Source organism: Candidatus Amarolinea dominans (assembly GCF_016704685.1).
Lineage (GTDB): Bacteria > Chloroflexota > Anaerolineae > SSC4 > Amarolineaceae > Amarolinea > Amarolinea dominans.
The window spans coordinates 57,672-152,498 of the sequence record NZ_JADIZS010000021.1 but is presented as its reverse complement, the minus strand read 5'-3'; the positions used below and the strand labels follow the sequence as shown (position 1 = coordinate 152,498).

The following is a 94,827-nucleotide window of genomic DNA, read 5'->3' as shown; positions in this document are numbered from 1 at the left end:
GAGAGATCGTCTACGACCTGGCGGTGACAATATTGGCAATCGGCGCCGCGGCCGGCGTGACCATCAGCGACACCCTGCCCGCCGGCTTTGGCTACGTCAGCTTCAGCAGCCTCGACCGCCGTCACCCTGACCGACAGCACGCCGCCCAGCCTGGCCTGGACGCGGCGACATTGCCGGGTGGGCGCGGGCGTCACCATCGCCCAGGACAGTTGTCACCGCATGGGCACGGCAGCGACCTACCACGATGGAAATCACCACGACGACTGCGGGCGACCCGGCGGGCAACAACAGCAGTAGCTGGGAAACCACGGTCGGCGGTAAACGAGCGGTAGGTTGACAAGCAGGCCCCCCGGTTGTCGGCGTGATCGGTGAGTCCTCACCTACCCCTGATCGGGTCAACAATCAAGGCTCGCCGACGCACAACGTCACCGTGACTGGACATCGGTCATCGCGCACGACTTACGGGTCGGACGATAGCGGCGTGGTACCACCAATCCGAGCGCAGGCGTCTATGTCTGGAACCTGGCACCCTGGCGGCGGGCAGCCGCACCTTCCAGTGGCGGCGGCAACCGATGCCGACATCGCCAACGCCACCAATCTGATCAACCAGAGCGGGCCAGCACCACCACGCGCCGGGCGTGAGATAACCAGGCCGGCAATAGCGACCAGGCAACCACCGGCATGTACCGTCTGGTTTCCATCTGTGATATTCAGTTCGTGCCCAACCCGGCGCTGAATGGCGATTCGCCATACCCCAACCAGACCGTGTGGACCCGAGGCATCGTCACGCGCAGAACAGGGCGAGAGTTGATAACATCAGCCCCAACCGCACCACCAGTCATCGAATGCCGGGCGGCGGCCCCTGGAGTGGCTTCTGCAGATCTCAAGTCGGCCGGCATCCCGCGGCGCCCGCAGGCACGCACGTGCGCGTCCTGGGCCTGATCCCCTCAAAGAATTACTCTCAACATGACCGAGATGGACATGGGCGCGGGCGCCAACGCTTCCAGATCATCAGCAGCGGTAACTTGTGCCCGTCCCGGCGGCCACCACCACCGGCAGCAGCCTCTGATTACCGCGCCCAACGGAGCAGTGCGAGCGTGCTCATCGGAATCAGGCCGACGCAGCCGTGGTCAGACCCGGCCTGGGCAGCGGCGGATGGTCGTTCGATGATGGCAGCGGTCACCCACGCCGATGACCTGGGGCAACAAAGACGGCGACACTGACCTATGTCCCCGCCGCGCACCGATCGCTACCACTTTATCCGTGGCGTCGGCTGGTTCTCCTTCAGCAACCATGCTGCGTCACGCCCTGAACCCGGACATCGGTCTGGATGTGGACAAACCGACCATTTCCAGGAACGCCGGTGCTGCGCGGCCCCGGGCGGGGTCTTTCACCTACACCATCACGGTCAAGAACGAGTTGGCTACCCACTGACCGGCCTGGTCATCCAGGATACGGTGCCGGCTGCAACCACCTTCGCCTACGCGCTGGATGGCGGCAGTAAAGCGGCGGCGTCGTCACCTGGAAACGCGTCACGCCAGCCTGGGCCTACTTGAGCACCGTCAACGTGCGCTGTGCGTCTTGACCGCCCGGCCAGCGTGACGACCGCGATCAACAGCAGCTACAGCATCAGCGCCACCGAATTTCGTGACGCCCGACTTACGGCGCGCCGCTGGCGACTGTCGTTGACAGCGCCATGCATCATCAGCGCGATCCAGGGCGGTCAGTCAGTCTCGCTGCTCAACCCCGGCGCACGGTGCAGCGGCGTCTCTGGCATCGTCACCGCACTGCGCAGCGACGGCTTAACCTGCAAGAGCCGGTCATCATGGAGGGACTCCGATCCGCCACTTCCGAGGGCATCTTCGTGCGCCCGGCAGCGCGCCCACGGTGCTGGTCGGCCAGTCTGTGCTGGTGAACGGCAGGGTCGAGAAAGTTCCGGCCCGACACCAACAACCTGACCATCACGCGGCTCATCAACCCGACCGTGACCGTGCAGAGCAGCGGCAATCCCCTGCCCGCGGCGATCATCATCGGCAGCGGCGGTCGCCAGCCGCCCACGCAGATCATCGAGGATGACGCCAGCAACGTCGAGACCGATGGCGTCTTCGACCCGGACAATGATGGCATTGACTTCTACGAAGCGTTGGAAGGCATGTTGGTGCAGGTCAACGACGCGGTGGCGGTGGGGGCAACCACGGCCTTCGGCGAGATCGCGGTGTTGGTGGACGGCGGCGCGGGCGCGAGTCTGCGCACGCCACGCGGCGGCATCGTCATTCAGGCCAATGACTTCAACCCCGAGCGCGTGATTCTGGACGATGTCATCACGCCCAATCCGCCCGATGTCCTCGTGGGTGACTCCTCCCCGGCGCGGTCGTGGGGGCGCTGATTACGGCTTCGGCAACTTCAAAGCTGTTGAACACCCGCGCCGCTGCCAGCCCGGTGAGCGGCGGCCTGACGCCCGAATCCACCACCATCACGCGCACGGACGATCAGATCACCCTGGCGACCTTCAACGTGGAGAACCTGGACCCGACCGACCCGCCGGCCAAGTTCGCCGCGCTGGCCAACCAGATCGTCACCAATCTGGCCGCACCGGACATCCTGGCCGTGGAAGAAGTGCAGGACAGCGACGGCCCGGCCAACACCAGTGTGGTGGAGGCCAGCGTCACCTGGGGCTTGCTCATCAGCGCCATTCAGACCGCCGGCGGCCCCACGTATGACTTCCGCAACGTGGATCCGGTGGACGATCAAGACGGCGGCGAGCCGGGCGGCAATATCCGCGTCGGCTTCCTCTTCCCGCCGACCGCGGCATCGCGTTCGTGGATCGGCCCGGCGCCACCTCCACCACGGCCAACGGCGCAGTCATGGGCGGTTCGGGCGTGCAGTTGAACTACAGCCCGGGCCGCATTGACCCCAACAACGCGGCCTTCAATTCGAGCCGCAAACCGCTGGCCGCGGAGTTCACCTTCAACGGGCACACCCTGTTCCTGATCGTCAATCACTTCAACTCGAAGAGCGGCGACGACCCGCTGTTTGGCTTTGCCCAACCGCCGGTGCTGGTCTCTGAAATTCAGCGCAACCAGCAGGCGCAGATCGTCAACGACTTCGTAGACGCCATCCTGGCTCTCGACCCCAGCGCCAACATCGTGGCGCTCGGCGACTTCAACGACTTTCAGTTCTCCACGCCGCTGGCAATCCTCAAGGGCGGTGTGCTGACCGATCTGATCACGGGACTGCCGGCGGCTGAGCAGTACAGCTACGTCTACGACGGCAACTCCCAGGTGCTCGATCACATTCTGATCAGCAATCACCTGCTGACCCCCAACGAGGCCGGGTTTGCCCTGTTCGATGTGGTGCATGCCAACGCGGAGTTCCCGCCCGCGGCCCGCGCCACCGATCACGACCCGTCGCTCGTGCGCTTCACCCTGGAGGCGACGCCCGCCAACGTCACCCTGACCAACCTGACGGCCGGCCCGCTCACCTCGCCGCTGGGCTGGCTGGCGCTGGCCGGTCTGCTGGCCCTGGCCGCGGTGGTCATGCGGCGGCGGGGAGTGGAGAGGGGAGAGTAGAGACCGGAGAGTAGAGACCGGAGAGTAGAGACCGGAGAGTAGAGACCGGAGAGTAGAGACCGGAGAGTAGAGACCGGAGACTGGAGATTGGAGACTGGGGATCGGAAAACTCCCCCTTCCACAAAACCCAATCTCCGGTCTCCTTTCTCAGATCTCCCCCCGGCCCGAAAAACTCCCGCCTTCCACAAAACCCAATCTCCGATCTCAGATCTCCGATCTCTCCCCAAAACGATGACCTTGCCGCTTTCAGGCTTCCATGCTATGATTGGCGCCATCCCTTCTACGCCAGGAGCATTGCTGCGAAATCTAAATCGTGATAGAATAGAGTCGAGCAGAAAGGATACGCGGGCGCTGTGAGTGAGGTCAAAATGAGTATCACGATTGAGGCACAACAAGTCCACGATGGAAGGACCTCGATGACAACTTCTGATTCGCTTCACGTTTTGGGCATCTCCGGCAGCCTGCGCAGGGCCTCGTACAACACGGCCCTCCTGCGGGCGGCCGCCGAATTGATGCCGCCAGGGATGACGCTGGAGATCTTCGATCTCGCGCCTCTGCCGCTGTTCAATCAGGATGCCGAGAAGCCGTTTCCTGAAGCGGTGGTCGAGTTACGCACCCGCCTGGCGCAGGCCGATGCGCTGCTCATCGCCACGCCTGAGTACAACAGCTCGATCAGCGGCGCCCTCAAGAACGCCATTGATTGGGCGTCCCGTCCGCCGAAGCAACCATTGGCCGGCAAGCCGGTGGCTATCATGGGCGTCAGCACGGGGAACTTCGGCACGGTGCGAGCCCAATTGCATCTGCGCCAGGTGCTGACGCACGTTGGCGCCCTGCCACTGGGCAAGCCGGAGGTGCTGGTGGCGCGCGCCGAGCAGGCTTTCGACGCCGAAGGGCGATTGGTGGACGCCGCGGCGCGCGGCTTCCTGCAAGATTTGCTCGCCGCCCTGGCCAGGTGGACGCAACGCGTATCCCCGGCCTGACGCCACGAGACAAGTTTGTTCCTTTTTGTTCCTTACCACCAGCGTATCCGCGCCCGCACCATGGTGCGTCCTTTCCAGGTGGAGCGGCCGCGCACCGCAAGGGCCATTGACCTCGCGGCGATGAAGAGCACCAGCACGGTGGTGACAGGATAGAAGAGCGCGAGGTACAGGGGAAAACCGAAGCGTGCGTTCGATATGCCCCACAAGAGCACAGCAAGGAAGACTCCTGCCGCTGCCATCACCACCGAGTAGGTTGAGTGCAGCAGGCCGGCTGCGATCAGCACAAGCACAATGGGCGGCTGAAGGAAGACGATGCCGATCCAGAGCCAAACCAGTACAAACGGCAGCATCCGATAGCCGAAGCCTGCGAACAGATTTTTGGTGAAGCCCTCGAAGACCTGCGCGGAGTTCCGGTACATGCGGCAGCGGACGTCTTGTGTAGCAAGGGCCAGGCGCCAGCTCAGACCGTGGGCCTTGATCTGCCGCGCCAGTGCGATATCGTCTACGGCGTCAGTACGCACGGCCGCATAGCCGCCGATCTGATCGTAGGCCGCGCGCCGGAAGAGCATGTATTGTCCGTTCGCGGCGCAGAAGGCGTGCGTGCGTACACGGTAGGCCAGCGCCAACGGCAAAAAGGAAAGGATGCTCCAGGGGAAGAACGGCACCACGAGTTTCTCAGCCCAGGTCACGACTTCCTGGCGAGGACAGGCTGTCAGCAGATCGGCCTGTTCGGCCATCAGGGCAGCGATCCCGTGCCGCAAGGACTGTGGTTCATGGCGCGTGTCGGCATCAGTGAAGAAGAGCAGGTCGCCGGTCGCCGACTCAGCAAGCTGCTGGCAGGCCCAATGCTTGCCCAGCCAGCCTTCGGGCAACGCCAAGCCCGGAATGACCCGCAGCCGGCGATCCTGGGAGGCCAGCTCAGCCAGGATTTCACCCGTACGATCGCATGATTGATCATCCAACACAATCACCTCGCAGTCCGGGTAATCCTGAGCCAGCAGCGAGCGCACACAGTCGCCTATGTTGATATCTTCATTGCGCGCCGGCACCAACACTGAAACGCGGGGCCACGCGGTAGGCGGCGCCCAGTCCCCGGCTCGCCGCAGCAGTCGCCAGTTGCTGAGAGCGATCAGCACAAGGCAGGCAGCAAAGGCAGCGATGATGAACTGATGATAGGCCCAAAAAGAGCCCATACTCCCTCCAGACGCGGGGTCTTGCAGCACACCATGAGGACGGAGGTCAACGCCGTGTCCGCCGAATGCGTAGCTGGGGCCGCTGCCGCAGGTCGGCGCGGTGCGTCCAGGCGATGATCGCCACCGTGCCGGCCCACGCGACAAATAGCGGGAGCGTCAGGCCGGCGGCGAGACCCGGGCTGCGCCAGTGTAATGCGGGCGCCAGGAGGAAACCCAAGAGCGCCAGCAGCGCAGCCATCACCGCCCAGCCGGAGGTATTCAACAGCTTGTTGAAGACGAAGACGGAGCCGCCCATGACGAACGGGCCGAACGGCACAGTCAGCGCCGCCCAGACGCCTAACGTGCTCGCCAGGGCCTTGCCGCCGCGCCAACCAAGAAGCGGTGAGAACGCGTGTCCGAGGATCGGCGCCAGCACCACGGGTATCAACGGCCAGCTATCCACCTTGAAGACGTAATGGGCCAGCGACACGGGGATGGCCCCTTTGAGCATGTCGAGGATGATCGCCAGCAGGCCCAGACCGCGGCCGCCGGCGCGCAACACGTTGGTTCCGCCGGGGTTCCCATCGCCGTAGTCGCGGATGTCGGTGCGCAGCACCAACTTGCCCAGCCATACCGAAATGGGCAGCGAGCCGAGCAGAAAGCCGATAAGAGTCCAGGTGAGAGAGATCATGTTGGTTGTTGGATAATGTCCGCCCCGAAGCCCTGCAGGCCGATTTGGACAGGATGAACAGGATGTACAGGATTCTTGCTCTGTGGTGTGCAAAACTATCGGCACGAGAGTTCGAATATCCTGTCAATCCGTAACTGCTCACCCTGCAGGCCGATTTGGACAGGATGAACAGGATGTACAGGATTCTTGCTCTGTGGTGTGCAAAACTATCGGCACGAGAGTTCGAATATCCTGTCAATCCTGTGAATCCTGTCTGAATTCAGGCCGACCCAGCAGTTACCCCAGATCAGACTAATCGTGCCAGCTTCTGAATCTCCTGGATGGGGCCGACGATCTCCAGGCCGGCATGGCGTCCGGTCCTCTCGAAGATGACCCCTTCCTGTCCGCCCGTCAGCGCCAGCAGCCGCACGTCAATGCGCGCGGTCAGGCTCTCCAGCACCCGCTGCAACATTACCACGCGCTCGGGCGAGTGCAGCAGCCCGCCCTCCGCGCGCCAGGCCACGATCTCCAGGCGATGGGGGGTATGGCGCGGCCCCGTGCGGCCGGTCATGTGCCAGGTGACGTGCGTGTCGGCCAGGTCGAGGCGCTCGATCACCGCGCCGGTGTAGGTAGCAAAGCGGTAGAGCTGGCCGCCGTGCCGCAGCCCGACGATGAAGCCGGGGAACGCGCCGCGCAGCCAGGGGATGATCGCCACTGATGCCGTCAGGCACGCGCCGACTGCGGCCTCGCCGAAATGGTTGCTCTGCATCCAGATCCAGGCCTTCGGGAACGCCTGGCCCCAGTCCTTTTCGATGTACCCGCGGCCGCCGGTGAAGTCGCGCGCCGCGCCATCTATGGACAGCGAGCCGGCGATGCTGTGATCGAAGCTGAGGACGCCGTGGTAGCACTCCATGAAAGGCGCGAAGGTGTAGGGGCCCATGATGCCCGGTGAGGTCAGCGTGACCGGCCAGGGCGCACCGCCCGCAAAGCGCAGTTCGCCGGCCATCCGGCCTTCGGGCCGATCAATGTCCAGCTCGATGCGATCGGCGCGGAAGCGATTGGGGCCGATCCGGATGTCGAACTCGTCCCGCGCAGCCTGGAACGCCTCGAACGGGTAGCGATGATAGGCGGTCCTGCCCGTCGCGCCGTCCAGCGTCTGCACGAACGCGTGGGACGCGCCCGGCTCGCGGCCGATGAAGACGCCAGGGATGACCGCGTAACGGTGCTGCTCACTGGCATCCACCAGCTTGAAATACCAGCCCTCGAAGAAGGGCGGCTGCTTGCCGCGGCCGTGATAGAGCGCCGGCCGTGCTCAGGTCAGAGCGCTGCTCTCAAAGCCGTCAGATGCTGCCCGGGTCAGGCGATCGGGCGTTGCCCGCATCCTCAAATGCTGCCGCCGCCCCGGCTAGTATGTCACGATATCTATGGTTTGTCAAAAAGATGTCTAAGGCAATCATTAATCAATTCGATGCGGCAAATGGAGTCTATCCTACAGATGAGATGGTGAGATACGTTGTATAAGGTTTGTGTAGTGTTTGAGTAAGCATGTGACACAACATCAAGTTAGAAAAGGATTGGAAAAGAAATGAAAAACGTCAGTCTGCTGTTGGTACTTCTCATTGTAGCCCTGTCAGTCGTGGCTTGTGCTCCGGCTCCTGCAACTCAACCGCAGGAACCGACTAAGGCGCCGCCCACGGCCATGCCCGCTCCGGCTGCTAAGGACATTGTTGACACGGCTGTGGCCGATGGTCGCTTCAAGACGCTGGTGGCTGCGGTTCAAGCTGCCGGTCTGGTCGAGACCCTGAAGGGCGAGGGGCCGTTCACCGTCTTCGCCCCCACCGATGAAGCATTCGCCAAGTTGCCTGCGGGCACCGTCGAAGGGCTGCTCAAAGAGCCGGCCAAGCTGAAAGACATCCTGCTCTACCACGTGGTCGCCGGCAATGTCATGGCTGCCGATGCTGCCAAGCTGACCTCGGCCAATACCGTGCTGGGCAAGCCGATCACCATCAAGGTTGAGGGTGGCAAGGTCATGATCAACGATGCGACGGTCGTGATTGCCGATGTAAAGACCAGTAATGGCGTCATCCATGTGATTGACCTGGTCCTCCTGCCGCCAGCCCCCGAGGCTGCAGAGCCGACCACCAAGGACATTGTTGACACGGCTGTGGCCGATGGTCGCTTCAAGACGCTGGTGGCTGCGGTTCAAGCTGCCGGTCTGGTCGAGACCCTGAAGGGCGAGGGGCCGTTCACCGTCTTCGCCCCCACCGATGAAGCATTCGCCAAGTTGCCTGCGGGCACCGTCGAAGGGCTGCTCAAAGAGCCGGCCAAGCTGAAAGACATCCTACTCTACCACGTGGTCGCCGGCAATGTCATGGCTGCCGATGCCGCCAAGCTGACCTCTGCCAATACCGTGCTGGGCAAGCCGATCACCATCAAGGTTGAGGGTGGCAAGGTCATGATCAACGATGCGACGGTCGTGATTGCCGATGTAAAGACCAGCAATGGCGTCATCCATGTGATTGACCTGGTCCTCCTGCCGCCGGCCAAGTAACATCTTCCTGTTGTAGCCGTTCAGGATGCAGCGAAAAAATCAGGGGCGAGTCAGTCGTATGGCTGACTCGCTCCTGCTATTCTACCCTCGGTTGGATCTCATCACCATTTTGCTCTTGGACCGTCGCAGCCACTTCTCGGCTTCGATAACCAGATAACCCGCCACGCCGAAAGCCACGATACGGCCCCAGTCGGCCGGGCTGATCGGCGCGCTGGCAAAAACGCGATTGAACGGCGGCAGGTAGGTGAAGGCGAGCTGCGCCAGGGTCATCGCGGCCGCACCAGCCAACACCCAACGGTTGGAGAAAAACCCGATACGGAACGGCGATTGCGTCAGCGAGCGGCTGTTGAACAGGTAGAAGATTTCGATGATGACCACAGCGTTGACCGCCACAGTACGCGCGACCGCGATATCAACCCCCAGGCCCAGCTCCAGCTCGAAAAGTCCAAACGCGGCCACCAGGATCAGCAGGCCCACCAGCACGACGCGCCAGACGAGCACCCGCGTCAGGATGGGCGCACCGGGATCGCGCGGCGGCCGGCGCATGATGTCCGGTTCACCCCGCTCCATCGCCAACGTCAGACCCAGCAGCACAGCGGTCATCATGTTGATCCACAGGATTTGGATCGGCAGGATCGGCAAGGTGACACCCAGGACGATGGCCGCCAGGATTACCAGTCCTTGGCCCAGGTTGGTGGGCAGCGTCCAGGCGATCATCTTGGTCAGATTATCGAAGACCGTGCGCCCTTCCTCGATGGCGGCCGCAATGGTGGCGAAGTTGTCGTCGGTCAGGACCATGTCCGCGGCCTCTTTCGAGACATCGGTGCCGGTGATGCCCATCGCCACGCCGATGTTGGCCTGCTTGAGCGCGGGCGCATCGTTGACCCCGTCGCCGGTCATTGCGACTACGTGTCCGCGGGCCTGCAGCGCGTCCACCAGCCGCAGCTTCTGCTCCGGGCTGACGCGGGCGAACACGGATGTCTCGTCGGCCGCGGCGATCAACTGCTCATCGGACAGCTCGGCCAGCTCCTTGCCGGTGAGCACCCTCCCGGCCGCACCTGTGAGGCCGATTTGCCGCGCAATGGTCCCTGCGGTCAACGCGTGATCGCCGGTGATCATCTTGACGCGGATGCCCGCGGTCTGCGCGGCCGCAACAGCCTGGATCGCCTCCTGCCGCGGCGGATCAATCATCCCTTGCAGGCCCAGGAAGGTCAAATTGCAGCACAGGTCTTCATGCGAGAGGGCGACCTGGGCGAGCGAGAACTCGCGACGGGCGAACGCCAACACGCGCAGGCCATCCGCGGCCATCCGGTCGGCCGCAGCATGCACCGCGTCCCTGTCGAGCGCAACCGGCAGGCCCGCCGGGTCGAGGCTGACCCCGCTGCGCGCCAGGATCGCCTCGATCGAACCCTTGACGTAGAGCATGCGGCGGTCAGCGCCGAGATCATGGAGGGTCGCCATGTACTGGTGTTGCGACTCGAACGGGATTGCGTCGACGCGCGGGGCCTCGCGCTGAGCCAGCGTCAGACCGCCCTTCAGCGCGGCGGTGATCAGCGCGGCTTCGGTCGGATCACCCTGCGCGGTCCAGCGGCCTTCGCTCTCGGCCAACGCGCTGTCGTTGCACAGCAGCCCCGCGGTCAAGATCTCACGCAGCGCCATCGAGTCGCCAACGGGGCTGATCTCCCCCGTGGGCGCATAACCGGCGCCGCTGACGGTGTAGAACGTATCCCCTGCGTAAATCTCGGTCACGGTCATCTGGTTCTGGGTCAGCGTGCCAGTCTTGTCGGAGCAGATGACGGTGGTGCTGCCGAGCGTTTCCACGGCGGGCAGCTTGCGAATGATGGCACGGCGCCGTGCCATACGGCTGACCCCGATCGCCAGGGTGACGGTGAGCGCAGCGGGCAGGCCTTCGGGAATCATCGCGACCACCAGGGCAATGGCGGCGTAGAACGTCTCACCGGCTGGCTGGCCCCGCAGCACCCCAATGCCAAAGGTGGCCGCGGCCAGCACGAGGATCGCGTAGAGGACGATCTTGCTGAACCCTGCGATCTTGCGGGTGAGCGGAGTTTGCAGCTCCTGCGCTTCGGACAGCAGGCGGGAGATGCGGCCAACCTCCGTGTTATCACCGATGGCGGCGACGATGCCGGTGGCCTGTCCGTAGGTGACGAGCGTGGACGCGTAGGCCATGTTGCGCCGTTCGGCCAGGAGCGTGTCTGGCTCCAAGTGCGCGTCGGCCGCCTTCTCCACGGGCGCGGACTCGCCAGTGAGCGCAGCTTCGGCTACCTGGAGGTCGCGCGAGCGGATCAGCCGCAGATCGGCTGGCACCTTGGCGCCCGAAAGTAGCGTGACCAGGTCGCCAGGGACCAGCTCGGCCGCGTTGACGCGCAGCGTCTTGCCCCCGCGGATCACGGTTGCCTCGGTGGAGATCGTCTGTGCCAACGCCTCGATGGCCTGTTCGGCCCGCGCCTCTTGGGCGTAGCCGATCACGGCGTTGATGAAGACCACGCCGAAAATCACGGCGGCGTCCAAGGGGTCCTTCAGTACCGCGGTGATAACGCTCGACGCCAGCAGAATCAGGATCAGGGGGTTGTTGAACTGGCGTAGAAAGCGCACCAGCGGGCTGGCCCCCTTTTGCGGCGTCAGCACGTTCGGCCCAAACCGCTCCTGGCGATGCCGAACCTCGAAGGTGTCCAGCCCTTTCACCGGATCAGTTTCCAGAAGCAGCCGTACTTCGTCGGCCGGCAGATGATGCCAGTGGTGGCCCAATAGTGTTTGCATGGCAACTCCTCCTCCGGCCATTATTGAGGGATATACATGGCGGCGTTGTAAGGCTCCTGATGTGAAGATAGTTGCGTCCTATGGAATGAGAATTAAATAAGTGTCCGCTTTGGTGCTGTCTGTATGTTCAGAATTTGCTCGGAACTGGACAGTTAAAAAATTCTCATTCCTATGCGGACTTTGCTTTTCTTATGACCAACGCCCGCCAGGCGCCGGTGGTCCACAGCGCCCAGAGCACCAGCACCGGCTGGAAGAACAGGCGCGTGAAGCGGGCCTGTTCGGTGTTCAGCCCGAAGGCGTCAATCCGGTTGACGTACTGCGAGATGTTACCCGGGAAGATCAGCACGAAGAACGCCGCGGTGGCCAGGCCGACGAGCACACGCTGTTTGAACAGGGCGATCAGGGCTAACCCCAGCGTGATTTCTGCAATCCCGGACAGGATGACGACCAGATCGGCATTCACCGGCAGCCAGATCGGCACCTGGGCCAGGAACTCGGCCCGCGCCGTCGTGAGATGACTGGTCCCGGCAAAGACCAGGAATGCGCCCAACAGGATCCGCAAGACCGTCTGTACCGTCCGGGATGTCCCCTGTCCCAGACTGGGCTGTGCGGGCCGAAGGTTCTTGTTTTCTGTGTTCATCGGGTTCTCCATATTCTTCATATTCTCCATATTCTTCATGTTCTCTGTGTTCTTCATGTGACGCATGCGATTTTATCGTAGACGATATGTACCAATAGCCTCATGTTGAACAACTCCTTACGAATTGCAACGTATCACAGAAGACCTCTCCGCTCACCGCAGGCCGCGGCTCCCCGCAGCGTTGCCTGTCGAACCCTGCTTTACAAACCGGCGAAACGATGTATAATTTTATTATACTGGATATTTGACTAAAGCAAAATGGCTCCCTGGGGTTTTAAGTGTTTGTTTGATGATTGACCCATGTCCACGCCCATCTTAGCCACTAAACTCTATATCCCCCCAGCTCGGCCTAAAGTCGTCCCCCGCCCCCGCCTGATCGAGCGGCTGAGCGAGGGTCTCTGCGGCAAGCTGACCCTCATCTCTGCCGCCGCCGGCTTTGGCAAGACCACGCTGGTCAGCGAATGGGTCGCCGCCCTCACTCCTTCCCCTCTCCCAGCGGGAGAGGGGCCAGGGGTGAGGGTCGCCTGGCTGTCGCTGGACGCCGGGGATAGCGACCCCACGCGTTTCCTGGCTTACCTCGTGGCGGCTTTGCAGACTCTCTTTGCCGGCATCGGCGCCGGGGTGATGGCCGCGCTCGATTCTCCGCAGCCGCCGCCCATCGAGCCGCTCCTGACGATCCTGCTCAACGAAATCGCCGCCATCCCGGCTGATCCTTCGCCTCCGCTCAGGACAGGCTTCATCCTCGTCCTGGACGACTACCATACGATTGACTCCAAACCGGTGGATCAGGCCCTCACCTTTTTGGTCGAGCGCCAGCCGCCGCAGATGCGCCTGGTCATCGCCACCCGTGAGGATCCGCAGCTTCCCCTGGCCCGCTTGCGCGCCCGGGGACAAATGACCGAGCTGCGCGCGGCCGACCTGCGCTTCACACCCGCTGAAGCCGCCGAGTTTCTCAATCGGGTGATGGGCCTCAGCCTCTCGGCCGGGGACATTGCTGCGCTGGAAACCCGCACCGAGGGCTGGATCGCCGGCCTGCAACTGGCCGCGCTCTCCATGCAAGGACAGCGGGACACCGCCAGCTTCATCAAATCTTTCACCGGCAGCCACCATTTCGTGCTGGACTACCTGGTTGAAGAAGTCCTGGGACAGCAGACCGCAAGCGTCCAGACTTTCCTGCTGCGCACTTCCATCCTCGATCGCCTGTGCGGCCCGCTGTGTGATGCTGTTTTGGGTTCGCCCTCCGCTTCCGGGCAGGAAACCCTGGAATATCTCGAACGCGCCAATCTGTTCCTCGTCCCCCTGGACAATGAGCGGCGTTGGTACCGCTATCACCATCTCTTCGGGGACTTGCTTCGTCAGCGCCTCGGACAGAGCCTGACACCTGGCGAGATAGCCGAGTCTCACATCCGCGCCAGTCAATGGTATGAAGACAATGGACTGGGGCTTGAAGCCTTTCGACATGCGGTTGCCGCCAATGATGTCGAGCGCGCCGAGCGCCTGATGGAGGGAGGGGGGATCCCCCTGCATTTTCGCAGCGCAGTGAACGCGATCCTGGCGTGGCTGGCATCCCTGCCCAAATCGGCGCTGGATGCCAGACCCCTGTTGTGGGTGAGGTCAGCCACGATGGCGTTGACGGCCGGCCTGACAACCGGCGTGGAAGATAAACTACAAGCGGCCGAGGCAGCTTTAGCTGCCGCCCTGAAGAACGCCGAGCCTGATCCGCAGACCCGCGACCTGATTGGGCAAATTGCCTGCGCCAGAGCCACCTTGGCGATCACCCGCTACCAGCCGGAAGCGGTGGCCACCCAGGCGCGCCGCGCCCTGGAGTATCTGCTGCCCGGGAATCTGCGTTTCCGCTTTACGGCGAACTGGGCGCTGTCCGCTGCCTATCTGTTTCAGGGTGACCGCGCCGCGGCCGGCCGGGCTATAGCAGAGGCCTTATCAATCAGCCAGGCGTCTATGAGCATGTTTTCCACGATTCTGGCGACCAGCCACATGGGGCGGCTCCAGGAATTGGACAACCAGCTCCAGCGGGCGGCCGAGACCTACCGGCGTGTTCTGCAGCTGGCGGGCGATCAGCCTGGACCGAGCGCCAACGACGCGTGTCTGGGTCTGGCCCGCATCCACTACGAATGGAACGACCTGGACGCGGCCCAGCAGTACGCACAACAGAGCCTGCAACTGGCGCGGCTGTATGATCGCGTGATTGACCGCTTCATCATCAGCGAAGTATTCCTGGCCCGCCTGAGCCTGGCCCGGGGCGATGTGGCCGGCGCGGCCGCCATGTTGGCCCAGACTGAACAATCGGCGCGTCAGCAGAACTTCATCCTGCGGCTGCCGGAAATCGCGGCCGCCCAAGCGCTTGTCCTACTGCGCCAGGGCGATCTGGCGGCGGCCGCTCATCTCGTACAGACTCACAATCTCCCCATCAGCCAGGCGCGGGTATTTCTGGCTCACGGAGATGCAGCCAGCGCGCTGGCTTTGCTTGCGCCATTGCGCCAGCAGATGCAAGAAAAGGGCTGGCAGGATGAACGGCTGCGAGCGATGGTGCTGGAGGCGCTGGCGCTGGTCGCGCAGCGCGAAAAGGACATGGGCCTGCAACTGCTGGCCGAGGCCCTGGCGCTGGCCGAACCAGGCGGCTTCATCCGTCTTTTCGTGGATGAAGGCGAGCCGATGCGATTGCTGATTTCCGATTTTAGATTGTTGATTGAAAAGCAACTGCACGGCCAAGATCATGAACTGCTCGGTTACGCAGATAAACTCCTGGCTGCTTTTGAACAACCTGCGGACCTGCCGCAATCGCAAATCGCAAATCGCAAATCGCAAATGCTTGAGCCCTTGAGCCAGCGCGAGTTGGAAATCCTGGTGCTGATCACCCAGGGACTCTCGAACCGGGAGATCGGCGCGCGGCTTTTCCTGGCCCTGGACACGGTCAAAGGGCACAACCGCCGCATCTTCGACAAACTGCAGGTGCAAAGCCGCACCGAAGCCATCGCCCGCGCCCGCGAGCTGGGTTTGTTGTAAGAAGCTATCGGTGAGTCTGCTGGGGCCGGTCTCTGACCGTGCCCTGGCTGCACGTGTTCGTACTCCTCGACATTCTCCTCCTTCAGTCACCCAAAACAACACCTCCCACCAACACCAAAGTGTCTATACAACAACACCGCGGCGCCTGTATATTACCTGTGCCTTGAGCGAGCAGCTCAACCGGCGAACATCGGACAGGACAGGTGCAAGGTCATGGCGAACGAACTCGAACCAACAACTGATCCGGGTCAGCCCGTGGTCTATCAGATCAGGCTCAAGGGCCATCTGGGCGCCGATTGGGCCGGGTGGTTTGGCGGCCTGACCATCACGCTGGCAGAGGACGGCGACACGCTCCTCACCGGCCCGGTGGCCGACCAGGCTGCGCTGCACGGTCTGCTCAAGAAAGTGCGTGATCTGGGCATACCTTTAGTCTCGGTCTGTCCCGTCAAACCCAAGCCCCCGACGACGTTCGGGTCAGGTCAGGCCGACGTGTCAGATGTCAAATCGTAAGACTCATCCAGATCGTTCAATCAAGGAGAAAACAAGGAGAAAAAAATGAACACGATCAACAGGACCACCGAAAAGGAAGATGTGAAGATATCTGTGAAGATGAAGCTCTCCGCACTGTGGGCGGCTCTCATGTTCTTGTACATCTATGCTGACTACTTTTCGTTGTACAAGCCTGGTCAGATGGAGGAAGTGATGGCAGGACGAATGGGGCCTTTCCCGGTGACTCAGGCCTCGCTGCTGACAGCCGCGATCCTGATGCTGATCCCTGCCGTCATGGTCTTCCTGCCCCTGGCGCTGAAGCCCGGGGTGGGGCGCTGGGCGAACATCATCCTGGGGGCGCTCTACACGGCTGTCAATATCGGGAACCTGGTCGGGGAAACCTGGGCTTTCTATCTGCTCTTCGGCATAGTGGAGATGGCGCTCACGCTTCTGATCGTCGGGTATGCCTGGACGTGGCGCAACGCTGAAGCCTGACCGGATGGATCTGCGTCCAGCAGAAAGGTGTCAATGTGTCAGTAGAGGAGAACAAATCATGAACATCAAGCAGTCGGTCATCGAATTCATGACCGTGTTCGCGGTGGCGCTGGCGACTGGTGCGCTTGTGACACTTGCATGGAACTACTTCGGGCATGGCGAGATGGCCGTGGACTGGGAAACCGCTTTCAGTTTGGCGATCATGTTCGGCATCGTCTTGACTTGGACGAAGTCTCGAAAGGAGACCAGCGATGAATACGGTCAACGATAGTCCCCGTGGAACAGGCAGAAGGACCGCAACACTGGTGGGGTCAGCGTTCCTGTTTTCCAACGTCACCTTCATCCTCGGCGCCATCGTGCTGGTGGAAGCGATCTTGGGCGCGCCCGATTATCTCAGCCTGATCGCCGCTGGGCGTGCGCAGGTGGCGCTGGGCGTGCTTCTCTGCTTCGCCAACGGCCTGGCCTATGTCGGCATCGCCGTGCTCCTGTTCCCGATCCTGAAGCAGCGCTTTGCCAGCCTGGCGCTGGCGTATGTCGGGTTCCGGGTGGTTGAGTTCATCACCCAGATCCTGGCCGACGTCAGCCCGCTCGCGCTGTTGACGCTCGCTGGAGATCCGGGCCAGGCGGGAGCTGCGGCCTCTGATCTGCCGGCGCTGGGGGCCTTGCTGCTTGCCACGCGTTTCTGGGCGTTCCAGATGCTCAACCTCATCTTCAGCTTTAGCGCCGTGCTGCTGTACATCATGCTGCTCCGCACCCGGCTGATTCCTGGGTTCATCGCCATCTGGGGATTGATCGCGGCGGCCCTGGTGCTCATCAACACCGTACTCGGCTGGTTCATGCCGGATCTGGGCGCGGCGCTCGGCGTGATTACCGGGTTGCCGATGCTCTTGAACGAGTTGTTCCTGGGCGTCTGGCTGATCGTGAAAGGCTTCAATCCATCTGCGGTTGCCGCCTTGTCCGCCACGCAGTCATAATTCAGATAGATTCAACAAAAGGAGAGAAACATGAAAACCTTGCAGAAGTCCGGCGGTTTCGCCGCCCTGTACCTGGCAGTCGCCTACCTGATCGGAATGGCGCTCTTCATCGCCGTGCTGGACACCCCCAGCATCACTGACCCGGCCCAAAAGGTGGCCTTGCTCGTCAGAATGCAGATGGTCATCTTCTCGACCAACCTGCTCATGTACGTGTTCTTCGGCGTCGTCCTGATCGTCCTGGCGCTGGCGTTGTACGACCGGCTGCAGGCCGGCGCACCGGCGCTCATGCAGGTGGCAACCACGCTCGGGATCATCTGGGCCGGTTCGCTGATCGCCAGCGGCATGGTCGCGAATGCCGGGATCGCCCCTGTCGTTGCGCTGTATGCCACGGACCCGGGCCAGGCTGCGTTGACCTGGCAGGCCATCGAAACCGTAGCTAGCGGGCTGGGCAACGGCAACGGCGAGATCCTGGGCGGCCTGTGGACGCTGCTGGTCAGCCTGGCCGCGCTGCGGGCCGGCGGGCTGCCCAAGGGCCTGAACATCCTCGGCTTGTTGGTGGGCGCGGTGGGCATCCTCTCGCTGATCCCAGGGTTGACCGAACTGCTGATCGGGGTTTTTGGCTTGAGTCAGATCATCTGGTACGTCTGGCTGGGGATCGTGCTGCTGCGCAGTAAGCCGGGCCGGGCGGCGTAAAAGGACAGGGTTGGCAACTGTTCGACAGTTGCCAACCCTCAGTGGTTCAGAGTGTTCTATACGTAGTGGGCATCGGCCTATCGGGCTATGCCCTGTTCCGAGGAGGCAAGAAATGAATTCCGTCAATAAGTCCGCAAGAATCGCAGGGTTCCTGTATCTGATTTACATGGTGGTTCACATCCTCGCAGATGTGATTGGGCGTTCCAGGCTGATTGTACTCGGAGATGCCGCGACAACCGCCAGGAATATCGCGGCGTCGGCAGGGCAATTCCGTATCGGCATCATGACCGATCTGGTTGCGGCCGTACTTTTTCTGCTGACAGCCTGGGCTTTGTACGTGCTGCTGAAGCGGGTCAACGAGAACATCGCCTTGCTGTTCCTGTTGTTGAACCTGACCGGTGTTGCCATCCAGTGTTTCAGCGATCTGTTCCTGCTTGCCGGCCAACTGCTCTTGGGCGGCGCTGATTACCTGAAAGTATTCCCGGCCGAGCAACTGCCGGCGCTGGCTATGTTATCCCTGGTTCTGTACAAGAATGGGTTCATGATCGCCCAAATCTTCTATGGCGCCTGGCTCTTTCCGCTGGGTTACCTGGTTTTCAAGTCGGGCTTCCTGCCCAGGATTCTGGGCATTGTGTTGATGTTGCATTGCGCTTTCTGGGTGATGACTGCTCTTCAGTTTTTCCTCTTCCCGGGCTTCGCGGCAATCACTTATATCAGTTGGCCGCTGGGCTTCATTGCGGAATTTGGGCTGACGTTGTGGCTGCTGATCAAGGGCGCCAAAGAGCAGAAACCGGCCGCAAACGAGGCCGGCTGATGTCCGGAGCAGGTCCTGGTGACCGCCAACCGAAAGGGATGAGACTCTTATGAAAACGATGGCAGGCACAACCTCCGAACCGCTGGAAGTTCTTCAACCCGAGGAGGGGGCCAGGCACAATGAAGCCTTTGCCGAGCTGGGGCGCGGCATGCAGGCGGCGCTGGAGACCTACTCCAACGTCCACCGCGGCAGCGGGCATAACTCGCTGACCTCCACGCACTTGTACGAGCAGGCCCGCGAGATTGTCCTGGATGATGTGGGGCTGGACAAGGCCCGTCACACCGTCGTCTTTTGTTCTCCCAGGCGGGCGGAGCTGCTCCAGGCGCAGCTCGGGCGGAGGGGTTGCCGCACCGTGTCCAGCCGGGACATCGGCCTGCCCCTGGGTCTGCGAGCATTGGCTGTCGCACGGAATGCGCTCCCCGCAGGCGCGCCCTTTCAGCCCGGCGGCGGGACGGCCCGGCTGGTCTTTCCCAACCGGGTCATCTGGGCCAGGGGGGCGGACAAATTCGAGGCCGGCACACCTGCCATCGTCAATGTCATTGTATTTGCCAGGGCGCTGCAGTTGATCCGGCAGTTCGGCAAGGACGCATTTCTTGAAGCGGACGCCGAACAGCGGACGGCGGCTGACATCCTGTATCACGACGAGCTGGAAAAGTTCTCCGGGCGGGAGCTGCTGGCTGCACTCCGGCCGACCCTGATCGGCCAAAGGGTTCCCGTCCCGACGCTGGAAGGCGCCAAGCCCTTCATCAACCTGGACAATGGCGCCAGCACGCCCACCTTCGAACCCATCCGGGATGCGGTCTGCCAGGCCTGGCGCCAGCCGGAGCAGGTGCAGCGGGAGATCGTCCGGGAGGTCAAGTCCATCTGCGCCGGGGTGCTGGGCGCGCCCCCGGCAGACTACGACGTGATTTTTACATCCAACACCACCGAGGCCATCAACCTGGCCGCCGAAAGCCTGGGGGGTGAATCCCAAGACGGGATCAGGCCGGTCGTGGTGAACACGATCCTGGAACACAATTCGAACGAGCTGCCGTGGCGCAGGCTCCCCGGCGTTGCACTCATCCGGTTCCCGGTCGACGACGAAGGATTCCTGGATTTAGACGCGCTGGAAGCGCTCCTGCGCGCCTACAACCAGGAGGGTCAGCACGGCAACAAGCGCATCCGCCTGGTGGCAATGAGCGGCGCATCGAATGTCCTGGGGGTATTCAACGATCTGGCTGAGATCAGCCGCATCGTACACCGATACGGCGCGCGCCTGCTGGTGGACGCGGCCCAATTGGTCGCCCACCGGGAGGTCGAAATGGCAGCCTGCGGGATTGACTATCTCGCCTTCTCGGCCCACAAGGCCTACGCGCCTTTCGGCACGGGGGCGCTGGTGGTGAGAAAGGGGCTGCTGCAATTCTCCGCGGCTGAACTGGAGCGGATCCGTTCGTCCGGGGAGGAAAACGTCGGCGGGATTGCCGCGCTGGGCAAGGCGCTGGTGCTGCTGCAGCGGATCGGCCTGGATACGATCCAGCAGGAGGAACAGGCCCTCACCGAGCATGCGCTGCGCGGCCTGATGCAAATCCCCGGCCTGACGGTTTTCGGCATCACCCCGGATTCGCCCCGTTTCAGCCGCAAAGGTGGTGTGATCGTCTTCAGCCTGGGTAACAGGATGGCCAGCCGGGTGGCCCGGGAACTGGCCGAACAGGGCGGGATCGGCGTCCGCTCCGGCTGCCACTGCGCCCATCTGTTGATCAAGCACTTGCTCGATATTCCCCCACTGCTGCAGCAGTTCCAGGGGGTGATGCTGACTTTGTTCCCCCAGATGGCGCTGCCGGGGCTGACCCGCGTCAGCCTGGGCATCGAGAACACTGTCGAAGAGATCGATACATTGATTGACGTATTGGATAAGATCGCCCGACAACCCGCGGCGGAAGATAACCCCTTTGCATCGAAAACGACGGATATCCAGCGGAGGATGGACGATTTCGCCAGGGCCGCGGCCCAAAGAGTCTATGCGCAACTCTAGTGGGTCGATTGACACACCATCGGCCATTCCGACCGGTGATTGAAATCACCGTCTGGTATGCCAAGTGCGTTGAAACGCACTGTGCGAAGGGCGGCAACCCGTTTCAACGGGTTTGAACTGTGACAGACTACGGTTTCAACCGTAGGCGGCCTGGCTTGGGACGCTGTTTGAGTTTGGGGGGGCGTGTTGTATAATTGATCCATGTCCACGCCCATCTTAGCCACCAAACTTTATTTCCCCCCACCTCGCCCTAAAGTGGTCCCCCGCCCCCGCCTGATCGAGCGGCTGAACGAGGGTCTGCCGGCAAGCTGACCCTCATCTCTGCCCCGGCCGGCTTTGGCAAAACCACGCTGGTCAGCGAATGGGTCGCCGCCCTCACTCCTTCCCCTCTCCCGCTGGGAGAGGGGAAAGGGGTGAGGGTCGCCTGGTTGTCGCTGGACGCCGGGGATAGCGACCCCACGCGCTTCCTGGCTTACTTCGTGGCGGCTTTGCAGACTCTCTTTGCCGGGATCGGCGCCGGGGCGATGGCCGCGCTCGATTCTCCGCAGCCGCCGCCCATCGAGCCGCTCCTGACGACCCTGCTCAATGAAATCACCGCCATCCCGGACCATTTCATCCTCGTCCTTGACGACTATCACCTGATCGAAGCAAAACCAGTGGATCAGGCGCTCGCCACCCTGCTCGAGCGCCAGCCGCCGCAGATGCACCTGGTCATCACCACCCGCGAGGATCCGAATCTGCCCCTGGCCCGCTTGCGCGTACGCAGCCAATTAACCGAACTGCGCGCCGCGGATTTGCGCTTTACTCCATCCGAAGCTGCCGAATTTCTCAAACAGGTGATGGATCTTAACCTCTCTGCTGAAGAGGTTGCTATATTGGAAGCCCGAACTGAAGGCTGGATTGCCGGTTTGCAGTTAGCTGCACTTTCGATGCAGGGTCACCAAGATGTTTCCGGATTCATCCAGGCATTCGCCGGAGATCACCGATATATCGTGGATTACCTGGTCGAAGAGGTCTTGCAACAGCAGTCCGAAAGTGTTCAGAACTTCCTGTTGTGCACATCCATCCTCAATCGCATGTGCGGTCCGCTTTGTGATGCTGTTTTGCTCAATACCTCTGCCTCAGGGCAAAAAACCCTCGAGTATATTGAACACACTAACCTCTTCATCATCCCCTTGGACAACGAACGACGTTGGTACCGTTATCATCACCTCTTTGGAAGCTTACTGCGCCAGCGGCTGGGACAAAGCAAGACACCCGAAGAGATAGCGCAAACCCATATGCGCGCCAGCGAATGGTTTGAAAAGAATGGCGATAGGGCTGAAGCGTTTCACCATGCCATCACGGCCAGAGATTTCAGCCGGGCAGCAGCGTTGGCTGAAACAACCTGGCAGGGTATGAATCAAAGTTCTCAATCTGCTGCCTGGCTGGGTTGGGTGAAGCAACTACCCGAGGAGTTGATCCGTTCTCGTCCTGTGCTATGTACACAGATTGCCTGGGGGTTTATGGAGGCTAGTGAAGTGGATGCCAGCGAATCCCGCCTGCGGGATGCAGAACGGTGTCTGGAAGGTCCATCCGATGAGATGGTTATCGTGGATGAAGAGCAATATCGTACACTGCCAGCCAGGATCGCGTTTGCCCGCGCTTACAATGCTCAGTCTCAGCGTGATTACGTTTCCACAGTGAAGTATGCGGAACTGGTGTTCAAACTTACTCCCGAAAAAAAATATTTCCTACATGCCCAAGCCGCTGCAATTCTGGGGAGTACGTACTGGACAAATGGTGATTTGGATGCAGCGTGCAAGTCTATGAGCGACTGGATCGATAGTTCACAAGAAGTTGGCAATTTCATTTTTGCCATTGCTGGTGCCTCTGGAAAGGCGGATATCCTCACTGCGCAGGGACATCTCCGCGAAGCGTTAAGAACCTATCAACAAGCATTGCAGCTTGCTTCAGAGCATGAAAAGGAGGCACAGCGGATCACAGCGCATCATCATTTGGGGTTGGCGATGCTGTACCATGAGATGGGGGATGATGAAGCTGCCGCACAGTACTTTCAAAAAAGTCTTGTATTAGGTGAGCAGTCCACCTTGATGGACTGGCCCTATCGCAGGTGTCTTGCCCAAGCTCGACTGAAGGAGCATGACGGAGACTTGGACGCTGCTTTTCGGCTTCTGGATGAAGCCAAACGCCTGTATGTCAGGTCTCTGATTCCATATACTCGTCCCATCGAGGCGTTGAAGGCGAGAATTTATCTTAAGCAAGAACGATTGTCCAAAGCGAGGGAGTGGGCACGCGAACAAGGACTTTCGGTTGATGATGAACTTAGCTATTTGCGCGAATTCGAACATATTACCTTGGCACGTGTTCTGCTGGCCGAGCATCAGAACAATCGGGATGAACAAGTTATTCTTAAGGTGTTGAGCTTATTGGAACGCCTTTTGAAGGCAGCAGAAGATGGAAAGAGATTGGGTAGCGTGCTTGAGATATTGGTGACACAAGTGCTCGTTTATCAGGCGAAGGGAGACACATCCCTGGCTTTTGCATCGCTGGAACGCGCCTTGACTCTGGCACAACCAGAGGGCTATGTCCGCATATTTTTGGATGAAGGCGCAGACATGGTTCAACTACTTCGCGAAGCTGCTACACGAGGGATCATGCCAAACTATACAGGCAAGCTGCTGGGGGCATTCGAAGCGCAAAGACAGAGGAGTACAAGTGTATTTCCGATCCTTGCATCTCCCGCTTCTCAATCCCTGATCGAGCCGCTCAGCCAGCGTGAGTTGGAAGTTCTGCGCTTGTTCAAAACCGAACTTTCGGGACCGGAGATCGCCAATCAACTTGTGATCGCCTTAAGTACGATCCGCACACATACTGAGAGTATTTACAGAAAACTTGATGTTAATAATCGACGGGCGGCTGTCAAACGGGCAGCCGAACTGGGTTTGATATAGCCATCAAATAGCATTGCTCTTAACCCTGCCCAATAAACAGCGTTTCATCGCTCGTTGGGCAGGGTTTTTTGTTTCCCTGACATCCCCTTTCAACATATCCGTACATATATCCGCACATGTGGGGATGACAACTCCCCACATTCATTTGTATAGTGTATCTAGTTGAAGCCAAACAGACAGTTATGCTTGGTGCCAAACTTTGACACTTATCCGTATGGTTCAAAAAAGGAGATAGAGAAATGAATGTAAAAACAGAAAGCACATCTTCACCCAAGCGCCTCGCAAGAATCGCCGGCGTCTTCTACCTGCTTGTTGCCCTCTTCGGCGGTTTTGCCGAAGGGTTTGGAGACCCCAAGATGTACGTGGCCGGCAATGCGGCAGCCACAGCTGCGAACGTGCTCGCGGATCCCGGACTTGTCCGCATGATCGTCGTCGCCCACTTGGTGAATGCGGTCTTCTTCATCCTCACAGCTATGGCCTTCTACATCCTGTTTCAACACGTGAACAAAAGCGTGGCGATGGCGATGCTCATCTGCGTCGCTCTTTCGGCTGGCATCACTACCCTAAATGCGGTCTTCCAGTTTGAGGGCTTGCAGGTCGCAACCAACAGTTCCTACGTAGACGCCTTCGGTGCCGCTGGGTCGAATGCGCTCGTGTTGCTCCTGCTCGACATCCAGCACTACGGGACTCTCAGCGCGCAGGTTTTCTTCGGCCTGTGGCTGGCGCCGCTCGGGTATCTTGCCTACAAATCGGGACTGTTCCCCAAGGCGCTGGGCGTCACTCTCGTCGCGGCCACCGTCTACTACTTGGTACACCTAATCACCGCGTTCCTAGTCCCCGACTTCCATAAGCAGATCCAACCGTTCATTCTCATCGTGATCATCGCGGAGGTCTGGCTGCTCGGATACCTGCTCATAGTTGGCGTGAGGAACGTGAAGCCAGGCAAGAACATCCTTGCCGCCGCAACGGTGTAAACGCTATTGCACACGGCGGCTCATGAGACGAGCCGCCGTGTTGTGCGGAGTGGTAAAGGAAAAATAGTCATCACTGTGGAATAGAAGAATGTCAAATAAACGCAATCCAATCATTGATCCAATTCAAACAATCGTCTATCAGATCAGACTCAAAGGTCATTTGAGTCATCAATGGACAGAATGGTTTGAGGGACTGACCATCACGCTGGAAGATGAAGGCAATACGCTCCTGACTGGCCCGGTGATAGATCAGGCTGCCTTGCATGGATTGCTAAAAAAAGTGCGTGATTTGGGAATGCCATTGATCTCGGTCAATCGCATTAAACCTGACCAGAAAAATGCGTCAGAGGACAAGCAGTAATAGAGACAAGCTACTTGGAATTGAACACATTCTAAAACGGAGAATCAAATGAAAGCAATTGTATACACAGAATACGGATCACCAGATGTTCTTCAACTCAAGGAGGTAGCCAAACCTACCCCCAAAGACAATGAAATTCTCATAAAAATATATGCAGTATCTGTAAATGCGGCTGACCTCCATCTTTTAAGAGCTGACCCTTTTCTGATCCGTCTATCCTCTGGACTTCTAAAACCAAAAAACGAGATACTCGGATCTGACATTGCGGGACGGGTCGAAGCAGTTGGTAGTAACGTAACGCAGTTTAAGGTGGGTGATGAAGTATTCGGAGACATCTCCGCATGTGGTTGGGGTGGGTTTGCCGAGTATGCATGTGCTCGTGAAAATGCATTCGCGTTGAAGCCGACCAACCTATCGTTCGAGGAAGCCGCGGCGGTACCCATGGCGGCAGTCACTGCACTGCAAGGTATTCGCTACGCCGGACAGATTCGACCCGGGCAAAAGGTTTTGATCAATGGCGCGTCTGGTGGTGTGGGTACATTTGCAGTACAACTTGCCAAATCGAGCGGGGCTGAAGTGACCGCCGTGTGCAGCACCAGAAATTTGGACATGGCGCGCTCGATCGGGGCAGATCATGTCATTGACTATACCAAAGAAGATTTCACCAAGACCGGACAGCTGTATGACCTGATCATTGCCGCTAACGGAGACCGCTCGATTTCAGATTATAGGCGTGCATTAAGTCCCAAGGGGATTTATGTTCAGACCGGAGGTTCGATGGCTCAAATGACCCAAGCTATGCTTCAGGGACCATGGATTTCAATGACTGGGAGCAAGAAAATGGGCAATATGGGAGTCGCGAAACCAAACCAAAACGATTTGGCTCTTATGAAAGAGCTGCTTGAAGCAGGCAAGGTAAAGCCTGTGATTGATAGATGTTACCCGTTGAGTGAGGTTCCTGACGCAATCCGCTATCTTGAAGAAGGGCACGCCAAAGGAAAAGTAGTCATAACTGTGGCACAGAGGAATGAAAAATAAAACACAACCCAAAAACTGACCCAAGTCAACCAATGGTCTATCAAATCAGGATCAAGGGACATCTGAGTCATCAATGGACGGACTGGTTTGAGGGACTGACCATCACGCTGGAAGAGGACGGCAATACGCTCCTGACTGGACCGGTGATCGATCAGGCCGCGTTGCATGGATTGCTAAAAAAAGTGCGTGATTTGGGAATGCCATTGATCTCAGTCAATCGTGCCAATAATCCTAGCCAGGCAAATGCATCAATTGTCCAACAAAATTTCATATCGTCAAATCAAAACAACCCTGGAGGAATACTTATGAAAGCAATTATGTGGACAAAATATGGCCCACCGGATGGTCTTCAGCTCAGAGAGAGCGATAAACCTGTTCCGAGGGATAATGAAGTTCTGATAAGAATCGCTGCGACAACCGTAACAACAGGAGACTGTGAGCTGCGAAGCCTAAAAATCCCTGTCTTATTTCGGCTTCCCGTGCGAATCTATAACGGTCTCTTAAAACCAAAGAGAATAACCATACTAGGACAGGAGCTGTCCGGGGAAATTGAAACAACCGGCAAAGATGTCAGGCTGTTCAAGAAAGGTGACCAAGTTTTCGCATCCACTGGGCTTAGTTTTGGCGGGTATGCCGAGTACATCTGTCTGCCCGAAGAAACGAAAATGGGGGTGCTGGCCAAAAAACCGGTGAATATGACTTATGAGGAAGCCGCTGCCGTTCCTACCGGGGGACTGGAAGCATTGCATTTTCTTCGAAAAGGAAATATCCAGCATGGACAAAAGGTTCTAATTATTGGCGCAGGTGGAAGTATCGGTACTTTCGCAGTACAACTGGCCAGGCACTTTGGGGCAGAAGTGACTGGCGTGGACAGCACGAAGAAATTGGACATGCTGCGCTCGATTGGTGCACTCCATGTTATTGATTACACCCGAGAGGATTTTACTAAAAATGGAGAGACCTATGATGTTATTTTTGACATAATGGGCAAGAGTTCCTTTTCAGGCAGCATAAAATCACTAAAGCAAAATGGCCGCTATCTCATTGGGAATCCCGGACTGACCCAGATCGTTCGAGGACGATGGATTTCAATGAGAAGTAGCAAGAAAGTGATCATTGGGGCCGCCATCCAAAAGGTCGAAGATTTAGCTTTCCTCAAAGAGCTTATTGAGGCGGGGGCGATAAAATCGGTGATTGATAGACGTTATTCATTGGAACAGACCGCTGAGGCTCACAGGTATGTTGACACAGGGCAAAAAAAGGGAAATGTCGTCATTACGATAGGCAAAAATACCAAAATCTAGAAATTTGACTACTGATAACAAGGAGAAAGAAAATGAACCCAATCCAAAAGACCCCGAGAATTGCAGGGAATGCCGCAACTGTGTTGTACGCTCTAACGATTATTCTGCAACTTTTACTTGCCTCTGGAATCCTACCGATCACAATGGCTTGGGGAGGGCGGGAGCCTGTTTTGACAACGAACTTGAGACTTGCCAGCCTGGCATCTGCGGCTCTCCTATTCTTCTTTATCTATGTCATCCGCCGCCGTGCGGGACTTGTTAGTGATGCGCCTATCACGCTACTTATCAAAGTTTTGTCCTGGCTGATCACTGCGTTTTCCGCCCTCAACTTCCTGGGCATTCTGGCTTCACTGAGCAGTGGAGAAAAGATGCTGTTTGGTCCAATTTCCTTCTTGCTGCTCGTGGCTTGTATTTTGGTTTCGCTTTCAAAATCAGAGCCGCAGTCTACCGCGCCCAGAACATAATACAAGCTAGGCAAACCATCCAACTTTAACAAGAGAACACTAATGCAACTTACCGTTCAGAATCTCGGCAAGCAATACAAACGTGATTTTTGGGGACTCAAGGATTTTTCTCTTGATATCAAACCTGGTATTTTGGGATTGCTCGGACCAAACGGCGCAGGCAAGTCCACTTTCATGCGCATGCTCGCCACGATCACAAAGCCTACAAATGGGACGATCACATGGAACGGCACTGATGTCGTCAAATCTCCTGATGTTTTGCGCAACGTGCTTGGCTATTTACCGCAGGATTTCGGTGTCTACCCGAATCTCAATGCAGTTGAATTTCTCGAATACATGGCTGCCATCAAAGGACTCGACGCTGCAACCGCAAAGAAACGTATTGACGAACTGCTTCAACTCACGAACCTGGTCGAAGCTGCGAAGCGACCGCTGGGCGGATATTCGGGCGGCATGAAACAGCGTGTGGGCATCGCTCAGGCTTTGCTCAACGATCCGCAATTGCTCATTGTGGATGAACCCACTGTCGGGCTGGACCCCGAAGAGAGAGTCAGGTTTAGGAATCTGCTCTCAGATCTATCGGGAGAAAGAATCGTGATCCTGTCCACGCACATTGTTTCAGATGTGGAAGCGACCGCCACGCATATCGCGCTCGTCAACAAAGGTCAACTCTTGCGGGAAGATGCGCCTGAAAAACTATTGAATGAACTTGAACATAAAGTTTGGGAGTGGACAGTGCACAGCGACGACCTGCCCGCCCTCAAACAAAAGCATATTATCAGTGGAACCATCCGCCGCAGTGACGGCGTGCAGGTGCGCGTGGTCAGCGCGGACAAGCCTGATGCCAACGCGCAAAATGTTTCGCCAAATCTCGAAGACGCCTATCTGTTTTTCATCGGCGGCAAAAAATGAGATCCGTACACGTCATCTATTATTTAGCGCGCGCCGATTTTCTGGAACGCGTACGCCGTTATAGCTTTCTGGTCATGCTGGGATTGGCGGTATTCCTCGGCTACCAAACCGCCATTGGCAACATGGCGTTGCAACTTGGTTTGTATCGCGGCGAGTTTAATTCCGCGTGGGTCGGCGCCATGATGTCGCTGATCGCGACCTTCTTCATCGGCTGGTTCGGCTTTTATCTCGTCAAAGGCTCGGTGGCGCGCGACAGAGAGACCGGTGTTGGGCAGATCATGGCAACCACACCACTGACCCGTTCCCTTTATTTGATCGGCAAATGGTTAAGCAACTTCGCCGTCCTCATGTCAATGGTCACGGTGTTGGCGCTGGGCGCCATTGTCATTCAATTTTTGCAGGGCGAAAATACGCAGATCAATCTGTTCGCATTCCTGTCACCCTTCGTCTTCATCGTCATGCCGCTCATCGCGCTTGTTGCGGCATTTGCAGTATTATTTGAAGCAGTTTCTTTTTTACAGGGCGGCTTCGGAAACATCGTCTATTTCTTCGCTTTCATCCTCTTCCTGCCGCTTTTCATGGAAAACCCTACACTCAAACAATACCAGGCATTTGAACCAACAGGTCTGGGAATATTAGCAAGCGAAATGGGCAAAGCGGTCACCGCGATCTATCCCGAATACAACGGTGACTTTACCCTCGGCGGTGGATTTGTTTCTGCAACCAAAGTATTCACATGGAACGGCATCCATTGGACGACTGAATTAATCTTAGCCCGTTTCTCGTTGCTTGCTCTTTCCATTTTATTGATCTTTTTCGCCGCCCTTTTCTTTGATAGGTTTGATCCCTCGCGCAGAAAACCACGGCGGATTAAAGCGCAGCGCGCCGCATCAGAATCGGTGCCTGCACCTGCTTCAACATCCCAGGCATTATCTGCCGTTCATCTGACTCCTCTAAACAAAACCGCCAACCGATTCAGTTTCTTCAATGTCTTAATGGCTGAATTAAAACTTCTGCTCAAAGGACAGCGCTGGTGGTGGTATGTCGTCATGGCTGGGATCATCGTCGCCTGCCTGGTCAATCCATCCGCTACCGTGCGTGAGATTGTGCTTCCGATTGCATGGGTCTGGCCCATCCTGATCTGGTCAGCCATCGGCAACCGTGAGATTCATAATAACGTCCAGCAGATGGCATTCTCCTCCGCCTCCCCGCTGCTAAGGCAACTCCCCGCGCAATGGCTGGCTGGATTCATCGTCACCCTGCTGGTCAGCATCGGCGCGATCATCCGCCTTACAATGGACGGTGATACAACTGGCTTGCTGGCATTGTTTTCAGGTGCTTTTTTCATCCCATCTCTGGCATTAGCCTGCGGTGTGTGGAGCGGAACCAGCAAACTCTTTGAGATCCTGTATATGCTCATCTGGTATCTCGGCCCTTTGAACAAAATTTTGGAGCTGGATTACATTGGCTCTCATGGAAATGGACGTCCCGAATTCTTCATCCCATTTTCCATCGTGTTAATCGTCCTTGCATTGATAGGTCGCACGAGGCAAATCCGAACATAGCCTGGGGGGGATACTTTTTGAAGTTTGAGGGGCGTTGTATAATTGTTCCATGTCCACCGTATGGTATGAGGCCAATGGCCTGGAGACCGAAGCCTTCCACCATGCGGCTGCCGCCAATGACATCGAACGCGCCGAACGCCTGATCGAGGGAGGGCGCATACCCCTGCACTCACTCGGCGTGGTGACCGCCATTCTCGACTGGCTGGATTCGCTGCCCAAGACCGTATTGGATGTCAGGCCCAGGTTGTGGGTAAGGTCTGCCACGTCAACGCTCATGGCTGGACGGACAACCGGCGTCGAAGAGAAACTGCAAGCGGCTGAAAAAGCCATGCAAAATGCCGATCCCGATGACAAGACCCGCGACCTGATCGGACAAATTGCCGCGATCAGGGCCACGCTGGCGCTCCTCCGCTACCAGCCGGAGGAAACGATCGTTCAGGCGCGCCGCGCCCTGGAGACCCTGCACGCCGACAACCTGCCTTTCCGCAGCAGAGCGATCTGGACGCTGGGGTTTGCTCACCAGCTCCAGGGGGACCGCGCCGCGGCCCGTCAGGTCTATACCGAAGCCATATCCATCAGACAGGCGTCCGGGAATATCTACCTAACTATATTGGCTACAACAGGCCTGGGCCAAATACAGGAATCTGAAAACCAGCTTTGTCAAGCCGCCGAAACCTACCAACGCTCCGTGCAACTGCTTAGTGATCAGGGACCTCCAAATGCAAGCGAAGAGTTCCTTGGCCTGGCCCGCATCTACTACGAATGGAACGATCTCGATACCGCCGAGCAGTACGCACAGCAGAGTCTGCAGCTGGCGCGGCAGTATGATCGCGCGGTTGACAGATTCGTTATCTGTGAGGTGTTTCTTGCCCGCTTGAAACTGGCCCGGGGCGATGTGGCCGAGGCGGCCGCCATGTTGGCGGAGACCGAGCAGTCCGTGCGCCAAAGCAACTTCGTGCAGCGCATGCCCGAGGTTGCGGCCGCGCAAGTGCTGACGCTGCTGCGCCAGGGCGATGTGGCGGCAGCCGCTCGTCTCGTACAGACGCACGATCTCCCCATCAGCCGGGCGCGGGTGTTACTGGCCCAAGGGGATGCGGTCAAGGCGCTGGCGGCACTGGAGCCCTGGCGTCGGCAGACGGAAGAAAAGGGCTGGCAGGATGAACGGCTCAAGGCGATGGTTCTGCAGACGGTCGCGCTCCATGCGCATGGCGATGAGGACAAGGCGGCGCAACTGCTGGCCGAGGCCCTGGCGCTGGCCGAACCAGGCGGCTTCATCCGTCTGTTCATTGATGAAGGGCCGCCGATGGCGGAACTGTTGACAAGGATGAAGGATGAGGGCGGAACGCTTCGCGTGAAGGAGTATATCCACAAACTGCTCGCCGCCTTCGGTCATCAGGAAGAATTTCATCCTTCATCCCTCATCCTTCATCCTTCATTCGAGCCGCTGAGCGGTCGCGAGTTGGAAATCCTGGTGCTGATCACCCGGGGACTCTCGAACCGGGAGATCGGCGAACGGCTGTTCCTGGCCCTGGACACCGTCAAAGGGCACAACCGCCGCATCTTCGACAAACTCCAGGTGCAAAGCCGCACCGAAGCCATCGCCCGCGCCCGCGAGCTGGGCTTGTTGTAACCGCAAGTGTTCGTACCCCTCGACACTCTCCTCCCTCAGTCATCCAAAACAACACCTCCCACCAACACCAAAGTGTCTATACAACAACACCGCGGCGCCTGTATATTACCTGTGCCTTGAGCGAGCAGCTCAACCGGCGAACATCGGACACAACAGGTGCAAGGTCATGTCGAACGAACTCGAACCAACAACTGATCCGGGTCAGCCCGTGGTCTATCAGATCAGGCTCAAGGGCCATTTGGGCGCCGATTGGGCCGGGTGGTTTGGCGGCCTGACCATCACGCTGGCAGAGGACGGCGATACGCTCCTCACCGGCTCGGTGGTTGATCAGGCTGCGCTGCACGGCCTGCTCAAGAAAGTGCGTGATCTGGGCATACCTTTAGTCTCGGTCTGCCCCATCAAACCAAAGCCCCCGACTACGCTCGGGTCGGGCCAGGCCGACGTGCCAGATGTCAAATCGTAAGACTCAACCAGATCGTTCAATCGCTACGGCCCGCCGGAAGTGCTGCGGTTGGCGGATGTTTCCAAACCGGCGCCGCGTGACCACGCAGTGCTGGTCAAAATCCACTAAAGCCCAAATACACCACAAGGAGACAAAACGATGATCACTCAAGCGAAGAAAATCTCGGCGTTGGGAGCTGAGTTTCGATCTCAGCGCCAGTTCGGAAGAGATGGATCGCTTTCTGGCAAGCGCCGATTATGAATTTGAGTGCGCCAGCATCGTTGGGCGCAAGTTTGAGGATGTCGCCGACCACGCGCAGTATGTGCGTGAGGGCGGTTGCGCGAAGATCATCTCGGCATTGGCCGCTCGGGAAGCGCGACGGGAACGGCCCAGGCGGTGCTCGATTACGCCCAACCGGCCGCACGCCTGATCGGCGCTGGCGCACGCCGCCGCAGCCGGGCCGGATCATAGTCGCTAACGCACGGGAAGTATTCGATAGATGAATGCAATCAACGGTTCCGCCGAAACGGAGCGGGATCAACTCTCTTACCAGCGCGTCACGCGGCGTTCGGTGCCAGCCAGCAGGCGCTGGATGTTGGGGCGCAGCGACCACACGCAGGCCAGCGCGGTGAGGAAGCCGTAGATTAGATGCTCCCAATGGGCCAGGCGGGGAAAGGCCAGCAGGACGATCGTCAGCGCCGCGAGGCTGCCGACGGACGCGGTCAGTGTAGCCACGGACGCGTAGCGCGAGAAGTAGAAGACGATGATGGCAATGACCGCCATCGGAATGCCCACATAGAAGTTGAGCGCGATCAGCCCGGCGGCCGTAGACATGCCGCCGGCGCCGCCGCGGAACTTGAGAAAGACTGACCAATTGTGGCCGATGACGGCGGCCGCGCCGGCCAGCGCCGCGCCCAGTTCACCCGTCAGCAGGAGATGGCGCGCCAGGGCAATCGCCGCCACCGCCTTGAGCGCATCACCCAGCACCGTCAGCGCGGCCGGGCCAAAACCCAACGCCCGCAGCACATTCGTGCCGCCCGTGCGTCCACTGCCGTGCTGCAGGATGTTCACCCCGTACGCCTTGGCCACCAGGAATCCGATCGGAATTGCCCCGATCAAATAGCCAGCCAGTACCGCCACCACTACGTTTGTCCAGTTCATCTCCGACACCCTCCACATGACATGCAACCTGAGCGTTGGGCTGCCAACGCAGCCTGTGTGACATACAAAAACCCCGCGCATGGCATTTCGATGCGCCGGAGGGCGGAGACGGGAGACCGGAGACCGGAGATCGGCCATCGAAAATCGAATATCATCGCTGATTGCGTGTGGCGCTACTTGACAAGAACGCTACTTGCGCATAGATTAGCGCATGTTATTGCAACAAGCGCAATCAGGCCCCTCAAACCGGAGGTGTTCGATGTCCTGGAAGTTCACGCGTCGTTTCTTTCTCGTTTTGTTCTGTCTTCAACTGGCCGCACCGGTCAGCCTGGCAGCCCCTGCCCGGCCCGCGGCACCACAGGTGCCATCCATCGCCCCCGGCATTGCGGTCACTGAATCTAGCGAAGCCGACCTCGTGCTCGATCTTCACTTCGACCAGCCAATTTTGACCATCGTGCAGCAAGGCAGCACGACCTACACTGATATTTCCATGGGCGACGAGTTTGGCGCCACCGGCCAGCCGGGGTACCCGCAACTTCCGCTGACCGCGCGCATGGTGGCCTTGCCGCCTGGCGCCACGGCCACACTCACCCTGAGCGCTGCCGTGTGGCAGACCCAGTCCGTCTCCCAGCCCCTGCTGCCGGCTCCACGCTTTGACTTTGCCGACCAAACCCGTGTGGAAGAGGGCGCGGCGGTCGTCCCGCTGGTCGCCCGCGACCCGGCCGCTTACGCCGAGGATGCCTGGCAGCCGGCCGCGCCCGTGCGTTTGGGTGAACCAGCCCGCCTGCGCGACCAGGACATGCTCACGGTCGAATTCTACCCCGTGCGCTACAACCCAGCGCGCGGCGAAATCGCCTGGTTGACCCAGGCTCATGTCGTCATCCACTTTACCGGCGGCCAACCGGCTCCGGCAGCCCGCCCCGACCCCTACTTCGAGTCAACCCTGGCTGCTACGGTCTTGAATTATGATACCGCGCGCGCCTGGCGCACCGCCTCCGCACCGGTCACCCTGCCTGACTTCGTACCGGCCACCGGCGATGTGCGCATGGTCGTGCGCGAGAACGGCCTCAATCGCGTCACCTACGATGACCTGATCAACCTGGGCCATGATGACATCAGTCAGTGGCCGACGATCTTCTTCACCATCTCGAACAAGCGCGGCGAAGTAGCCCGCGACATCACCGATTCGAACAGCAACGGCCGCCTCGATCCGGGCGACGCCATCTACTTCTACGGGCAGGAGCCTGATCTGACCTACTACACCCTCGACAACATCTACTGGCTGCGCGTCAACAATGAAGCCCCCGGCCTGGCGATGACCAGCCGTTCCGCGCCGCCCGACGGGGCGCCGGCGCCCTCCTACTTCAAGACGACCCTGCGCACCAAACAGGAAAACTGGCGCTGGTCACAGCACATGGTGCCCTGGCAGGCCTGGTGGTGGGATCAATTCCAGCTCGGCTATCCCGGCGCCTACCGCGACTACACCTTCAATCTGCCCGAGGTAGCCACCGTGCCGCTGAGCGCCACCGTTTCTGTGCGCATTGGCGGTCGCTACTCCTGGCCGGAATACAACCCGGACCATCACAACAAGGTCTACATCAACGGCAGCGTCACGCCGGTCATCAATAGCTTCTGGGACGGCCGTACCCTGATTGACCTGGCGGGCAACCTGGATCAGGCGAACCTGGTCAGCGGGAACAATACGTTGCGTCTGGAAACCATCGTGTCAGATGTGGGACGGCCCGCCAACGCCCAGGTTGACTGGACCTACTTCAAGTGGGTAGATGTCACCTACTATCGCCACTACGCGGCCGTCAACCAGGAGTTGGAGTTCAGCCAGGAAACGCCTGGCACCTGGCGCTTCGTGCTGACCGGTTTGACCAACCCAGGCGTCCGGGTTTTCGACATTACCAATCCGCAAACACCGGTGCGGATGACCAATGGCGCGGCCGGGCCTGGCACCTTCTCGCTTCAGGACACCACCACGCCTGACCAGCGCTTCCTGGCCGTGGGCGCCAGCGCGGTGCGCACGCCGGCGGCCATGTCGCTCTACATCGCTTACTCAACCAACCTGCGCGATACGACGCGCCAGGCCGACTACATCTTCATCACCCATCCCAATTTCGCCAGTACCCTGCAGCCGTTGATCACGCATCGCCAATCGCAGGGGTACGACGTCGTTGTTGCTGACATCAACGCCGTGTACGACCAGTTCAACGCTGGCATCGTGGACGCCGAAGCCATCCGCACGTTTTTCGATTATGCCTACCATTCATGGGCCGCGCCGGCGCCGGCCTATGCCTTGCTCGTCGGCGGCTCCAACTTCAACCCGCACGGCCACAACACCGCCTACTACGGCCCCCAGCAACCCGTTTACGTCCCCACCATTGACCTGATGATTGATCCCTACCAGGGCGAATCGGCCGCCGATTCCTACTTTGCTGCCATCAGCGGCAATGACCCCCTGCCCGACATCTATCTCGGTCGCCTGCCGGTCATGTCCACAACCGACTTGACCACCGTGGTCAACAAGATTATCGCCTACGAGCAGAACCCCACACGCGGCGCCTGGCAGAATGACATCCTCTTCGTTGCCGACAACACAGATGACGCGGGCAACTTCGAAGCGGTGAGCGAAGCCATCATCGCCACGTACCTGACTTCGCCCGGTTGGGACTTGCGCAAGGTTTACTACAACCCGGGCATGGTCAATCCGCCTGATCCCTACTACAACACAGTGGATCTGGCGCGCGGGGCCATCCGCACCAAATGGAGCCAGGGCGTTGCGCTCGCCAATTACGTTGGTCACGCGTTTCTCGACTACTGGGGCTCGACAGTGACCGATCAACAGTGGCACAACAACGACACCCCTACCCTGTACAACGGCGCCAAGCTGCCGTTCCTGATCTCGCTGGACTGCCTGGATGGCTACTTCGACTATCCCAACCGTCCCAGCATGGCGGAGAAATTCCTGACCCACAACAACGGTGGGACGGTTGCGCACTTCGCACCGTCGGGCCTGGGCATCGCCACCGGGCATGACTATCTGCATCGCGGCTTCTACAACGCCATTGTGAACAACCATGTGCTTCAGACCGGCCCGGTGGTCATGGCGGCCAAGATCAATTTGCACACCAATGTCCCGAACTACTTCCAGGATCTGCTCTACACCTTCGGCTTGATTGGCGATCCGGCCATGTCTCTCGTGCCCCTGTGCCGCACCACCGACATCAACTGCGACAACCGCGTCAACATCGTGGATATCCAGAAGGTGTCTGCCCACTGGAACACCAGCAGCGGCCAAACTGGCTACGTCGGTCGCTACGACGTGACCAACGACGGCTCGATCTCGATTGCCGACATCATCGCCACCGCCACCGACTACGGTTGGAGCCAGTAACCGCCGCGACGGGGGCGTGAGAACCACCGGCGGACTACAGAGGACACAGAGAAAAAATAACTCTGTGTCCTCTGTATTGCCACGTACTCATCACTTTGGACACAGCTCGACACCGATTCACACCGATCGTTTTTTATTATCCGTGTTGATCCGTGTACCAATTGATTGACAAGCCTTTGAGACTGTGATATAGTTGCGGCGTAAGTTCTGGGGAGGACTTGGGGAGGACGCCGCCAGCATTGCCCTTTGGAGGCATCCAACCATGAAATTATTCTCGCTTGTTGTTCTGATCACTTCGCTGCTCTTGCCCACCCTCAGCAGCGCAGCCCCGCAAACATCCGCCCTGTCTGCAACGATTCGACGCAGCGCTGACACAGCCGATCATGCGCCAACGTCTGTGCGCGTCCTCAGCGCAGACGATACTGGCCTGGTGTTGGCCCTGGACACGCCGGACTACCAGGTGACCCGCGTCGAAACCGCGCAGGGCGCCTTCGACGCCATCCAGGTGGCCGGGTATGCCAGCAGCCAGGAACCTGGTCAACCCCAACTTCCCATGCAGGGCGCTCTGCTTGCCATTCCACCGGGCGCCCAGGTCACGGCAGAGGTTATTTCCAGCGACGGCCAACTCCTGCCGCAGCGCCTCGACCTGCTGCCAACCCCGCGCCAGGTAGTTTCTACGATGGATCCGGCTGCCCAGGCTGCAGCCGATGCCAGCGGAATGCCTTCCAAACCTGTTCCCGTTTACGAACGCAGCCGCACCACCGCCAGCGGCGTTGATCTCTTTCCCGCGCAGCTCGTGCATGTCGGTGAGGTCGCCTTCGTGCGCGATCAGCGCGTCGTGCCGGTGCAACTCTATCCATTCCAGGCGAACCTGACCACCGGCGCCGTGACCTATCACAAGCATCTACAGGTGATACTGCATTTCAGCTATCCTGACGGCGCGGTCGCAGCCCAGGCGCCGGCCGCGGCCGAATCACCGTATGTCGAATCTATGCTGCGCAGCGCCGTGCTCAACTACGACAGCGCAACCGCCTGGCGCGAACGTCCGCCGGCCGCGGCGCGCCCCGGCGTCGTGCCGCCGGCTACGGGCGAGTTTCGGCTGAGCGTCAACGCCGACGGCCTCTATCGCGTCACCTACGCCGACCTGGTGGCTGCCGGCCTCGATCCGAACAGCGTCAACCCGCAGCAGTTTGCCATGAGCAATCAAGGCGCCGCAATTGCCATTGTCGTGGCCGGCGAAACGGACGGCCGTTTCGACCCCAATGACACGATCGAGTTCTACGGTCAGGGCTGGAACAGCTATTACACCAAAACCAATGTCTATTGGCTGGATGTGGATGGCCCGGCCGGTCCGCGCATGGGGACGCGCGATGTCACCCCTGGCAATGCCCCCATACCGACCAGTTTCCGCACCACGTCTCACCAGGAAGAGCAGGTGTGGCGCTGGACGCAGCACCTGCAGAACAACAAGACCTGGTGGTGGCAGAAATACACCCTGTATGATAATCCTAACGCCACCCAAGTGACGGCCACCCTGCCTCTCGTCCTGCCTGGCGTGGCGGTGCAGAGCCAGCCGGTTGGCGTGCGCGTGGCCATGGCGTCGAACACCGATTATCCGCAATTTCCCGATCATCACGTGCGCGCCTATTTCAACGACACCTCAACGCCGGTGGATGAACACCAGTGGAACGGCCGCGATCCCATCGAGTTGGCCGGGACAGCCACCGGCAGCCTGCTCGCCGGGACCAACACGCTCTCGCTGCGCGCCGTCTTCGACATGGGAACGCCCTACGCCTACGACATCTACTACCTGGACTGGGTCGAGATTACCTACGACCGCCTGTATGCCGCGCAGAATGGCGAGCTCTATTTTAGCGCCGACGCCGCCAACACCTGGCGTTTCAGCCTGGACGGCTTCACGACCCTGGCCCGCGCCTTCGACGTGAGCAATCCCAACAGCCCGGTGCGCCTGCTCAACAGCCAGATGAACGGCGGACAGCTGACCCTCCAGGACAGCGCCGGCCCCAGCACCCGTCTGTACGCCGTGGGTGACAACGCATTGCGCACACCGGCTGCCATCCAGCGCTACACGGCCCCTGCGCTCGATCTGCACGCCACGAGTCAGCGCGCCGACTACTTGCTCATCACCCACACCGATTTCATGCAGGCGGTGCAGCCGCTGGCGCAGTTCCGCACCGGCCAGGGCATGATCGTCGAAGTGATTGACGTGGCCTGGCTGTACGACCAGTTCAATGCAGGCATCCTTGACCCCCAGGCCATCAAGAATTTCATTGACTATGCCTATCATCAGTGGGCCGGGCCAGCGCCCAGCTTCGTGCTTCTCGTTGGTGACGCCAACTTCAACCCCATGGGCTACAACCCCACCTACTACGGACCGTGGGAGCCAACCTATCTGCCTACGTTCAACCTGGTCATTGACCCCTACACCGGCGAAGTAGCCGTTGATAATGAATTCGCCACGGTGAGCGGCAGCGACATCCTGCCCGATCTCTACATCGGACGTATGCCGGCGCAGACAGCGGCCGCCGCCAGCGCGATGGTGAACAAGACGATCGAATACGAACGCATCACGCGGCCGGCCGACTGGCGCCAGCACATGCTGTTCGTGGCCGACAACTACTTGAGCGCCACCGGCGTGCCTGACCCGGCCGGTAACTTCGAAGAGGTCATCCAGGGCGTCATCGCCGAAACCATCCCCGACTGGTACACGATTGACCGCGTCTACTACGACCCCAACCCCAACCGGCCACCCGACGCCTGGCGCTATCCAACTACCAACCAGGCCCGCGACGCCGTGGCCGCGGCCATCAATAACGGCGCCCTCTTCACCAACTACGTCGGCCATGCCACCATTGACAAATGGGCCGAAAACGTCTGGACCACCGGCGATATTCCCCTGCTCAACAACCTCGATCGGCCCACGATTGCCGTCTCCATGGACTGCCTGGATGGCTACTTCGACTGGCCCAACCGCCCGAGCCTGGCCGAGACCATGCTGGCATACGCCAACGGCGGCACCGTGGCCCATTGGGCGCCGACCGGCCTGGGCGTTGCCACCGGCCATGACGTGCTGCACAAAGGATTCTACAAGGCCATCAATGGCGATGGTGTTGATTTCTTTGGCGGCGCCGTCACCGCCGGCCGCTTGAGTCTGGCCGCCCGCGGCGCCTTCCCCGACCTGGTGCAAACCTTCATGATGTTTGGCGACCCGGCCGTGCGCTTTGTCACGCCAGCCTCGCCGCAAGAACTGGCCGTCAACCTGAACAGCACGCCGGGCGGTGTCGTTGGTTTGGGCAGCACCGTCACTTACCGAATTCGCTATGCCAACAACGGCAGCGCCGACGCCGCCGACGCCACCCTCAACTTCCCACTGCCTCCCGGCCTTGTAAACGCCAGCTACACCTCCAGCGGGCCAACCATCACGCCGCTGAGTGGCGCCACCTATGCCTGGAACATCGCTTCCATCCCGATTGGCGCGACCGGCATCATCACCGTGCAGGCGCAGGTCAACCCGGCGCTGACCGCTGCCCAGGCGCCCATCATCACCACGGCTACCTTGCGCAATCGCTGGATCGAGCCAGACATCAGCAACAACAGCGCTCGCCTCAGCCTGGATGTGCTCCTGGCCGATCGCTATGAAGCCGATGACACGCTGGCAACCGCCCATGCCATTCCCGGCATCGGCTTGCCCATGCGTCACACCCTGCACGCCAACGCCGATGCAGACTGGGCCTGGTTCGATGCCCAGGCCAACCAGCGCTTCTTCCTGCACACCGGCTCGTTGACCGGCAATGGTGACACCGTGCTCTCCCTTTTCGCGGCCAATGGCAGCCAATTGGGGCAGAACAATGACTTCACGGCCGGCGTACTGTGGTCCGGCCTGCAGTGGACGGCCCCGGCCGACGGGCGCTATTACGTGCGCGTGAGCAGCCAGGGCACGCCCGGCCCCTTCGCGTACGACTTAACGGTAGATTGGCAAAAACGGGTCTTCTTGCCCTGGGCACGAAAGTAACCCGGAAAGCGAACGGCGAATCACGTATGATGTCAGATTCCACACGCACCCGTGCCCTGGCGCTCGATCTGCTGCGCGATCATCTCGCGCATGATGGTCAACTGCGCTTCGAGGTGGTAGGCGCCTGTATGGCGCCCCTGATCGAGATCGGAGATGAGGTAGAATTGCAGGCGGCCAGGCCGGCCGACCTGCATGTGGGCGACATTCTCCTGTTCGACGAGAGCGGTCAGTTCTACACACACCGGCTGCTGGCCGCGCCGGCTCCAGATGTGGAAACCTGGCGACTGCAGACACGGGGCGACCGCTCACCGCTGCGCGATCATCCGTGGGACGCCAGCCAACTCGTCGGCCGCGTCATTGCGGTGTATAAGCCCAATGGACACCAGGTGAGCCTGACCACCGGCTATTGGCCCCTGTTCAATCGGATGGTCGGGCATTTGTCGCATCTGGAGATTGGCCTTCTTGCCCGCGCGGGAATGCTGCGTCAGCGCCTGCTTGGCACCCGCACGACCCCCTTTGGCGCGTGGCTGCGCCGCTTCCTGGCCGCCCCAGGGCGGATTGTCGTGCATTTATTCGCACGAAGGTCGTAAACATCTTTGTCGAGGTCTAATCTACCGTTATGAATTATCGCCTTCTCTGGTCCGGAACAAACCAACGCACGCCAACGGTTTTCTGGCTGTTGCTCATGCTGCTCTTGGTCGTCATCGCAACTGGCACAGGCTCAGCCGCCGCAGCCGAGCCAACCAGCGTGACCCTGTCCTCCTTCACTGCCGAAACGCAGGGTAACACCATCTTCGTGCGCTGGGTGACCGAAACCGAGCTAGATGTCTACCGCTTTATCCTCTACCGCGGCACGTCCCCCCAACCCGTCGAACCGTTCGTCACCGTGTGCGAGCAGTCCCCACAGGGCAGCGGCATTAGCGGCGCAACCTATACCTGCACCGATGACAAGCCGGGCCTGACAGCCGGCCACGCGTACTACTATTGGCTTTATGAATTCAACGCCAACGGCCAACCCACCGTCTACCCGGCCGGTACTAATCCGACCTATTTCCAGGGTACACCGACGGCCACCCCCACCGTGCCGGCGGATGCAACGAACACACCCACGCCGACGGTGACGCCCACTTCGGAGTTTACGCTCACGCCCACACCCACGGCCAGTGTGACCGCGACACCCATCCCGACCCAGGCGGTGACCAACACGCCGACCAGTGTCGGGGCGACGAATACGCCAACGTCCCCCGCGGCGACGAATACGCCGACGACACCGCCCACGAACACGCCAGCCACGCCGCCTACGAACACGCCGACTCTCGTGCCGGGCGCGACCAACACACCGGTCGCCAATGCCACCGCGACGACGCCGGCTACAGCAACCGCAGCCGTCACCTTGACGCCGCCTGTGCAAGGCACCGCAACCCCCACGGCTCCGCTGCCGGCTGATGGCGCCACCGCCACGCCAACCCTGGACATAAGCCCCACCGACGCGGTTTCCGCCACGGCCACTCTGACCAGTACACCGCCGACGCCAGGCCCGACGGATGATGCAGCCCTCACCCCGCCAGTTGGCGCCGCCACGCGCCTGCCGTCCCGCGTGCGTCCCGACGCGACCGTCACGCCAGCCTCCGCGGGCGTGGCGCGCAACACGGCCGCCACCGGCCTGCTGCTTTGCCTGGGCGGCGGCGCCATCGTGGGCGCGGGCCTCCTGGCCGTTGTCGGCTTTGTCCTCTGGCGTCGCCAGCCCGGCGGCAAGAACGATCCATCGTCATGACAGTTCACACACCGTTCAGAAGATACTCGCTCAGCCTGATGCTGGCGCTGGCGGCTGCGCTTCTCCTTGCGGCCTGCAATCAGCCGTCACCGCCAGCGGTGAGCACCGGCGTCTACAAGATCCAGGTTGCACAGGACGGCGCTTACCGCCTGACCCGCGCCCAACTCCCCGGCCTGACCACCGAGGAGTTTACGGCCGATCGCCTGTCTCTCACCCGCAACGGCACGCCGGCGCCATTCACCATGCTGGACGAGGGGAGCGACAAGGCGCTCTATTTCTACGGACAAACGCTGGCGGATGACTACGCCGCTTACGAGGTCTACTGGCTGCGCGTGCTGCCGGCTGAGTCTGAACGGCCCAGCGGGCCGCAGTTGACCTCACGCGAGGTGCAGGCCATGGCCGCGACGCCCGTCACCGCGACGATTGCCACGGTGCGCGCCGAAGAGGATTTGATTTACGTGCCCAAAGGCCCGCCGGCCGGCGAGCATTGGCAGTGGCAACAACTGCGCGCACCGCTCACCACCACCGTCACCATCAACCTCGCCCAACTCGTTGACATCTCCAGCACGCTGCGCGTGGCGCTGTGGGCCAGCACGCAGACACCCACCAACCCCGACCACCACATGCGCCTGCTCGTCAACGAGCAACAGGTCGCGGATGAGGCCTGGGACGGCGCCGGTCGCCACGTCATCAGCACGACCATCCCCTCCGGCCTGCTGCGTGAAGGCGCCAATGCCGTCACCATCGCGGTGCCGGGCGACACTGGCGCGGTGGTAGACAGCTCTGTCCTCGACTGGGTCGAAATCAGCTATCTGCGCAGCTTGAAGGTGCAAGCTGATCGAGTGACCTGGCAGGCAGAGGCCGAGCAGGCAGACTTCAAGCTGACCGGTTTCAGCACGGACCGCCTGCTGCTGTGGGATGTCAGCGAACCGCTGACGCCCACGCTGCTGACAGGGTTCACCACCGCGCCGAATGAGGACGGTTTTGCGCTGCGCTTTCATGATGACGACGCGACCGGCCGGCGCTACCTGGCCCTGGCGCCTGCGCAGGCGCTGACGCCCGCGGCCATCGTCCCCTGGCAAGGTACCGATCTGCGCCAGGCAACGGACGGCGCCGACTACATCATCATCACACCGGCCGAGTTTGCCACCGCGATCCAACCCCTGGCTGAACAACGGCAGGCCACTGGCCTGCGCGTGCTGGTTGTCAACCGCGACGATGTCTTCGACAGCTTCAGCAACGGGCGCCCCAGCCCGTTCGGGATCCGTGATTTCCTGCGTCATGCCTTCGACAACTGGCCGGCGCCAACGCCGCGCTTCGTCCTTCTGGTGGGCGATGCCAGCTACGACTATCGCGACCGGCTCAAGGGCAAGTTCAAGAACCATCTGCCCACGTTCCTGCTCGATACCACCTATGTGGGCGAGACCGCCAGCGACAACTGGTTCGTCAGCTTTGGGGGCGAGACTGATTACCGCCCCAGCATGGCGATTGGCCGTTTGCCCGCGCAGAACGTGGAGCAGTTGCGGGCGATGGTGAAGAAGACCCTGGCCTACGAAACCGCACCGCCCAGCGGTGAATGGCGTCGCCGCGTGATGCTGGTCGCCGACGATGATGACGCCGCGTTCACGCAGATGTCGGACACGCTGGCGACCGACTATCTGTCCAAGACCTATACGATTGACAAGGTGTACATCGGACAGACGCCCAACGCCAACGCCGACGTACTGAAGACCTTCGACGAAGGCGTCAGCATGGTCAACTACGTGGGGCATGGCAGCCTGGATGTGTGGGGCGCGGAAAAGGCGCTGCAGAGCGCGGACCTGGCGAAGATGAGCAGCAACGGCGGGCGCCTGCCACTGCTCGTCACCATGACCTGCCTGACCGGGTTTTTCCATCATCCTACGGCCGACTCGTTAGGCGAAGTGCTGCTGCGTGCGGCCGACAAAGGCATCGTCGCGGCCCTGGTGCCCACCAGCGAGTCAGTAACCTCCCAGCAAGAACCCCTGGCAGATGCCTTCTACCGCGAGCTGCTGACCGTAGAGGGCGCCACCGTGGGTGAAGCCATGATGCGGGCCAAACAGTCCATGCCGGACAACGGCAGGGCCTATCGCGACGTGATGGAGACCTTCAACCTGCTTGGAGATCCGGCCCTGCGCCTCGTCAAGCCGGCCGCAGAGACCGCGTCCCCGTGAAGCGGACACCTGCTGCCGGAGACATTTCAATTTTGGAGTCCAGTCCACGCAGGTGGACTTCGCAATCGTAGCGCGACTTACAGTCGCCGGACGGCTAATAGTGCGCCAGGCTGCCGTCAATCTTGGCCCAGCGCACCGCCTGTTTGAAGGTGAATAGACTGAACGGAACCAGGATCAGGCAGAAGACGATCAGGGCGCCGATGTCGGGCAGCAGGACCGACCAGGACGCATCAGCGAGCAGCGCGTTGCGCATCGCGCGCAGCGCATAGGTGACCGGGATCAGCGCGGCAAAAAATTGCAGCCATGACGGCAGCAGTTCGACCGGATAGTAGACGCCGCCCAGCAGCAGCCCCACCCCACCGACAATGGTTGTCACCGGGTCTCCCCGCTTCGTCACCATGATGAAACTGGCGGCCATGATACCCAAGCCACTGAAGGCCACGATGGTCAACACCAGCACCACGAGCGCGCCCAGGTAGTTGGCGTTGCCCAAATCGGCGCCAAACACGAGCGTGCCCAAGAGAAGATAGATGAACACGCGCAAGGTGGTGAAGAGATAGTCCCACAAACAAGATGAAATGATGATCGTCGGCAGGTCCGTGGGGGTGAGCAGCATCGCCTCCAGGGTGCCGGTGATCTGCGCATCGCGCAAATTTTTGGCGAAACCGGAGATGGCAATCGTGAAATAGAGGCTGAACGCCACGCCGATCAGCACAAAGGCGAAATAATCGCCGTTGTACGCGTCCAGGGAGGGCTGGCGTTCGCCGTCCACCAGGCGGGCCAGAAAATAAAACATGAAGACGTTGAGAAAGATACCGACCAATTGCAGCAGGAATGACAGTTTGTAACTCAGTTCGATGATGAAGTCGCGGCGCAAGAACCAGCCGGCTTTGCCCAAACGCTGAACAAGGGGGGATGGCAGACGCACAGTCCAGTTATTCATGGCTTTGTTCCTGTGTCAGCGTGACGAAAAGCTCTTCGAGAGAGACCTCTTCGTGCCGCACGGTCTGGATACAACCGCTGGCGGTGACAATGCCGGTGATGGCATCGGACAGCAAATGATCGTCGGCGACGGTGAGCACGAGATGCACGGCGCCGTTGGCGGCCGCTTCCTGGTGCAACGTTGGAATCTGCTGGCAAAGCCGATCTACCTGCGCCGGTGTCAGGCCCTCCACCGTCAAGTGATAGCGATGGCGTGCTTGCAGCGCCTGGCGCAGGTCGGCCAGGGTGCCCACGGCTTGCAGGCGTCCCTTGTGCATGATCCCCACCCGCGCGCACAGCTTGGCCGCTTCGTCCAGGCGGTGTGTGGTGAGAAAGATGGTCATGCCCTCGCGGGCCAGCAGTTCATCCTGGATCAGGCTGTGCAGTTGGCGCGTGGAGTTCGGATCGAGGCTGCGGGTGGGTTCATCCAGGAAAAGGATACGCGGGCGGTGCAGAATCGCCCGTGCAATGCTCAGGCGCTGGCGCATGCCGCTGGAATAGGTCTGAAAACCCGCATCGCCCACCGCGCTCAGCCCCAACTGGCTCAGCACTTCATTGACCCGTGGCGCAATGTGCTGCTTGGGCAGATTGCACAGTGCGGCAAAGAACTCCAGATTCTGGCGGCCGCTCAGGCGCCAGTAAAAGCTGCGTTCATCGCCGGTGGACATGCCTATCTGGTCGCGCACGTGGTCAGACTGCGTCACCAGGTCGAAATCGCCCACGCGGGCGCTGCCAGCGGTGGGCAGAATCAGCGTACAGAGCAGCTTCACCAGGGTGGTCTTACCGGCGCCGTTGGGGCCGAGCAGGCCAAACAACTCGCCCGCCTGGACGCTCAGCGTGATATGGCTCACCGCTTCCGGTGTCGAATCGGTGTGCTGGCGCAGCCAGCGCCGCACGCCGTTGGTTGGGGGATAACGTTTGCTCAGATCATGCGTCTCAATCGCCAGTGTCAAACGATACGCTCCCGTTGTGTTGAGTGCTATGCATGGCCCAAGTATACTGGTATCGGGGAGCCTGTCAAAGCCCTCCCACTCCGTTGCTGTATCTTTGGGCGAATGTGCAAGTTGTGTTAAACTCTGACCCAATCAGTGCGCGAGCGCACACTCAACCTACGAACACGACGAGATTTCTACACGATGAATATCGGCATCATTGGTTTACCGAGTAGTGGCAAGACCACCATTTTCAACGCGTTGACGCATGGACAGGCCGAAACAGGCACCTACCATGCTGGCACCTTCAGTGTCAACATGGGCGCCGTCAACGTCCCTGACTTGCGCGTTGATAAACTGAGCGCCATGTACAAACCACGCAAGACGGTCTATGCACAGGTGCAGTTCAAAGATGTGGCCGGCATCGAAGGCGGCAGCAGCAAGGGCAGCTCATTGGGCGGTCGGCTGCTCAATGAATTGGGCGCCAACGACGCCCTGCTGCACGTGGTGCGTGCCTTCACCAACCTGGCGGTGCCGCACCCCAATGGCAGCGTCAACCCGCGGCGTGACTACGAGGCGATGGAAACCGAGCTTATTTTGTCGGACATGGCGGTGATCGAGAAACGCCTGGAGCGCCTGCAAAAAGAACGCACACGCAGCGAACAACCCCTGGAGCTTCCGCTCATGCAGCGCCTGATCGCACACCTGGAAGCGCAGAAACCGCTGCGCAGTATTGATCTGACCGCGGAGGAAGAGAGACTGCTGCGCAGCTACAGCCTGCTCAGCTTGAAGCCGATGGTCATCGTGCTCAACGTCAATGACGATGCCGATGCCAACGAAGCCGAGCAGCAACTGGGCGCGCTCCTGGGCAGGGAGATCTTGCTGCAACTGCGTGGCAAGTTAGAGATGGAATTGGCGCAGATGGATACCGCGGACGCGGCCATGTTCCTGGAGGAATTCGGACTGAGCGAGCCGGGGTTGGATCGTGTCATCCGCGCGGGCTACGACCTGTTGGGCGTGCAGTCGTTCTTCACCGTGGGCGAAGATGAAGTCCGGGCCTGGACCGTCAGGCGGGGCGCGCCTGCCGTCGAAGCGGCCGGGGTCATTCACTCAGACCTGGCCAAGGGTTTCATCCGGGCTGAGGTGGTGTCCTACCAGGACTTGATTACCACCGGTTCCATTCCGGAGGCGCGCCGGGTGGGCAAATTCCGCCTGGAAGGTCGTGATTACATCGTCAAAGATGGGGATATTTTGCACGTGCGCTTCAATCTGTAAGATTGAGTAGGGGCGCACCCTTGCGGTCGCCCCCGCGGGCAGGCTTGTTGGCTACGGCGCCATGATGGCCTCAAACCCCGGCAGGTTGGCGTCACGCACCTGGTCGAGAAGGTCCTGCAGCAGCGCCGGCTTGCCTTCCACGTGTTGGATCAGGCGTTGAATACGCTGCGTCTGGCTCATGGCAGGGACAAACTGGCTGAAGACCGCACGATAATGGTCGTAGCAGAAAATCTCGAATTCATCTGCCGTAAAGGCGCCTTCCAACAAGCGACGCAGTTGCGTCGAGTTCAACAAGGCCGGCGCTGGGCTGGCGGGCGCCGGGAACGGCGCCGGATCTGCATCCCGCCGGGCGATCTCTGATTCCAGTTCGGTGATGTGCCTGCGAATGGAGCGCAACTGATTGCGTAGTTCAAGGCTGGCGAACTCTTCGCCGCCAAAAAGGATAGCCGTGTGTACCTGGAAGGCTAGATTTTCTTGCTGCTGTTGCAATAGAAGACGCAGCGTGGTCAGATCGAAATGGCGCAGGTCTGATTCAGGCATGAAAAATCCTCTCAGTGATCGTCAATGACATGGCAAGTGATGCAGAAAAGCTGTATGGCAACCCTATTGTAACCCACCTGCTAGACAACGTCAACCAAGTCCTTTATGACGGACAGAGCGGCGTTCGTCCGCCATCCAGCGCACGAGTCTGTCTCTGTGCCATGATGTATGTAAGCGGCTTGCTCAGCGGTCGCGCAGCGATGTACTGGTCAGATCGGTTAAACCGGAGGTAATGCTTTTATGAAAGCCGTTGTCATGGCGGGAGGAGAAGGCTCCCGTCTGCGGCCCTTGACGATCGGACGCCCAAAACCGATGGTGCCGATAGTCAATAAGCCGGTCATGCAACACATCCTGGAATTGCTCAAACGTCACGGCTTCACCGACATCGTGGTGACGTTGCAGTACATGGCCGACTACATTCAAGACTACTTTGGCAATGGTCAGACCTACGGCGTGAAACTTCAATATGCCATCGAAGAGGCGCCCCTCGGTACGGCCGGCAGTGTGCGCAACGCCAGTGCCTATTTGGATGGCACCGACCCCATCCTGGTCATTAGCGGCGACGCGTTGACCGACTTCGATCTGCCACGTATCGTGCAGTGGCACCGCCAGCGTCAGGCGTTGGCGACGATGGTGCTCTACCGTGTCCCGAATCCATTGGAGTATGGCGTCATTGTGACCGATGACGAAGGCCGCGTCACCCGTCTGCATGAGAAACCGAGCTGGGGCGAGGTCATGTCTGACACGGTCAATACCGGCATCTATATTTTCGATCCGGCCATCCTCGACGTGATCGAACCAGGGCACAACGCGGACTGGAGCAAAGACATCTTCCCGCGGCTGCTCGAAAAGGGTGCGCCCCTCTACGGATATGTCGCCGAAGGCTACTGGTGTGATATCGGCAATCTCACCGAATACCGGCGTGCTGCCGCCGATGTCCTTTCCGGCCGCGTACGGCTTGGCCCGTTGGGTCAGAATCGCGGGGGCGATGTGTGGACCGGAGAAAACGTTGAGATTGCCCCTGACGCCCAACTCATCGGCCCCATCTACCTGGGCAATGAGGTCAAGATCAAGGGCGGCGCTGTCGTTCACGGCCCCACCTTCATTCGCGATTACACCATCGTAGACAACCGCGCCCAGGTAGATCGCAGCCTGGTCTGGCGCAACTGCTACATCGGCGAAGGCGCTGAGCTGCGAGGCACCATCGTCTGCCGGCAATCCACCATGAAAGCCAAGAGCGTGCTCTACGAAGGCAGCGTCATTGGCGATGGTTGCGTCATCGGCCAGGGCGCGGTCATCCATAGCAATGTGAAACTTTGGCCGAGCAAAGAGGTGGAAGCAGGCGCCACTGTCAAATCCTCCATCATCTGGGGCAGCCAGGGTCGTCGCGTGCTCTTCGGTCGCTTCGGCGTGACCGGTGTCGTCAACGTGGACCTGACCCCTGATTTTTGCGCCCGGCTGGGATCAGCCTTCGGCGCCACGCTGCCCAAAGGCGCTTACGTCACCATCAACCGCGACCCGCACCGCAGCCCGCGCATGTTGAAACGCGCCATCATCTCAGGCGTGCCCTCATCAGGCGTCAACGTGTGGGACCTGGGCAACGTGCCGGTGCCGGTCGCGCGCTACTTCACCCGCGTGACCGAGGCCCTGGGCGGCGTGCATGTACGCCTGTCGCCACACGACCAGCGCGTGGTGGATATTCGGTTCATGGATGCCGACGGGCTGAATCTTAGCAAAGAGCGCGAACGTAACATCGAACGCACCTTCTTCCGCGAGGACTTTCGCCGCGCGTACATGGACGACATTGGCACGATCGAATACCCTGGCCTGGTCATCGAACGCTACGCGACCGGCTTCATGAAGGCGCTGAACGTGGAAGCCATCCGCAGTGCGCGCTTCAAGATCGTGATTGACTATGCCCATTCGCCAAACTCCGATGTCTTACCTCCTCTGCTGGCCAACCTCAATGTGGATGTGGTTCCGCTCAACGCCCGTGTGGATGCGCTGAAGATCGCCGTGCAGCAAGAGGACTTCGAGGCCAACCTGCGCCAGCTTGCCATCATTGCCGGCGCGCTCAACACCAACCTGGGGCTGCAGTTGGATGTGGCCGGCGAAAAAATCTTCCTGGTTGACAACCACGGCCACATGCTGGCGGACACGACGGCCGCCATGCTGATGGCAACCCTGGCTTTGCAGAGCAAAGGCGCTGGCACCATCGTCGTGCCGATTGACGCCTCGCACGCCTTCGAGTGCCTGGCCGATCGTTACGGGGGCAAAGTGGTGCGCACGCGTGCTGACCTGCATGCCCTGATGATCGCCGCGCAAGAGCCAGACGTGATCCTGGCGACAGATGGCGCCGGCAACTTCATCTTTCCCGAGTTTCAGCCGGTCACTGACGGCTTGATGGCCACGGCCAAACTGCTCGAATTCCTGGCTACACAGCAGGAGCCGCTGTCGGACCTGGTGAACGGTCTGCCGGAAATCTACATGGAGAGCAGCCGCGTGGCCTGTCCGTGGGAAATCAAGGGCAGCGTCATGCGCCGCCTGACCGAGATTCACCATACCGGCGAGATCCAGGAAGGTATCAAGCTAACTTATGGCGAGCGTGAGTGGGTGCTGATCCGACCGGACCCCGACTATCCCCACATCATGATCACAGCTGAGTCAACCACCTCAGAAAAGCTGACGCGTCTCCAGGAAAGATTTCAGCTTGAGGTGCGACGCCTGCGCGACTTGACGGAATAGCGGGCGTTGCCGCCCTTACTTGTCATCGGGCCTTTGCACATCGCCTGGTACAGCTTGGCGATGACTGGCGGCTTATGCGCGGCGCTGGCCTGGCTGGCTTGGACCGATATCGAACGCCAGCGCCTGGCCGCTGAGCGGCCTCATTCTCATCATCACCACGTACCCGGCAATCGCACCCTTCATGACCGTTTTTTGCGCCTGGCGCCTGGCTGGCCGGCAGCCCTGCGTCGCGCCGTGGATGATGCCCTCCCGCTGTTCCTGATCGGGCTGGCCTGTGGGCGGGTGGTTTTTGTGCTGGCGCAGTGGCCGTATTTCGGCGAGCATCCCCTGCAAGCCCTGCGCCCCTGGGAGGGCGGCCTCTCGGCCCACGGCGCGTTGGCCGGCGGCTTGGGCTTGCTGGCCTGGCGGGCGCAGCGCCGGCCAGGCGGATGGGCCATTGCCGATCGCTACACGCCTCCTCTGCTTTGGCTCCAAACTGCCGCCTGGCTCAGTTGCTGGTGCGCCGGCTGTGCCTTTGGGCGTCCGGTGGACATTGTGCGCTGGCCGGGGCTGGCCGTGTTCGATTGGCCTGACATTTATGGCGTCTTGTTGCCCCGCGTGCCGGTGCAAGGTCTGGGGGTCATCATCAGCCTCGCGTTGCTGGCGGGCGCGTGGTGGTTTAATCAACGACAGGGCGCGCGGGGGGCGCCGAGCGCGCCGGGCGCGCTGGCGGGCGCCGTCCTGTTCCTGGGCGCCCTGGCAGACGCCGGGTTACAACTTCTACGCGCGGATGAAACCTGGCTTTGGTTCGGTCAACGGGCCGCGTTGGCGGCCGATCTGCTTTTCATGGCGCTCGGCGCGGCCTGCTTCGTCCTGGCCTGGCGCAGGCGCTTTGCCCAAAAGCAGCTTTCATGCTAAACTTGCCTGGGCGCGGGTCATCGAGACCCCACGAATCGTCTGCCCTCGTAGCTCAGGGGATAGAGCGTCGGTTTCCTAAACCGTGTGTCGCAGGTTCGAGTCCTGCCGGGGGCGCTAAAACACAAAGCCGGGTCATTCGCCCGGCTTTGTGTTTTCTTGGAACTTCCTTGCTTTGTAACTGCTCAGGCTGCGTGCCGTCGCGGAGCGATTGAAATCGCGCCGGCGGCGGCGCCAATTTTCGCTTTACTGCGGAGGGTTGGCCGCCCCGCCCTTCAGTTGATCCAGGTTGACCAGGAAGGGGCTGCCTGACGGCAGAAGCATCACCGTGATGTTGGGCGCCAGCTTTTCGATGTAGCGATAAACCAGCAGGTTGTCGTTCGTGCCGATCTGCTCGTTGACCAGGCGCAGCGCCTCTGCTTCGCCCTGTGCGCGCAAAATGGCAGATGTCTTGACGCCTTCGGCCTCGATGCGCTTACGTTCAGCCTCCTGCTGTTCACGCTGCAGGGTGAACTGCATTTGCTCGGCCTGCTGCTGCGCGATCTGCTTCTGCTCGATGGACGTGGCGTAGTCATCGGTGAAGTTGACATTACGAATGTCGAAGGCCAGCAAGAGCAAGCCCTCTTTTTCGAAGCGCTCGCGAATCATTTTCTCGATCTCAACCTGAATCGCGGCCCGTTTCGTGCCGTAGACATCGGTCACCTTGTTCTGCGACACCATCAAGCGCACAATCGAGCGAATCGTGGGGCGTACCAGGATGTTTTCGTAGTCGCGCAGGTTGTTGTGGATGTCCGCGGCCCGCGCCGGGTTGAGCTTGAAGCGCGTGGACGAGTCAATACCCACCTGCAGGCCTTCGGCGGTGGGTGACCACAACGAGTCGTCGCCTTGCACCTGGCCTTCATCGGCCACCTTAGTCATGGTGTAGACCTGTTCCAGGGTGCTGTAACGATAAACAGTTTCCACGTAGGGCACAATGAAGTTGATGCCCGGATACTGCGGCAGATTGCGGGTGCCGCTGATAGCATTGAAGACGACACCGACTTCGCCGGCATCAATCACCACCACGCCCGCGCCCAGGGTCATCACAATGAGGGAGATGACCAGCCATCCGACCAGCAACGGCGGGGAGAGACGGGCTGACGTCGTGCCGCGGCTGCGGCCAATGACCACGTTGATGACATACGCGAAGAAAGCCAACAACAACAGCCAGCCAAACAGGCTTAGTGCTCGTGCAATTAACATAGAGACTCCTTGAATTTCGATCGGGCCATAGACGAGATCAACGATGCCTCATCTTGGCCGCGCAGCTTACGCTTTTTACATGATTTGGGAGAGATCGCCAGCAAACAAGCATCATTGTACCACATCTCGCACGAAAAGGCTGTCCATGGGCTGTCAAACAACCGCTAATTCCCTGGCGCGCTGACCTCGAAACTTGCGCCAGATTCATTCGTATTCATGAACGCGTGCAAAGCAAAGTGCGCACAACCCCCCCCCCCCCCCCCCCCCCCCCCCCCCCCCCCCCCCCCCCCCCCCCCCCCCCCCACCCCCCCCCCCTCCCGCCCCGCCCACCCGCCCCCCCGCCCCCCCCCCCCGCCCCCCCCCGCCCCCCCCCCCCCCCCCCCCCCCCCCCCGGCTGCAGACGATGCCCATGTCCAAGTTGGCGGGCAAGGTCGCGCAGTTCATGCCGCAGGTGGGTGGTCGCGGCAGCAGCGGGGGGACGAACATCAACCTGGGTAACCTGCTGGGCGGGAACTAATCATCCTGGCGGCGGACGCCTGTGATCGCTTTGTCGCCGTTGGCGGGCGGACTCGAAGCAAAAAACGGCCGCGGCCACGGCAGCGTTTAGCGACTCAGCTTGCGCGATCGGAATCGTCACCGTACCCACGGCCAGGCGCCGTGCGTCGGCACTGGCGCCCGCTCCTTCATTGCCAATGATCAGCGCGGTGGGCAGGCGCCAATCCACGGCATCATACAGCGTGTCGCCGTGTGCATCCGCCAGCCAAACCTGGCGACCGGTGACCGCGGCGGCCATATCCGCCCACGTCTCCACGCTGCGCACCGGCAGGTACAGATGCGCGCCCATGGCCGCGCGCACCACCTTCGGGTTGTAGATATCCACCGAGCCAGGCGCCAGCAGCACGCCGGCACAGCCCGCGGCCAGGGCCGTGCGCAGGATTGTGCCCAGGTTACCCGGATCACTGAGCGCGTCCAGCACCAGCAGCAGGCCGGCGGCCGGAAATGGCCGGACTTGCGGCCAGGACGCCACCGCCATGATGCCCGGCGAGGTGGTCGTGCCGCTGATGGCATCCAGCACCTGCGTGTGGGTCTCTTCGCACACGACCTGTTGGGCACGCAGCCGTGTGAGCAGCGCCGCGGCGCGTGGATTGGTCAGACGGGCGGGTGCGTAGAGAACAAACTGTAGGGGCAGATGGGCGTCCAGGGCTTCTTCGAGCAGGCGCACGCCTTCCAGGCACCACTGCTGCGCCTCCTCGCGTGACCTGCGCTCCTGCAGCAAGGCCCGTATCAGCTTCACGCGCGCATTACTCGAACTGGTGATCACCATACGAAGCTTTCTCAGGCCTCCGACCGGGGGCGTGAACCGCGGGGGGCAGGCGCCTGCTGCAAAAACACCGCGCCAGGTATTGCACTGGCGCGGTGTTGACTTGAAGATGGGAAACAGATGTTAGAGAGACTGTTTGGCAACATCAACCAGGCGAGCAAAGACGCTTGCATCGCGGACGGCCAGCTCGGCCATCATCTTGCGGTCAATGTCCACCCCGGCCTTTTGCAGACCGTAGACAAAGCGACTGTAGGACAAACCGTTTTGGCGGGCAGCCGCGTTGATGCGTGTGATCCACAAGGCGCGGAATTGACGCTTACGGTTGCGGCGGTCGCGTGTGGCATAGAACAACGACTTGAGCATTGCCTCATTGGCGCGACGGAAAAGGCGATGACGTGTGCCAAACTGGCCTTTCATCATCTTCAGAATCTTCTTGTGTCGCTGCCTGGCCGGGACGCCTCGTTTTACTCGTGACATTACTTTCTCCTCGGATGGCGGCTATGGCCTGGGGTCACATAGCACTTCGTACTGGCCACCCCATATCATGATTTAGGTGTTACTTATGACCTGTCAAGAAACAACTTTCTATTCTTGTGTCCGTGTTCTGCCGGGACAGAAGCGGGAATCTGTTTTTGACAAGCCCTTATTTGTGTTGCAGGTATGGAGCCAACTTCTTGACCCGCTTGATGAAAGCAGTCGCTTTGACCGTGACGGTGTCGCCGTAATCACTCTTCAGGCTCGGCGACTTCTTGCGCTTGAGGTGCCCTTGCCCCTGAATGCGACGCAAGAGCTTGCCGCTTCCCGAAAAACGGAAACGCTTGGCTGTTGATTTATGCGTCTTCAACTTTGGCATACGAACTCTCCCTTAATCTCTCTTCGTTTCATCTTCCCATTTGCACACACAAGCAGAGCGGTGTCAGGTCAGCCCTGTGTGACCCGTCTTGCTCTGCTTGTGATCAGCGGCTGTTGCATCCGCGGCCACTTTTGCCGGCCGGGCGGTTTAACTTTCCCTGGGCATCAGAATCATCAGCAGGCTGGTTCCTTCCATTGACGGTGCTTGTTCAATGGCGGCAATGTCGCCCAGCTCCTGCGCTACGCGATCGAGCATTTCTCTGGCCACTTCTGGATGAGTAATCTCACGTCCACGGAAACGAATACGAATCTTGACCTTATTGCCCTCACTGATAAAGCGGCGGGCATCACGGATCTTGAAGGCCACATCGTGTTCGCCGGTCTTAGGACGCAAGCGTAGCTCTTTGACCTCGATCTGCTTTTGGGATTTGCGGGCATCACGTTCTTTCTTGGCTCGTTCGTACTGATACTTGCCAAAATCCATCAAGCGGCAGACCGGCGGTATAGAATTAGGAGCGACCTCCACCAGATCCAGGCCCTTTTGCCGAGCCAGGATCAAGGCGTCGCGTACCTGCAAAACACCCAGTTGCTTACCTTCATCATCTACAACCCGCACTTCGCGGGTGCGAATCATCTCGTTGACACGTAGCTGCAGTTTACTGCTAATTGCGCCCTCCTCAGAAATATGTAACTCAATTCTTGAACGAACCGATGTTTAGCCAAGCGACTATAGCATAATCAAGCAGGTGTGTCAAATCCTTTTTTTGAGCCTGTCTGCCGGCATTTGTCAATTTTCAGGAAAATCATACTACTGGCCCTGCGCCAAATCATTTACAACGGTTGTCTCATCTGTTATAAATGCACACGATGTAAGATAGAGTTTATTCACCATAAATAATCTACGTGGGCGTCATTGCGAGCCGTACTTTGGCAAAGCGATCTCCCGTTTTTGTGGGTCATAAACTTTGATGTTGTCGGTTTGTCGCCGCATCACTTGTGGTTTTGCACCGAGACAAGGGAGGAACGCACCGGTGAACGAGATGAGAATTGGTACAAACAAGCCGCTTGCCGCGCTCAGTCTGCTCAGAGACGAGTCGCTTGTCACTCTCGGACGCGCGCCGGACAGAACCGGACGCGAGACCGGCGTCGAGACAGAAGAACTCGACGCCGACGAGCAGATGATGTACGAACTATCGCTGGCACCCATGCGCAGGCGCCCCTCCTCACACAAGGCGCTTGACGACAATGACATGGATGACAACGACCTGCCCGGTCTATCACACTCCGAAACCGAAGATTCCATCAGCCTCTATCTCAAGGAAATTGGGCGCGTGCGACTCCTCACCGCCGAAGAGGAAGTTGATTATGCCCAGCGCATCGAACAAGGATACCTGGCCCGTTGCGAATATGGCATCAGCCCATGTGAATCGGTGCGCCGTGAAGAGCTGATGCACCTCATGTTTGACGGCGTGCGAGCCCAGGATTGCCTGATCAAGGCGAACTCGCGGCTCGTCGTCAGCGTCGCGAAAAAATATGTCGGGCGCGGTGTGCCGTTCCTGGACTTGATTCAAGAGGGCAACATCGGCCTCATTCGTGCCGTCAAGAAGTTCGACCACCACCTCGGCTACAAATTCTCTACCTATGCCACCTGGTGGATTCGGCAGGCGGTGACTCGCGCCATTGCCGACCAGGGGCGCACCATCCGCGTCCCTGTCCACATGTATGAACAGATCAACCGCGTCACCCGCACCGCTCATGATCTGACGCAGCAACTGGGCCATGATCCGTCCCCGGAGGAGATTGGAGCCGAGTTGGACATGGCGCCCACCAAGGTGAAACAGGTGATGCAGGTGGCCGAGCGCCCGTTGAGCCTGGAGATGACCATTCACGAAGAGGACGATGCGTCGCTCACCGATTTTATCGAAGACGAAGAAGTGGCCTCGCCCGCGTTCACAGCCTCACGCCAACAACTGCGTGATGTTCTCAATGAGGTTTTGGATACCCTGACGCCGCGCGAGGTGCGCATCCTGCAACTGCGCTTTGGCCTGGTAGACGGCTATAACTACACCCTGGAAGAGGTGGGGCGCAAGTTCGGCGTGACGCGCGAACGCGTCCGTCAGATTGAATCGCAAGCCCTGGGGCGGCTACGTCATCCCAGCCGCAGCCGCAAGCTGCGCGACTATCTGTGACCGTCCAACCTTAGCATATGCAGACAACTTGATTTTTTGCGTCGTATCGTGTAAACTATGTTGACCATCTGGTACTTCTGTAAAATAAGGTCCGGATTGAACGTTGGCTGGTATTGTCAACGTCTAAACAATCTGTGACAAGCGACAACCGACGCAAAGCGCTGGACACAGCTATCTCCAGCCTGACAAAACGCCAGGCGCAGGTCTTTGCCGGACAACCTGCCTGGCCGCGTGACACCACAGCCTATTCGCCAGCCGCCGATGACCGTCGCAACGGGGCTGGCTGGTTCGTCAATTTTGCATGCTTTCGTCCGTATTCAGGGACTTTGTGACCCGTTTCTTTCGCTTTTTGGATCAACGCCCTACAGGACATGATGCAACCATGGTCTGCACCATGATCGTTCGTTGTTGGGAAAGCCAGTAGTCCCTGTTGCTTGAGTGCGTTCGAAAATACAAGCGGCCTTGTGTACCGATGCGTTGGCCATACGCGTATGGCCGGCAGAGGCCATTTCGTTTTTATCCGCCTCAAGATGAGAGATGCCGATCGGCGTAGCCATAGCTGTGGATGAGCCACAGCTATTTTTGTTGGCGCAGAGGTTCGAAGACCGTGAAAGCAAAGACGATTACGGCCCTGGTGTTCCAGAAAACAGCGCATGACCGTGTCAATGTCTTTCTGGATGGGGCATATGCGTTTGCGTTGACCGCCATCCTGGCAGCACCGTTGCAGATTGGGCAAACCCTGCATGAGCAGGAAATTGACGCGTTGCGCGCAGCCGATGCGCAAGAACACGCATGGGATCTGACCCTGAAGTTCCTGAGTTATCGCCCGCGCAGCGAGGCCGAGGTTCGCCGCTACCTGGCAGGCAAGGGGCTGGACGCCACGGCCACCGATCAACTGATCGAGCGTTTGTATCGGCTGGGTTACCTGAACGACGAGTCCTTTGCCCGTGCCTGGGTTAGCAGCCGCCATACGCTGCGTCCCAAAGGCGCACGCGCGCTCCAGTATGAGCTGCGCAGCAAAGGCGTGTCCCCGGAGATCATTGCAGACGCCCTCGCCGGCCTGGCCGCCGATGAGGACGCCTACGCTGCCGTGAGCAAACCCGCGGCGCGCTGGCGCACATTGGACGATAGGGCGTTTCGCCAGAAGGTGCAAGCCTTCCTGGCGCGTCGCGGATTTGATTATGATATTATTCAGAAGACGGTTAATCGCCTGCTGCATGAGGTTGACGGCGCAGGTACCGTTGAGCCACTTGAGGAAGAAAACGAATAGTGCGATCGGCCCTTATCAGGCGATCGAACAGGCTAGAAAGGACAAATCTGTATGCAACCCGGAGTAGTCATCCTGTTAGGGATCGTACTCCTGATAATGGGTGTCGGTATTGGTTATTTCGTCGGCTTCGATCAGCACAAGAAAAAGACCGAAGCAACCATTCAATCGGCGGAAATACGCGCCACCCAGATTGTCAGCGAGGCAGAGGCCCACGGCAAGGAGCTTGTTCTCAAAGGGAAAGACGAGGTCATCCAGCTACGTGAGGAAACGGAACGGGATTTGGAGCGCCGGCGCCGCGATCTGCAGCGCCTGGAAGAACGCGTCGATAAGCGGCAAGAACAGTTGGACCGGCGCAACGAACAGGTTGAGCTGCGTGAAAAACGCCTGAACCAGCGCCAGAGCACGGTTGACAAGCGCGTCAAAGACCTGGAGAAAATGGAAGGCCAGCATGTGGCCGAGTTGGAACGCATCTCCGCCCTGACGCAGGAAGAAGCCAAGCAGCTCCTGCTCAAAAGCGTCGAAGAAGACACGCGTCAGGATATGGCGAAAGTCATCCGGGCCGTGGAGGCCGAAGCCACCGACGAGGCCGAGCGCCGCGCCCGCCGTGTGATCATCATGGCGATGGAGCGCCTGGCCTCAGATCAGGTTTCGGAATCCACCGTGTCGTCCGTGGCGCTGCCCACCGACGAGATGAAGGGACGCATCATTGGCCGCCAGGGGCGCAATATCCGCGCCATCGAAGCCGCCACCGGCGTTGACCTGGTGGTGGATGATACGCCGGAAGCCATCATCATCTCCAGCTTCGATCCGGTGCGCCGTGAAGTGGCCCGCCTGGCGTTGACCAAACTGGTGCAAGATGGGCGCATCCATCCCACCCGCATCGAGAAGGAAGTCGAAAAGGCACGCGAAGAGGTGGAGCGCGCCATGCGCGAAGCGGGCGATCAAGCTGCCATCGAAACCGGGCTGCAAGGGCTGCACCCGGAGATTCTCAAGCTGGTGGGGCGCCTCAAGTTCCGCACGAGCTACGGTCAGAATCAGTATTACCATGCCATCGAAACGTCACACCTGGCCGGTATGATTGCCACTGAACTGGGCGCGGATGTCAAGACCGCCAAGATGGGCGGTCTGCTGCATGACCTGGGCAAAGCGGTCAGCCACGAGGTGGAAGGCCCGCACGCGCAGGTGGGCGCAGAGATTGCCAAGCGCTACGGCGTGCCGCCAAAGGCGGTCAACTGCATCGCGGCCCACCACCATGAGGTGGATGCCGAAAACCTGGAAACGATCATCGTGGCTACCGCCGACGCCATTTCCGGCGCTCGCCCCGGTGCCCGCCGTGAAGCTCTCGAAACTTATGTCAAACGCCTGACCGCCCTGGAGGATATCGCCAATTCCTTCGGCGGCGTTTCCGAATCGTTTGCCATCCAGGCCGGTCGCGAAATTCGCGTGGTCGTGCGCCCCGATGCGACGGACGACATGGCCGCCATCAAACTATCACGCGACATTGCCAAGAAGGTCGAAGACAACCTGGAATACCCCGGCCAGATCAAGATTACCGTCATCCGCGAGATGCGTGCTATAGACTACGCCAAGTAATATCGAACCTCAGACTTCCGAAGTCTTCGAGACTTCGGAAGTCTTTCTTTTGCCCACTCCAAACTGCCGCCACGACAAGCGCGTCCTGGCGTACCACCCTGCGTCATGAACTAAGCATCTCGGCACGGGGCGCCGCAGCCCTCTCATGCACGATCTCGCTGATCGTGGTGATGCTTGCCCCTGCCAGATGTCGCATCAACACATCATCGAAGGGTTTGAGTATGCACGGAGGTAACGCGACCATGGACATCATCAAAGTTTCAGCGCAATCCCGCTCCCCAGCGGTGGCCGGGGCAATCGCCGGCGTGGTTCGAGACGCAAGTCGTGCCGAGGTACAAGCCGTCGGCGCCAGTGCCGTGAATCAGGCCATCAAGGCCATTGCCATCGCCAAGGGTTACCTGGCCCAGGATGGAATTGACATCATCTGTATTCCGTCGTTCACCGAAATCGAAATCCAGGGGCAGGAGCGCACCGCCATGCGACTCACTGTCGAGCCAAGAGGAGGATGTTAGGGGTTCGCAAAAGAATTTAGTTCCTGTATTTTGCCGGGAAAACGCTGAGAAACACGGGAAGTTATATTTTTGCGAACCCTAAGGAAGCGGGAGAGAGGACTGTCCTCTCTCCCGCTTTTTTTCTGGCAGTCACAAAAAGCCGTCGTTCCTAAGTCAGCATCTCCAGTTCGCGGACATCTTCGTCGTCCAGGGCATCCGACGCGTGCCCTGTAGAAGTTGCCTTACGCTTGACTGAGCAGCCGCCGCAGGTGCCACAGGTGCGTGATTGTTCCTTGCCTCGATTTTCCAGAATGTCATCCACGGTCACTTCAACCAGCGATTCGTCCTCCATCTGCACGAACATGGTGCGCTGCAACGGGTTGAGTTTGCGCACCTTGCCCACACCCTGTTTACTCAGGATGGTGCTCCCCACCTTGGGCAGCTCGGCCCGCGCCTCCTCATAAAGGTCATTTTCATAGGACAGGCAGCACAGCAAGCGCCCGCAAACGCCGGAAATCTCCGTCGGGTTCAACGGCAGATTTTGCGATTTCGCCATCTTGATCGAAACCGGCGCGAACTCACGCAGCCAGGATGAACAGCACAAGCGCCGACCGCATTTGCCCACACCATCCAGGAATTTGGCCTGGTCACGCACGCCAATCTGCCGCATCTCGATACGACAGCGGAAGACACGCGCCAGGTCGCGCACTAGGGCACGGAAATCCACCCGCTTGTCCGCTGTGAAGTAGATGACCAGGCGCCCGCCGTCGAAGTTATATTCGGTGCGCACCACCTTGATCGGAAGGCGGTGCTCGGTGGCCTGCTGCCGCGCACGCGTCAGCGCCTCGGCCTCACGCTGGCGGTAAAGCTCTCGCTCCACCATGTCCCAGGCTGTGGCCCGGCGTACCACCTGCTTCAAGCCCCCGCTCACCTCACTGGCCGGCATATCACCCGGGGGCAGGCTCACACAGCCAACCTCACGGCCCCGTGCCGTGTCTACCACCACATATTCACCTGGCCGTAAGTCCAGAAAACGCGCAGGGTCGAAGTAGTAGACTTTGGTCACCGGCCGAAAACTGACACCAACGATCGTTGGCATAGAAATCTCTCCCTATGGATACCCTGACCCAGCCTGCAAGTCTCGCGACCGGGTCATCTAATGGATTAGCAGACGTGGCAGGCGCAGCAGCAAGACATCAAGCGCCAGGCGCACGTTGACATTACTGTCCAGCAATTGTGCGGTGCGACGCACCATCTGCAGGCTGGCGCGCGTCTGCGCAGCCGACAGGCGCTGCGCCTGTGCGGTCAACAACGCCGTTCGATCCACGTTGATGGCATGCGCGGCGGCGCCGTGCTGACAAAGCCACACATCGCGCCACCAACTTTGCCAAGTGTGCAGCGTCGCGGCCACCAGGTCCGCATGGCCGGCCAGGTTGGCCGCGTAGGTCAGGCGGTCCACGCGGCTGGCCGTCAACAGGCCAGCCAGGTCATCGAGCTGCTGGCGGCGCTGCTCCCACGCCGCACGATCAGCCGCCATCTGTTTGGCATACCCCAGGCGCCCGTTGCTCAAACGTGCCAGCAGGGTTGCCTCCGCGGCCGTCAGATCATGGTGCGTGCGCAAATGCTGCTCGATCAATTCCTGGGGCGCCGGTCGCAAACTGACCACCTGGCAGCGCGAAACGAGGGTGGGCAGGAGCGCGTCGCCCCGATCACTCAACAGGATGATGACCACCGCGGCGGGCGGTTCTTCCAACGTTTTGAGCAGCGCATTGGCAGCAGCCGTTGTGGCCAGGTGCATCTGTGCGATGATGAACACCTTGCGTTGGCCTACGAGCGGCGACAAGGCCGCCTCACGCACCACGCTCTCGCGCATCATCTCCACGCTGAGCGCGCTGGCATCGGCCGGGGGCGCGATCACGCGCAGATCGGGATGAAAACCGCCGGCCGTCTTGTGGCACGCGGCACAGGCCTCGCACGGTCGCCTCGCAGGGTCCGCGGCTGTGCAGAGTAGGGCGCGGCCAAACCCGAGCGCCAGCGTCATCTTGCCGACGTTGGCCGGGCCGGTGATACAGTAGGCATGTCGCACCTGGTCGTTGACCAACGTCTCGCGCAACCATTGTACAGCCCAGTCATGTCCAATCACGTTGTGCATGGTAGGTCACGGTCCGTTTATAAGTTGGTGGTTTGACTCATCCAAGCACCCGGTTATCCACCGATGTTGTTTGTGGACAGTGACTGAATGGGTCAAAGTAACTTATATTTTATTGCAACGTTAAGATACCACAGTCAACACTGGATGTCAAGCATTTTGCCGCCAGGCTCAGCAACGGCCCGCGTAAAACCAACGCTACTGTGACCCCAGCATAGCCTTTGACAAAAAATTTAGGCGGTGGTATGCTGACCACAGGTTACGATATTTCACGCGATGTTGCGTTTTGCAGGAGGTTTTCCTCGTATGTCTGATCTTTCCGCGCTGGAGCGCCTGACCCCCTGGGTTGAGCTTCCAGACCCACGCTATGCCCTGGCCGCAACTGATCCAGTCATCTATGCCGCCATTGAAAAAGAACGCGCGCGACAGACGGCCGGCATCGAACTGATTGCCTCAGAAAACTATGTCAGCCCTGCCGTCCTGGCCGCCATGGGTTCGGTGCTGACCAACAAATACGCCGAAGGCTATCCTGGCCGGCGTTATTACGGCGGCTGTGAATTTGTGGATGTCGTCGAACAACTCGCCATGGATCGCGCCAAAGAGCTGTTTGGCGCCGAACATGCCAATGTGCAGCCTCACTCCGGCGCACAGGCCAATGCCGCAGCCTACATGGCGTTGCTCGAACTGGGCGACGTGGTGCTGGGTCTGAAACTTGACCACGGCGGGCACCTGACCCACGGTTTTCATCTGAATCAATCAGGCAAGCTCTACAACTTCAAGCATTACGGGGTGCATCAGCAAACGGAGCGCCTTGATTACGACGAGTTGGAAGCGCTGGCTCATGAGCATCACCCCAAGCTGATCGTTGTCGGCGCCAGCGCCTATCCGCGCCATTTTGACTTTCCCCGCCTGCGCGCCATTGCCGATGCGGTGGGCGCTCGCCTGATGATGGACATGGCGCACGTGGCCGGCCTGATTGCCGCTGACCTGCACCCTGATCCGGTGCCTTACTGCGATGTCGTCACCAGTACCACACACAAGACCCTGCGCGGCCCACGCGCCGGGTTGATCCTGTGCAGGGAAGAATGGGCCAAAGCCATTGACAAAGCGGTCTTTCCTGGCATCCAGGGTGGCCCGCTGATGCACATCATCGCGGCTAAAGCGGTGGCCTTCCACGAAGCGACACAGCCCGACTTCAAGGCCTATCAGCAGCGCACCCTGGACAATGCGCAGGCGCTGGCCGCGGAACTGGTGCGCCAGGGCCTGCGCCTGGTCAGCGGCGGCACCGACAATCACCTGATGCTGGTGGACATGACGCCGGCCGGCGTTACCGGTAAGGCCGCGGAAAAGGCGCTGGACGCGGCTGGCATTCATACCAACAAGAACATGATCCCCTTCGACCCCAAGCCGCCTCTGACGGCCAGCGGCATCCGCCTGGGCACACCGGCCGCCACCACTCGCGGCTTTGGGCCAGATGATATGCACCAGGTTGGGCGTTGGATCGGCGAAATCGTCCATCACGTCGAAGACCCGGCCGTGATCGAGCGCGTGCATCGGGACGTGATCGAATTCGCCTGCCGCTTTCCCGTGCCCGCGTAAACCAGCCCTGAATTTGCCAAGTCGGTGTAGTTGCTTATAATTACACCGGTACGGGCGGTTAGCTCAGTTGGTTAGAGCGCGTCGTTGACATCGACGAGGTCGGAGGTTCGAGCCCTCTATCGCCCACACGAAGCCGTGGCTGCAAAGCCACGGCTTCTTCTTTCTCCAATCTCCAATCTCCAATCTCCAATCTCCAAATCTCCAACTACTGCAGCCGCGCCGCCAAACCCGTATAGCGTTCGGCGATCTTGTTGTTGTTGACGGCGATGGCAATAGCCCGCGGCATGCCGACCAAAACCACCAGGCGTCGCGCACGGGTGACCGCGGTGTAGAGCAGATTGCGCTGCAACATCATGTAGTGTTGCGTCAGCAAGGGCAGCACTACCGCCGGGTATTCGGACCCCTGCGCCTTATGCACACTGATGGCGTAGGCATGAGTCAGCTCATCCAGTTCCAGAAAACTGTAGTCAATCTCCCGGCCCTCGCTGCGCACCGTCAGCACCTGCTCGATCCCATCCAGGCGCACGATCTCGCCCAGGTCGCCGTTGAAGACATCCTTGTTGTAGTTGTTGCGCGTCTGCATCACCCGGTCGCCGACGCGGAAAATGTGCCCGCCCAGGCGCCGTTCGGGCTTGGCAGCGTCTGGTGGATTCAGCCGTGCTTGCAACAGCAGGTTCAGGTTGGCTACCCCCGCCACCCCGCGGTGCATCGGAGTGAGCACTTGCACATCGGCGGCTGGCACGCCAAAACGCCGCGGGATGCGCTCGGCCACGATCTCCACCACCAGGTTGGCTGCCTGTTCGGCATCGTCCACCTTGAACAGAAAAAAGTCCTGCGACTGAGCCGGCTGCCACTCCGGCATCTGTCCGCGGTTGATGCGGTGTGCGTTCTCCACGATGAAGCTGCCGGCTGCCTGGCGGAAGATCGTCTGCAGGCGCACCACCGTCGCCGTTCCCGATTCGATGATGTCTTTGAGCACACTGCCGGCGCCGACGCTGGGCAGTTGATCCACATCACCCACCAGCAGCAGATGCGCACCCGGCGGCACGGCCTTGAGCAGGTGATTCATCAGAAGCAGGTCGAGCATGGACGCTTCATCTACAACCAAGATATCAACCTCAAGCGGGTTGTTTTCGTTGATCTGAAACGTCACCCCCCCGCTCGGCTTGAATTCCAGCAGGCGGTGGATGGTCTTGGCCGGCCGGCCGGTGGTTTCACTCAGCCGCTTGGCCGCGCGCCCCGTGGGTGAGGCCAGGGCGTAGGTGTGGCCGGAGGCCTCCAGCAGGCGGATGATCGTCTGCACGGTGAAGGTCTTGCCGGTGCCCGGCCCGCCGGTCAGTACCACCAACGGTTGCGTCAGGCTGGCCTGCACGGCCTCGCGCTGCGCCGGCGCCAGCGCCAACCCGGTCTCCTGCTGCACGGCCGCAAAGGCCGCATCCCAATCGAAGCGCTGGAAGAGCGCCAGGCAGTCGCTTCGCCCGTCGCACAAGCGCCGCAAACGGCCAGCCACGCCAATCTCACCGCGATAGAAGGGCACCAGGTAGACGGCGCGTTCCTCGGCCAGCAGGGCGGGGCGCCGTCAGCTCAGCCTCAGGGACAGAGGCCGCCGCGGGGTCAGCGCTGGCGGTGACCACTTCATACACGAGCGCCGGCGAGACGGGAGGGCGGCGCTCAGAGGCCGGCGCCATGAGGATGCGCTCGACATGAACCGCTTCCTCCTGGCGCAACTGCTCGATCGCGTTGACCACCAGGGTGCTCGGCACGGCCAGCATCTCGGCCGCCTGCATCACCAGGATCGTTTGGGGAACATAGACATGGCCATCATCAGCCTGCTCGCCCAGGACATGGGCCACACCGGCCGCTACCCGTTCGGGCGCATCGAGAGCCAGCCCCAGGGCTTGCGCGATCTTGTCGGCCGTGATGAAGCCGATGCCGTGGATGTCGCGGGCCAGCCGGTAGGGGTCATTCCGCACGATGCCTACGGCACCGTCCCCGTACTGCTTGTAGATCTTGACCGCCAGGCCGGTGCTGACGCTGTGCTCCTGCAAGAAGAACATGACCTCGCGAATGGCGCGCTGTTGGCGCCAGGCATCCTGGATCAGGCTGGCGCGTTTGGGGCCAACGCCGAGAACGGTGCGCAGGCGCTGCGGCTCCTCATCAATCACCTGCAGGCTTTGCGCACCAAACAGGCGCACGATGCGTTTGGCGGTCACCGGCCCCACGCCTTTGATCAGCCCCGAACCGAGGTATTTTTCGATGCCAACCGCCGTGGCCGGCAGCTTGAGCTTGAAGCTATCGGCCTTGAACTGGCGCCCATACTGCGGATGCGCCGTCCACTGGCCGCGCAGTTCAACGTATTCACCCACGTTGATGCCGAGCATGTTGCCCACTACCGGCACGGTGTAGTCCTTGCCCTCCGGCGCCAACTGCGCGACGGTGTAGCCGTTCTCTTCATTGTGGTAGGTGACTCGTTCGATTGTGCCGGTCAATGCGTCCATGCTGGCAGCTCCTCGCTGCAGTCAACACTAACACGCATGACCGATTTAGGCAAGTGGGCAAGATGAGCAGGATGAGACAAAAACAGAAGCGACGCACCGGGGGGGTGCGTCGCTTCGAGTGCTATCTCATCATCATCTCATCATCTCATCGAGTCATCGAGGAGTGTTTTACCGTTGCTGCCAGCGGCCCATGCGGCCTCCTGCGCGTCCGCCCATGCGACCGGCGGCCGGCGTTCCGTCGAGGTTGTCACACGCGCCGTCGCCGTCGGCATCGGTCCAACCGGCGCCATTACCTGCGCCTCGCGGCGCGAACGGCTGGTTGAACATGGACTGCACCTGGGCACGCATCGTCACCAACATCTGGTCGGCCTGCGCCTGCGTGATCGTGCCTGCCGTCACCAGGTCAGCCAGGTGCTCGGCGCGGGGCGCCAGAACGGCGTCCACAATCGTATCGAGCGCCACATTGTGCGCTGCGGCCACCTGCGCCACACTCTTGGGGCCATCTTGCAGTTCAGCAATCAGATCGGTGCGTTCCATGTCAAGGACATCTGCCACCACGACCAGGGCAGAGTTGTCAGGCCCGCCCCAGGCGCCGCGCATTCCCGCACCGCCCATCATGCCGCCCATGCGGCCCACACCGTAGCCGTTGCCGGCGCCCGGCGCCGGCGGGGTTACTGTTTGTGCCATCGCCGCCCCGGCTACAACCAGGGTTGCCATCACCGCCACCAGGGCGGCCACGACGAAAAGTCGTTTGGTATTCATCGTAATTCGTGTCTCCATTTCTGTGTTAGTCTGCTACCTTGATGCTCCGAGACCTGGATGCCGGTCCGATGCTCTGCATTTCCTTGCTGCCTGACCGGTCTGTCTCTCGTCTCATCTGGTCTCATGATAACCCGCAGATGTGGAGATGTTGTGAAGGAGATATGCGAAGGCGATGAATCCCTCTCGGTTCAATCGGGGGGATGAACGGCATCTGTCAGGCGCGCCGCCTGCTGGAAGTCGCGCTCGATCTGCGCCGGGTCGAAATGCTCCGGCAGACCTGGGATTGCCTCACCCGTGGAGATGAAAATCAAGATAGCAAAGGCCGCCAGGGCTTCGTCGCCCGTGAAATTGCAGTGTCCATAGCGAAAGATGGGCATCTGCACCAACTGTCCCCGCCCACTGGTTTGTACCTTGTCGCGGTACAAGAACTGATGCCAGAAGGGGATCACTTCATCGCCCGTGGTGTGCAACGTCACCATCGGCACTGTCAAGCGACCGGTGGTTTGATACGCATTCAACGCCGCCAACGCAACCGGGGCGGCGCGGAAGCGCTGCACGCGCTGATTGAGCAGTGGGTCGTTCAAGGAGCCGCGGTAGATGCGCGTGCGGTTGCCAAACGGATTGCCACCCAATTTCTCCCGCGCATCGTTGGTGGCAAAGGCATTGTACCACAGCACGTTGACCGTGGTTGAGATCATCGAACTCATGCTGAACAACTGCGTGGCCGCGCGCGAGGTGCTCATCAGTTGCAGGGCCAGGCGTGGATTGGCCCGCACCTGCTGCGTAATCGCGGGCACGTAGGTGGTCTGCCAGTTGTCAATGACGGCTGGCGGAATAGCGATAGGCGAGGGGGGCAGCACAGCGGGAAAGAAATAGTCGAACAGGACACGAAAATCGCCCAGGTAGTCGGTCTGTTTCTTGAAATCGCCAATGGGGCCGCAGGCTGACAGCGCGCCGGTGAGCAGCTCAGGATGCCGTTCGGCCATCAGCGCGGTGACGATGCCGCCCTCCGAGGCGCCGCTCATGTAGGTGTGGGTCGGCGCCTGGCCGGCCACTCCCGGAAAAGCCGCAAGCAGCTCAACCACGTCATCCACGCCGCTGACAATGGCCAGGCCATTGGTGCGATAGCTGGTGGTGGCAAAGGCGTAACCCAGACTCTGCACCAGGTCGGGCAGGTAAGTCTCGCCCAGGTACAGATTGTAGAAGGCGAGCGGTTCATTGAACGCCACATAGCCGTGCGCCCAGATCAACAGGTCGCCGTTCCAGCCCGTGGTGGGCACGCAGATCAACGATAGGGCGCCGCCGGGCAGCACGCCTTCCTGGCAGCCGTGCGGCAGGGTCGGGGCGACCCGCACATCGGCAAAATCAGGCTGGGACAGGGCGCTGGCGGGGTGCGTGGCTGCCGCGGGCAGCACGCCTGCGGTCACCAGCACAAGGGCGAGGGTGACGATTAAGCTGAATCTACGCATGCAAGAACCTCCTGAACGGGTTGAATGACGGGGGTGTCTTTTTCCGACGGCGTTGTCACGCCGGAGGCGTGACCTACGGGGTGGGGACCTCTTTTCAGCGGGACACCGATGGCAGATAGACGCGCCCACTGCCGCCGTAGTTGATCGGCAGGTCGGCGCCCTGCACGATGTTGAACGGGGTGTAGCCGGTATAGCCGGGAAAGACCTGCCCCAGGTTCGGGTTGGCCAGGCGGCGCACCAGGATTTCGCTCAACACCCGGCGGTAATCGGTCGTGATCGCCAGGTCGGTGCCCTGGTCGAGCGCGCCTGGCTCCAGGCCTGGCCAGGGGTTGGCGTAGACTGTGCCGCCGTTGACGTGTCCGCCCAATACCAGCATGACGTTGCCATGGCCATGATCGGTGCCATGATCGGCATTCTCACGCAGGCGGCGGCCAAATTCGCTCATGACCACCACGGTCAGCCGATTGGTGAAATTGGTGAGATCAGTATACAACGCATACAGCCCACGCGCCAATGAGTCTACCATGGTCGCGAAGTAACCTTGCCCCTCATCGCCCTGGCTCTCGTGCGTATCCCAACCGCCCAGGTCAGCCGTAGCTACCTGCAGACCCAGGCCCAGTTTGACCATCTGGGCGACGGTCATCAGCGCATCGCCAAAGTCGTTCTGCGGATAGACGGCGCCGAATTCCGGTTCATAGTCGCCGGGATTTGCCGATTCCACCACATCCAGCGCGTTCAGGGTTTGCATACCGGCCTCGTGCAGCCAGGTGTCGCCGTTGTAGGCGTGGCGCAGCGCGCGGCGCTGACTGTCCAGGTAGTACCAGTGGCCGGGCAGGCCAAAGCGTCGCGGATCGGGGATGGCAACGGCCAGCGGGCTGGCGAGCAGCGAGCCTGGGATCAACGACGCCACCGCAATGACCGGCAAGGGGCCGCTGCTGTTGGTGCTCAGCAGGTGGCGCGTGAGCCAGCCGCTGTTCGTGTTTCTGGCGCCCGGGGTGCCGCGCTCCATGTAGTCCATCGCGTCGAAGTGCGAACGGGTATCGCTGGTCAGCCCGGCCGCGTGAACCACGGCCAGGTGCTGCTGTTGAAAGAGCTCGGCCAGCGGCGCGGCCGTCGGGTGCAGGCCAAACTGCCCATCCAGGTCCAGGGCGGCATTCGGTCCGCTGCCGGGCGCGGCCAGGCGTATGTTGGGTCGCAGATCGTTGTAGTTGGCATCGCCATAAGGCGCCACCAGGCTCAAGCCATCTACGCCGCCGCGCAAGAAGATCGCTACCAGAATTTCGTCGCTGGACGTCGAACCTGGCCGGGCAAACGCCAACTGGGTCAGGCGACCGCCTGCCAGGGACGCCACGGCCGCGGAGCAGCCGGTGAGAAACTGTCGTCGCGAAAGTGCCATGATGTGCTCCTTGTGTGAGAAGCCAGGAGTTCAAGCCGCGAAGTCCTGGTGCGCTACGCTCAACGCCACTGGAAATCGGGGAACATGATGATCAACTCGACGAGGCGCGGCACGCGTTCGTCAATCAGCTCCTGCGAAAGGTCGTATTCGGGATTGCGACCCTGCGCCACGAACTCGATCAGCTCCTGGCGGTCGTCAGTACCCATGGCGCGACCCAGCAGGCGTGCAATCCAAAAGTCGCAGATGGCGATCGGTGTGCGGATGTTGCCCGGCATCTGGCTCAACAGGTCGGCGGAGATGTCGTCGAGCCAGCCTTCCAGGCAGTAGGTCAGGATCGTCCAGCGTCCGAGCATGACATTGGTGCCGGTCCAGGCTTCGTGCCGGTCGGGATAGCCATTGGGCGGCGGCCACTCGAAGAGCGCTTGCCCCAGTTGTGCAAAGGTCCATTGAAAGCCATCGCTCCAGGCCCACTCGGCATCCACGGCGCGCAGCGCGGACGCGACGAACTCGAAGGGCCGTTTGACCTTTTCGCCCCAGGTGTTGGCAAATTCGTTGGAAGTGAGAATGGTCTGCAGCACGCGCTTGATCTGATCCGGCGCCTGCTGGTTGGCGGTCCAAACGGCGACCGCGGCATCTATTACGGCCTGCGGCGGGTTGTCTGCGATGAAGCGCCGACAGAGCTTGGTGCAGAGGTAACGCGCGGTGGCCGGGTGGCCGGCGACGGCGTCGAGCACGGCGCGGCCATCCTCCAGCGCGGGCCGGTCGTTGCGTAGATGGAGACCGAGCACTGTCTTTTGGAAACGATCGTGCCAGGGCGTGTAGGTGAAAAACTCGCCTGTGTTACCCACCTCGGGGTCATAGTCGTCATCGCGCACCCGCCAGCCGGTGAAGGCGCGGGCGGCTTCGTACACGTCATTATCAACGTAGGCCGTGGGATTGCCGGTGCTGTAACCGGGCACGGCCGCCTGGTCCAAGGGACCGAGGTAGTTTTCGACGCCCAGGGTGTGCAGTTCGAACAGTTCACGCGCCCAGTTTTCATTGGGGCCGTCATCCGAGCTGAACGCATTGTCGAGGTAGTAGAGCATGGCCGGGCTGGTCGCTACGGCTTCGAGCATCTGACGGAAGTTGCCCAGTGCATTGGCACGGATCACATCGCGATCATAATGCACGAAAACGGAGACCACGCCATCATGCCAGCCAAACAGGTTGAAGTGATTGTGCCAGAAGTCAGCCAGGACCTCGAAGAACTGACGTTTGCTGTAGAGCGCCCGAATCCAGGTGGCCTGAACGGTCTCCCGAAACGGTAGGGAGAATGTGTCGTAGTCATCGGCCAGGGTGTGATCGGTCCACAACTGGGTCAGCGGCTTGGCGAGAGAAACAAAATTCTGCGCAGCCAGGCGCTGGTCGCAGTCGCCATCGGCAATGGCGGCCGGGTTCAACTGCTGCGCCAGGTACGCGCTGAAGCGCGCGGCCGGCGTGCTGCCCAGTGCATTGTAGGCGGCCCAGTCGGGGGGCCGCGCGCCGAAGCCGAGACGGTTGAGCACGATGACATTGAGCGGCGCCAGCTCTGGCGCGGTGTCGGTGCGCAAGGGCAGATCGGGGCGCTCGGCCATGCGCTGCACGCGGGGGAAGGGAGGTGTCTTCCCAACCCAGGGCGCAGGCGCTACGCCGGCCAGCAGGCTGCCGGCGACGACGAGGGAACCATCCTGCAAGAATTGGCGGCGTGTCACGTTCACGGCATTTCCTCCTACGGTGTCATTGTCCAGCGATCAGCCATAATTTGCAGATCCGCGACGGTCATCTGGCCGTCGTTGTTCAGGTCATAGGTTGCACAGGCGCCGCTGACATCGCCATTGGCAAAGCAGTTGACCGCGTTCTGCATCTGCTCCACGTGGGTTGGCCCAAAGTTGATCGGCAGATCCGGGCCTTGCACGACACCGAGGGGGGTGTAGTTCAGGTAGCCGGGGAAAATCTCGCCCAGGTTGGGATTGCCCATGCGGCGCACCAGGATCTCGCTCAGAATGCGGCGATAATCGGTGGTGATGGCAAGATCGGTGCCGTTGTCCAGGTTGGCCGGATCCAGGCCGGGCCAGGGCGCGGCGTAGACCTGTCCGCCGTTGACATGACCGCCGAGCAGAAGCATGACGTTGCCATGCCCATGATCGGTGCCCCGGTTGCCATTTTCACGCAGGCGCCGGCCAAATTCGCTCATCACTGCGATGGTCACCCGCTGCGTGTAGTTAGTCAGATCGGTGTACAACGCGGCCATGCCGTTGGCGAGCGTCTGTATCTGCCCGGCGAAGTAGCCGGCGCCGGCATCGCCCTGGTACTCATGCGTGTCCCAGCCGCCGTAGTCCGCGGCGGCCACGGTGAGACCCACGTCCAGTTTGATCATCTGGGCGATCGTCATCAGCGCGGTGCCAAAGCTGTTGGTGGGATAGACGGCGCCGAACTCCGGCACATAATCGCCCGGATTCGCCACTTCGACGATATCGAGCGCGTTGAGCGCCTGTTCGCCGGCCTGATGCAGCCATGAATCGCCGTTGTAGAGGTGACGCATGGCCAGGCGCTGGCCGTCCGTCCATCGCCAGTGACCATCCAGGCCGAAATCGTCAGGGTCGGTCATCGCGACGGCCTGCGTGCTGCTCAGGAACGAGGCAGGCAGCAGCGAGCTGGCAGCAATGGCCGGCAGCGCACCGCTGGCGCCGCCAGAGACCAGGTGCCGGGTCAACCAGCCGGAGGCCATGCTGCGCGAGCCGGGCGTGCCGCGCTCCATGTAATCCATGGCATCGAAGTGCGAGCGGGTGTCGCTGGTCAATCCACAGGCGTGAACTACCGCCAGTTTCTGCTGCTGATACAGATCGCGCAGCGGCGCGGCCAGGGCATGGCAGCCGAACTGTCCGTCCAGGTCGAGCGCCGCGTTGGCGCCGCTGCCGGGCGCGGGCAGGCGGATGTTGGGGCGCAGGTCGTTGTAGTTCTGGTCGTTGTAGGGCGCCACCAGGCTGAGCCCGTCCATGCCGCCGCGCAGGAAGATGACTACCAGAACCTCATCGGTCAGTTGGCGGTACGGGTTGGCAAACGCCATCTTGGTCAAACGTCCGCCGGCCAGGGCCGCAATGGCGGCCGAGCAGCCGGCCAGGAAATTTCGTCGTGTGAGTGCCATGTTTGCTCCTATCGCCATTGAAAGTCAGGCGTTCTCATGATGAGTTCCACGAGCCGCGGGGTGCGCTCGGTGATCTCTTCGGCGGACAGGGGCAGGTCGGGGTTGCGCCCCTGGCTGATGAAATCCACCAGGCGGGAACGGTCTTCGGCATCCAGCGGACGACCGAGGATGCGCTGAATCCAGAAGTCGGTGATGGCGTTCGAGGTAACCGTGCCGGGCGGCATCTGCCCCAAGATGTCAATCGTGGTGCTGTCCACGTTGCCGGCTACCAGGTGGTAGGCGATGTTCCAGCGGTAGACCATGACGTTGGTGCCGGTCCAGATGTCATGCACGTCCGGGTAGCCGTTGGGCGGGGTCCATTCGAACAATTTTTGCCCCATCAGCCCGTAGGTCCAGAAGAAGTCATCGTTGGGCACGAACTCGGCCGCGGTGGCGCGCAGCATGGAAGCGGTCAGCTCGAACGGTCGTTTGACCTTCTGTCCCCAGGCGTCGGCAAACTCCGGGGAGAGAACGATGGTTTCGACCACCCGCTTGAGCTGATCGGGCGCCTGTTGATGGGTGGTCCAGGTTGCCACCGCGGCGTCTATGACCGCCTGGGGCGGGTCGTCGGCAATCAAGCGGCGGCACAGTTTGGTGCAGACATGGCGTGCGGTGCCGGGATGCGCGGCCGCGGCATCGAGCACTGCGCGGCCATCTTCCAGCGCCGGGCGATCGTTGAGCAGGTGGCGGCCCAGTACAGTCTTTTGGAAGCGGTCGTGCCAGGGTTGGTAGGTGAAGAACTCGCCGGTGTTGCCGAAACTGGAGCTGTTGCGCACAGTCCAGCCGGTGAAGGCTCGCGCGGACTCGTACACGTCGTTGTCCACGTAGCCGATGGGGTTGTTGGGGTAGCCGGGCACCTGCGTCTGCTGCATGGAGCCGAGATAGTTCTCCGCGCCCAGGGTGTGCAGCTCGAACAGCTCGCGCGCCCAGTTTTCATTCGGTCCGGCGTTGCTGCTGTAGACGTTGTCCAGGTAGTAGAGCATGGCCGTGCTGGTCGCAACTGATTCCAGGAAGGTGCGGAAATTGCCCAGCACATTGGCGCGGATGACATCCCGGTCGTAGTGGATCCAGACCGGCAGGACATCGTAGTGCCAGCCGTAGATGTTGAAATGATTGTGCCAGAAGTCGGTCAGCACCTCGAACAACTGGCGTTTGCTGTAGACGGCCTTGAGCCAGGTGACGCGACGCCCCTCGTTGAAGGGCTGGCTGCGCACGGTGTAGTTGGCTGCGTTGACGCGGTGATCGAGCCACAGTTGTTGTAGCGTCTTGTTGAGCGTGGTGAAGCCCTGCGCGGCGATGCGGGCCTCGCAGGCGCTGTCGTCCAGGCTGCCGGGGTTGAGCTGTTGGGCGACGAAATTCGTCAGGCGTTCGGTGGGTGTGCTGCCCAGCGCCTCGAACGCGGCCCAATCCGTGGGGTGAGGGCCGAACATCAGGCGGTTGAGAGCAATCACATTGAGAGGCGGCAAGTCGGGTGTGGTGCCGATGCGACGCGGCAGGTCCACATGTTGGTGCATCGCGCGCACCCGTGGGTAGGGTGGCGCATCGGCCAGGGCTGGCGATAACTCGGCCAGGGCAGCGCCGGTCACGGCTAACGCCCCGGTCTTCAGGAAGGTACGACGTGAGATGTCCATAGGCAACCTCGAATCACAGGCAAGAACAGGATTAGGAATGAGAATTAAATAAGTGTCCGCTTTGGTGCTGTCTGTATGCTCAGAATTTGCTCGGAACTGGACAGTTAAAAAATTCTCATTCCTTAGAACAATGGGATGCGTGGGCGCCGCGTTTGCTGGGGTCATGATGCCACGCGCCAGAACGCCAAATCTCAGCGGGGGGCGATCATCGCCGGTGAGTCTGCGCTTGCACCAGGGTGGCGCTGCGTCAGACCTGCGAATCGGGTGTTCTGTTGTCGCGAAGTTGGCGTACGGTGGCAATAGGCCCAGTGTACCGCGAACGGGCACTTTGCGCCAATCGGCCCTTTGGCCCTCGTGGGCGCGTTTGGTTCACCCTGACAGACATGGTACAATGCAATGCAATGTAGTGCAATGCACTGCAATGTTGCAATGTAGCAATGTAGCACAGTGCAGTGCAGCGCATTGCTGATGCAGCATGGCAAAATATACTGCAAGCGGGAATAGATTTCACTTTTCTGCCGAAGGAAACAGGCGCAATTTGTGCCCGCTTGCAGTATAGTTGATCGGCCACCTGTTCCAGGTTTCTGAGCGAAGACGGACATGACCTCCAACCAAGACAACATCATCACGACCTTGCGTGACCGCCGGAGCATCGAGGCCGAGATACGCCTGCTCACCCAGGCGCACGGTGAACTGGATCTGCGTACCCGCGCCCGCCACATCGCCCGCCAGGGCAACCAGGTGCTGCCCACCCTGCTGACCATGCTCGGCACCAATGACCCGCAGATGCGGGGCGGCCTGGGGCAGGTGGCGGCCGCGCTGCAGGCTGACGGTGCGCCGGTCGTCGAGGCCCTGGCCGCGTTGGCCCAGGATACGCGCCAGCCTGACCAGGTGCGCATCACCGCGATCACCATCCTGGAACGCTTTCTGGGGCAGAAGCCTGACGAAACCCTGTACGCCACCCTCTCCGACCCGCGGGCCATCATGCTCAGCTCCGTGCGCGAAATGTTGATCGCCGCGCAGCAGTCGGAGTATGTCTACATCGAGTATGTGCAGCAGCTCGAAACCCAACCGCTGGAGGTGGTGCTCGACCTCATCAACAGCCTTGACGCCATTGAACCGGAGGAGCGCCTGGTGCTCTTGCGCCTGCTGGCGCAAGATAGCCGCGATGTCGTGGCGGCGCAGGCCGTGCATGCCCTGAGCCGCATCCGCCGGCCGGCAGCCATCACGACCCTGCGCCACCTGCTGCCCACGGTATCGGTGGCCTCGCGCGCCCTGGTGGAACGCAGTCTGCGCAAGCTGACGCTGGCCGGCGTCAGCGCCGAACCCGCACCGTCCCCCGGCCGCGGCTGGCGTGCGCTTGTCAGCGGCATTGACGGCGATGGCTATCGGGCCGTCTGGTTTGTTGCGCCGGCGCCCGCGCCGGTCATCAGTCTGTACAAACCTGGCGAAGTGACCTTCCTGGGCGCGCTGCTTAGTGATGCCAACGGCGTGCGTTTGTCCTTTGCCAACGCCAGCATGCCTGCGGTGCGCATCCCCGCGCCGCACTTGGCCGGTACCTTCTGCGAACTACTCATTCCGCGTAGTGAACAGCCCCTGCGCCTGCTCGAAGCCCCCTTCGATTATGGCCGCAGCCTGGTAGCTGCCGCTGTGCAGGCCAATTACGAACAGCAGACGCCGATCCCGCATGAGTTTCGGCTGCTCAACCCACTGATCTGGCAGTTTGGCGAACCCGGGTCGCCGCCGCCTGATCTGCCGCCCCTGGCCGCCGATCTCGCCATTGCCAACTTGCGCCAGCAGTCGCGGGCACTGCTCGATCATCGGGCCTTCAGCTCCTGGTTTACGCACAGCGAGGCCGCCTATGACCTGGCTGAACGCCTGCTCGATAATCGCCGCCCAGCCTTTCCCACGGTTGACATGCTGCTGCAAGAACTGGTGACGCGCGAATTCAGCGCGACCAGCTTCATCGTCTACCGCCGTCGCTTGCTGGGCATGGTGCCCTGGTTGGCCCTGGCCGGTGACCTGGCCGCGGCCGCGCTGGCACGCCACCTGGCCGCCAGCCTGCAACCGCCAGCCGATTTGACCCACGCGTTCCTGCTGGAGCTGGCGCGGGCCGGCGTGGAACGCGCCATGAGCAACCTGCGCGCGGGCTTTGATCTGCGCAGTGTCGCATTTTAGCTGCGCAGGAGCGTGCGCTGTCTTCTCGGTTTTGATGAAAAGGAGTATCATATCATCTGTAGCCTCACCCGTGTCTCATTTCGATCAGTCGGAATCAACTTGCACAAGGAGGATGTAAATGCCATTCGTTAGACGTGCGTTCCATTGGGCGTGGCGAGCGCTGTTCCTTGAACAGGACGTATACGAGGACATGCGCGACGACGACAATCCGTTCGTCGAGGGATTGTTCATTGTCGTTGTCATCAGTGTCGCCATCGCATTATTCAGCCTGGTCGGCACGGCGCTGGCCAGAGCAGCCACGCCAGACCTGCAAGCCATGAAACAAACCGTGTTGAACGGCTTGCGCAGTATGCCGTGGTTCGATCAGATGCTCCAGGCTGGCGGACAGCAGGCGCTGGACATGTTCAACCAGTTCTATGACCTCGGCTGGCAGATTTTCCCGCGCCTGGCCGGCTACCCCGACATCGGCAATGCCGCGCTCAATCTCGTGCTCCTGCCTGTCACCATGATTCTGCTGTGGCTCCTGTGGGGCGTCGTCGCTCATGTCGTGGCACGGCTGTTGGGCGGCAAGGGCACGCTGAGTCAAACCCTGGGCGCCACAGCGTTGGCCGAAGCGCCGCAGCTCCTGAGCCTGGTCACCGTGATTCCCTTCGTCGTGGTCGGCGGTGTCATCGGCACCTGGCGCATGCTCTGTCGCTACACGGCGCTCAAAACCGTGCATGGCTTGAGTTGGCCGCGTGCTGTCGCGGCCACGCTTCTGCCAGGCATCCTGTTCGGTATTCTCATCGCCGTGCTTGGCTTCATCTTCAGCACACTGCTTATGGGCCTCGTGGCCGGAGGGATAGCACAATGACAACCGATATGAACAGCGCCGTTGACCGCGGCTTTGGTCGTGTCAAGTGGCTCAAGTTGCTGGGCGACATCCTGACGCTCAAGACCGACGCCTTTGTGCGCTTCCGTGATCATGTGGATGGCATGCGCTATGCCATTGGTCTCCTCATCGTCGTCAGCCTGATTGCCGGCAGCCTCAGCTTTCTGTGGCAAGCGGTCCGCAATCCGGCGGCTGACATGCAGAGCGTGCGCGACACCTTCGATCAGGTGCTCGCACAGATGCAGAACGCTGGCGGCATCCCAGCAGGGGGTTTGTCCCTGGTGCGCGAGCAGTTCGAAAGCGTCATGGGCATTGTCGAAGGGATCGTGGGGTTGCCCACTCCACTGCCGCAGCCGATCAGTCATTTCCTGGAGGCCCTGGGCCAATGGTTATCATCGCCGTTTGCGCGACTTGGCGCCTGGCTGAGCTATGGCATCTGGGTTTTGCTCCTGGCGCGGCTGCTGTTGGGCGCCAAAGGCAGTCTGCGCGATTTTCTCGCCACCACGCCGCTCTACAGCGTGCCGCAGTTGTTCACCATCCTGGCGCTGGTACCCTGCTTGGGCAGCCTGCTCGGTATCGTTGCCACCGTCTGGGGCTGGCTCATCTACACCAAGGCGACGGCTGTCAGCCTGGGCTGGGTGCAACAGCGCGTGGGCGCCGACGGCCTGGTCATTGGCGAAGAAACCCAGTGGGGACGCGCGCTCGTCGCCGTTTTCCTGCCGGCGATCTTGCTCTTCGTCCTGATCTTCCTGGCGGCCCTGGTCATCATCATGCTGACCGCCTTGTCCAGCAACGGCGGTCGTTAGCGAATCAGAAACCCGGCGAGAAACCGGGCTTCTGTCAGAAACCGGGTTTCTACGAGAAACCCGGTTTCTGATCGGATCCCCAGCGCGAAAAAATCATGCCTGAACTATTCAACGTGCAGACGCCGGCCGCTGCCTGGCGGCTTTTCCTTCGACATCTCCCGATCCGGATCACGACCGCAACCATCGAAGTGGCCGCGGCGTTGGATCGCGTGCTGGCCGAAACCGTCATTGCGCCGCACGATCTGCCCAGTTTCGCCCGCTCCACGGTGGACGGCTACGCGGTGTTGGCCGCGGACACCTTTGGCGCCTCGGCCAGCCTCCCCGCCTATCTCAGCGTCATCGGTGAAACCGCCATGGGGCAAGCGGCCAGCCTGGCGATTGATTCCGGCGCCTGCACCATCGTACACACCGGCGGCATGATCCCGCCAGGCGCCGACGCGGTCGTGATGGTTGAGCATACCGAGAGGGTGCAGCCTCCACGCGCGCTGGCCGTCGCGGCCGACAACCCATCTTCCATCCGCACTTCCCGCACACCATCGAAGTCCTGCGCCCGCTGGCGCCCGGTCAAAATGTCATTCAGGTCGGCGAAGATGTGCGCCAGGGCGAGATCGTGCTGGCCGCGGGCCGGCGCCTGCGCCCGGCCGACCTGGGCGGACTGCTGGCGGTTGGCATCACGCAGGTCAAGGTGGCGCAACCGCCGCGCGTGGCCATCCTCTCGCAGGGCGATGAAGTGGTGCCGCCCACGCAGACCCCAGGACCTGGTCAGATTCGGGATATCAACAGCTACACCCTGGCCGCGCTGACTCGTCGCGCCGGCGCCGAGCCGATCCTGATGGGCGTTGCGCCCGACCAACTTGGAGCCTTGAGCGCCCTGGCCCGCCAGGCGTTTGCCCAGGCCGATGTGGTCGTCATCTCGGCTGGCAGCTCGGTCAGCGTGCGCGACATGACCGCGGAAGTGATAGCAACCCTGGGACAGCCCGGCATCCTGGTGCATGGCCTCAGCGTGCGCCCCGGCAAGCCCACCATCCTGGCAGTTTGCGACGGCAAGCCGGTTTTTGGACTGCCCGGCAACCCGGTCAGCGCGATGGTGATTTTCGACCTGGTGGTCGCGCCGACCCTGCGCCTGCTGCAGGGCGAAGAAGGACCGCCGCGGCGTATCGTCATGGCGCGCCTGGCCCGCCCCATCGCTTCGGTGACAGGACGCGAGGATTACGTGCCGGTACGCCTGGAGCAGCGAGGCAACGAGCGCTGGGCGGCGCCGGTGTTTGGTAAATCAAACCTCATCTACACGCTGCTGCAGGCCGATGGCACCGTGCGCGTGGCGCTGGACAGCAACGGCATCGGCGAGGCCGAGTGGGTCGAGGTCCTGCAATGACTGAACTGCCGGACACGTTGGAAGCACCACGTTTTATCATGCCGTTCAGCGGGCAGCCGCTGCCCATGTTCGACATGCCACGCGGGCAGCGCCGCCTGCAGCGGCTGCTCGACGCGTGCGACAATAGCCAGCGGCTCGTCATCCTGACCCACAACGACCCCGACCCCGATGCGCTGGCCAGCGCCTGGGCCTTACAGACCGTGCTGAGCGCCCGACTCCACATCACCCCTGGCATCGTCTACGGCGGCATGATCGGCCGCGCAGAAAACCGAGCCCTGGTTGCCAACCTGGAGATGCACCTGACCCAGGTGGACAAGATCAACTGGGATGATGTTGACGCCATTGCCCTGATTGACACCCAGGTTGGCGCTTCCAATCATGTACGGCCAGCGAATTTGCCGGTCGTCGCCGTGTTCGACCATCACCCCTTGCGCCGGGGTAAGCGCCAGGCGCGCTACCGCGATGTACGGCCGTGCTACGGCGCCACCTCTACCATTCTGACCGAGTACCTGGTGGCGGCCGAGATTCGACCCCACAGCCAGTTGGCGACGGCGCTCTTCTACGGCATCAAAACCGACACGCGTGGCCTGGCCCGCGACGCCTGCGATTGTGACGCCTGGGCCTACATGGTGCTCCTCCCCCTGATTGACCCCAAGTTGCTGGCGAAGATCGAGCAGGCACGCGTGCCGCGCAGCTACTTCAAGGCGTTCAATGACACCCTGGCGCGGACCGTGTTGTATGACCGCGTGGCGCTGGCCAGCCTGGGGCCGATGGAGCGCCCAGACATGGCCGCGGAGATGGCCGACATTCTGGCCCGACTGGAGGGCACCGATTGGGTCATTTGTTGGGGGCGCTACCAAAACCAGGTGGTGATGGCGGTACGCACCCAGTTGGCGGAGGCCAATGCGGCGCGCATGGTGCGCCAGGTCGTGGGTGAGATGGGCGGCACGGGCGGCCACGCGCACATGGCCGGCGGGCGCATTCCGTATGGCAATGATCCGGAGCGCGTGGAAGAAGAATTGCGCAAGCGCTTCCTGCGGGAACTCAATGTCGCCACGGCCACCGCGCAGCCGCTCATCACCTGACCCGATCACCTTACACGGCGCTGGCCAGCTACACCTATGATGCGGACGGCAACACGGCGGGCGGACTTTTGCCACGAATTACACGAATTGACACGAAAGCAGAAGTTCGATTCGTGCAAATTAGTGAAATTCGTGGCAGAGAAAACGGGGCGGATGATATTAGGAGCGTCGCCAGAATGACCAGGCGACGCCGCGCTGTGGGGCAAAGAGGAAGATCAGGATGAAGATAATGGTGGCGGTCAGGATGATGGCGGCGCCGGAGGCCACGTTCAGGTAGTAGCTGAGATACAGCCCGGCCAGGCTGGAGAAGGCGCCGATCACAGCCGAGACGATCATCATCATACGCAGGCGCCGAGTCAGCAGGTAGGCCGAGGCGGCCGGCGTAACCAGCATGGCTGCTACCAGTCCCACGCCAACCGTCTGCATCGAAACCACGACCGTGAGCGCCAGCAGGATCAACATGGCATAGCGCAGGAGTTCAGCGGGGAGGCGCAGCGTCGCGGCCAACACCGGGTCGAAGGAGATGACCAGGAAGGGACGATAGAGCACCACCACCGTGCCGAGGATGAGTGCGGTCAGGCCGGCTGTCAGCCAGAGGTCGGCCGGGCTGACACCGAGCACATTGCCGAACAGGATGTGAGTCAGATCCACGGCGTAGGTCTTGATGGAACTGATGAGCATGACGCCCAACGACAGCGCGGCCGCAAACATGATGCCGATCGCCGTATCTTCCTTGATCGTGCCCTGACGCGAGAAAGCGCCGATGCCAAGTGCCACCAGCACCGCAGCCACCAGCGCACCTACGGTCAAGTTACCATCGAGGAGATACGCCACAGCGACGCCAGGCAGAATGGCATGCGCCATGGCATCGCCCAGGAAAGCCATGGAGCGCAAGACCACGTAACAGCCGATCACCGCGCATAGGATGCCCACCATCACCGCAGCCAGCAAGCCCCGCTGCATGAATCCATAGGCCAGCGGCGTCAAGAGCCATTCGATCATCTCAGTTCTCGATTTCGGCGCGGCGCCGCGTTGCCTGACTGGCCGGCAGATTGCCGTGGCGCAGGCGCCGTGGTGGATTTTGGGGGCGCCACCATGACCGTTTCGTCCTCCGGGCAGCAGTGGTCTACCACGGCCACCCCCTCTGGCAACATGAGCACCTGGCCGCCGAAGGCTTCGGCCAGGCGCTGCGTGGTGAACACCTGCGCCGGCGGGCCAAAGGCGATTAGACGCTGGTTGAGGAGCAGCACCATCTCGAAACGGCTGGCGGCCAGGGCCAGGTCGTGCGTGGAAATCAACACCGTCACCTGCTGGGCGCGCAGACGATTGAGCAGAGCCAGGGTAGATTCCTGCGTCGCCATGTCAACGCCGGTGAACGGCTCATCCATGAGCAGGATGTGCGGCTCCTGGGCCAGGGCGTGCCAGGAAGGCACGCTGCTGTTGACCGCCTGAAAGCTCGCCAATGGCACGGCCGGCCAGCGCTGCAATGCCCATCGCGTCCAGGGCACGCGTCACCGCGGCGCGATCGGCGGCGTTGGGGCGGCGCAGCCAGCCCTGACGGCCATAGCGGCCCATCATCACCACGTCGGCCACGGTGACAGGAAAGCGCCAGTCAACCTCTTCGCGCTGCGGCACATAGGCGACGCAGTCCTGATGCACGCCCAGCGGCTGGCCGTGGATCAAGATGCGGCCATTGCGCAGGGGCAGCAGGCCCACCAATGCCTTGAACAGGGTTGACTTGCCCGCCCCGTTTGGCCCCACCACGGCCACCTGCGCGCCGTGGGGCACCTGGAAGGAGAGGTCACGCAAGGCCGGCCGGCCGTCGAAGCCGACCGTGATGCCGTCTACATCCAGGCGTGCCGGTGCGTCAGGGCGGGGTATGGCGGTCTCAAGTGCGGGGGGCATACTCAGGGTATCAATCACGTCGGGCCTCGCTTCTTTCAACGCGGTCATCGGTGGCTATCAAGAGAGTCTTATTTCAATGCTGCCACGATGGTACGCGTATTGTGCTTCATCATCTCGATGTAGGTAGCGCCTTCTCCGCCAGGGGCGCTGAGCGAATGGCTGAGCAGGCCGGTGACGACGCTGGCGCCGGTTTCGGCCGCAACCTGTTCGGCCAGTTGGGGGTTGGCGCCGGTTTCCAGAAAAATGGCGCGCGCGCCCGTTGCCTTGATCTGGTCAACTAACGCGGCCAGTTGCTGCGCCGAAGGTGAGGCCCCACTGCTGACACTGGGAACGATGGCGCCAATGATCTGAAAGCCGTAGCGGTCGGCAAAATAGCCCAGGCTTTCGTGGTTGGTCACCAACTGCCGCTGTGCGATGGGCACCTGGTTGGTTTGCTCACGGATCCAGGCGTCCAGGGCCTGTAACTGGGTCACATACGCGGCCGCGTTGGCGGCATAGAGCAGGGCGCCGTCCGGGTCCACCTGGCTCAGGCCATCGCGGATATTTTCGACGTAGCGCATAACCAGGATGGGGTCGAGCCAGAAATGAGGGTCGCCTTCCTCATGCTCTGGCTCTGCGCTGTCATGGGCTTCTTCGGTTGCGGTTGGCGTGCGCGGGGTCAGGCCGTTAGCGGCTTCGATCACCACGCGCTTGCCATCCGCGTTCTGCAGCAGTTTGTCCAGGAAAGCCTCCAGCCCGACGCCGTTGGTGACCAGCACCGTGCTGGCGCTGACTTTCGCCACGTCGGCGGGCGTCGGCTCGAAGCTGTGCGGGTCCACGCCGAGCGGCATCAGGGTGTCAACCGTCAGACGGTCGCCGGCGACCTGGCGGGTGATGTCGGCCAGGAAGGTCTCCACCACCAGGACGTTGGGAGCCGCCGGCGTAGAGGAGCGAGGAGAAAGCGCCGGGCTGGGGGCACAGGCAGTGAGCAGCAGCAACGCCCACACGAGAATCAGGGGCGTTCGTTTGCTGAAGCCATCAAATTGAGACATAGTGTTCCTTGATCTCATGAAGTTAGAGAAGATGCGGACGAATATGAATCAGCGCAAAAGCACTGTATTCGGCGCTGGGCTCGTACGACTAAGCCCATCGCCTCATCGCTTGACATGGCATTGTCAAGACTGCCTGCTCATTTTGGAGTTGCAGGCAGTTTTCATGTTCTTTAGTCTAATTCATGACTGACCGGCTGTCAAATGATCGGTTTGGCGTGGGTGCATGGCGGTCTGGGGGCAGATCGGGCGACTGCAAGTCGCTGCAACGAGGTCAAAGTCCAGACCGGTGTTATACCGGGTTTGTTGTCGCCAGAAAAATATGCTATACTCCTGGAACTCACGAACGAGAGGTAGACCTAAGGAAACAGGCGCAATTCGTGCCCGCTTGCAGTACACATCCACCAGACGTGAGGAGATTATCCATGATTCATGTACGCGTCAGACTATTTGCCTCGCTGCGCGAGCGGCTTGGCCAGTCCTCCCTGACCCTGGAGTTGAACGAAGGCGCGACCGCGGCGGCTGTCCTGGCGACGCTGGCCGCGGTCGCGCCTTCGTTGGGCGAGACGAGCAATCTGGCCCTGGCTGTCAATCAACGTTATGCCACGGATGCCACACCGCTGGCCGATGGTGACGAGGTCGCGCTGCTGCCGCCTGTCAGCGGCGGTAGCGCCGCGCCGTGCTTCGAAATCACCACGGCGCCGATCTCGCTGGATGAGGTGGCGCAGCGCGTCAACGTGCCCACGCATGGCGCCATTATTCTATTTGCGGGAATCGTGCGCGGAGACTCAGACAGCGGGCAAACAGACTACCTGGAGTATGAGGCCTACACGGATATGGCCGTGGCGTGCTTTCAGCAGATTGCCGATGAGGTGGTTGCGCGCTGGCCGGCCGTGACCGGGGTAGTCATCGTTCACCGCTGTGGGCGCCTGGAGGTGGGTGAGACGAGCGTTGCCATCGCAATTGCTGCTGCGCACCGGCAGGGCGCCTTCGAGGCGTGCAGTTATGCGATCGAACGCCTCAAGGCGATTGCCCCGATCTGGAAGAAGGAAGTCGGCCCTGATGGCACCTACTGGGTGGAGGGGCCGCGGGGCGGTTGAGTAGCCTGCTGCTACGCGGTCCAGCGAGCCAACATGTTGGGGACGCGGGCGGCTGGCGGCGCTGCGGGCGAGACGTCCGCGCTGCCAGCCCGTGACGCTGTCCGGCTCGCTTTTTGACGATGGTTCGGGGGCATGGTATAATTTGGCCCGGCAAGCGCCTTAACAAACAAGAGATTGGTCAACCGTCGCTGGGGTGCGTAAGCGCCTCAGAGGAACTTCCCGACTCCCCCTGCGGTTATCCGCAGAAGGTTGCCCCACGAAACAGCAAGTGGGGGCGCCCGGCCGCAAGCCGGGTGACTACAACCGCAACAGAAAACATTCCCGCCAGTGCCTGGCTTGCGCCGGCACGGGTCAGGGCTGAAACGGTGGGGTAAGAGCCTACCGGCGAGGGCAGCAATGTCCTCGGCCAGGCGAGCGTGCAACCGGGAGCAAGGTGAGTGGGCCAGGCCAGCCGTCAGGCGGCTTGGTCTCATCGCAGCGGTGACGGCGATACCAGGTAACACCTGGCAAGCCAGGAACTGCCACGGAGACACTCTGCATAAGGGTGTTCTCGGTGAGAAAGATGACGGTAAACAGAATCGGGGGTATGTACCACTCTTTTGTTTTGTGAGTGCAGGCACGGTTGATTCCGTTGTCAGGTCAACGGTCTTGTGGCGCCCGTTGCTGCAAGCGGGCGTCAGCCAAGCCGACGTGGCGGAATGGCAGACGCGACAGACTTAGGATCTGTTGCCCTACGGGGTGTGGAGGTTCGAGTCCTCTCGTCGGCACAGCCAGTTTTTGATGATGGTTGCACGCACAAGGCGTGTCCAACGTCTCAAATCAGTCGGGCCCGTGGCCTAGCGGGAAGGCACCTCCTTTGCAAGGAGGGGAGCGTCGGTTCGAATCCGACCGGGTCCACCTTAAAATAGCCGGCGGCTGTGGGCAGCAGACAGGCCAAAGGCTCTTACATGAACATGCGGGCGTGGCTCAGTGGTAGAGCATCTCCTTGCCAAGGAGAGAGTCGTGGGTTCGAATCCCATCGCCCGCTCTGTGATCGTGCATGTTATGCGGGCGTGGCTCAGTGGTAGAGCATCTCCTTGCCAAGGAGAGAGTCGTGGGTTCGAATCCCATCGCCCGCTCTGCGCGATCATCGGCAAGCGTCCGGGCTTGCCGCTCAGCCGAGGTAGCTCAGTTGGTAGAGCACGTCACTGAAAATGACGGAGTCCCCAGTTCAAGTCTGGGTCTCGGCACTCAGTTTACCCATCGTGAGATCGGGGATCGTCTAATGGCAGGACAAGGGACTTTGAATCCCTGTATCGAGGTTCGAGTCCTCGTCCCCGAACCTGCAAGCGCCAGGAACCGGTGAGCCAGGTACATGGCTGGCCTCACCCGTGTCCCGGCTGTCACGATGAACGGTAAGCTTGACGTGTGCATGGTGGCCATAGCTCAATTGGCGGAGCACCTGGTTGTGGCCCAGGAGGCTGTGGGTTCAAGCCCCACTGGTCACCCACCTGAGTGGTTGAAAGCCCAGATTCGTGAAGTTATACGAATCGCGGGCTTTTTTGTTTAGTCATTTTCGTTTCACAGGGGGATGCGAGGGGAGACGAGGCGAGGTGCGACCATGGGTAACGTTCTGGTCCTTAATGCCAGCTATGAACCACTGAGTGTGGTGTCGGTAAGACGCGCCATTGTTCTGTTGCTCAAGGAAAAAGCCGAATTGGTGGAGGCGGCCGAAGCCTATCTGCGCGCCGAACAGCAGGCGTTTCGGGTGCCGCTGGTCATTCGGCTGGTCTGCTACGTGCGCATTCCCATGCATCTGTCACTGCCGCTGTCGCGACGCACCGTCATCTCCCGCGACCACTACACCTGTCAATACTGTGGCTGCCAGTTTGGCCGCAGTGATCTGACGCTCGACCACGTGGTGCCGCGCAGCCGCGGGGGCGCAACGGCCTGGGAAAATGTGGTGGCGGCCTGCCGCGGCTGCAATCAGCGCAAGGGTAATCGCACCCCCGATGAGGCCGGCTACGCGCTACTCTCCGTGCCCAGGCGTCCACGCTACATTGCGCTGACCCTGCTCAACGAGTACAGCCCTGGTCATCATAGCTCCTGGCAGAAGTATTTGTATTGAACGGCAGTCACAGAGGGTTGGCGGACGTGTGTCTCTAAAAGCGAAAGGCTCTCCGGTGAAGGAGAGCCTTTCTTTTTGGCACCGTAGCGTCTACAGGTTACCCCGAGGCGATGCTACGGTGCCGCGTGTACTACGATCACTCATGAAGCATCACCTCCTCGGAATGGGATAGCAGAAGGTTGGGACTGGCTTGGCTGCCAGCGTGCGGACATTATCGCACAGAGTTGACGATCTGTCAAGAAGTCATTTTAGCGCGGGCGCCGGACTGGCTGTCTCCAGGTCGTCGCGGCTGTCGAACCGCTGCACAGTCCACACAAAGGCTGCCAACGAGGGGCTTTGCCGGCGCAGTTGCTGCAACTGCAGCCCGATGGGGTCCACCGCGCCGACGCCGGTGGCATAGCTGCCGTGGAAGGCGAAGTAGGCCTGATTGAGCTTGCGCAGGTTGTAGCCCGCGGCCACAAACCGTTGCCGCCGCGCCTCCATGAAGGCCTCAGCCGCGGCGACGCGTCCGCTGGCCAGCAAGGCATCTACCGCCAGGCGCGTGCTGCGCATCTCAGCCCCAAAATTGAACGGCGCGGGCGTTGGCGCGGCGGGTGGCGTAGACGGCGCGGGTGGCGAGGGGCCAGACGCGGTCGGCGGCTCAGCATAGAAGCGCGCCAGCACCTGCGCGCCGATTTCGTCGCCCGCAATCGAGGCAACCGTTTCATTGATCGTGGTCAGGTCGCCATTGTCGAAGTAATGCCAACCCAACGGATGGAACACCAGGTAGGTATGCATCCACTCGTGCGCTACGGTGCTGAGCACCCAGTCCAGCGGCGCATCATTGAGCACCATCGTCGGCCAGGTGGAGAATCCGCCAATGCCCTCGACCAGTGCAGCCACCTCGCCCTGGCGCTCGACCTCATCTTCCAGACTGCTCCAGGTGGTCAGCGGTGTGTCTGGCTGCAAATAGGCGCCATAGCGGCGGCTGATCTGGTTGCGCGGCGAGACGACCAGATAGAGCGGCGGTTCAGTGAAGCTGAAGCGCACCGGCGGCCACAGCGTGTCGGCGGTCAGCAACTGTTCGGTGCTCAAGACGGCAGCCACCTGCTGCTCGATCGCGGCCTCGGCGATGGGCCGCCAGTAGGCCTGCTGGCGGCGCAGGCTGGCGATTTCCGCGTTGAGCGCCTGCACGTCAGCGCCAGGCGGCTCATTCTGGCTGAGCGCGGCCGTTATCGTGCGCTCCAGGTCGCGGATACGCTGGTTGTTGCTGAAATAGGCGCGCACGAGCGACGCCTGGTCTGCATCGTCCATGCCAGCCAGCGGCGAACGCACGGTGTCGCGCACCTTAGCCATCAGCGTGTCCACTTCCCAGCGCGCCAGGGCAAAGGCGTGCGGCGCGGCGATGCCGTCGGCGACCAGGTCGAACGCCCAATCGCTGCGTACAAAACTGGCCCGTAGGGTGAGCAGGCTGAGGCCGAGGAAAAACAGGGCACGCAGGCGCGCGCCACGTGTGCCTGCCGATTTTCTGTGTTGACGACTCATGATGAAAGAATAAGCACGACCGGCCGCAGGTGTCGGTGTCACCCTGGTGATGCGGCCGGTCGTGCCAGCTAACTTGGGTTGAGGTTGCACAGCATCGGTACAGGCGCCAGGCGCCCGCGTCCGTCTGCGGCTGTGCGTCCGGCTGTTTAGCCCTTGCTCAGGCTAATGTTGATCTCGCGCGGGCTTTCCATGTCCGCAGTGACCTCGATGCCGTCATCTGTCACCGGCCGATAGTTCTTGGCCAGGATCGCCATGCTGTACGTCTGCTCACGCGGCAGCGGCTTGTCGAGTTGATAGTTACCGCTGGTATCCGCTGTTCCTATGGCGTAGATTTTGTCCTGGGCAAAGTCCTTCGACCAATCCGCAATGGTGACACCTGGTTTCAACACAACGAAGATGGCGCCGGCAATCCCGCGCCCGGTATCCGCGTCGGCAATCATGCCGAAGATCTGCACCCCTTCATCGGTGACCACAGGCGCAGTCACACTGCCCTCACCAACGGCGAAGCTGCCGTTTTGCAGCAGGGTATCGCCCAGGTAGAGCTCCAGTTTGTAGGTGCCATCGGGCAGGGCGGACTCGCTGTAGATGCTCACCCACGTGCTGCCTTTGGCGCCCTGGCTCCAACTGTCCGATTCGCGCAGCACTTCCTGGTCATCCAGGTACCAGACGCGTGTCCATTCTGCGCCATCGGGTGTGCCGTTGAAATCCCAGAAGGCGTAGGCTTCCTGGATGCCGCTGGCGAACTGCGTGCCCGGCTTCGCCGGCTTGTTGCTCTTGTCCAAGCCCTGGGCAAAGGTAATGGCGCTCCAGGTGGTGGCGCCGGTGGGAGATGGACTGGCCGCCCCGCCAATGACAAATGAGCCGCGGAACTGCTCTTTGCCATCCACCTGCATGGTCAGGTCATATTTGCCATCGGGCAGCGGCTTGGAGTTGTTCGCCACGCTCAACCAGTCGTCGCCAGAACCGGCGCTCTTCGCCACGATCGTGTCTTCGACAACCTTCTTGCCATCCAGGGACCAGGCATAGACCAACTGCGTGCCCTTGCGGAAGTCGGCAAAGCTGAACGTGGCGTAGACCGCGGTGGCGCCGGAACTAAAGCGGCTGCCAGGGCTGACCGGGGTACCGTTGCGATCAATGGCTGTGGCAAATCTGACGTTGCTGACGCGGGCGCCGGACGCAGGCGGGGCAGTGGTGCCGTTGCCGGAGCCGCCCACATCCTTCAGCGCCGCCTGAATCAGCGGCAGCGCCAGCTTGACCGGTCGAATCAAGCTGATTTTACCAATGTCTTCGCGGTCGGAATAGCCGGCCGTCGGGATGCCGATCATTTCACCGGCGTCGTTGACGGCCAGGCCACCAGAGTTGCCGTGGTTGACTTCGGCATCGGTCTTGAACCATTCGCTTTCGCTGTCCTGATCTTCGTCCAGGAAGCCGGAAATGCGCCCCTGGGTGAAGGTGACGGTGTCGCCGCCGATACCAGGAAAGCCCAACACGCTGACCTCGTCGCCGATCTGGACATCGTCCGAGTTGCCGATCGGCACCACGGTCAGGCCCAGGTTGGCGGGCAGGGCGGCTTTTTCGTTATCCACCAGGCCAACTATTTTGAGAATGGCCACGTCGAGCTTGGGGTCGGACTGCACCACGCGTGCGGTGTAGATCCAGGTGGGCATGCCGCGCAGATTGGTTTGATTGATAGCCAGCGCGGCCACGCGTTGGGAATTGTAGAAGCGGCCCGTCTTGGTGTCGCCCACGACATGGAAATTGGTGACCACATAGCCTTTGTCCGACACGACAGTGCCAGAGCCGGTTGAGTAGCCATTCTTGCCATCCAGGGCCACCGCGACGCGCACCGTTCCCAGTAGGGCACGCTGCAGCTCGTTGCGTCCAACCGCCTGGGCCGTCCGTGGCTGCGTGGCCGTAACCAGGGTGCCAGTCAGCAGGACGACCAGGGCGAGCGCAAGGCGTGACATGATCTTCATCTTCTGCTTCATCTTCTGCTTCGTCATCGTCTGAGTCCTCCGTGTCTCGCGCTAGAACTTCAGCGCCGCCAGCGCCCGTTCGTATGTGGCCAGGTCATCGTTATAGACCGTGGCGTCCGCCTCGTAGCGCAACACATAGAGCTGGCCGTTCACCAGCATCAAGGTGTCTATTGCTTGTACAACAACCGGCAGTTGCGAGCGGCTGCTGCCCCCCACATCGGCCACATACGCGTAGCTGATCTTGACGCCGTCCGTTCCCGCCGCGCTCATCGTTTGCGATGAAAGGTTGCGGAAATGTTCGCGGCTGCTGCTCAGATCCAACGTCCACTGGATGGCCGCGTCGGACAGGGTGTTGTCGGCGGCCAGGGGCGCGCTGATAAGCGCCATGTGTGAGGGGAAGGTGGAGCCAGAGCGTGGATTGGACACGCTGAACAGGTTTTCACCGGTCGTTGTATCGGCAACCCAGTTGGTCGGATAGACGATATTGGCCGCGCCGGGAATGGTGTACGTGCTGGTTTGCGTGGTGATGACCACGCGCAGGACAAGTCCGACCAGCAGCGCGATAAGCGCGGTGATGGCCAGCGCCCAGTCGTTGCGAGCGAATTCGGCTGGCGTTGGCCCAGCCATCATCTTGACATCGGTAGACATGAATGACCTCCTTCAGGCTGCCGCTGAACTGGCGCCGAGCAGCGTTTGCGTCTCGCGGTTGGCGCGGCGAATCAGGAAGAAGACGATGCCCAGGGTGACAACGGCCACCGCAGCCGCCAAGATAAGTCCGTTGACTGGTGTGTAGACCAGGCCGTTGGTGGTGACGCGATCGAGCGCAAAAAAGAAAAGCCCGTTGAACGTGGCCGCCAGCAGGAGTCCCAGCGGCAGGTAGTAAACCGGCGTGCGTTCGAAGCGTGCCTGGCCCAGGAAGTAGCCCATGATACCGGCAAAGCTGGCATGGGCGAGAGTGGTCTCGACGATGCGAATGGCGCCGACACCCAGATCAACACCACCGTTGCTCAGAATGTAGTTGAAGTTGAGCATCGTGGCGAAACCAAGCCCGGCCGCCGTGGCATAGATGATGCCGTCGGTGCGCTCATCGAACTCGGCGGCGCGGTAGACGGAGTAGCGTACGGCCAGGTATTTACAGAATTCCTGGATGATGCCGATGACCAGGATAGAACCCACGATCTGCACCGTCGTGTTGGTGTAGAGCCAGTCCTGTACACGGAACAGCCGTTCCAGCAACGGGGTCGCCACGGCATTAGCCACCAGGACCCCGAGCAGAAAGACAGCGATGATATAGCGTTTCGGTTCTGGCTCGACTTGGTCCTGCTGGTAGAAGAAAATCATCCAGATGACAGCCGGCACGGCCGCCATGATGAGGCCGATAGTGATGAGGGTGCTGCCCTGGAGTCCGCTCGCCGGCATCAGGCGCGCAACGAGCGCCATGATGCCCACGAAGGCCAGCAAGCCGATGACCTCAAGGACGCTCGCAACCCATAGGCCGCGTCGTTCATGGGTCAGCTTGGACAGTAGCGATTCGGTCATGTGTACTCCTCCTTCGTTCGAATGTTCTGCATTTCAATGTCCTTCTCAAAAAAACCTGCTCGCATCGGGCAAACAACCATAGCAACCGGCGGGCGCAGATGCCGCCTTTGGGCACACACCGGGGGTTTCCCTCTGAATTGGAGCTGAGCAGGTGAATCTGGCGCAGATGGACAGCCAAGTATAGCGCAAAGTATGCTAGTTGTCTATTTTGGCGATAGCTTGCCAGTAGGTGAAGCAGCGCTGGCGGATAGCGGCAATGCCGCCCAGGGTGACATCGGGGAACGATTGCCCGGCGCTGGCCAGGGCAGCCCGCAGCCGCCCCTCCAGCCGTTTGAGGCCGGCCGGATACGCCAGATGCTGCCGCGTGTGCCAACTGCGCGCCAGCACGACATGGCACGCGGCCAGGAAGAACTCGCCCTGCCCCGCGATGATGTCGGCCAGGAGGGCAAACAGGGCGGTCTTTTGGGCATCTTCGCCGGGCAACAGGGCCGCACGACAGGCCAGGCGCAGCGCTTCATCGCCGCGCCCCAACTGCTGCGCCAGCCGCGCCAGGTCCATGGGCGGCGGCCACGCCAACGGCCAGCGTGCGCACAGCGCCTGCAACTCCTCATACGCGTCCAACAGCTTTCCCTGACCGGCCAGGGCTTGCGCGGCCAGGCGTGGAAAGATGGAACGGTGCGGATACAGCCCCTGCGCCTGTAAAGCCAGGCTGCGCGCCTCGGCCCAATGGTTGAGCATGAGCAGCGCACGGGTCTTGTGCCGATACCAGCGCAGGCGCGGCGACTCGCTGAACGCTCCCGGCTGCACCGTGGGCGGCGGCCGGTCGTCGAGGTCCGCGGGGCGCAGGCGATCACACCAGGCCGCGACCAGGGACCAGTCGCCCTGCGCGACGGCGGCGTCAAGCACGACGAAGACGGCCTGCGCGGTGGCCGGCCCGGCGCCTTGAGCCAGAATCGCAGAGGCAGCCTGCTGCAGCGCGGCCAGGTCATGGCGGATCTGCAGCGGCTGCAGCGTCACCTCGAACAGGTTCCAGGCCAGTTCCGTACGCACGGCCAGGTCATAGGGCGCGCTCCGGGCAATTTTTTGGCAAACCTGCAGCGCCGGGCGCGCAAAACCGGCCAGGCGCAGGCAGGTGGCATAGCGCACACCGGCGGGCTGATCCCCGGCATCCCACGCGCGATGGAAGATGGCGCCTGCCCCCACGTAATCCCCGGCCTGAAAGCGTGTCTCGGCCTCAT

79 protein-coding genes, 9 tRNA genes and 1 pseudogene (1 of these 89 cut by a window edge) are annotated in these 94,827 nt (G+C 60.9%); 56 read left to right on the top strand and 33 right to left on the bottom strand.

The window, feature by feature from the left end; translation table 11 throughout:
* The 6 genes from IPF85_RS15305 to IPF85_RS15280 form a co-directional block, all read left to right on the top strand.
* Window positions 1–332 (top strand): hypothetical protein (locus tag IPF85_RS15305; protein ID WP_343408939.1); only part of this gene is annotated, 332 nt, incomplete at its 5' end.
* Between the two features lie 894 nt (window positions 333–1,226).
* Window positions 1,227–1,556: a hypothetical protein gene (locus IPF85_RS15300; RefSeq protein ID WP_343408938.1), complete on the top strand. Its 330-nt coding sequence runs from the start codon at window positions 1,227–1,229 to the stop codon at window positions 1,554–1,556.
* A 428-nt stretch (window positions 1,557–1,984) separates the two neighbouring features.
* Window positions 1,985–2,386, top strand: coding sequence for a hypothetical protein (locus IPF85_RS15295; RefSeq protein WP_343408937.1), 402 nt, complete (start codon window positions 1,985–1,987; stop codon window positions 2,384–2,386).
* Window positions 2,387–2,412: 26 nt separating this feature from the next.
* Complete coding sequence (locus IPF85_RS15290; protein ID WP_343408936.1) at window positions 2,413–2,889, top strand: hypothetical protein; 477 nt, start codon at window positions 2,413–2,415, stop codon at window positions 2,887–2,889.
* Window positions 2,820–3,569: a hypothetical protein gene (locus IPF85_RS15285; RefSeq protein ID WP_343408935.1), complete on the top strand. Its 750-nt coding sequence runs from the start codon at window positions 2,820–2,822 to the stop codon at window positions 3,567–3,569. The genes IPF85_RS15290 and IPF85_RS15285 overlap by 70 nt, the downstream gene beginning before the upstream one ends.
* A 416-nt stretch (window positions 3,570–3,985) precedes the next feature.
* On the top strand, window positions 3,986–4,549 hold the full coding sequence (locus IPF85_RS15280; RefSeq protein ID WP_343408934.1) for an NAD(P)H-dependent oxidoreductase: 564 nt from the start codon (window positions 3,986–3,988) through the stop codon (window positions 4,547–4,549).
* A 32-nt stretch (window positions 4,550–4,581) separates the two neighbouring features.
* Here the strand turns inward: IPF85_RS15280 and IPF85_RS15275 are convergent, their stop codons facing one another.
* The 3 genes from IPF85_RS15275 to IPF85_RS15265 all read right to left on the bottom strand — a co-directional run bounded on the left by IPF85_RS15275 (window position 4,582) and on the right by IPF85_RS15265 (window position 7,634).
* Entirely contained in the window at window positions 4,582–5,742 is a 1,161-nt protein-coding gene (locus IPF85_RS15275) for a glycosyltransferase (protein WP_343408933.1), read from the bottom strand.
* A 46-nt stretch (window positions 5,743–5,788) separates the two neighbouring features.
* Window positions 5,789–6,412, bottom strand: a complete 624-nt coding sequence (locus tag IPF85_RS15270) for a glycerol-3-phosphate acyltransferase (RefSeq protein WP_343408932.1) — start codon at window positions 6,410–6,412, stop codon at window positions 5,789–5,791.
* A 286-nt stretch (window positions 6,413–6,698) separates the two neighbouring features.
* Window positions 6,699–7,634, bottom strand: a complete 936-nt coding sequence (locus tag IPF85_RS15265; protein ID WP_343408931.1) for a tocopherol cyclase family protein — start codon at window positions 7,632–7,634, stop codon at window positions 6,699–6,701.
* A 342-nt stretch (window positions 7,635–7,976) separates the two neighbouring features.
* On the opposite strand from IPF85_RS15265, the gene IPF85_RS15260 reads away from it, so the two are divergent.
* Window positions 7,977–8,942: a fasciclin domain-containing protein gene (locus IPF85_RS15260; RefSeq protein WP_343408930.1), complete on the top strand. Its 966-nt coding sequence runs from the start codon at window positions 7,977–7,979 to the stop codon at window positions 8,940–8,942.
* Window positions 8,943–9,023: 81 nt separating this feature from the next.
* Here the strand turns inward: IPF85_RS15260 and IPF85_RS15255 are convergent, their stop codons facing one another.
* Complete coding sequence (locus IPF85_RS15255) at window positions 9,024–11,720, bottom strand: cation-transporting P-type ATPase (RefSeq protein WP_343408929.1); 2,697 nt, start codon at window positions 11,718–11,720, stop codon at window positions 9,024–9,026.
* Between the two features lie 169 nt (window positions 11,721–11,889).
* A complete protein-coding gene (locus IPF85_RS15250; protein ID WP_343408944.1) occupies window positions 11,890–12,360 on the bottom strand; it encodes a hypothetical protein in 471 nt (156 codons plus the stop codon).
* Window positions 12,361–12,660: 300 nt separating this feature from the next.
* Between IPF85_RS15250 and IPF85_RS15245 the strand changes: the two genes are divergently transcribed.
* From IPF85_RS15245 to IPF85_RS15155, 19 genes are all read left to right on the top strand, one after another.
* Complete coding sequence (locus IPF85_RS15245; protein ID WP_343408928.1) at window positions 12,661–15,384, top strand: LuxR C-terminal-related transcriptional regulator; 2,724 nt, start codon at window positions 12,661–12,663, stop codon at window positions 15,382–15,384.
* A gap of 213 nt (window positions 15,385–15,597) precedes the next feature.
* Complete coding sequence (locus tag IPF85_RS15240) at window positions 15,598–15,894, top strand: hypothetical protein (protein WP_343408927.1); 297 nt, start codon at window positions 15,598–15,600, stop codon at window positions 15,892–15,894.
* Between the two features lie 45 nt (window positions 15,895–15,939).
* On the top strand, window positions 15,940–16,368 hold the full coding sequence (locus IPF85_RS15235; protein WP_343408926.1) for a DUF6326 family protein: 429 nt from the start codon (window positions 15,940–15,942) through the stop codon (window positions 16,366–16,368).
* Window positions 16,369–16,426: 58 nt separating this feature from the next.
* Window positions 16,427–16,639, top strand: a complete 213-nt coding sequence (locus IPF85_RS15230) for a hypothetical protein (RefSeq protein ID WP_343408925.1) — start codon at window positions 16,427–16,429, stop codon at window positions 16,637–16,639.
* Window positions 16,620–17,342, top strand: a complete 723-nt coding sequence (locus IPF85_RS15225) for a DUF4386 domain-containing protein (RefSeq protein ID WP_343408924.1) — start codon at window positions 16,620–16,622, stop codon at window positions 17,340–17,342. The genes IPF85_RS15230 and IPF85_RS15225 overlap by 20 nt, the downstream gene beginning before the upstream one ends.
* Before the next feature lie 30 nt (window positions 17,343–17,372).
* On the top strand, window positions 17,373–18,035 hold the full coding sequence (locus IPF85_RS15220; protein ID WP_343408923.1) for a DUF4386 family protein: 663 nt from the start codon (window positions 17,373–17,375) through the stop codon (window positions 18,033–18,035).
* Between the two features lie 112 nt (window positions 18,036–18,147).
* Complete coding sequence (locus tag IPF85_RS15215) at window positions 18,148–18,849, top strand: DUF4386 domain-containing protein (RefSeq protein WP_343408922.1); 702 nt, start codon at window positions 18,148–18,150, stop codon at window positions 18,847–18,849.
* Window positions 18,850–18,898: 49 nt separating this feature from the next.
* On the top strand, window positions 18,899–20,860 hold the full coding sequence (locus IPF85_RS15210) for an aminotransferase class V-fold PLP-dependent enzyme (RefSeq protein WP_343408921.1): 1,962 nt from the start codon (window positions 18,899–18,901) through the stop codon (window positions 20,858–20,860).
* Window positions 20,861–21,288: 428 nt separating this feature from the next.
* Window positions 21,289–23,814: a LuxR C-terminal-related transcriptional regulator gene (locus IPF85_RS15205; protein ID WP_343408920.1), complete on the top strand. Its 2,526-nt coding sequence runs from the start codon at window positions 21,289–21,291 to the stop codon at window positions 23,812–23,814.
* A gap of 239 nt (window positions 23,815–24,053) precedes the next feature.
* The gene (locus IPF85_RS15200; protein WP_343408919.1) at window positions 24,054–24,788 is read left to right on the top strand and encodes a DUF4386 domain-containing protein; all 735 of its coding nucleotides are present in this window, start codon (window positions 24,054–24,056) and stop codon (window positions 24,786–24,788) included.
* An 88-nt stretch (window positions 24,789–24,876) separates the two neighbouring features.
* Window positions 24,877–25,149 (top strand): hypothetical protein, encoded by a 273-nt coding sequence (locus IPF85_RS15195; protein WP_343408918.1) that lies wholly within the window; start codon window positions 24,877–24,879, stop codon window positions 25,147–25,149.
* Between the two features lie 48 nt (window positions 25,150–25,197).
* Complete coding sequence (locus tag IPF85_RS15190; RefSeq protein ID WP_343408917.1) at window positions 25,198–26,187, top strand: NAD(P)-dependent alcohol dehydrogenase; 990 nt, start codon at window positions 25,198–25,200, stop codon at window positions 26,185–26,187.
* A 32-nt stretch (window positions 26,188–26,219) separates the two neighbouring features.
* Entirely contained in the window at window positions 26,220–27,491 is a 1,272-nt protein-coding gene (locus tag IPF85_RS15185; RefSeq protein WP_343408916.1) for an NAD(P)-dependent alcohol dehydrogenase, read from the top strand.
* A 32-nt stretch (window positions 27,492–27,523) separates the two neighbouring features.
* Window positions 27,524–27,955, top strand: coding sequence for a hypothetical protein (locus IPF85_RS15180; RefSeq protein WP_343408915.1), 432 nt, complete (start codon window positions 27,524–27,526; stop codon window positions 27,953–27,955).
* 42 nt (window positions 27,956–27,997) lie between these two features.
* On the top strand, window positions 27,998–28,867 hold the full coding sequence (locus tag IPF85_RS15175; RefSeq protein WP_343408914.1) for an ABC transporter ATP-binding protein: 870 nt from the start codon (window positions 27,998–28,000) through the stop codon (window positions 28,865–28,867).
* Window positions 28,864–30,432 carry an ABC transporter permease subunit gene (locus IPF85_RS15170; protein ID WP_343408913.1) on the top strand — a complete coding sequence of 523 codons (1,569 nt, stop codon included), beginning with the start codon at window positions 28,864–28,866 and terminating at the stop codon, window positions 30,430–30,432. The genes IPF85_RS15175 and IPF85_RS15170 overlap by 4 nt, the downstream gene beginning before the upstream one ends.
* A 49-nt stretch (window positions 30,433–30,481) precedes the next feature.
* Window positions 30,482–32,062 carry a LuxR C-terminal-related transcriptional regulator gene (locus IPF85_RS15165; protein ID WP_343408912.1) on the top strand — a complete coding sequence of 527 codons (1,581 nt, stop codon included), beginning with the start codon at window positions 30,482–30,484 and terminating at the stop codon, window positions 32,060–32,062.
* A 166-nt stretch (window positions 32,063–32,228) separates the two neighbouring features.
* The gene (locus IPF85_RS15160; protein WP_343408911.1) at window positions 32,229–32,525 is read left to right on the top strand and encodes a hypothetical protein; all 297 of its coding nucleotides are present in this window, start codon (window positions 32,229–32,231) and stop codon (window positions 32,523–32,525) included.
* A gap of 315 nt (window positions 32,526–32,840) precedes the next feature.
* On the top strand, window positions 32,841–32,975 hold the full coding sequence (locus IPF85_RS15155) for a hypothetical protein (protein ID WP_343408910.1): 135 nt from the start codon (window positions 32,841–32,843) through the stop codon (window positions 32,973–32,975).
* A 75-nt stretch (window positions 32,976–33,050) separates the two neighbouring features.
* Here the strand turns inward: IPF85_RS15155 and IPF85_RS15150 are convergent, their stop codons facing one another.
* Window positions 33,051–33,665, bottom strand: a complete 615-nt coding sequence (locus IPF85_RS15150; RefSeq protein WP_343408909.1) for a glycerol-3-phosphate acyltransferase — start codon at window positions 33,663–33,665, stop codon at window positions 33,051–33,053.
* 259 nt (window positions 33,666–33,924) lie between these two features.
* On the opposite strand from IPF85_RS15150, the gene IPF85_RS15145 reads away from it, so the two are divergent.
* From IPF85_RS15145 to IPF85_RS15125, 5 genes are all read left to right on the top strand, one after another.
* Window positions 33,925–37,065, top strand: coding sequence for a C25 family cysteine peptidase (locus IPF85_RS15145; RefSeq protein ID WP_343408908.1), 3,141 nt, complete (start codon window positions 33,925–33,927; stop codon window positions 37,063–37,065).
* Between the two features lie 262 nt (window positions 37,066–37,327).
* A complete protein-coding gene (locus IPF85_RS15140; protein ID WP_343408907.1) occupies window positions 37,328–41,098 on the top strand; it encodes a C25 family cysteine peptidase in 3,771 nt (1,256 codons plus the stop codon).
* Window positions 41,099–41,124: 26 nt separating this feature from the next.
* Window positions 41,125–41,688, top strand: coding sequence for a S24/S26 family peptidase (locus tag IPF85_RS15135; protein ID WP_343408906.1), 564 nt, complete (start codon window positions 41,125–41,127; stop codon window positions 41,686–41,688).
* 29 nt (window positions 41,689–41,717) lie between these two features.
* Window positions 41,718–42,872, top strand: a complete 1,155-nt coding sequence (locus IPF85_RS15130) for a hypothetical protein (protein ID WP_343408905.1) — start codon at window positions 41,718–41,720, stop codon at window positions 42,870–42,872.
* Window positions 42,869–45,064: a C25 family cysteine peptidase gene (locus IPF85_RS15125; protein WP_343408904.1), complete on the top strand. Its 2,196-nt coding sequence runs from the start codon at window positions 42,869–42,871 to the stop codon at window positions 45,062–45,064. The genes IPF85_RS15130 and IPF85_RS15125 overlap by 4 nt, the downstream gene beginning before the upstream one ends.
* A gap of 94 nt (window positions 45,065–45,158) precedes the next feature.
* On the opposite strand, the gene IPF85_RS15120 is transcribed toward IPF85_RS15125, so the two are convergent.
* Window positions 45,159–46,007 (bottom strand): ABC transporter permease, encoded by an 849-nt coding sequence (locus IPF85_RS15120; RefSeq protein WP_343408903.1) that lies wholly within the window; start codon window positions 46,005–46,007, stop codon window positions 45,159–45,161.
* Entirely contained in the window at window positions 46,000–46,998 is a 999-nt protein-coding gene (locus IPF85_RS15115; RefSeq protein ID WP_343408902.1) for an ABC transporter ATP-binding protein, read from the bottom strand. Before IPF85_RS15115 ends, IPF85_RS15120 begins: the two co-directional genes overlap by 8 nt.
* 183 nt (window positions 46,999–47,181) lie before the next feature.
* Between IPF85_RS15115 and ychF the strand changes: the two genes are divergently transcribed.
* Complete coding sequence (gene ychF, locus IPF85_RS15110) at window positions 47,182–48,252, top strand: redox-regulated ATPase YchF (RefSeq protein WP_343408901.1); 1,071 nt, start codon at window positions 47,182–47,184, stop codon at window positions 48,250–48,252.
* A 51-nt stretch (window positions 48,253–48,303) separates the two neighbouring features.
* Here the strand turns inward: ychF and IPF85_RS15105 are convergent, their stop codons facing one another.
* On the bottom strand, window positions 48,304–48,792 hold the full coding sequence (locus IPF85_RS15105; protein WP_343408900.1) for a hypothetical protein: 489 nt from the start codon (window positions 48,790–48,792) through the stop codon (window positions 48,304–48,306).
* Between the two features lie 240 nt (window positions 48,793–49,032).
* Between IPF85_RS15105 and IPF85_RS15100 the strand changes: the two genes are divergently transcribed.
* The 3 genes from IPF85_RS15100 to IPF85_RS15090 all read left to right on the top strand — a co-directional run bounded on the left by IPF85_RS15100 (window position 49,033) and on the right by IPF85_RS15090 (window position 52,548).
* Window positions 49,033–51,537: a sugar phosphate nucleotidyltransferase gene (locus tag IPF85_RS15100; protein ID WP_343408899.1), complete on the top strand. Its 2,505-nt coding sequence runs from the start codon at window positions 49,033–49,035 to the stop codon at window positions 51,535–51,537.
* 6 nt (window positions 51,538–51,543) lie between these two features.
* Entirely contained in the window at window positions 51,544–52,434 is an 891-nt protein-coding gene (locus IPF85_RS15095; RefSeq protein WP_343408898.1) for a prolipoprotein diacylglyceryl transferase family protein, read from the top strand.
* 41 nt (window positions 52,435–52,475) lie between these two features.
* Window positions 52,476–52,548 (top strand) — tRNA-Arg (locus IPF85_RS15090).
* Window positions 52,549–52,677: 129 nt separating this feature from the next.
* Here the strand turns inward: IPF85_RS15090 and IPF85_RS15085 are convergent.
* The 5 genes from IPF85_RS15085 to infC all read right to left on the bottom strand — a co-directional run bounded on the left by IPF85_RS15085 (window position 52,678) and on the right by infC (window position 56,501).
* Entirely contained in the window at window positions 52,678–53,673 is a 996-nt protein-coding gene (locus tag IPF85_RS15085; protein ID WP_343408897.1) for a prohibitin family protein, read from the bottom strand.
* Window positions 53,674–54,190: 517 nt separating this feature from the next.
* Window positions 54,191–54,997, bottom strand: coding sequence for an RNA methyltransferase (locus tag IPF85_RS15080; protein ID WP_343408896.1), 807 nt, complete (start codon window positions 54,995–54,997; stop codon window positions 54,191–54,193).
* A 120-nt stretch (window positions 54,998–55,117) separates the two neighbouring features.
* The gene (rplT, locus tag IPF85_RS15075) at window positions 55,118–55,471 is read right to left on the bottom strand and encodes a 50S ribosomal protein L20 (protein WP_343408895.1); all 354 of its coding nucleotides are present in this window, start codon (window positions 55,469–55,471) and stop codon (window positions 55,118–55,120) included.
* A 166-nt stretch (window positions 55,472–55,637) separates the two neighbouring features.
* Complete coding sequence (locus IPF85_RS15070; protein ID WP_343408894.1) at window positions 55,638–55,847, bottom strand: bL35 family ribosomal protein; 210 nt, start codon at window positions 55,845–55,847, stop codon at window positions 55,638–55,640.
* A 147-nt stretch (window positions 55,848–55,994) separates the two neighbouring features.
* The gene (gene infC, locus IPF85_RS15065) at window positions 55,995–56,501 is read right to left on the bottom strand and encodes a translation initiation factor IF-3 (protein ID WP_343408943.1); all 507 of its coding nucleotides are present in this window, start codon (window positions 56,499–56,501) and stop codon (window positions 55,995–55,997) included.
* A 385-nt stretch (window positions 56,502–56,886) separates the two neighbouring features.
* Here infC and IPF85_RS15060 point away from each other — a divergent pair, with 385 nt between their 5' ends.
* The 4 genes from IPF85_RS15060 to IPF85_RS15045 all read left to right on the top strand — a co-directional run bounded on the left by IPF85_RS15060 (window position 56,887) and on the right by IPF85_RS15045 (window position 61,410).
* Window positions 56,887–58,035 (top strand): RNA polymerase sigma factor, encoded by a 1,149-nt coding sequence (locus IPF85_RS15060; protein WP_343408893.1) that lies wholly within the window; start codon window positions 56,887–56,889, stop codon window positions 58,033–58,035.
* Window positions 58,036–58,642: 607 nt separating this feature from the next.
* Window positions 58,643–59,305: a RecX family transcriptional regulator gene (locus tag IPF85_RS15055; RefSeq protein ID WP_343408892.1), complete on the top strand. Its 663-nt coding sequence runs from the start codon at window positions 58,643–58,645 to the stop codon at window positions 59,303–59,305.
* 51 nt (window positions 59,306–59,356) lie between these two features.
* Window positions 59,357–60,898 carry a ribonuclease Y gene (gene rny / locus IPF85_RS15050; RefSeq protein WP_343408891.1) on the top strand — a complete coding sequence of 514 codons (1,542 nt, stop codon included), beginning with the start codon at window positions 59,357–59,359 and terminating at the stop codon, window positions 60,896–60,898.
* A 242-nt stretch (window positions 60,899–61,140) separates the two neighbouring features.
* On the top strand, window positions 61,141–61,410 hold the full coding sequence (locus tag IPF85_RS15045) for a stage V sporulation protein S (RefSeq protein WP_343408890.1): 270 nt from the start codon (window positions 61,141–61,143) through the stop codon (window positions 61,408–61,410).
* 148 nt (window positions 61,411–61,558) lie between these two features.
* Here IPF85_RS15045 and IPF85_RS15040 read toward each other — a convergent pair whose 3' ends face one another.
* A complete protein-coding gene (locus IPF85_RS15040; RefSeq protein ID WP_343408889.1) occupies window positions 61,559–62,488 on the bottom strand; it encodes a stage 0 sporulation family protein in 930 nt (309 codons plus the stop codon).
* Window positions 62,489–62,545: 57 nt separating this feature from the next.
* Window positions 62,546–63,541 carry a DNA polymerase III subunit delta' C-terminal domain-containing protein gene (locus IPF85_RS15035; RefSeq protein WP_343408888.1) on the bottom strand — a complete coding sequence of 332 codons (996 nt, stop codon included), beginning with the start codon at window positions 63,539–63,541 and terminating at the stop codon, window positions 62,546–62,548.
* 303 nt (window positions 63,542–63,844) lie between these two features.
* Between IPF85_RS15035 and glyA the strand changes: the two genes are divergently transcribed.
* Together glyA and IPF85_RS15025 are read left to right on the top strand one after the other, a co-directional pair.
* Window positions 63,845–65,137: a serine hydroxymethyltransferase gene (glyA, locus tag IPF85_RS15030; RefSeq protein ID WP_343408887.1), complete on the top strand. Its 1,293-nt coding sequence runs from the start codon at window positions 63,845–63,847 to the stop codon at window positions 65,135–65,137.
* A gap of 52 nt (window positions 65,138–65,189) precedes the next feature.
* Window positions 65,190–65,263: transfer RNA gene (locus IPF85_RS15025), tRNA-Val, on the top strand.
* Window positions 65,264–65,342: 79 nt separating this feature from the next.
* On the opposite strand, the gene IPF85_RS15020 is transcribed toward IPF85_RS15025, so the two are convergent.
* From IPF85_RS15020 to IPF85_RS14985, 8 genes are all read right to left on the bottom strand, one after another.
* The gene (locus IPF85_RS15020) at window positions 65,343–66,647 is read right to left on the bottom strand and encodes an AAA family ATPase (protein WP_343408886.1); all 1,305 of its coding nucleotides are present in this window, start codon (window positions 66,645–66,647) and stop codon (window positions 65,343–65,345) included.
* Window positions 66,648–66,654: 7 nt separating this feature from the next.
* Window positions 66,655–67,635, bottom strand: coding sequence for a helix-hairpin-helix domain-containing protein (locus IPF85_RS15015; protein WP_343408885.1), 981 nt, complete (start codon window positions 67,633–67,635; stop codon window positions 66,655–66,657).
* 168 nt (window positions 67,636–67,803) lie between these two features.
* Window positions 67,804–68,397, bottom strand: coding sequence for a hypothetical protein (locus tag IPF85_RS15010; protein ID WP_343408884.1), 594 nt, complete (start codon window positions 68,395–68,397; stop codon window positions 67,804–67,806).
* 188 nt (window positions 68,398–68,585) lie between these two features.
* Window positions 68,586–69,866 carry a hypothetical protein gene (locus IPF85_RS15005; protein WP_343408883.1) on the bottom strand — a complete coding sequence of 427 codons (1,281 nt, stop codon included), beginning with the start codon at window positions 69,864–69,866 and terminating at the stop codon, window positions 68,586–68,588.
* Between the two features lie 94 nt (window positions 69,867–69,960).
* Window positions 69,961–71,262, bottom strand: coding sequence for a DUF1501 domain-containing protein (locus IPF85_RS15000; RefSeq protein WP_343408882.1), 1,302 nt, complete (start codon window positions 71,260–71,262; stop codon window positions 69,961–69,963).
* 59 nt (window positions 71,263–71,321) lie between these two features.
* On the bottom strand, window positions 71,322–72,998 hold the full coding sequence (locus IPF85_RS14995) for a DUF1800 domain-containing protein (protein WP_343408881.1): 1,677 nt from the start codon (window positions 72,996–72,998) through the stop codon (window positions 71,322–71,324).
* Between the two features lie 11 nt (window positions 72,999–73,009).
* Window positions 73,010–74,425, bottom strand: a complete 1,416-nt coding sequence (locus IPF85_RS14990; protein WP_343408880.1) for a DUF1501 domain-containing protein — start codon at window positions 74,423–74,425, stop codon at window positions 73,010–73,012.
* An 8-nt stretch (window positions 74,426–74,433) separates the two neighbouring features.
* Entirely contained in the window at window positions 74,434–76,095 is a 1,662-nt protein-coding gene (locus IPF85_RS14985) for a DUF1800 family protein (protein ID WP_343408879.1), read from the bottom strand.
* A gap of 600 nt (window positions 76,096–76,695) precedes the next feature.
* Between IPF85_RS14985 and IPF85_RS14980 the strand changes: the two genes are divergently transcribed.
* From IPF85_RS14980 to IPF85_RS14955, 6 genes and pseudogenes are all read left to right on the top strand, one after another.
* Entirely contained in the window at window positions 76,696–78,273 is a 1,578-nt protein-coding gene (locus IPF85_RS14980; RefSeq protein WP_343408878.1) for a hypothetical protein, read from the top strand.
* A gap of 118 nt (window positions 78,274–78,391) precedes the next feature.
* On the top strand, window positions 78,392–79,126 hold the full coding sequence (locus IPF85_RS14975) for a Yip1 family protein (protein ID WP_343408877.1): 735 nt from the start codon (window positions 78,392–78,394) through the stop codon (window positions 79,124–79,126).
* On the top strand, window positions 79,123–79,950 hold the full coding sequence (locus IPF85_RS14970) for a hypothetical protein (RefSeq protein WP_343408876.1): 828 nt from the start codon (window positions 79,123–79,125) through the stop codon (window positions 79,948–79,950). The genes IPF85_RS14975 and IPF85_RS14970 overlap by 4 nt, the downstream gene beginning before the upstream one ends.
* Before the next feature lie 95 nt (window positions 79,951–80,045).
* Window positions 80,046–80,363 (top strand): annotated as a pseudogene (locus IPF85_RS14965) (molybdopterin molybdenumtransferase MoeA); the annotation flags it as partial.
* Window positions 80,364–80,542: 179 nt separating this feature from the next.
* Window positions 80,543–81,325: a molybdopterin molybdotransferase MoeA gene (locus IPF85_RS14960; RefSeq protein ID WP_343408875.1), complete on the top strand. Its 783-nt coding sequence runs from the start codon at window positions 80,543–80,545 to the stop codon at window positions 81,323–81,325.
* Complete coding sequence (locus tag IPF85_RS14955) at window positions 81,322–82,410, top strand: DHH family phosphoesterase (RefSeq protein ID WP_343408874.1); 1,089 nt, start codon at window positions 81,322–81,324, stop codon at window positions 82,408–82,410. The genes IPF85_RS14960 and IPF85_RS14955 overlap by 4 nt, the downstream gene beginning before the upstream one ends.
* 159 nt (window positions 82,411–82,569) lie before the next feature.
* Here IPF85_RS14955 and IPF85_RS14950 read toward each other — a convergent pair whose 3' ends face one another.
* The 4 genes from IPF85_RS14950 to IPF85_RS14935 are packed head-to-tail and all read right to left on the bottom strand — an operon-like array spanning window position 82,570 to window position 85,346.
* Window positions 82,570–83,412, bottom strand: coding sequence for a metal ABC transporter permease (locus IPF85_RS14950; protein ID WP_343408873.1), 843 nt, complete (start codon window positions 83,410–83,412; stop codon window positions 82,570–82,572).
* The gene (locus IPF85_RS14945) at window positions 83,409–83,843 is read right to left on the bottom strand and encodes a hypothetical protein (protein ID WP_343408872.1); all 435 of its coding nucleotides are present in this window, start codon (window positions 83,841–83,843) and stop codon (window positions 83,409–83,411) included. Before IPF85_RS14945 ends, IPF85_RS14950 begins: the two co-directional genes overlap by 4 nt.
* A complete protein-coding gene (locus tag IPF85_RS14940; RefSeq protein WP_343408871.1) occupies window positions 83,791–84,363 on the bottom strand; it encodes an ATP-binding cassette domain-containing protein in 573 nt (190 codons plus the stop codon). Before IPF85_RS14940 ends, IPF85_RS14945 begins: the two co-directional genes overlap by 53 nt.
* Before the next feature lie 20 nt (window positions 84,364–84,383).
* Window positions 84,384–85,346 (bottom strand): metal ABC transporter substrate-binding protein, encoded by a 963-nt coding sequence (locus tag IPF85_RS14935; protein ID WP_343408870.1) that lies wholly within the window; start codon window positions 85,344–85,346, stop codon window positions 84,384–84,386.
* A 422-nt stretch (window positions 85,347–85,768) separates the two neighbouring features.
* On the opposite strand from IPF85_RS14935, the gene moaD reads away from it, so the two are divergent.
* The 9 genes from moaD to IPF85_RS14890 all read left to right on the top strand — a co-directional run bounded on the left by moaD (window position 85,769) and on the right by IPF85_RS14890 (window position 88,550).
* Window positions 85,769–86,443 carry a molybdopterin converting factor subunit 1 gene (moaD, locus tag IPF85_RS14930; protein WP_343408869.1) on the top strand — a complete coding sequence of 225 codons (675 nt, stop codon included), beginning with the start codon at window positions 85,769–85,771 and terminating at the stop codon, window positions 86,441–86,443.
* A 684-nt stretch (window positions 86,444–87,127) separates the two neighbouring features.
* Window positions 87,128–87,210: transfer RNA gene (locus tag IPF85_RS14925), tRNA-Leu, on the top strand.
* A 58-nt stretch (window positions 87,211–87,268) separates the two neighbouring features.
* A tRNA-Ala gene (locus IPF85_RS14920) sits at window positions 87,269–87,340 on the top strand.
* Between the two features lie 58 nt (window positions 87,341–87,398).
* A tRNA-Gly gene (locus IPF85_RS14915) sits at window positions 87,399–87,470 on the top strand.
* A gap of 19 nt (window positions 87,471–87,489) precedes the next feature.
* Window positions 87,490–87,561 (top strand) — tRNA-Gly (locus IPF85_RS14910).
* Window positions 87,562–87,599: 38 nt separating this feature from the next.
* Window positions 87,600–87,672 (top strand) — tRNA-Phe (locus IPF85_RS14905).
* Window positions 87,673–87,693: 21 nt separating this feature from the next.
* A tRNA-Gln gene (locus IPF85_RS14900) sits at window positions 87,694–87,764 on the top strand.
* A 93-nt stretch (window positions 87,765–87,857) separates the two neighbouring features.
* Window positions 87,858–87,930, top strand: a tRNA-His gene (locus IPF85_RS14895).
* A gap of 113 nt (window positions 87,931–88,043) precedes the next feature.
* Entirely contained in the window at window positions 88,044–88,550 is a 507-nt protein-coding gene (locus IPF85_RS14890) for an HNH endonuclease (protein WP_343408868.1), read from the top strand.
* Between the two features lie 243 nt (window positions 88,551–88,793).
* Here the strand turns inward: IPF85_RS14890 and IPF85_RS14885 are convergent, their stop codons facing one another.
* The 5 genes from IPF85_RS14885 to IPF85_RS14865 all read right to left on the bottom strand — a co-directional run.
* The gene (locus IPF85_RS14885; protein WP_343408867.1) at window positions 88,794–90,164 is read right to left on the bottom strand and encodes a hypothetical protein; all 1,371 of its coding nucleotides are present in this window, start codon (window positions 90,162–90,164) and stop codon (window positions 88,794–88,796) included.
* 56 nt (window positions 90,165–90,220) lie between these two features.
* Entirely contained in the window at window positions 90,221–92,077 is a 1,857-nt protein-coding gene (locus tag IPF85_RS14880; RefSeq protein WP_343408866.1) for a serine protease, read from the bottom strand.
* 24 nt (window positions 92,078–92,101) lie between these two features.
* Window positions 92,102–92,698: a hypothetical protein gene (locus IPF85_RS14875; protein WP_343408865.1), complete on the bottom strand. Its 597-nt coding sequence runs from the start codon at window positions 92,696–92,698 to the stop codon at window positions 92,102–92,104.
* A gap of 12 nt (window positions 92,699–92,710) precedes the next feature.
* Window positions 92,711–93,589 (bottom strand): PrsW family glutamic-type intramembrane protease, encoded by an 879-nt coding sequence (locus IPF85_RS14870; protein WP_343408864.1) that lies wholly within the window; start codon window positions 93,587–93,589, stop codon window positions 92,711–92,713.
* Window positions 93,590–93,784: 195 nt separating this feature from the next.
* Window positions 93,785–94,827, bottom strand: partial view of a hypothetical protein gene (locus IPF85_RS14865; RefSeq protein ID WP_343408863.1) — the 3' portion only. Its footprint extends 70 nt past the window's final position; 1,043 of the gene's 1,113 nt are visible here — the last part of the coding sequence; its start codon lies off the right edge, out of view; the stop codon is at window positions 93,785–93,787.

Excerpts from the sequence above, each read along its gene's own strand:
- IPF85_RS15300 (WP_343408938.1), top strand. The coding sequence starts at position 1,227 with ATGTCCCCGCCGCGCACCGATCGCTACCACTTTATCCGTGGCGTCGGC.
- IPF85_RS15280 (WP_343408934.1), top strand. The coding sequence starts at position 3,986 with ATGACAACTTCTGATTCGCTTCACGTTTTGGGCATCTCCGGCAGCCTG.
- IPF85_RS15275 (WP_343408933.1), bottom strand. The coding sequence starts at position 5,742 with ATGGGCTCTTTTTGGGCCTATCATCAGTTCATCATCGCTGCCTTTGCT.
- IPF85_RS15270 (WP_343408932.1), bottom strand. The coding sequence starts at position 6,412 with ATGATCTCTCTCACCTGGACTCTTATCGGCTTTCTGCTCGGCTCGCTG.
- IPF85_RS15260 (WP_343408930.1), top strand. The coding sequence starts at position 7,977 with ATGAAAAACGTCAGTCTGCTGTTGGTACTTCTCATTGTAGCCCTGTCA.
- IPF85_RS15255 (WP_343408929.1), bottom strand. The coding sequence starts at position 11,720 with ATGCAAACACTATTGGGCCACCACTGGCATCATCTGCCGGCCGACGAA.
- IPF85_RS15250 (WP_343408944.1), bottom strand. The coding sequence starts at position 12,360 with ATGAACACAGAAAACAAGAACCTTCGGCCCGCACAGCCCAGTCTGGGA.
- IPF85_RS15245 (WP_343408928.1), top strand. The coding sequence starts at position 12,661 with ATGTCCACGCCCATCTTAGCCACTAAACTCTATATCCCCCCAGCTCGG.
- IPF85_RS15240 (WP_343408927.1), top strand. The coding sequence starts at position 15,598 with ATGGCGAACGAACTCGAACCAACAACTGATCCGGGTCAGCCCGTGGTC.
- IPF85_RS15235 (WP_343408926.1), top strand. The coding sequence starts at position 15,940 with ATGAACACGATCAACAGGACCACCGAAAAGGAAGATGTGAAGATATCT.
- IPF85_RS15230 (WP_343408925.1), top strand. The coding sequence starts at position 16,427 with ATGAACATCAAGCAGTCGGTCATCGAATTCATGACCGTGTTCGCGGTG.
- IPF85_RS15225 (WP_343408924.1), top strand. The coding sequence starts at position 16,620 with ATGAATACGGTCAACGATAGTCCCCGTGGAACAGGCAGAAGGACCGCA.
- IPF85_RS15220 (WP_343408923.1), top strand. The coding sequence starts at position 17,373 with ATGAAAACCTTGCAGAAGTCCGGCGGTTTCGCCGCCCTGTACCTGGCA.
- IPF85_RS15215 (WP_343408922.1), top strand. The coding sequence starts at position 18,148 with ATGAATTCCGTCAATAAGTCCGCAAGAATCGCAGGGTTCCTGTATCTG.
- IPF85_RS15210 (WP_343408921.1), top strand. The coding sequence starts at position 18,899 with ATGAAAACGATGGCAGGCACAACCTCCGAACCGCTGGAAGTTCTTCAA.
- IPF85_RS15200 (WP_343408919.1), top strand. The coding sequence starts at position 24,054 with ATGAATGTAAAAACAGAAAGCACATCTTCACCCAAGCGCCTCGCAAGA.
- IPF85_RS15195 (WP_343408918.1), top strand. The coding sequence starts at position 24,877 with ATGTCAAATAAACGCAATCCAATCATTGATCCAATTCAAACAATCGTC.
- IPF85_RS15190 (WP_343408917.1), top strand. The coding sequence starts at position 25,198 with ATGAAAGCAATTGTATACACAGAATACGGATCACCAGATGTTCTTCAA.
- IPF85_RS15185 (WP_343408916.1), top strand. The coding sequence starts at position 26,220 with ATGGTCTATCAAATCAGGATCAAGGGACATCTGAGTCATCAATGGACG.
- IPF85_RS15180 (WP_343408915.1), top strand. The coding sequence starts at position 27,524 with ATGAACCCAATCCAAAAGACCCCGAGAATTGCAGGGAATGCCGCAACT.
- IPF85_RS15175 (WP_343408914.1), top strand. The coding sequence starts at position 27,998 with ATGCAACTTACCGTTCAGAATCTCGGCAAGCAATACAAACGTGATTTT.
- IPF85_RS15170 (WP_343408913.1), top strand. The coding sequence starts at position 28,864 with ATGAGATCCGTACACGTCATCTATTATTTAGCGCGCGCCGATTTTCTG.
- IPF85_RS15165 (WP_343408912.1), top strand. The coding sequence starts at position 30,482 with ATGTCCACCGTATGGTATGAGGCCAATGGCCTGGAGACCGAAGCCTTC.
- IPF85_RS15160 (WP_343408911.1), top strand. The coding sequence starts at position 32,229 with ATGTCGAACGAACTCGAACCAACAACTGATCCGGGTCAGCCCGTGGTC.
- IPF85_RS15150 (WP_343408909.1), bottom strand. The coding sequence starts at position 33,665 with ATGAACTGGACAAACGTAGTGGTGGCGGTACTGGCTGGCTATTTGATC.
- IPF85_RS15145 (WP_343408908.1), top strand. The coding sequence starts at position 33,925 with ATGTCCTGGAAGTTCACGCGTCGTTTCTTTCTCGTTTTGTTCTGTCTT.
- IPF85_RS15140 (WP_343408907.1), top strand. The coding sequence starts at position 37,328 with ATGAAATTATTCTCGCTTGTTGTTCTGATCACTTCGCTGCTCTTGCCC.
- IPF85_RS15135 (WP_343408906.1), top strand. The coding sequence starts at position 41,125 with ATGATGTCAGATTCCACACGCACCCGTGCCCTGGCGCTCGATCTGCTG.
- IPF85_RS15130 (WP_343408905.1), top strand. The coding sequence starts at position 41,718 with ATGAATTATCGCCTTCTCTGGTCCGGAACAAACCAACGCACGCCAACG.
- IPF85_RS15125 (WP_343408904.1), top strand. The coding sequence starts at position 42,869 with ATGACAGTTCACACACCGTTCAGAAGATACTCGCTCAGCCTGATGCTG.
- IPF85_RS15120 (WP_343408903.1), bottom strand. The coding sequence starts at position 46,007 with ATGAATAACTGGACTGTGCGTCTGCCATCCCCCCTTGTTCAGCGTTTG.
- ychF (WP_343408901.1), top strand. The coding sequence starts at position 47,182 with ATGAATATCGGCATCATTGGTTTACCGAGTAGTGGCAAGACCACCATT.
- IPF85_RS15105 (WP_343408900.1), bottom strand. The coding sequence starts at position 48,792 with ATGCCTGAATCAGACCTGCGCCATTTCGATCTGACCACGCTGCGTCTT.
- IPF85_RS15100 (WP_343408899.1), top strand. The coding sequence starts at position 49,033 with ATGAAAGCCGTTGTCATGGCGGGAGGAGAAGGCTCCCGTCTGCGGCCC.
- IPF85_RS15085 (WP_343408897.1), bottom strand. The coding sequence starts at position 53,673 with ATGTTAATTGCACGAGCACTAAGCCTGTTTGGCTGGCTGTTGTTGTTG.
- IPF85_RS15080 (WP_343408896.1), bottom strand. The coding sequence starts at position 54,997 with ATGGTGATCACCAGTTCGAGTAATGCGCGCGTGAAGCTGATACGGGCC.
- rplT (WP_343408895.1), bottom strand. The coding sequence starts at position 55,471 with ATGTCACGAGTAAAACGAGGCGTCCCGGCCAGGCAGCGACACAAGAAG.
- IPF85_RS15070 (WP_343408894.1), bottom strand. The coding sequence starts at position 55,847 with ATGCCAAAGTTGAAGACGCATAAATCAACAGCCAAGCGTTTCCGTTTT.
- IPF85_RS15060 (WP_343408893.1), top strand. The coding sequence starts at position 56,887 with ATGAGAATTGGTACAAACAAGCCGCTTGCCGCGCTCAGTCTGCTCAGA.
- rny (WP_343408891.1), top strand. The coding sequence starts at position 59,357 with ATGCAACCCGGAGTAGTCATCCTGTTAGGGATCGTACTCCTGATAATG.
- IPF85_RS15045 (WP_343408890.1), top strand. The coding sequence starts at position 61,141 with ATGGACATCATCAAAGTTTCAGCGCAATCCCGCTCCCCAGCGGTGGCC.
- IPF85_RS15040 (WP_343408889.1), bottom strand. The coding sequence starts at position 62,488 with ATGCCAACGATCGTTGGTGTCAGTTTTCGGCCGGTGACCAAAGTCTAC.
- IPF85_RS15035 (WP_343408888.1), bottom strand. The coding sequence starts at position 63,541 with ATGCACAACGTGATTGGACATGACTGGGCTGTACAATGGTTGCGCGAG.
- glyA (WP_343408887.1), top strand. The coding sequence starts at position 63,845 with ATGTCTGATCTTTCCGCGCTGGAGCGCCTGACCCCCTGGGTTGAGCTT.
- IPF85_RS15015 (WP_343408885.1), bottom strand. The coding sequence starts at position 67,635 with ATGGACGCATTGACCGGCACAATCGAACGAGTCACCTACCACAATGAA.
- IPF85_RS15010 (WP_343408884.1), bottom strand. The coding sequence starts at position 68,397 with ATGAATACCAAACGACTTTTCGTCGTGGCCGCCCTGGTGGCGGTGATG.
- IPF85_RS15005 (WP_343408883.1), bottom strand. The coding sequence starts at position 69,866 with ATGCGTAGATTCAGCTTAATCGTCACCCTCGCCCTTGTGCTGGTGACC.
- IPF85_RS15000 (WP_343408882.1), bottom strand. The coding sequence starts at position 71,262 with ATGGCACTTTCGCGACGACAGTTTCTCACCGGCTGCTCCGCGGCCGTG.
- IPF85_RS14990 (WP_343408880.1), bottom strand. The coding sequence starts at position 74,425 with ATGGCACTCACACGACGAAATTTCCTGGCCGGCTGCTCGGCCGCCATT.
- IPF85_RS14985 (WP_343408879.1), bottom strand. The coding sequence starts at position 76,095 with ATGGACATCTCACGTCGTACCTTCCTGAAGACCGGGGCGTTAGCCGTG.
- IPF85_RS14980 (WP_343408878.1), top strand. The coding sequence starts at position 76,696 with ATGACCTCCAACCAAGACAACATCATCACGACCTTGCGTGACCGCCGG.
- IPF85_RS14975 (WP_343408877.1), top strand. The coding sequence starts at position 78,392 with ATGCCATTCGTTAGACGTGCGTTCCATTGGGCGTGGCGAGCGCTGTTC.
- IPF85_RS14970 (WP_343408876.1), top strand. The coding sequence starts at position 79,123 with ATGACAACCGATATGAACAGCGCCGTTGACCGCGGCTTTGGTCGTGTC.
- IPF85_RS14955 (WP_343408874.1), top strand. The coding sequence starts at position 81,322 with ATGACTGAACTGCCGGACACGTTGGAAGCACCACGTTTTATCATGCCG.
- IPF85_RS14950 (WP_343408873.1), bottom strand. The coding sequence starts at position 83,412 with ATGATCGAATGGCTCTTGACGCCGCTGGCCTATGGATTCATGCAGCGG.
- IPF85_RS14940 (WP_343408871.1), bottom strand. The coding sequence starts at position 84,363 with ATGACCGCGTTGAAAGAAGCGAGGCCCGACGTGATTGATACCCTGAGT.
- IPF85_RS14935 (WP_343408870.1), bottom strand. The coding sequence starts at position 85,346 with ATGTCTCAATTTGATGGCTTCAGCAAACGAACGCCCCTGATTCTCGTG.
- moaD (WP_343408869.1), top strand. The coding sequence starts at position 85,769 with ATGATTCATGTACGCGTCAGACTATTTGCCTCGCTGCGCGAGCGGCTT.
- IPF85_RS14890 (WP_343408868.1), top strand. The coding sequence starts at position 88,044 with ATGGGTAACGTTCTGGTCCTTAATGCCAGCTATGAACCACTGAGTGTG.
- IPF85_RS14880 (WP_343408866.1), bottom strand. The coding sequence starts at position 92,077 with ATGACGAAGCAGAAGATGAAGCAGAAGATGAAGATCATGTCACGCCTT.
- IPF85_RS14875 (WP_343408865.1), bottom strand. The coding sequence starts at position 92,698 with ATGTCTACCGATGTCAAGATGATGGCTGGGCCAACGCCAGCCGAATTC.
- IPF85_RS14870 (WP_343408864.1), bottom strand. The coding sequence starts at position 93,589 with ATGACCGAATCGCTACTGTCCAAGCTGACCCATGAACGACGCGGCCTA.